Origin of the sequence: Acinetobacter sp. YH12116 (assembly GCF_013418895.1) — a bacterium.
GTDB classification, from domain to species: domain Bacteria; phylum Pseudomonadota; class Gammaproteobacteria; order Pseudomonadales; family Moraxellaceae; genus Acinetobacter; species Acinetobacter indicus.
Genome location: NZ_VPBE01000006.1, coordinates 1 through 115,343, shown reverse-complemented (window position 1 = coordinate 115,343; position 115,343 = coordinate 1). Strand labels below are relative to the sequence as shown.

At 48.0% G+C, this 115,343-nt stretch carries 110 protein-coding genes and 1 riboswitch (1 of these 111 running past the window's edge); of the genes, 66 read left to right on the top strand and 44 right to left on the bottom strand.

Annotated elements, in window-relative coordinates; translation table 11 throughout:
- From FTU54_RS06075 to FTU54_RS06055, 5 genes are all read right to left on the bottom strand, one after another.
- Positions 1–158: the start of a M23 family metallopeptidase gene (locus FTU54_RS06075; RefSeq protein ID WP_104513161.1), read on the bottom strand. The gene continues 382 nt to the left of window position 1, outside the view; 158 of the gene's 540 nt are visible here — the first part of the coding sequence; it begins with the start codon at positions 156–158; its stop codon lies off the left edge, out of view.
- A 57-nt stretch (positions 159–215) separates the two neighbouring features.
- A complete protein-coding gene (mutY, locus tag FTU54_RS06070) occupies positions 216–1,250 on the bottom strand; it encodes an A/G-specific adenine glycosylase (RefSeq protein WP_168400049.1) in 1,035 nt (344 codons plus the stop codon).
- 111 nt (positions 1,251–1,361) lie between these two features.
- A complete protein-coding gene (locus FTU54_RS06065) occupies positions 1,362–1,727 on the bottom strand; it encodes an HIT family protein (RefSeq protein ID WP_005180943.1) in 366 nt (121 codons plus the stop codon).
- Between the two features lie 60 nt (positions 1,728–1,787).
- Positions 1,788–2,525, bottom strand: coding sequence for a dienelactone hydrolase family protein (locus FTU54_RS06060; RefSeq protein WP_005180941.1), 738 nt, complete (start codon positions 2,523–2,525; stop codon positions 1,788–1,790).
- Positions 2,526–2,742: 217 nt separating this feature from the next.
- Entirely contained in the window at positions 2,743–2,901 is a 159-nt protein-coding gene (locus tag FTU54_RS06055) for a DUF1328 domain-containing protein (RefSeq protein WP_005006601.1), read from the bottom strand.
- A gap of 191 nt (positions 2,902–3,092) precedes the next feature.
- On the opposite strand from FTU54_RS06055, the gene FTU54_RS06050 reads away from it, so the two are divergent.
- Positions 3,093–3,545, top strand: coding sequence for a YcgN family cysteine cluster protein (locus tag FTU54_RS06050; RefSeq protein ID WP_016658695.1), 453 nt, complete (start codon positions 3,093–3,095; stop codon positions 3,543–3,545).
- Between the two features lie 174 nt (positions 3,546–3,719).
- Complete coding sequence (locus FTU54_RS06045; protein ID WP_016658696.1) at positions 3,720–4,988, top strand: replication-associated recombination protein A; 1,269 nt, start codon at positions 3,720–3,722, stop codon at positions 4,986–4,988.
- 275 nt (positions 4,989–5,263) lie between these two features.
- Here the strand turns inward: FTU54_RS06045 and purC are convergent, their stop codons facing one another.
- From purC to dapA, 3 genes are read right to left on the bottom strand one after another with little or no spacing between them, the layout of a single operon-like run.
- Complete coding sequence (purC, locus tag FTU54_RS06040; protein WP_005180935.1) at positions 5,264–5,983, bottom strand: phosphoribosylaminoimidazolesuccinocarboxamide synthase; 720 nt, start codon at positions 5,981–5,983, stop codon at positions 5,264–5,266.
- Positions 5,984–6,020: 37 nt separating this feature from the next.
- Positions 6,021–6,623 (bottom strand): hypothetical protein, encoded by a 603-nt coding sequence (locus FTU54_RS06035; RefSeq protein WP_005180933.1) that lies wholly within the window; start codon positions 6,621–6,623, stop codon positions 6,021–6,023.
- Between the two features lie 15 nt (positions 6,624–6,638).
- Positions 6,639–7,535, bottom strand: coding sequence for a 4-hydroxy-tetrahydrodipicolinate synthase (gene dapA, locus FTU54_RS06030; RefSeq protein ID WP_005180931.1), 897 nt, complete (start codon positions 7,533–7,535; stop codon positions 6,639–6,641).
- 725 nt (positions 7,536–8,260) lie between these two features.
- Here dapA and mhpT point away from each other — a divergent pair.
- The 4 genes from mhpT to ppk1 all read left to right on the top strand — a co-directional run bounded on the left by mhpT (position 8,261) and on the right by ppk1 (position 13,540).
- Positions 8,261–9,469 carry a 3-(3-hydroxy-phenyl)propionate transporter MhpT gene (mhpT, locus tag FTU54_RS06025; RefSeq protein ID WP_168417063.1) on the top strand — a complete coding sequence of 403 codons (1,209 nt, stop codon included), beginning with the start codon at positions 8,261–8,263 and terminating at the stop codon, positions 9,467–9,469.
- A 145-nt stretch (positions 9,470–9,614) separates the two neighbouring features.
- A complete protein-coding gene (gene pncA, locus FTU54_RS06020; RefSeq protein WP_168400047.1) occupies positions 9,615–10,271 on the top strand; it encodes a bifunctional nicotinamidase/pyrazinamidase in 657 nt (218 codons plus the stop codon).
- Positions 10,272–10,308: 37 nt separating this feature from the next.
- Positions 10,309–11,238, top strand: a complete 930-nt coding sequence (locus tag FTU54_RS06015; protein WP_075175033.1) for a bile acid:sodium symporter family protein — start codon at positions 10,309–10,311, stop codon at positions 11,236–11,238.
- A gap of 238 nt (positions 11,239–11,476) precedes the next feature.
- Positions 11,477–13,540 (top strand): polyphosphate kinase 1, encoded by a 2,064-nt coding sequence (gene ppk1, locus FTU54_RS06010; RefSeq protein WP_168397399.1) that lies wholly within the window; start codon positions 11,477–11,479, stop codon positions 13,538–13,540.
- 63 nt (positions 13,541–13,603) lie between these two features.
- Here the strand turns inward: ppk1 and FTU54_RS06005 are convergent, their stop codons facing one another.
- Positions 13,604–14,857 carry a hypothetical protein gene (locus FTU54_RS06005; RefSeq protein ID WP_005180919.1) on the bottom strand — a complete coding sequence of 418 codons (1,254 nt, stop codon included), beginning with the start codon at positions 14,855–14,857 and terminating at the stop codon, positions 13,604–13,606.
- A 77-nt stretch (positions 14,858–14,934) separates the two neighbouring features.
- On the opposite strand from FTU54_RS06005, the gene serB reads away from it, so the two are divergent.
- From serB to FTU54_RS05990, 3 genes are all read left to right on the top strand, one after another.
- Entirely contained in the window at positions 14,935–16,155 is a 1,221-nt protein-coding gene (gene serB / locus FTU54_RS06000) for a phosphoserine phosphatase SerB (protein WP_005180917.1), read from the top strand.
- A 401-nt stretch (positions 16,156–16,556) separates the two neighbouring features.
- A complete protein-coding gene (gene aciT, locus FTU54_RS05995) occupies positions 16,557–16,892 on the top strand; it encodes a ciprofloxacin tolerance protein AciT (RefSeq protein WP_180074557.1) in 336 nt (111 codons plus the stop codon).
- Between the two features lie 154 nt (positions 16,893–17,046).
- Entirely contained in the window at positions 17,047–17,532 is a 486-nt protein-coding gene (locus tag FTU54_RS05990) for a hypothetical protein (protein WP_016658700.1), read from the top strand.
- Between the two features lie 70 nt (positions 17,533–17,602).
- Here FTU54_RS05990 and dtd read toward each other — a convergent pair whose 3' ends face one another.
- Positions 17,603–18,043, bottom strand: coding sequence for a D-aminoacyl-tRNA deacylase (gene dtd, locus FTU54_RS05985; protein ID WP_035363358.1), 441 nt, complete (start codon positions 18,041–18,043; stop codon positions 17,603–17,605).
- 226 nt (positions 18,044–18,269) lie between these two features.
- On the opposite strand from dtd, the gene FTU54_RS05980 reads away from it, so the two are divergent.
- The 5 genes from FTU54_RS05980 (at position 18,270) to asd (ending at position 23,615) form a co-directional block, all read left to right on the top strand.
- Positions 18,270–19,790 carry a catalase gene (locus tag FTU54_RS05980; protein WP_180074556.1) on the top strand — a complete coding sequence of 507 codons (1,521 nt, stop codon included), beginning with the start codon at positions 18,270–18,272 and terminating at the stop codon, positions 19,788–19,790.
- A 172-nt stretch (positions 19,791–19,962) separates the two neighbouring features.
- The gene (locus FTU54_RS05975) at positions 19,963–20,457 is read left to right on the top strand and encodes an ankyrin repeat domain-containing protein (protein WP_168416886.1); all 495 of its coding nucleotides are present in this window, start codon (positions 19,963–19,965) and stop codon (positions 20,455–20,457) included.
- A gap of 98 nt (positions 20,458–20,555) precedes the next feature.
- Positions 20,556–21,755 carry a nicotinate phosphoribosyltransferase gene (gene pncB / locus FTU54_RS05970; protein WP_180074555.1) on the top strand — a complete coding sequence of 400 codons (1,200 nt, stop codon included), beginning with the start codon at positions 20,556–20,558 and terminating at the stop codon, positions 21,753–21,755.
- Between the two features lie 169 nt (positions 21,756–21,924).
- Complete coding sequence (locus tag FTU54_RS05965) at positions 21,925–22,767, top strand: sulfurtransferase (protein WP_180074560.1); 843 nt, start codon at positions 21,925–21,927, stop codon at positions 22,765–22,767.
- Positions 22,764–23,615, top strand: coding sequence for an archaetidylserine decarboxylase (gene asd, locus FTU54_RS05960; protein ID WP_168400044.1), 852 nt, complete (start codon positions 22,764–22,766; stop codon positions 23,613–23,615). The genes FTU54_RS05965 and asd overlap by 4 nt, the downstream gene beginning before the upstream one ends.
- 61 nt (positions 23,616–23,676) lie before the next feature.
- Here asd and phoR read toward each other — a convergent pair whose 3' ends face one another.
- The 3 genes from phoR to FTU54_RS05945 all read right to left on the bottom strand — a co-directional run bounded on the left by phoR (position 23,677) and on the right by FTU54_RS05945 (position 26,677).
- Positions 23,677–25,032: a phosphate regulon sensor histidine kinase PhoR gene (gene phoR, locus FTU54_RS05955; protein WP_016658705.1), complete on the bottom strand. Its 1,356-nt coding sequence runs from the start codon at positions 25,030–25,032 to the stop codon at positions 23,677–23,679.
- A 9-nt stretch (positions 25,033–25,041) separates the two neighbouring features.
- Positions 25,042–25,752, bottom strand: a complete 711-nt coding sequence (gene phoB, locus FTU54_RS05950) for a phosphate regulon transcriptional regulator PhoB (protein WP_005180894.1) — start codon at positions 25,750–25,752, stop codon at positions 25,042–25,044.
- A 223-nt stretch (positions 25,753–25,975) separates the two neighbouring features.
- On the bottom strand, positions 25,976–26,677 hold the full coding sequence (locus tag FTU54_RS05945) for a TetR/AcrR family transcriptional regulator (protein ID WP_168400043.1): 702 nt from the start codon (positions 26,675–26,677) through the stop codon (positions 25,976–25,978).
- A 215-nt stretch (positions 26,678–26,892) separates the two neighbouring features.
- On the opposite strand from FTU54_RS05945, the gene FTU54_RS05940 reads away from it, so the two are divergent.
- Entirely contained in the window at positions 26,893–27,732 is an 840-nt protein-coding gene (locus FTU54_RS05940) for an SDR family oxidoreductase (RefSeq protein WP_168400042.1), read from the top strand.
- Between the two features lie 329 nt (positions 27,733–28,061).
- On the opposite strand, the gene FTU54_RS05935 is transcribed toward FTU54_RS05940, so the two are convergent.
- The 5 genes from FTU54_RS05935 to FTU54_RS05915 all read right to left on the bottom strand — a co-directional run bounded on the left by FTU54_RS05935 (position 28,062) and on the right by FTU54_RS05915 (position 33,239).
- A complete protein-coding gene (locus tag FTU54_RS05935) occupies positions 28,062–29,429 on the bottom strand; it encodes an MATE family efflux transporter (RefSeq protein ID WP_005180888.1) in 1,368 nt (455 codons plus the stop codon).
- Between the two features lie 113 nt (positions 29,430–29,542).
- Positions 29,543–30,697 carry a methionine aminotransferase gene (locus FTU54_RS05930; protein WP_160240837.1) on the bottom strand — a complete coding sequence of 385 codons (1,155 nt, stop codon included), beginning with the start codon at positions 30,695–30,697 and terminating at the stop codon, positions 29,543–29,545.
- 87 nt (positions 30,698–30,784) lie between these two features.
- The gene (locus FTU54_RS05925; protein WP_016658710.1) at positions 30,785–32,089 is read right to left on the bottom strand and encodes a DUF445 domain-containing protein; all 1,305 of its coding nucleotides are present in this window, start codon (positions 32,087–32,089) and stop codon (positions 30,785–30,787) included.
- Positions 32,090–32,099: 10 nt separating this feature from the next.
- Positions 32,100–32,654: a hypothetical protein gene (locus tag FTU54_RS05920; RefSeq protein WP_168400041.1), complete on the bottom strand. Its 555-nt coding sequence runs from the start codon at positions 32,652–32,654 to the stop codon at positions 32,100–32,102.
- 45 nt (positions 32,655–32,699) lie between these two features.
- Entirely contained in the window at positions 32,700–33,239 is a 540-nt protein-coding gene (locus FTU54_RS05915) for a DUF924 family protein (protein ID WP_096901505.1), read from the bottom strand.
- A gap of 210 nt (positions 33,240–33,449) precedes the next feature.
- Here FTU54_RS05915 and gshA point away from each other — a divergent pair, with 210 nt between their 5' ends.
- A complete protein-coding gene (gshA, locus tag FTU54_RS05910; RefSeq protein ID WP_104500927.1) occupies positions 33,450–35,027 on the top strand; it encodes a glutamate--cysteine ligase in 1,578 nt (525 codons plus the stop codon).
- A 20-nt stretch (positions 35,028–35,047) separates the two neighbouring features.
- A complete protein-coding gene (locus FTU54_RS05905) occupies positions 35,048–35,578 on the top strand; it encodes a disulfide bond formation protein B (RefSeq protein WP_168384474.1) in 531 nt (176 codons plus the stop codon).
- A 69-nt stretch (positions 35,579–35,647) separates the two neighbouring features.
- Here FTU54_RS05905 and FTU54_RS05900 read toward each other — a convergent pair whose 3' ends face one another.
- The gene (locus FTU54_RS05900; protein WP_075168204.1) at positions 35,648–36,979 is read right to left on the bottom strand and encodes a hypothetical protein; all 1,332 of its coding nucleotides are present in this window, start codon (positions 36,977–36,979) and stop codon (positions 35,648–35,650) included.
- A 244-nt stretch (positions 36,980–37,223) separates the two neighbouring features.
- On the opposite strand from FTU54_RS05900, the gene FTU54_RS05895 reads away from it, so the two are divergent.
- The 7 genes from FTU54_RS05895 to urtE all read left to right on the top strand — a co-directional run bounded on the left by FTU54_RS05895 (position 37,224) and on the right by urtE (position 45,701).
- A complete protein-coding gene (locus tag FTU54_RS05895; protein ID WP_075168205.1) occupies positions 37,224–37,808 on the top strand; it encodes a YqiA/YcfP family alpha/beta fold hydrolase in 585 nt (194 codons plus the stop codon).
- Positions 37,809–37,822: 14 nt separating this feature from the next.
- Complete coding sequence (parE, locus tag FTU54_RS05890) at positions 37,823–39,703, top strand: DNA topoisomerase IV subunit B (RefSeq protein ID WP_168400040.1); 1,881 nt, start codon at positions 37,823–37,825, stop codon at positions 39,701–39,703.
- A gap of 390 nt (positions 39,704–40,093) precedes the next feature.
- Positions 40,094–41,377, top strand: coding sequence for an urea ABC transporter substrate-binding protein (urtA, locus tag FTU54_RS05885; protein ID WP_104509795.1), 1,284 nt, complete (start codon positions 40,094–40,096; stop codon positions 41,375–41,377).
- Positions 41,378–41,470: 93 nt separating this feature from the next.
- Positions 41,471–43,099 carry an urea ABC transporter permease subunit UrtB gene (gene urtB, locus FTU54_RS05880; protein WP_180074554.1) on the top strand — a complete coding sequence of 543 codons (1,629 nt, stop codon included), beginning with the start codon at positions 41,471–41,473 and terminating at the stop codon, positions 43,097–43,099.
- A 4-nt stretch (positions 43,100–43,103) separates the two neighbouring features.
- Positions 43,104–44,177, top strand: a complete 1,074-nt coding sequence (urtC, locus tag FTU54_RS05875; protein WP_168398340.1) for an urea ABC transporter permease subunit UrtC — start codon at positions 43,104–43,106, stop codon at positions 44,175–44,177.
- Positions 44,174–44,992: an urea ABC transporter ATP-binding protein UrtD gene (gene urtD / locus FTU54_RS05870; RefSeq protein WP_104488240.1), complete on the top strand. Its 819-nt coding sequence runs from the start codon at positions 44,174–44,176 to the stop codon at positions 44,990–44,992. The genes urtC and urtD overlap by 4 nt, the downstream gene beginning before the upstream one ends.
- Positions 44,993–45,002: 10 nt before the next feature.
- Positions 45,003–45,701 carry an urea ABC transporter ATP-binding subunit UrtE gene (gene urtE / locus FTU54_RS05865; protein WP_045796539.1) on the top strand — a complete coding sequence of 233 codons (699 nt, stop codon included), beginning with the start codon at positions 45,003–45,005 and terminating at the stop codon, positions 45,699–45,701.
- A gap of 152 nt (positions 45,702–45,853) precedes the next feature.
- Here the strand turns inward: urtE and FTU54_RS05860 are convergent, their stop codons facing one another.
- The 5 genes from FTU54_RS05860 to alc all read right to left on the bottom strand — a co-directional run bounded on the left by FTU54_RS05860 (position 45,854) and on the right by alc (position 50,702).
- Positions 45,854–46,561 (bottom strand): phospholipase D family protein, encoded by a 708-nt coding sequence (locus FTU54_RS05860; protein ID WP_005180864.1) that lies wholly within the window; start codon positions 46,559–46,561, stop codon positions 45,854–45,856.
- 113 nt (positions 46,562–46,674) lie between these two features.
- The gene (locus FTU54_RS05855; protein ID WP_104484343.1) at positions 46,675–48,090 is read right to left on the bottom strand and encodes a DASS family sodium-coupled anion symporter; all 1,416 of its coding nucleotides are present in this window, start codon (positions 48,088–48,090) and stop codon (positions 46,675–46,677) included.
- Positions 48,091–48,199: 109 nt separating this feature from the next.
- Positions 48,200–48,985, bottom strand: a complete 786-nt coding sequence (locus tag FTU54_RS05850) for a sulfite exporter TauE/SafE family protein (RefSeq protein ID WP_104491766.1) — start codon at positions 48,983–48,985, stop codon at positions 48,200–48,202.
- Positions 48,986–49,080: 95 nt separating this feature from the next.
- Entirely contained in the window at positions 49,081–49,590 is a 510-nt protein-coding gene (locus tag FTU54_RS05845) for an ureidoglycolate lyase (RefSeq protein WP_104500929.1), read from the bottom strand.
- Positions 49,591–49,694: 104 nt separating this feature from the next.
- Positions 49,695–50,702: an allantoicase gene (alc, locus tag FTU54_RS05840; protein ID WP_180074553.1), complete on the bottom strand. Its 1,008-nt coding sequence runs from the start codon at positions 50,700–50,702 to the stop codon at positions 49,695–49,697.
- Between the two features lie 212 nt (positions 50,703–50,914).
- Here alc and hpxO point away from each other — a divergent pair, with 212 nt between their 5' ends.
- A complete protein-coding gene (gene hpxO / locus FTU54_RS05835; RefSeq protein WP_180057186.1) occupies positions 50,915–52,072 on the top strand; it encodes an FAD-dependent urate hydroxylase HpxO in 1,158 nt (385 codons plus the stop codon).
- A gap of 34 nt (positions 52,073–52,106) precedes the next feature.
- Here hpxO and FTU54_RS05830 read toward each other — a convergent pair whose 3' ends face one another.
- From FTU54_RS05830 to puuE, 5 genes are all read right to left on the bottom strand, one after another.
- Entirely contained in the window at positions 52,107–52,646 is a 540-nt protein-coding gene (locus FTU54_RS05830; RefSeq protein WP_168417069.1) for a GNAT family N-acetyltransferase, read from the bottom strand.
- Positions 52,647–52,744: 98 nt separating this feature from the next.
- Positions 52,745–53,470: an outer membrane protein OmpK gene (locus tag FTU54_RS05825; RefSeq protein ID WP_180074552.1), complete on the bottom strand. Its 726-nt coding sequence runs from the start codon at positions 53,468–53,470 to the stop codon at positions 52,745–52,747.
- Between the two features lie 101 nt (positions 53,471–53,571).
- A complete protein-coding gene (gene uraH / locus FTU54_RS05820) occupies positions 53,572–53,898 on the bottom strand; it encodes a hydroxyisourate hydrolase (protein ID WP_075168214.1) in 327 nt (108 codons plus the stop codon).
- Positions 53,895–54,398 carry a 2-oxo-4-hydroxy-4-carboxy-5-ureidoimidazoline decarboxylase gene (gene uraD / locus FTU54_RS05815; RefSeq protein ID WP_180074551.1) on the bottom strand — a complete coding sequence of 168 codons (504 nt, stop codon included), beginning with the start codon at positions 54,396–54,398 and terminating at the stop codon, positions 53,895–53,897. Before uraD ends, uraH begins: the two co-directional genes overlap by 4 nt.
- Before the next feature lie 123 nt (positions 54,399–54,521).
- On the bottom strand, positions 54,522–55,496 hold the full coding sequence (puuE, locus tag FTU54_RS05810; protein ID WP_180074550.1) for an allantoinase PuuE: 975 nt from the start codon (positions 55,494–55,496) through the stop codon (positions 54,522–54,524).
- 247 nt (positions 55,497–55,743) lie between these two features.
- Here puuE and FTU54_RS05805 point away from each other — a divergent pair, with 247 nt between their 5' ends.
- From FTU54_RS05805 to FTU54_RS05790, 4 genes are all read left to right on the top strand, one after another.
- Positions 55,744–56,106, top strand: a complete 363-nt coding sequence (locus tag FTU54_RS05805; RefSeq protein ID WP_005180845.1) for an HPF/RaiA family ribosome-associated protein — start codon at positions 55,744–55,746, stop codon at positions 56,104–56,106.
- 149 nt (positions 56,107–56,255) lie between these two features.
- Positions 56,256–56,798, top strand: coding sequence for a hypothetical protein (locus FTU54_RS05800; RefSeq protein WP_005180844.1), 543 nt, complete (start codon positions 56,256–56,258; stop codon positions 56,796–56,798).
- 16 nt (positions 56,799–56,814) lie between these two features.
- On the top strand, positions 56,815–57,585 hold the full coding sequence (locus FTU54_RS05795) for a transporter (protein WP_180074549.1): 771 nt from the start codon (positions 56,815–56,817) through the stop codon (positions 57,583–57,585).
- Between the two features lie 317 nt (positions 57,586–57,902).
- On the top strand, positions 57,903–58,589 hold the full coding sequence (locus FTU54_RS05790) for a glutathione S-transferase family protein (protein ID WP_005180842.1): 687 nt from the start codon (positions 57,903–57,905) through the stop codon (positions 58,587–58,589).
- 3 nt (positions 58,590–58,592) lie between these two features.
- On the opposite strand, the gene FTU54_RS05785 is transcribed toward FTU54_RS05790, so the two are convergent.
- Positions 58,593–59,783 carry a GGDEF domain-containing protein gene (locus tag FTU54_RS05785; RefSeq protein WP_180074548.1) on the bottom strand — a complete coding sequence of 397 codons (1,191 nt, stop codon included), beginning with the start codon at positions 59,781–59,783 and terminating at the stop codon, positions 58,593–58,595.
- Positions 59,784–60,011: 228 nt separating this feature from the next.
- On the opposite strand from FTU54_RS05785, the gene FTU54_RS05780 reads away from it, so the two are divergent.
- Entirely contained in the window at positions 60,012–60,575 is a 564-nt protein-coding gene (locus tag FTU54_RS05780) for an FMN-dependent NADH-azoreductase (RefSeq protein WP_005180838.1), read from the top strand.
- Between the two features lie 63 nt (positions 60,576–60,638).
- Here the strand turns inward: FTU54_RS05780 and FTU54_RS05775 are convergent, their stop codons facing one another.
- A complete protein-coding gene (locus FTU54_RS05775) occupies positions 60,639–61,550 on the bottom strand; it encodes an alpha/beta hydrolase (RefSeq protein WP_180074547.1) in 912 nt (303 codons plus the stop codon).
- Between the two features lie 155 nt (positions 61,551–61,705).
- Between FTU54_RS05775 and FTU54_RS05770 the strand changes: the two genes are divergently transcribed.
- A complete protein-coding gene (locus FTU54_RS05770) occupies positions 61,706–62,143 on the top strand; it encodes a DUF2147 domain-containing protein (protein ID WP_005180835.1) in 438 nt (145 codons plus the stop codon).
- A 96-nt stretch (positions 62,144–62,239) separates the two neighbouring features.
- Here the strand turns inward: FTU54_RS05770 and FTU54_RS05765 are convergent, their stop codons facing one another.
- Complete coding sequence (locus FTU54_RS05765; RefSeq protein WP_016658732.1) at positions 62,240–62,590, bottom strand: Spx/MgsR family RNA polymerase-binding regulatory protein; 351 nt, start codon at positions 62,588–62,590, stop codon at positions 62,240–62,242.
- A gap of 495 nt (positions 62,591–63,085) precedes the next feature.
- Positions 63,086–63,907, bottom strand: a complete 822-nt coding sequence (locus FTU54_RS05760; protein WP_016658733.1) for an exodeoxyribonuclease III — start codon at positions 63,905–63,907, stop codon at positions 63,086–63,088.
- A gap of 40 nt (positions 63,908–63,947) precedes the next feature.
- Between FTU54_RS05760 and pyrE the strand changes: the two genes are divergently transcribed.
- Entirely contained in the window at positions 63,948–64,598 is a 651-nt protein-coding gene (gene pyrE / locus FTU54_RS05755) for an orotate phosphoribosyltransferase (protein ID WP_005180830.1), read from the top strand.
- 83 nt (positions 64,599–64,681) lie between these two features.
- Positions 64,682–64,954, top strand: a complete 273-nt coding sequence (locus FTU54_RS05750; RefSeq protein WP_168400032.1) for a hypothetical protein — start codon at positions 64,682–64,684, stop codon at positions 64,952–64,954.
- Between the two features lie 37 nt (positions 64,955–64,991).
- Here FTU54_RS05750 and FTU54_RS05745 read toward each other — a convergent pair whose 3' ends face one another.
- Positions 64,992–65,924, bottom strand: coding sequence for an IS5 family transposase (locus tag FTU54_RS05745; RefSeq protein ID WP_068568838.1), 933 nt, complete (start codon positions 65,922–65,924; stop codon positions 64,992–64,994).
- A 12-nt stretch (positions 65,925–65,936) separates the two neighbouring features.
- On the opposite strand from FTU54_RS05745, the gene FTU54_RS05740 reads away from it, so the two are divergent.
- Both FTU54_RS05740 and FTU54_RS05735 read left to right on the top strand, forming a co-directional pair.
- Entirely contained in the window at positions 65,937–66,236 is a 300-nt protein-coding gene (locus tag FTU54_RS05740) for a hypothetical protein (protein WP_180074545.1), read from the top strand.
- A 77-nt stretch (positions 66,237–66,313) separates the two neighbouring features.
- Positions 66,314–66,493: a hypothetical protein gene (locus FTU54_RS05735; RefSeq protein ID WP_180074544.1), complete on the top strand. Its 180-nt coding sequence runs from the start codon at positions 66,314–66,316 to the stop codon at positions 66,491–66,493.
- 143 nt (positions 66,494–66,636) lie between these two features.
- On the opposite strand, the gene FTU54_RS05730 is transcribed toward FTU54_RS05735, so the two are convergent.
- On the bottom strand, positions 66,637–66,825 hold the full coding sequence (locus FTU54_RS05730; RefSeq protein ID WP_016658735.1) for a DUF3565 domain-containing protein: 189 nt from the start codon (positions 66,823–66,825) through the stop codon (positions 66,637–66,639).
- A 117-nt stretch (positions 66,826–66,942) separates the two neighbouring features.
- Here FTU54_RS05730 and gshB point away from each other — a divergent pair, with 117 nt between their 5' ends.
- From gshB to lpxC, 8 genes are all read left to right on the top strand, one after another.
- Positions 66,943–67,881 carry a glutathione synthase gene (gene gshB, locus FTU54_RS05725; RefSeq protein WP_180074543.1) on the top strand — a complete coding sequence of 313 codons (939 nt, stop codon included), beginning with the start codon at positions 66,943–66,945 and terminating at the stop codon, positions 67,879–67,881.
- Positions 67,882–68,204: 323 nt separating this feature from the next.
- Complete coding sequence (murG, locus tag FTU54_RS05720; protein WP_075167283.1) at positions 68,205–69,302, top strand: undecaprenyldiphospho-muramoylpentapeptide beta-N-acetylglucosaminyltransferase; 1,098 nt, start codon at positions 68,205–68,207, stop codon at positions 69,300–69,302.
- A gap of 12 nt (positions 69,303–69,314) precedes the next feature.
- Entirely contained in the window at positions 69,315–70,763 is a 1,449-nt protein-coding gene (murC, locus tag FTU54_RS05715; RefSeq protein WP_016658738.1) for a UDP-N-acetylmuramate--L-alanine ligase, read from the top strand.
- 56 nt (positions 70,764–70,819) lie between these two features.
- A complete protein-coding gene (locus tag FTU54_RS05710) occupies positions 70,820–71,749 on the top strand; it encodes a D-alanine--D-alanine ligase (protein ID WP_016658739.1) in 930 nt (309 codons plus the stop codon).
- Positions 71,750–71,752: 3 nt separating this feature from the next.
- The gene (locus FTU54_RS05705; RefSeq protein WP_005180814.1) at positions 71,753–72,607 is read left to right on the top strand and encodes a cell division protein FtsQ/DivIB; all 855 of its coding nucleotides are present in this window, start codon (positions 71,753–71,755) and stop codon (positions 72,605–72,607) included.
- 65 nt (positions 72,608–72,672) lie between these two features.
- Complete coding sequence (gene ftsA, locus FTU54_RS05700) at positions 72,673–73,935, top strand: cell division protein FtsA (RefSeq protein WP_005180811.1); 1,263 nt, start codon at positions 72,673–72,675, stop codon at positions 73,933–73,935.
- Between the two features lie 160 nt (positions 73,936–74,095).
- Entirely contained in the window at positions 74,096–75,283 is a 1,188-nt protein-coding gene (gene ftsZ / locus FTU54_RS05695; protein ID WP_005180810.1) for a cell division protein FtsZ, read from the top strand.
- A gap of 124 nt (positions 75,284–75,407) precedes the next feature.
- Positions 75,408–76,310, top strand: coding sequence for a UDP-3-O-acyl-N-acetylglucosamine deacetylase (gene lpxC / locus FTU54_RS05690; protein WP_005180809.1), 903 nt, complete (start codon positions 75,408–75,410; stop codon positions 76,308–76,310).
- 97 nt (positions 76,311–76,407) lie between these two features.
- On the opposite strand, the gene FTU54_RS05685 is transcribed toward lpxC, so the two are convergent.
- Complete coding sequence (locus FTU54_RS05685; protein WP_016658741.1) at positions 76,408–76,848, bottom strand: hypothetical protein; 441 nt, start codon at positions 76,846–76,848, stop codon at positions 76,408–76,410.
- Between the two features lie 108 nt (positions 76,849–76,956).
- Between FTU54_RS05685 and FTU54_RS05680 the strand changes: the two genes are divergently transcribed.
- The 10 genes from FTU54_RS05680 (at position 76,957) to recJ (ending at position 90,472) form a co-directional block, all read left to right on the top strand.
- Positions 76,957–77,640: a M23 family metallopeptidase gene (locus tag FTU54_RS05680; protein ID WP_005180807.1), complete on the top strand. Its 684-nt coding sequence runs from the start codon at positions 76,957–76,959 to the stop codon at positions 77,638–77,640.
- A gap of 268 nt (positions 77,641–77,908) precedes the next feature.
- The gene (aceE, locus tag FTU54_RS05675; RefSeq protein ID WP_180074542.1) at positions 77,909–80,611 is read left to right on the top strand and encodes a pyruvate dehydrogenase (acetyl-transferring), homodimeric type; all 2,703 of its coding nucleotides are present in this window, start codon (positions 77,909–77,911) and stop codon (positions 80,609–80,611) included.
- Between the two features lie 2 nt (positions 80,612–80,613).
- Positions 80,614–82,635: a 2-oxo acid dehydrogenase subunit E2 gene (locus FTU54_RS05670; protein WP_180074541.1), complete on the top strand. Its 2,022-nt coding sequence runs from the start codon at positions 80,614–80,616 to the stop codon at positions 82,633–82,635.
- A gap of 113 nt (positions 82,636–82,748) precedes the next feature.
- Positions 82,749–82,889: riboswitch (yybP-ykoY riboswitch) on the top strand.
- 71 nt (positions 82,890–82,960) lie between these two features.
- Positions 82,961–83,536, top strand: coding sequence for a TMEM165/GDT1 family protein (locus FTU54_RS05665; RefSeq protein ID WP_016658743.1), 576 nt, complete (start codon positions 82,961–82,963; stop codon positions 83,534–83,536).
- Between the two features lie 183 nt (positions 83,537–83,719).
- Positions 83,720–84,517, top strand: a complete 798-nt coding sequence (locus FTU54_RS05660) for an MBL fold metallo-hydrolase (protein ID WP_005180798.1) — start codon at positions 83,720–83,722, stop codon at positions 84,515–84,517.
- 107 nt (positions 84,518–84,624) lie between these two features.
- Complete coding sequence (locus FTU54_RS05655; RefSeq protein WP_075167288.1) at positions 84,625–84,990, top strand: YkgJ family cysteine cluster protein; 366 nt, start codon at positions 84,625–84,627, stop codon at positions 84,988–84,990.
- Positions 84,991–85,169: 179 nt separating this feature from the next.
- On the top strand, positions 85,170–86,636 hold the full coding sequence (gene guaB / locus FTU54_RS05650) for an IMP dehydrogenase (RefSeq protein WP_005180795.1): 1,467 nt from the start codon (positions 85,170–85,172) through the stop codon (positions 86,634–86,636).
- A gap of 126 nt (positions 86,637–86,762) precedes the next feature.
- A complete protein-coding gene (gene glmM, locus FTU54_RS05645; protein ID WP_005180793.1) occupies positions 86,763–88,100 on the top strand; it encodes a phosphoglucosamine mutase in 1,338 nt (445 codons plus the stop codon).
- An 11-nt stretch (positions 88,101–88,111) separates the two neighbouring features.
- Complete coding sequence (pdxH, locus tag FTU54_RS05640) at positions 88,112–88,768, top strand: pyridoxamine 5'-phosphate oxidase (RefSeq protein ID WP_005180791.1); 657 nt, start codon at positions 88,112–88,114, stop codon at positions 88,766–88,768.
- On the top strand, positions 88,769–90,472 hold the full coding sequence (recJ, locus tag FTU54_RS05635; protein ID WP_104489262.1) for a single-stranded-DNA-specific exonuclease RecJ: 1,704 nt from the start codon (positions 88,769–88,771) through the stop codon (positions 90,470–90,472).
- Between the two features lie 57 nt (positions 90,473–90,529).
- Here the strand turns inward: recJ and FTU54_RS05630 are convergent, their stop codons facing one another.
- On the bottom strand, positions 90,530–91,318 hold the full coding sequence (locus tag FTU54_RS05630) for a putative porin (protein WP_168369919.1): 789 nt from the start codon (positions 91,316–91,318) through the stop codon (positions 90,530–90,532).
- Between the two features lie 445 nt (positions 91,319–91,763).
- Here FTU54_RS05630 and prfB point away from each other — a divergent pair.
- The 5 genes from prfB (at position 91,764) to FTU54_RS05605 (ending at position 96,701) form a co-directional block, all read left to right on the top strand.
- Positions 91,764–92,859, top strand: a protein-coding gene (prfB, locus tag FTU54_RS05625; protein ID WP_155756629.1) for a peptide chain release factor 2 whose coding sequence is annotated in 2 segments (ribosomal slippage) — positions 91,764–91,835 and positions 91,837–92,859 — 1,095 coding nt in all. Because the reading frame shifts where the segments join, the coding sequence is not laid out codon by codon here.
- A gap of 146 nt (positions 92,860–93,005) precedes the next feature.
- Entirely contained in the window at positions 93,006–93,305 is a 300-nt protein-coding gene (locus FTU54_RS05620) for a helix-turn-helix transcriptional regulator (RefSeq protein ID WP_005180779.1), read from the top strand.
- Positions 93,306–93,330: 25 nt separating this feature from the next.
- Positions 93,331–94,410 (top strand): alkene reductase, encoded by a 1,080-nt coding sequence (locus FTU54_RS05615; RefSeq protein WP_180074540.1) that lies wholly within the window; start codon positions 93,331–93,333, stop codon positions 94,408–94,410.
- A 106-nt stretch (positions 94,411–94,516) separates the two neighbouring features.
- The gene (locus FTU54_RS05610; protein WP_180074539.1) at positions 94,517–95,797 is read left to right on the top strand and encodes a 3-deoxy-D-manno-octulosonic acid transferase; all 1,281 of its coding nucleotides are present in this window, start codon (positions 94,517–94,519) and stop codon (positions 95,795–95,797) included.
- A 193-nt stretch (positions 95,798–95,990) separates the two neighbouring features.
- Complete coding sequence (locus tag FTU54_RS05605; protein ID WP_168398218.1) at positions 95,991–96,701, top strand: 16S rRNA (uracil(1498)-N(3))-methyltransferase; 711 nt, start codon at positions 95,991–95,993, stop codon at positions 96,699–96,701.
- Here the strand turns inward: FTU54_RS05605 and FTU54_RS05600 are convergent.
- Positions 96,687–97,658 (bottom strand): mechanosensitive ion channel family protein, encoded by a 972-nt coding sequence (locus tag FTU54_RS05600; RefSeq protein ID WP_180074538.1) that lies wholly within the window; start codon positions 97,656–97,658, stop codon positions 96,687–96,689. The two genes, FTU54_RS05605 and FTU54_RS05600, sit on opposite strands and share 15 nt — an antisense overlap.
- A 343-nt stretch (positions 97,659–98,001) precedes the next feature.
- On the opposite strand from FTU54_RS05600, the gene acs reads away from it, so the two are divergent.
- The 3 genes from acs (at position 98,002) to FTU54_RS05585 (ending at position 101,490) form a co-directional block, all read left to right on the top strand.
- On the top strand, positions 98,002–99,945 hold the full coding sequence (gene acs / locus FTU54_RS05595) for an acetate--CoA ligase (protein WP_005180764.1): 1,944 nt from the start codon (positions 98,002–98,004) through the stop codon (positions 99,943–99,945).
- Between the two features lie 136 nt (positions 99,946–100,081).
- On the top strand, positions 100,082–101,260 hold the full coding sequence (locus tag FTU54_RS05590) for an acyl-CoA dehydrogenase family protein (protein WP_168369925.1): 1,179 nt from the start codon (positions 100,082–100,084) through the stop codon (positions 101,258–101,260).
- Entirely contained in the window at positions 101,215–101,490 is a 276-nt protein-coding gene (locus tag FTU54_RS05585) for a hypothetical protein (RefSeq protein ID WP_005180759.1), read from the top strand. The genes FTU54_RS05590 and FTU54_RS05585 overlap by 46 nt, the downstream gene beginning before the upstream one ends.
- On the opposite strand, the gene msuE is transcribed toward FTU54_RS05585, so the two are convergent.
- Complete coding sequence (gene msuE, locus FTU54_RS05580; protein ID WP_005180758.1) at positions 101,487–102,218, bottom strand: FMN reductase; 732 nt, start codon at positions 102,216–102,218, stop codon at positions 101,487–101,489. The genes FTU54_RS05585 and msuE overlap by 4 nt on opposite strands.
- A gap of 375 nt (positions 102,219–102,593) precedes the next feature.
- Here msuE and FTU54_RS05575 point away from each other — a divergent pair, with 375 nt between their 5' ends.
- Entirely contained in the window at positions 102,594–103,244 is a 651-nt protein-coding gene (locus tag FTU54_RS05575; protein WP_005180757.1) for a response regulator transcription factor, read from the top strand.
- A gap of 65 nt (positions 103,245–103,309) precedes the next feature.
- Here FTU54_RS05575 and FTU54_RS05570 read toward each other — a convergent pair whose 3' ends face one another.
- Together FTU54_RS05570 and FTU54_RS05565 are read right to left on the bottom strand one after the other, a co-directional pair.
- A complete protein-coding gene (locus FTU54_RS05570) occupies positions 103,310–104,077 on the bottom strand; it encodes a hypothetical protein (RefSeq protein ID WP_005180752.1) in 768 nt (255 codons plus the stop codon).
- Positions 104,078–104,482: 405 nt separating this feature from the next.
- Positions 104,483–107,971 carry a PAS domain-containing hybrid sensor histidine kinase/response regulator gene (locus FTU54_RS05565; protein WP_104483890.1) on the bottom strand — a complete coding sequence of 1,163 codons (3,489 nt, stop codon included), beginning with the start codon at positions 107,969–107,971 and terminating at the stop codon, positions 104,483–104,485.
- A 184-nt stretch (positions 107,972–108,155) separates the two neighbouring features.
- On the opposite strand from FTU54_RS05565, the gene FTU54_RS05560 reads away from it, so the two are divergent.
- Both FTU54_RS05560 and FTU54_RS05555 read left to right on the top strand, forming a co-directional pair.
- Entirely contained in the window at positions 108,156–108,488 is a 333-nt protein-coding gene (locus FTU54_RS05560) for a DUF485 domain-containing protein (RefSeq protein WP_005180745.1), read from the top strand.
- A gap of 1 nt (position 108,489) precedes the next feature.
- The gene (locus FTU54_RS05555) at positions 108,490–110,205 is read left to right on the top strand and encodes a cation acetate symporter (protein ID WP_005180743.1); all 1,716 of its coding nucleotides are present in this window, start codon (positions 108,490–108,492) and stop codon (positions 110,203–110,205) included.
- A 42-nt stretch (positions 110,206–110,247) separates the two neighbouring features.
- On the opposite strand, the gene FTU54_RS05550 is transcribed toward FTU54_RS05555, so the two are convergent.
- Together FTU54_RS05550 and FTU54_RS05545 are read right to left on the bottom strand one after the other, a co-directional pair.
- Positions 110,248–111,147 (bottom strand): hypothetical protein, encoded by a 900-nt coding sequence (locus FTU54_RS05550; protein WP_180074537.1) that lies wholly within the window; start codon positions 111,145–111,147, stop codon positions 110,248–110,250.
- A 3-nt stretch (positions 111,148–111,150) separates the two neighbouring features.
- Positions 111,151–111,675 (bottom strand): DUF697 domain-containing protein, encoded by a 525-nt coding sequence (locus FTU54_RS05545; RefSeq protein ID WP_005180740.1) that lies wholly within the window; start codon positions 111,673–111,675, stop codon positions 111,151–111,153.
- 99 nt (positions 111,676–111,774) lie between these two features.
- On the opposite strand from FTU54_RS05545, the gene FTU54_RS05540 reads away from it, so the two are divergent.
- Together FTU54_RS05540 and FTU54_RS05535 are read left to right on the top strand one after the other, a co-directional pair.
- Entirely contained in the window at positions 111,775–112,455 is a 681-nt protein-coding gene (locus FTU54_RS05540; protein WP_005180739.1) for an ion channel, read from the top strand.
- Positions 112,456–112,627: 172 nt separating this feature from the next.
- Positions 112,628–114,595: a choline BCCT transporter BetT gene (locus FTU54_RS05535; protein ID WP_127801064.1), complete on the top strand. Its 1,968-nt coding sequence runs from the start codon at positions 112,628–112,630 to the stop codon at positions 114,593–114,595.
- 48 nt (positions 114,596–114,643) lie between these two features.
- On the opposite strand, the gene FTU54_RS05530 is transcribed toward FTU54_RS05535, so the two are convergent.
- A partial coding sequence (locus FTU54_RS05530; RefSeq protein WP_180074536.1) for an IS4 family transposase occupies positions 114,644–115,343 on the bottom strand: 700 nt, incomplete at its 5' end.

The following is a 115,343-nucleotide window of genomic DNA, read 5'->3' as shown; positions in this document are numbered from 1 at the left end:
TGTACCGGCACTGGCAAGCGGGTTTTCAGCGGCATGTGCTGCAGTTTTTTAACCATGGCCGGCGGTAGGGGTGCAGCAGATTTTTTCGGTGCCGAGGTACAGGCCGCTAGCAGAATCAGACTGAAGAAAACACAGCAGAGTGAAATCGAGCGAAGCACAGCATCTCCCTGATGATTATTATGTCGATGGTATTCGAATTCCAGTCTTTGACTATGTCATAAATCGGCGGCCGAGATCAATTTTTTCATGGCGGTCGGCAGTCCACGTGCAGTGGCCTGTGCCGGCATCATCCATTCGGCGTCCAGCTCAATCGCCAGATGTTCCTGCTGGTCCGGCTCGACCGGAATTACACTGGCATCCAGCAGCCAGGTAAAGTGGGTAAAGCTGTGTGAAATCTGCAGCTGCTGTTGTCGCTGTTTCAGACCCAGACGCTGACAGAGCGCCTGAAACTGCGCTGGATCATCAATAATCGGCAGGCACCATAATCCGCCCCAGAGGCCGCTATTCGGCCGCTGCTGCCACAGCCACTGGCCATCACTGTGTAAGAGCAACACCTGGGCCTGTCTTACGGGTACGGCTTTTTTCGGTTTTTTAAATGGTAATTCGGCTTCTAGGCCCTGCTGATGGGCCTTGCAGTGCTGTTGCATTGGGCAGTACAGACATAAGGGTTTTTTCGGGGTACAGATGGTGGCACCGAGGTCCATAATCGCCTGGGTGTAGTCATGATTGCGCTCGGTCGGACACAGCTGTTCTGCCAGCTGCCACAAGGCCCGTTCATGTACCGGTTTGGACAGATCATCTTCAATGGCAAAAAAGCGCGCCAGCACCCGTTTGACGTTGCCATCCATAATTACGCCGTATTGTCTGAGACCCAAAGACATCAGTGCGCCTGCGGTCGAGCGGCCAATGCCAGGCAGGGCCATCCATTGTTCCAGATTTTCTGGGAAATGTCCTTGCTGGGCCACTATGCCAGCTGCTTTATGCAGATTGCGTGCCCGCGCATAGTAACCGAGTCCGGCCCAGTATGGTGCCACTTCATCCCAAGAGGCACGGCCTAAGCTTTCTACATCGGGAAAACGCTGAATAAAACGCTCGAAATATTGCAGCACGGTTTTGACCTGGGTCTGCTGCAGCATGATTTCCGATACCCAGACTTTATACGGGTCATCGGCCACCTGCCAAGGCAGGTCATGGCGACCGTGTACATCAAACCAGGAAAGCAGGGCGTGGGAAAAAGAAAAGGCAGACATGAGAACCGGAACTGTTAAGCAGGCGCCTAGTATACCCAAATCTTGCCGATGCAGCAGGCAATAAAAAAGGTGATGCAATAGCATCACCTTCTGTTTTGGTCGCGGCAAGGCTTAGATGCTGCCGCTCATCCCCCAGCGTTGGTCCAGCTTGAGGATTTGACCTTCATAGCGTGGAATAATGTGGATATGCAAATGCTGCGATGGGCTGCCAAACACATCACCATCGTTAAAGCCGACATGAAAGCCCGCCGGTTGATGGCGCAGCTGTAATTCATTCCGCGCCAGTTCCAGCAGCGACATCAGGCTTTTACGTTCTTTGTCGGTAACATCAAAAAAAGAACTGACATGACGTAGAGGGATAATGACACAGTGGCCTTTAGACAATGCGTTCGGTTCAGGTAGAATCACGCCATAATCATTTTTGGCAATGACATCATATTCATCAAAGTTGCAATATGGGCAGTCTTGTTCGGTCATTCTTCTATCCTCTATTCAAATTCATTAATCTTTTTCAATATATATGGCCTCATGCCAGAATCAGGCCAAACGGCGTTGTAATAATTGGTACATGGCATCCAGGCTTTGCTGTTCTGCTATCGGGCTATAGCCGAGGTCGACGCCATTGGCTTTGGCACGTTCATCGGCCAGCGGGTTACTAAAGCCGTGCTTGGCATCTTCAAATACAATCACGTCATGTTCTACCTGGGCAGCGTGCATTTCTTCACGGAAGCTGGCCACATCATCCAGCGTTACCATGCTGTCCAGTTCACCATGCAGCACCAGAATTTCTGCCTGTACCTTGCCTTCCTGCGCCGGTTCTCTGGCCGCCAGAATGGCATGGAAAGTCGCAACGGCTTGCAGGTTGGCGCCTGAACGGGCCAAATCCAGCACCACTTTGCCGCCATAACAGAAGCCAATGGCTGCCAGTTTAGCCTGATTTACTTCCGGTTGGGCAGCTAAAGTGTCCAAAGCCGCAGACGCACGAGTCACAATTGTATTCGGGTCTTCAAAGGTCTGGCTCATCCATTCATTGGCCTGGGCAGCCGTGGTGGTATTTTTCTTGTCGCCATACATATCAATGGCCAGGGCGGCATAACCATGTTCTGCCAGTTCGCGGGTACGCTGTTCAATATATTCATTTCGGCCCCACCATTCCGGTGCCACAATCACACCCGCGACTGGTGCATCGGTTTCGGGTGCAGCAAAATAACCGACCAACTGGCTACCATCTGCCGCCGTATACTGAATTTCGCGAGTTTTGATTGCTAAAGTCATGCGTCCAATCCTTGTGTTTTTTGAAATAATTCGATTAAAACATAAAAATGAGACAGCGGTTTGAAAAACATTTCAATGGGCCTAAACAAATGTGAGAAAATATTTTTAAGTTATTTTTCAAAGAATAATCTGTCTGTATCTGCTGTCGGTCTAAACACAGGCATAAAAAAAGAAGGATTTGCATCCTTCTTTTTTGTGAGGGTCAGGATATAAGAAACTATACCTTGCCGCGGGACAGGAAGCCGACAATTGCCAGAATAACAGCAATAACCAGCAGAATGACCGCGAAATCTTTAGATAAACCAGCGACACCACCGAAACCGAGTAGACTGGCAATAAGTGCGATTACAGCGAAGATAATGGCCCAACGAAACATAATTTTTCTCCATGTGTTTTTATACTTCTTGATCAAGTATAGGGGCAAGTCGCTGATTTGATTGTTTTGCTTTTGTTTATTAAGTGTTCAACTATTTATTTAAGTCTATGATTCTATTGTATCTATGACATAGCACATGCTTTTGTAGAAGACTGTTATAATAGACCGGTTATTTTGTAGTGTTGTGCATCATGTCTGATCAGCTTCGTCCCCAATTCTGGAAAAATTATCCGTTAACAGCCTTAACCCAGGCAGAATGGGAAGCGCTGTGTGATGGCTGCGGCTTATGTTGCCTGGTTAAACTGGAAGATGAAGACAGTCATGAAGTCGCTTACACCAAAGTGGCCTGCAAGCTGCTGGATTGTACGACTGCCCGCTGTTCGGACTATCCGAACCGGCAGCAACAGGTGCCGGACTGTATTCAGCTGACGCCGGAAAAGCTGGACAGTATTCACTGGCTACCGCCAAGCTGTGCCTATCGCCGTTTAAAAGAAGGTAAAAACCTGCCGTCCTGGCATTATTTAAATACCGGTTCACGTCAGAGCGTGATTCGCGCCAAAAAATCGGCCGCTGGCCGCTGTATTTCTGAAACGGAAGTCAATGAAGAAGAAATAGAAGACTATATTGTGCGCTGGGTACGTTAAGTTTTTAGGCCGTCTGTATCTTTAAGAGCAAAATTGGCGATTTAAACCTGATAAAACAACTGCCTACATTTAGACTCAGTTTGCCGCAGCAAGCGCTAAAAAATCGGCTATTGAAATACTGCATTTTGCCATAACATAGTACACTCAGCCGCAGCTTTGTACAGAAAACCTTCTATGTCAGACAGCCATATTCCACTTCCTGAACGTTTGCGCCCGCGCGATCTGTCGCAGATTATCGGTCAAGATCATCTTCTGGGGGAGCAGGCCCCGTTACGTCAAATGATTGATCAGGGCCATTTGCCTTCGATTATTTTCTGGGGACCACCAGGCGTTGGAAAAACCACCATTGCCTTGTTGCTGGCGCAGGCGGTTGATCGTCCTTTTGTCAGTCTGTCTGCGCTCAATACCGGGGTTAAGGAATTACGTGAAGTGATTGCCGATGGCGGCGATTTACTAACGCCGGTGGTGTTTATTGACGAGATTCACCGCTTTAATAAATCCCAGCAGGATGCCTTATTAAATGCAGTCGAGAAGGGCAAAATTACCCTGATTGGTGCCACCACGGAAAACCCGTCTTTTGAGGTAAACAGTGCCTTGCTGTCGCGCTGCCAGGTCTATACCTTAAATGCACTGAGTGCCGAGGCCATCCAGCAGCTGCTGACCCAGGCGGTCCAGAATGATAGCTTCTTAAAAGAACGTTATATCCAGATTGAAGAGTTTGAAGCACTGGTGCAGTTTGCGGCGGGTGATGCACGTAAGGCGCTGAATTTACTCGAGCTGATTGCCGGCACCTTTGAGCCGGACACAGAAAACAGTATTAACAATGCCCTGGTCGTGAAAGTGGCGCAGCAGAATATTGCCCGTTACGACAAATCTGGCGAGCAGCATTATGATCTGGTCTCGGCCTTTATTAAGTCGATTCGCGGCAGTGACCCGGATGCGACTCTGTACTGGATGGCGCGCATGCTCAAGGGTGGAGAAGACCCGCTGTTTATTGCGCGGCGTATGCTAATTGCTGCCTCGGAAGATATTGGCAATTCCAATCCAAATGCCTTGTTGCTGGCCGGTGAATGTTTCCGCGCAGTGCAGGTGATTGGTATGCCGGAAGCGCGGATTATTCTGGGCCAATGTGCAGTCTATCTGGCCACCAGTGCCAAAAGTAACAGTACCTATCTGGCCATTAACAAGGCGCTGGACTTGGCGGAAAAAACCGCCAATTTGCCGGTACCGTTACATTTGCGTAATGCGCCGACCAAGCTGATGAAAGAGCAGGGCTACGGGGTGGATTATCTGTATCCGCACAATTATCCGGAGCATTTTGTATTGCAGGATTATTTGCCGCCAGAATTAAAAGGCACCAAGCTGTATGAATCGGCGCGCAATAAACGCGAAGTTGAAGCCGAGCGTTTACAGCAGCGGCGCTGGATGCAGCAGCAACAGTAGCAATAAAAAAAAGCCCAATTCAGAGGGATGAATTGGGCCAAACTGGATGTTAGATTGGGAGAGAACATCCGCGAGGATTAACGAAACTGATCGGCAGTCACTGTAAAATTTACCGTGTCTTGCCTATGTGCTTAAGCATAGGTCAAAACTAAAAATATGTAAAAACGATCATTTTTATAAGTTGAATTTGTTTTTTCGATTGAAAGTGAGAAAACTCAGCCAATAAAAAACCGGATCAGCTGATCCGGTTTTTTTATCGTTCATCTTGGAGATGATCAGATATTGTCGAGGTTGATGCCTAAACGTGCCGCAACTTCTTCATAGGCTTCAACCACGCCGCCTAAACCTTGACGGAAACGGTCTTTGTCGAGTTTTTTCTTGGTGTCTTTGTCCCATAGACGGCAGCCGTCTGGAGAGAATTCATCACCCAGCACGATACGGTCGTGGAACACACCAAATTCAAGTTTGAAATCGACCAGAATCATGTTGCCGGCATCAAACAGGGCTTTTAGTACATCGTTAACTTTGTAAGTCAGTTCTTTCATTTGTGCCAGCTGCTCAGCAGTCGCCCAACCCAGCGCAATTGCTTGAGATTCGTTGACCATTGGATCGCCTAAGGCATCATCTTTAAAGAACAGTTCAAATGTTGGCGGGGTCAGTTCCTTGCCTTCTTCGACACCGAGGCGACGGCACAGAGAACCAGCTGCATAGTTACGGATTACGCATTCAACCGGAATCATGCTCAGCTTTTTCACCAGCACTTCATTTGGGGTCAGCAGTTTTTCAAAATGCGTTTCGATACCGGCTTCAGCCAGTTTTTCCATAATAAAGGCGTTAAAACGGTTGTTCACCTTACCTTTACGATCTAGTTGTTCGATCTTTTCGCCATTGAACGCAGAGGCATCGTCACGAAAGACTAAAATCAGGTGGTCTTCACTATCTGTGGTATAAACAGATTTCGCTTTACCAGTATAGAGCAAGGTTTGTTTTAACATGAGGGAACCTTTTTCAGAAAAAAATGCCTAGTAATGTCTAGGCTGGCCAATTTTGGTAAATCTGGGCCAACAGGTCTGCAGCTTTTTCTTTGTCTGCAAAACTGTTGTCGGCGTTGAACACAGCCAGGTTGTTACTTGTACCGACAGAGGTGAGTCTTAAGACGTAGGTCTGTTGATCGACCGAGATGGTGACTTCGTAACGGTTTTTGCTCTGACCAATAATGCTATGGTTCAGGCTGCTGAGTGTGGCAAGCGTATACTGCCAAATTGTAGCAGAATTTCCATCTATTTTGAGCAGCGGATTTTGATTTCCATCTACAACCGGTTGTGGACGACCTGGCGCGGTGTTGTCCTGTACAGCAGCGGCCTGAGTTGGCTCTACGGCTGGAGGACGAGGAAGTGCGAAACGGTTGCCACGGCTGTTTTCCAGCTTCGGTGCATGTTCAATGGCTAGTGGGTCAACCGTTGGTGCAGGATACAATGGCGTTGCTGGTCGGGCCACAGCACCTTCAGGATATTGTAAGGGCGCAAGGGTGGTGGTGTCTTTATAATCCAGAGAGCCATTGCTGATGGCTAAAGAACTACAACCTGCCAAACTTACCACTGAAAGTGCAGCGATTAAACCAAAACGTAATTGCATAATATTGTGCTCTTATTAAATGACACCCGAAGCCTGTAAAGCTTCACGTAACGGTGCGCGATATTGTTCTGCAAGTGGCGTTAATGGCAGGCGGATGCCGGTACCAATTAAGCCCATTTCATGAAGTGCCCATTTCACCGGAATTGGGTTTGATTCACAAAATAGAATATTGTGTAAATTTGCAACTGTATTGTTACGTGCTTCAGCGCTGTCATTGTCGCCGGCAATGGCTGCGGCACAAACTTCGCTCATGACTTTTGGTGCCACATTGGCCGTAACCGAGATATTGCCTTTGGCACCAGCCAGCATTAACTGATAGGCAGTGGCATCATCACCTGAATAGACAGTCATGTCTTTACCCGCCAGACCGGCCAGTAATTCACGGCCACGTGGTACATCGCCAGTGGCATCTTTAATGCCCACAATTTGTGGAATGTCGGCCAGACGAATCACTGTTTCGTTGGACATGTCGACGCCAGTACGGCCCGGAACGTTATACAGGATTTGTGGCAGATCCACTGCTTCGGCAATAGTCTTATAATGCTGATATAACCCTTCCTGGGTTGGCTTGTTATAATATGGCGTGACGAGAAGTGCGGCATCGGCGCCGAGTTCTTTGGCTTCTCTGGTCAGTTCGATCGCTTCATGCGTTGAGTTTGCACCAGTACCAGCAATCACCGGGATACGTTTGTTGGCCACGCGAATGATTTCTTTAATCACACGTGTATGTTCAGCCATGCTTAATGTAGAGGCTTCACCTGTCGTGCCCACGGCCACAATACTGTTTGTGCCTTGTTCTATGTGCCACTCAACCAGCTTCTCGAGACCTTTCCAATCTACGCTGCCATCTTCTAACATTGGGGTGACGATTGCGACAATTGAGCCTTGAATGGTCTGTGCTTGCTGAGTCATTTTGAAAAAATATCCTATTTTTCCATCCACAAAAGTTCGTAGAAACAGAAAACGTGGATGGTTGCAGTATTTTGATTTGAGTCAGAATTCAATAAGTCATGATTGAATAATGCTTATGCAAATTATGACTGATTCAGTGTGTCAGAACAATATCCGTAAGTCAAAGCCAATATCAACTTTATCCGCTGCTCAAAACAGTCCGGTATAAGGCATAAGTTGGTGCTTTTACAGCAGTTCCGGTTCATCTTCGACTTTAGAATGAACTGGTGAGTAAGCACAGGCCTATAGAAGCTGTCCGGACAGCAATTTTGCCTGGAAAAAGCAGTAAAAAGCTGTGAAAACCAGGTAAAAGGGTCGGAATTAAGATAAAAAAACACTTAAACTAGACCTGAAAATTATTTGAACAGGCTTTTTTTAATGCCATTTCCTGCTTAAAACTTTACTGAATGATTTTTTTCAGATCTAAATGAAAATAATAATTTTGACTGTTTGTTTATTTGTAATCGTTGATATTTATATGGATTTTAATGTTTTTTTAAATTGATATGCCTCAATTAAGTCTTTCTAAAACTATATGTTTGCGTGTCTTAAAATAAGAAATGTCTATTAATTTTTTGCCAGACCAGCGCTTTATTCCACTTATTGATAGTTAATTCAAAGGACATCCTCATAGATGATGGCGGCCTTAACCTTTTATAAACACTGATTGAAACAAGGATTCTCCAATGGAAAGATCAGATAATCGACATGCGATTGTGACAGTAGCCATCTGTTTCTTGATTGCGGTCATTGAAGGCTTGGATATCCAGGCAGCAGGTATTGCCGCAGCTGGTATCCGTGAGCATTTTGGCCTCGATAGCTCGCAATTGGGGGTGTTTTTTAGTGCAGGGATTCTGGGCTTATTGCCTGGTGCACTGGTTGGTGGACGCGTGGCAGACCGTATTGGCCGTAAACAGGTGCTAATCTGGTCGACTGCCGTGTTTGCGGTCTTTACTTTATGTACCGTATGGGTCAACAGCTTTAACTCATTGCTGGCGGTACGTTTCCTGGCCGGTGCCGGTCTGGGTGCAGCCATGCCAATTCTGATTACGCTGGCCTCTGAAGCGGTATCACCACAAAACCGTGGCCGTGCCGTAGGTCTGATGTACTGTGGTATGCCAGTCGGTGCTGCGATTTTATCGTTAATTGCCAGTACCGATTTCGGTTCTAACTGGAAAAACATTTTCTACCTAGGCGGTTTATTACCTATTATCGTCATTCCAGTGATGATGTGGTTATTGCCAGAATCAAAGGAATATTTAAAAGCCAGAGATCAGGCTGCGAATACGACAGCAGAAGCTACGCCACAAGGTTCGTTTAAAGATCTGTTTAACTCGAACAACCTGCTACGTACCATGTTCATCTGGGTCAGCTATTTCTTCACCCTGATGGTGGTGTACATCATGCTGAGCTGGTTACCGTCGCTGTTCCAGGAACTGGGCTTCTCGCGTAAAGAAGGCGCAACTGCACAGTTCTACTTTATGGTCAGCGCGACGATTGGTACCGTTATTTTGGGTATGCTGACCGATCGCTGGAAAAAAGCCTATGTCATTCTGTTGATGTACGGCGGTATTCTGGCCGGTCTGCTGGCACTGAACGCTGCAGGCTCATTAACCCAAATGTATCTGGCCTCTGCGCTGGTGGGTGCATTCGTCATTGGTTGTCAGGGCGTACTGTATGCCTTCGGAGGTATCGTGTATCCAACTGAAGTGCGTGGTACCGGTATTGGTGTGGCATCTGCCGTGGGCCGTGTCGGTGCGATGCTCGGGCCTGCGATTGCCGGTTCACTGTTAACGGCTGGCTTTGGTGCAGCAGGGGTGATCTCTGCCGCGATTCCATGTATCGTGATCTCTGCCATCTTTATGTTACTGCTGGTGCGTCGTATTCAAAACTAAACACGCATTGTAACGACCCCTTCAGACAGCCCGCATATGCGGGCTGTTTTGTTTTCACCGTACAGTCCAATGATTCCGCTGCAACAAAACCATCCATTTGGTATATGCTAGGACGCTGACAATAAGCGAAACATGGATAGGTGTTATGCAAGCGCAGACGGCATTGATCGTAGTAGATGTACAAAATGGATTTACACCGGGCGGTAATTTGGCCGTCGCTGATGCCGATCAGATTATTCCGATCATTAACCAGCTGGGGCAGGTCTTCGACAATATTGTCCTGACCCAGGACTGGCATCCGCAGAATCATATTTCTTTTGCCAACAATCATCCGGGCAAACAGCCGTATGAAGTGGTGATGCTGGAATATGGCGAGCAGGTGCTGTGGCCGGCACATTGCGTCCAGGGCACAGCCGATGCCGAACTGCATCCGGCACTGGACTTGCCGCAGGCGCAGCTGATTATCCGTAAAGGTTTTCATGCACAAATTGACAGCTATTCGGCCTTTATGGAAGCGGATCAGAAAACCACCACCGGCCTGGCCGGCTATTTAAAAGCGCGTGGCATCGACACGGTGTTTATTACCGGCATTGCCACCGATTTTTGCGTGGCTTGGACTGCCATAGATGCCTGCAAGCTGGGCTTTAATACCTTTGTCATTGCCGATGCCAGCAAAGGCATAGACCTGAAAGGTTCATTGCAACATGCCTGGCAGGAGATGCTGGCGCATGGGGTGAAACGGGTCTATAGCAAAGATGTGCTGAGCCTGTTACAGCCTGCTGCACAGCCAAGCCTGGCCTGATTGGCCCGAATCATTCATTCAGAATGTGCCGAGGTCTATGGTGTTAGGTTTTAGCCAGTTTGTACAGAAAACTTTTGCCCTGTGGGTGCTGCTGTTTGCAGTGATTGCCATGTATCAGCCAGAGGCTTTTGTCTGGTTAAAAGCCTATATCACCTGGATGCTTGGTATCATCATGTTTGGTATGGGCATGACCATGTCGCTGCAGGATTTTAAAGGCGTGCTGCAAAGCCCGAAAGCGGTCGCGATTGGCGTGGCTGCGCAGTTTATGGTGATGCCGCTGTTGGCCTATCTGTTATGTGCCTTGTTCCGGTTACCGGCTGAAATTGCCATTGGGGTGATTCTGGTTGGCTGCTGTCCGGGTGGTACGGCTTCCAATGTAATTACCTATATGGCCAAAGGCAATACCGCCTTATCGGTGGCCTGTACTTCGGTGTCGACCTTGCTGGCGCCGCTGCTGACCCCAGCAATTTTCTTTGTGCTGGCCAGCCAGTGGATTAAAATTGATGCCTGGTCCATGCTGAGCTCGATTTTACAGGTGGTACTGTTCCCGATTGTACTGGGCCTGCTGCTGCGCGCGCTGTTTAAAACCCAGGTGGAGCGTTCCATTACCCTGATGCCGCTGGTTTCGGTGGTGGCGATTGTTGCCATTGTCGCGGCAATTATTGCCGGCAGCCGGGCACAGATTCTGGAAAGCGGCTTGCTGATTTTAGCGGTGGTGATGCTGCACAATGGCCTGGGCTATTTACTTGGTTTCTGGGCAGCGCGTTTATTTAAATTGCCCTATGCCGACAGTAAAGCGGTGTCGATTGAAGTCGGAATGCAGAATTCTGGCTTGGGCGTGGCCTTGGCGGCGGTGCATTTTGCCGCGTCTCCGGTGACCGCCGTGCCGAGCGCCATCTTCAGTTTATGGCACAATATTTCTGGACCGGCACTGGCCACCTATTGGGCCAGCCGGCAGCGCCAATAAAGGACAGCTGTCATCCGGCTGTCATCAAGGCAAGGATGCCTTAGTATATTGAATATGCTGTCTTTTTACTTAGATAAAAAAACAAAAAAATGATAAAAAACAGATTTTTATTTTGAACAAATTTGGGCTAATTTTCATCATTTGGTCATTTTTGTAACACAACTGTCATATTCAATTTCTAAGATGCCCTCACAGAGGCGGCACAAACAGACTGTTGTAAGACAGCATAGAGTGAGATATGAGCGATTTTCAGCATTCATCCATGACCTATTTCAATCGGGAACTGGCATTATTCGAGTTCCATCAACGGGTATTGGCCCAAGCGCTGGATGAGCGTCTGCCGCTGCTGGAACGCTTAAACTTTCTGATTATTTTTTCCCGAAATCTGGATGAGTTTTTTGAAATCCGCGTGGCGGGTTTAATGAAACAGCTGGATTTAAATGCTCTGACCCGCACCCCGGATGCAATTCCGACCGAACTGGTGCTGGCACAGTTATCTGAAGAAATTCATGCGGCGGTCGAGCTGCAATATCGCACCTTAAATCAGGACATTCTGCCGCAGTTGCAGCAGGCCGGGATTCGTTTTATTCAATATCCGCAAATTCAGGACAAGCATAAACCCTGGATTGCCCAGTATTTTGCCAAACAGGTCCAGCCGGTACTGACCCCAATCAGTCTGGACCCATCACATCCGTTTCCGCGACTGGTCAATAAAAGCCTGAACTTTATTGTCAGTCTGGAAGGTAAGGATGCCTTTGGCCGTGAAATTGAAATGGCGATTGTGCCAGCCCCACGTTCCTTGCCGCGCTTAATTGCCTTGCCGCCTGAAGTGGCCGGGGAAGGGGAGGAACAGATTTTCCTGACGGCAATTATCCAGCAGCATATCAATGACCTGTTCCCGGGCATGAAAGCCACCGGCTGCTATGCTTTTCGTGTGACCCGAAATGCCGACCTGATTCTGTCGGAAGATGTCGATGATCTGGCGGTGGCCTTAAAAGATGAGCTGTCATCACGCCGTTTCGGCCGTGCGGTGCGTCTGGAAATTGAAGATGACTGCCCGCAGAGTATTATTGACTACTTGCTAGATGAGTTTGATCTGGATCAGCAGCAGCTGTATCAGACCAGTGGCCCGATTAACCTGTCGCGTCTCACCACCAGTTTTGACCGTCCGGAACTGAAATATCCGATTTTTAGTCCGGTGATTCCGCCGGTATTTCGCAAGCAGAAACCAATTTTTGAGGTGCTGAAAAAGCAGGATGTATTGCTGCATCATCCGTTTGATTCTTTTCAGCCGGTGATCAGCCTGCTCAAAGAAGCGGCCAAAGATCCGCATGTGCTGGCAATTAAACAGACCCTGTATCGCAGTGGTCCGGACTCGGAAATTGTGCAGGTACTGGCTGAAGCGGCGCGTAATGGCAAGGAAGTCACTGCGGTCATTGAACTGCGTGCCCGCTTCGACGAAGAATCCAATATCATGGTTGCCAACGTGCTGCAGGAAGCCGGTGCGGTAGTGGTGTATGGCATTGTCGGCTATAAAACCCATGCCAAAATGATTCTGGTGGTACGCCGCGAGCAGGACCAGCTGGTGCGTTATGTGCACTTGGGCACCGGTAACTACCATGCCGGCAATGCGCGCATGTACACCGACTACGGCCTGATGACCACCCAGCCGGATATCTGTGAAGATGTGCACCGCATGTTCCAGGAACTGACCGGCATGGGCAAAATGGCCAAACTGAAAAACCTGCTGCATGCGCCGTTCACCCTGCACACTGAACTGCTGAAACTGATTGAACAGGAAATTGAATTTGCCCAGGCCGGCAAAGCCGCGCAGATCATGATTAAAGTCAATGCCCTGACCGAGCCACAACTGATTGCGGCGCTATACCGTGCCTCGCAGGCCGGGGTGCGGGTTGATCTGATTATCCGTTCGATTTGCTGCCTGATTCCCCAAGTGCCGGGCATGTCAGACAATATCCGGGTGCGTTCGATTGTCGGTCGTTTCCTGGAACATACCCGCGTCTATTATTTTGAACATGGCGGCGAGAAAAAACTGTTCTGTGCCAGCGCTGACTGGATGGGACGTAACCTGTTCTCACGGGTTGAAACCTGTTTCCCGATTCTGGACAGCAAGATCAAGAAATGTATTGTCGAAGATGGTTTACGCAGCTATTTAAATGACAACCAGAATGCCTGGGAATTGCAGTCCGATGGCCACTGGCAGAAAGTGCAGCCGGAACCGGAACAGCCCCTGCACAGTGCACAGGCCTATTTACTGCAAAAAAAGCTCCTCAAACTCTAAGCCTCTATCAAAAAATCCTGACACGGGTCAGGATTTTGATCAGACGACAGCGGCTGCTGCGTCTTAAGACGCTTTAGAGTGCTTGCCACGTAAAATTTCAGTTCTTAACTGCTGGGCCAGTTCGGCCGCTTCACTGTCCATGCCATTGACCATATAGGCATGCCGGGTCAGCACATTGGTCGGGTTTGGCATACTGACCAGTTCATAATGATCGGACAGGGTTTTCAGTAATTCATGCGGTAAATGCACCGCATTTTCCTTAGCTGACAGCTGGCTGACCAAGCGTTCTGCCGCCTGCACCGAAGACAGCTGCATGGCATCGACCGGGCTGGACAGTGCACTGCGGGTTTGCAGCACAAAGCGTTTTTCTTCACGGTAGCGTTTATACAGCACTTCAGACAGCAGCTGGAACACGGTGCCAATCATCGCCAGACACGGTGCCGCATTCGGTTTATCGGCCGACATGCTTAAGGTGGCGCCATCTTCATGGAATGGTTGTACCGTGGTGATATCCTGCTGGCTAAGTTTATAGTGCTGCACACACAGCTCGATGCTCTTGTTCAGGAAAATCTGGCATAGATTAAAATACGGCACCGAAACGGTTTTGTTGACCGTATCCATCAACTGTTTCGGATCATAGAACTGGATGTTTAACGAAATTGTATGCTGATCAACCGGGGCCGGTTTGTTTTCTTTCAGTTTTGGTGCGGCTTTGGCCTGTTGCTGCGCCTGTGCAATCGCCAATGCGGTATTGTGTTTTTCCTGCTCCAGTGCCTGGGTCAGATTCTGGATTTCGTGTTTCAGACGCGATTCATTGTTGATACGCGCCAGATATTCTGAACGGCTTGGACGGGCAATCGCACGATAGGCCAGCCACAGCAGGGCATGAATAAACAGCGAACTGAGAATCGCCATCCACTGGGTACGCAGAATTTCGCCAATACTTGGTTTGACCAGGGTCACTTCAATGGTGCCGACTTTCTTTTCGTTTTGCAGCGCATCGCGTACAAAGACTTCACCCTGACGGGTTTTGGCCAGGCCACCGGTGGCCAGCACCTGATTGTTGGTATTCAGAATGCGAATTGAGGCAATACTCGGGTTGGTGGCATAACGATCGGCCAGAAGCGCCAGTGAAACGGTATTGGCCGGTTCCAGCTCGGACAGGCTGTCTGTGACCAGCTGGCTGGTGATCAGCTGGCCTTGACTGGCCCGATTTTCATTGAGCTGGTGAGTCGTTGCCAGTACCAGTAAAAAGGTATGCAAGGCAAAACTTATGGTCAGTAGGCTAGCAAATAGCCCTTGTCTAGGCGCATTCAACGTAAACTTCCAAAGTAATTCTACTTAATTTCGATTATGATTCTAACAATAGTTGTAGCTCAGACCCGAGTCAATTCATGCGAGAAATCATTCTTATATCATTTTTAGGACCTGACCAACCGAATCAGTTTACTCGATTAATGCAGGTTCTGTCCGCTCATTCCTTACAAATCTTAGATGTCGGTCAGGCGGTCATTCATAACCAGTTGACTTTAGGTATTGTCGTCTCATCAGATGACCAGACGGCTACCGCATTAGCCATGAAAGAGATCCTGATTTTAGCACATGATATTGGCTTAACTGTGCGCTTTAAACCGATCTCTGCAACAGAGTATGAACAATGGGTCAATGAAGGTGGCCGTACTCGTTACATCGTGACGGCTTTGGCGCCAGAACTCAATGCCTCTCATCTGCAGGCAGTAACACAAATTGTATCCAGCCAGGGTTTCAATATTGAGACCGTGACCCGTCTGTCTGGCCGTCCGGCAGCAGATGGTTCCAGCCAGGGGCCAAAACGTGCCTGTGTGCAGTTTGGTTTAAGCGGTCAGATGCTCGATGCCGCAGCCATGCGTGCCGCCTGTTTAAGCCTGTCCAACGCGCTAAGCGTCGATGTCGCGGTACAGGAAGACAATGCTTATCGCCGTAACCGTCGTTTGGTCTGCTTTGACATGGACTCAACCTTAATTGAGCAGGAAGTGATTGACGAACTGGCGATTGAAGCCGGTGTCGGTGCACAAGTGGCTGAAATTACCGAGCGTGCCATGCAGGGCGAGCTGGATTTCCAGCAAAGTTTCCGTGCCCGTGTGGCCTTGCTAAAAGGTCTGGATGCGTCGGTTCTGCCAAAAATCGCCGAGCGTTTAACCGTGACTGAAGGCGCCGAGCGTCTGATTTCGACCTTAAAAGCCCTGGGCTATCGCACTGCGATTCTATCGGGCGGATTCCAGTACTTTGCCGAATATCTGCAGGACAAGCTGGGGATTGATGAAGTACATGCCAATATTCTGGATGTCGAGCATGGCGTGGTAACCGGGGAAGTGAAAGGCCATATTGTGGATGGTGCGCGTAAAGCCCTGTTGCTGCGTGAACTGGCCGAGAAAATGGGTATTTCTCTGGAGCAGGCCATTGCGGTAGGTGATGGTGCCAATGACCTGCCAATGCTATCCATTGCCGGTCTGGGGGTTGCTTTCCGTGCCAAACCGCTGGTACGTGAAAATGCCAATCAGGCGATTTCCAGCGTTGGCTTGGATGGTGTTTTGTATCTATTAGGTGTCCATGATAAAGACCTGAACCGGGCTTAAGCACATCACAGGTTGAATCAAGCGCAGCATAAGGGCTGCGCTTTTTTTATGCAAAATCAGTGAACAAGGGCAAATGTTCATTTTTTGACTGAATCGAAATCTGCTTTAAAAACATCGAAAAAAATATTTTTCAGGGCAGTTTTGCAGGTTGTTTTTTTGTAATGACACGCGAAAGAAGGAGTAGCCTTATCTTCAGAAATCTTTAAAATTAAAAAAGTGTAATGACAATATAATATTGCGACAATGTGTGTCGCGTGGTCAAAATTTAAGTCTTTTTTTATCCAGAAAACTACTCATAATGCTTCCATAGATTTGAAATTGGCCTTGCCATTCATTTACAAGTATTGAAGATGGCATGGGGACTCGACAAGATCCACATCCATTTTTGGACGGAGGTTTTTATGTTAACAGCGAATTTAGCAACTATAGTCGGCTTGAGCTTGGTAGCGGCTGCTTTGATTGCTGTTTTCTTTTCGCCTTATCGTCGTTGGTTAAGCTTCATGTTGGCCGGTATGGCATTTTGGGGCATTTTAGAAACGGTCCGTTTTAGCGTACAAATTGTTTTTGAACTGCCTGTGACCTACAGCTATCTGTCTGCATTAACCCTGGCGATGATTGTTGTGACATTGCTTCTGCTACGCGAAGACCGTCGTGCAGAGCGTGCATTGGCCAAAAGACGTTATATCGAACATACCCCAGTGTATGAAGATGACCAGCAGCAGTATTCCAGCCGTTAAGTCTATACAGATAAAACGTCCAAAAAATGTACAGTCATGTACATTTTTTTTTACTTTCGATAATGATTGTTATACAAAGCCTTGCTGAAAAATCAGCTGTTTATGGTAGGATGAAAAGCAATCTAACCCAACAATTACAATAGGCCCGGACGTCATGAAACTTTCCTCAATTCCTGTCGTGAAACTCCCTCTGGTTGATGTCAGCACGGATCCGCTTGATTTACTCGTGACAGGTTTGGCTTTGCGTATGAAGCAGCTTGCCCGTACCAGCCCTAAATTTATTGAGTTGGTTCATGAGCGTCAGTTCCGCATCCAAATTGGTACCGATACCGGTTTTGCCCGTCAGATTATTGTCAATAATGGCGACATTGATACCGTGTCGGGTGATGCTGAAAAAGCCGATTTTATTTTGCAGTTTGCCGATAGCGAGCAGGGCGTGAAAACCCTAATGAAAGGCGATCCGACTGCCTTTATGACCGGCATGCAAAATGGCACCATTAAAATGGAAGGTGATTTTGGTCTGCTGGTCTGGTTTAACCAGGTGGCGAAACTGGTGCCACCAAAGCTGCCAAAACCGGTCAAAGAAAAAATTAAAATGGCGCGTCAGTTTATTAAACAGAAAACCGGCAAATCAATCTGATTGCTGCGTCGAAACGCCCAAGAAAAAGGTCTTCCAGTGGAAGACCTTTTTTTATGCACCCGGTAGAGACTTATTCAATTTCCAGCTGAAAGGTCACCGGCCCGTCATTGACCAGATGCACTTTCATATCGGCGGCAAAAATACCGGTTTCTACCTGTGCAAACTGGCTTTTGGCATAGTCCACCAGCTGATCATACAGTTCTTTGGCTTGCGCGGGGGGCATCGCCGGGCCAAAGTCAGGGCGTAAACCTTTCTGGGTCTGGGCCATCAGGGTAAACTGCGATACCAGTAAAATACCGCCGCCGGCCTGGCTGACATTCCAGCCCATCTTGCCCTGTTCATCATCAAAAAAGCGATATTTCAGGATTTTATCAATCAGCTTTTTGCCTTTGTCCAGATTATCGTCTTTGCCCAAACCTAAAAAAACCAGAATACCGTGCTGGATCTGGCCGGTGACTTCTCCCTCTACCACCACTTTGGCTTCAAGAACCCGTTGTAATAATGCGCGCATACGAATGAACTGTCTGACTGTGTTGATGGGGAGAGATTGTAGCAAATTGCGATCCAAAACAGAGAACGTCGGCTTTTTGTTGATTTAATCTCTTAAAACCAATATGGGATTGATGTTTTATCTAATAAAACGATTCTGGTTATAAAAATATTCCGTTTTCACAATTTTGTCATGATTGCTATTTTTTGCCTGCAGGAAAGGGAAAGCATAAACAAGAGGTGATGGAATGGTGAAACATTCATTATGGGTTGCGATGCTGGCAACCATGACATTGAGCACACAAGCAGCAGTACTCACCAAAGACAATGGCGCAGCCGTAGGCGATAACCAGAACTCGATCACTGCCGGTGAAAACGGTGCCGTGTTACTGCAAGATGTACAACTGGTGCAGAAACTGCAGCGTTTTGGGCGGGAGCGTATTCCTGAGCGGGTGGTACATGCCCGTGGCACGGGCGCTTATGGCGAATTTGTGGCGACCAAAGATTTATCTGACCTAACCGTGGCCTCACTGTTTAAAGCCGGTACCAAAACACCGGTGTTCCTGCGTTTTTCTACGGTCATTCATCCCAAAGGTTCGCCGGAAACCCTGCGTGACCCGCATGGTTTTGGTCTGAAATTTTATACAGAGCAAGGCAACTGGGATTTGGTCGGCAACAATCTGCCGGTGTTCTTTATTCGTGATGCGATGAAGTTTCCAGATTTCATTCATGCCATGAAGCCAAGTCCGGTGACCAATGTGCAGGACCCGAACCGGATTTTTGACTTTTTACAAAGCCAGCCGTGGTCGGTAAATATGCTGACTTATGTCTATTCCAACCTAGGAACACCGCTGAGTTACCGGCATTTAGATGGTTTTGGGGTACATGCCTTCAAGCTGTATAACGCCAAAGGCGAATATAAATATGTGAAGTTTAACTTCCGTACCCAGCAGGGCGTAAAGGGCATGAATCTGGAGCAGACCCGTGACATGCAGGGCAAGGACTTTAACCACCTGACCAATGATCTGTATAACAATATTTATGCCGGCAACTATCCGAAATGGGATTTATATATTCAGGTCCTCGATCCGAAAGATCTGAACAATTTTGACTTTAACCCGCTGGATGCCACCAAAATCTGGCCAAACGAGTTAATTCCGGAAACCAAAGTCGGCACATTAACTTTAAACCGGATGCCGAAAAACTTCTTTAATGAAACCGAACAGTCGGCCTTTGCACCGGGCAACCTGATTCCGGGAATTGAGCCCTCCGAAGACCGTTTGCTGCAAGGCCGTATTTTCTCCTATTCAGATACACAGCTGTACCGTTTAGGGGTCAATCATCAGCAGATTCCGGTCAATCGTCCACGGGTGCAGGTCAATAACAACAGTCAGGAAGGCTTTATGAACATCTCAGAACGGGATTCTGAGGTGAATTATGAACCAAGCCTGAAACAGCCAAAACCGGCCGCAGCAGTGGCACGTGCGGTGGCTACGCCACTTGCAGGTACAGTGCTGCAACAGGCCATTCAGAAACAGCAGCCGTTTAAACAGGCCGGTGATTTATACCGTTCTTATTCTACTGTAGAGAAAAAAGACCTGATCCGTAACCTGGCGGTAGATTTGGGCGCGGTAAAAGATGCTGAAACCAAGCACATCATGCTGTCTTATTTCTACAAGGCCGATGCCGATTACGGCACCCGCCTCACCGCGGCGGTCAAAGGCAATCTGGCCACAGTCAAAGCCAAGGCGGCCAAGTTGCAGGATTAAACTTTTTTCTAGCGCTGTTATAGAAGGAGCTGCACAGCGTTAGACCGTACTGGTGACGGGTGCGCTCGACGTCACCTCTTGAAAGTCCTGTAAAACTCGCATCCCTTTCCTGCACCCTGGGGGAGTTTTACAGGCACCTCTTTATTTTGCCGATTCAGACAGGAGCAGCAAGATGCGTATTTTCACCATGCTCTGTGCTGGACTGTTCAGCCTGGGATTAGGCACAGCACCGGCCTGGGCACAAGCGGATTCATTCTCTGCCACAAGCCAAACCGTAGCACCATCTGCCGCACAAGAGCTGATTGATCTGTTTTTTGCGGCCGCCCGCAGTGGCCAGCATGACGTGATTCAGGAATTTTTACAGCACGGTTTTCCGGTCGATGTCCGTAATCCGGCCGGTTTTACGCCATTAATGATGGCGACGTATTATGGTCATCAGCCGATTGTCAGCACCTTATTGACCTATGGCGCCGACCGCTGTGCACGTGATCAGAAAGGTCATACCGCGCTAATGGCAGCCATTGTAAAAGCCGAGTGGGGCATTGCCCGGCAGTTACGTCAGGTCGATTGTGATGCTCACGCGGCCCAGACCGGCCAGCTGACTGCCGAAGAATTTGCCCGGGTATTTGGTCAACAGCAGCAATTTCAGAAGCTGAGTGAGGACTAGCCGAGCGCCAGGTTCTTACCCAATGGTCGATACAAAAGGTTAAATATCGCTGTAAAAATTATGCTTTAATGCAAGGAGTACAGCAAAAACGAACTCTTATGGCACCAATCATCCACTCTTTGCTTGATACCGACTTGTACAAATTTACCATGCTACAGGTGGTCTTACATAAATTCCCGCAAACCCACAGTGTCTATCATTTCCGCTGCCGTAATCTGGAAGATACGGTCTATCCACTGGCGGATATTCTGGATGATTTAAATGCACAGCTGGATCATTTGTGCCGCCTGAAATTTAGCGAAGATGAACTGCAATATTTGCGCAGTTTACGGTTTATCAAAAGCGACTTTGTCGATTATCTGGAACTGTTCCAGCTCAAGCGCCGTTTTATCCGTGCCGGCATCGACAGTGAAGGGCGTCTGGATATTGTGGTAGAAGGCCCGATGGTTCAGGCCATGATGTTCGAGATTTTTGTGCTGGCCATTGTCAATGAGCTGTATTTCAGCCGTATTCGCAGTGACGAGGTGCTGGCCAAAGGTGAACGCCGTCTACAGGCCAAAGTGGCCTTGGTGCAGCAATATGCCGCCGAGCAGAATCCGGAAGATCCGCCATTTCTGGTTTCGGATTTTGGTACACGCCGCCGTTACAGCTTTGCCTGGCAAAAGCATGTGGTGCAGCAGATTAATGCCGCCGCGCCGGGTGTATTCCGCGGCACCAGCAATGTGCTGCTGGCCAAACAGCTTGGCATTACTCCCATTGGCACCATGGCGCATGAATTTTTACAGGCCTTTCAGGCGCTGGATGTGCGTTTACGCGACTTCCAGAAAGCGGCACTGGAAACCTGGGTACAGGAATATCGGGGTGACTTGGGGATTGCCCTGACCGATGTGGTCGGGATGGATGCCTTTCTGCGTGATTTTGACCTGTATTTTGCCAAACTGTTTGATGGCCTGCGCCATGACAGTGGCGATCCGTATAGCTGGGGCGACAAAGCCTATGCCCATTATAAAAAGCTGAAAATTGACAGTAAAACCAAGATGCTGACCTTTAGTGATGGCCTGACCCTGGAAAAAGCCTGGGCGCTACACAACTACTTTAAAGACCGCTTTCAGGTCAGTTTCGGGATTGGCACCAACCTAACCAATGATATGGGACAAACTCCGCTGAATATTGTGTTAAAGCTGGTGGAATGTAACCGTCAGTCGGTGGCCAAAATTTCCGACAGTCCGGGCAAAACCATGACCGACAACGACACCTTCCTCGCTTATTTGCGTCAGGTGTTTGATATTCAGGAATAAGCAAAAATACAGGCCAGGTCCAGTGCAAAGGCTGGACCTCGTCCTCTCCCTGCTGGCGGGTTGACCTCTATCCATGTTTCTGCGCAAGGAATGCAGAAATTCAGGATAATCCTAAAAATGACTTGTGCTAACATCAGGGACAAGGATAGTGATAAAACATACAACCACGATGAATGATGCCGCGATCAATTTCGGTCTGTTGATTGAAGCCGAAGACCTGGTGCCCTATTTAGGCAGTGAAAAATTACGTATTGTCGATTTAAGCCGCAACTCGGTCTATGAACAGCTGCATATTCCACATGCGCTACATGTAAAGCCAAAACTATTGCTGCGTCAGGAAGAGTATGCTTCGGGTTTATTGCCGGAGCAGGACGGCCTGGAAGAACTGATCCGCTATTTAAATATTTCCCCTGAGCATCATGTGGTGGCCTATGACGATGAAGGCGGAGCCTGGGCCGGGCGTTTGCTGTGGAATTTACATTGTTTAGGTTTTGAAAACACTAGCCTGCTCAATGGCGGGATTCATGCCTGGCTGGCGGCCGGTCTGCCGACCTCGTCGGAGCTGCCGAGCTTTGCGCCGGTTGAGCATTTGGTGCCGGTACAGCTGAATGATCAGTATCAAATTCAATATGATGCGTTATTAGAGCAGGTACAAAGTGCTGAACTGCAACTCTGGGATTGCCGCACTGCAGAAGAATATAGCGGACAGCGACTGGCGGCGCGACGCGGCGGTCACATGCCGGGCGCCCGACATTTCGAGTGGAGTACTGCCCTTGACCGCGAAAATCATTTAAAATTGCATCCGCTAGAACGCACGCAGCAACGTCTGGAACAACTTGGCTTTGATTTAAGCCAACCGGTGGTGGTGTACTGCCAGTCTCATCATCGTTCCGGTCTGGCCTATATTCTGGGCCGTTTACTGGGTTGGCCAATCCGGGCGTATGCAGGTGCGTGGAGTGAATGGGGCAATCGCCTCGACAGTCCTATCATTACCGGAGAGTTGCCGTCTTGAGCCTCACATCTCGTTTAAAAAAACAATTATTTATTCAGGCCCAGCGCGTGGTACCCCAGCACCAGTTGTCTCGTGTGGTGGGTAAAATTGCTGCCAGTGAACACCCGATGGTGAAAAACGCAGTAATTCAGGCATTTAAAATGCAGTACGGAATTGATATGTCGATTGCCGAGCAAGGCAATGCCCTGAAATTCAAATCCTTTAATGAATTCTTTACCCGTGCCTTAAAAGATGGGGTGCGTGTGGTCGATGCCGATCCGAACAGCATTGTTTCTCCGGCTGATGGCGCGATTTCCCAGCTGGGTAAAATTGAAGATGGTGCAATTTTTCAGGCCAAAGGCCAGAACTTTACGGTTGAAAACCTGATTGCCGATCCACAGCTGGCCGAGCCGTTTAAAAATGGCCAGTTTGCCACTGTGTATTTATCACCGCGGGATTATCACCGGGTGCATATGCCATTTGCCGGTACCTTAACCGAAACCCTGTATGTGCCGGGCGAGCTGTTTTCAGTGAACCAGACCACGGCAGAACATATTCCGGGACTGTTTGCCCGTAATGAACGCATGGTCTGCCTGTTTAATACCGAGATGGGCCGGATGGCGGTGGTGCTGGTGGGTGCCATGATTGTGGCCGGTATTGAAACGGTTGCCACCGGCAAGGTCAAACCATCGGGCCGTTTGGAGCTGAACCAGCATGACCTGTTCCTGGAAAAAGGCGCCGAATTAGGCCGTTTCTATCTCGGTTCTACCGCAGTGATTTTATTTGAACAGGATAAAATGCAGTGGGATGCGCAGTATCAGGCCAATTCTCTGGTGGAAATGGGCAAAGCCATGGGTCATCGCCTCTAAGCTGTTTGTATTGAAATGAAAAATGCCCGGATTAATCCGGGCATTTTTATGGGTATTCGGTTTAAAGGCTATACAGCCGTTCTTTGGGAAAGACAGCCTTAAAGGTCGAGCCGCTATTTTCTTTGGACTCCACTTCTAAATGGGCATTGTGCTGCATTAGCACATGCTTGACGATGGCCAGCCCTAAACCGGTACCGCCGGTCTGACGGCTACGCGCGCTATCTACCCGATAAAAACGTTCGGTTAGACGCGGCAGGTGTTTCGGATCAATGCCGATGCCGGTGTCCTGCACGCTAAAATAGCCATGCTCGCCATCATCATGCCAGCCAATGGTAATGGTGCCGCCTTTCGGGGTGTATTTGATGGCGTTGGTAATTAAATTGCTAAAGGCACTGGCCAGTTCCATATCGGAGCCAATCAGGTCGCAATGACTGTCGATATCCAGATTCAGGGTATGGCCATAATCAATATTGTAGGCATGCGCATCATCAAACAGCTGGTTCATCAGACTTGGCATGTCAATAATCTGGTTTTTGGCAATAGTTTTTTCATTTTCCAGACGCGACAGCAGCAGCAGGTCATTGACCAGCGCATTCATACGCCGGGTTTGTGACTGCATCTGTTCAAAGGCACGTTTCCAGCGCGGATTCATGTCTTCCTGGTCGGTAAAGGTTTCAATATAGCCGCTCAGCACGGTCAGCGGGGTGCGTAATTCGTGCGAGATATTGTCGACAAAGTCTTTGCGCATCTGTTCCAGATTGTGCATCCGGGTCATGTCATGTGCCACCAGCAGGCGGCTTTCGCCACCAAAGCGGGTCATTTTGACCTGCACATAGTGTTCATCCAGCACGGTCGATTTGATTTTCAAGCCATCTGGTGCCTGATCAATATGATGAAAATATTCAATAAATGCCGGTTGGCGCAAAATGGTTAAAATATTGCGACCACGATCCAGTGGCTGAATGCCGAGCAGGCGCTCTGCTGCCGGGTTCCACCATTCGATCTGATGGTTATCATCAATCAGCACTACCGCTTCGGCCAGGGCCACTAGTGACGACTGAGCGCGGTCAATCAGCCCGACCATTTCGGCCTGGACAATACGTTCCTGACGCTGCGAGCGGTAGACATTAAATAATAAAGCCCCCCAAATGCCATGCAAATTGGGGGGAACATCATAGGGACGGTTGGCAATCCAGTCATTGACCAGATAGAGGGAGCGCATTTGGGTGGCGAAAAACGCCAGAAAGCCAATAAAAATACAGATCCAGAACTGTTCGATCCCGAGACCAATAAAACCTGCAATTACTAAAAAAAAGATCAGTAAACGGAGATCTTGTTTGGCAAAAGTCCACAAACTGCTGTAACGGACATTCTTGTGGTCACGGGCCAGTTCGGGGACAGGGTATGGTTCATACATAAAAAGCGATTAACCTAAGGCGACATCCGCACGGGTTGAGAAACGGTATCCAGTGCCACGAACCGTTTGTACAAAGCGGTCTGCGCCAAATGGCTCCAGCACCTTGCGTAAACGACGAATATGCACATCAATGGTACGATCCTCAATATATACGTTGCCACCCCAGACCTGGTCAAGTAGTTGTGCACGGGTATAGGCACGTTCCGGATGCGTCATAAAGAAGGCCAAAAGACGATATTCGGTTGGACCCATGTCCAGAATGTTGTCGCCAAAGCTGACGCGCTGGCTGACCGGATCTAGAATCAGGCCGTTGGCATCAATGGTTTTTTCACCATTCAAGGCATTGGCACGGCGCAGTACGGCTTTGATGCGTGATACCAGCTCACGGGTAGAAAACGGTTTGGTCATGTAGTCGTCGGCACCGGCATCCAGACCCTGAACCTTGTGGTCTTCTTCACCGCGTGCAGTCAGCATGATCACCGGAATTTCCGCCAGGTTTTCATCACGTTTTAAACGACGACATAAATCAACACCGCTGACACCGCCAGGCATCATCCAGTCCAGCAAAATCAGTGCCGGGCGTTGATCGACGATCATCTGATGCGCCTGTTTGGCATCTTCGGCCTGTAAGCAATGAAAGCCGGCCATATCCAATGAGGTATGGATCATCTCTCGGATTGGAAGTTCATCATCGACAATTAAAATGTAGTCATCTTTCACAACGCAATACCCTATAAGTGAACGGTGAACCGTTTATATTTATGACAGGCTTATTACAAAGATTAATTATGACAGTATCATTGCAGAAAGGGCAGACAGCGCTATTTTCGCAATGTTTTGTGACAATTTTTTGTACAGAATGGGCTGAATCCGGAATTCATTTAAAAAAATTTAAATAAAAGATTCAAATATTTAATTTTTCTTGCAGTTTGATGACAGGGATTCAGGCTTTTTTGCCACTTTCTGGCTCCGCTTCGGAAAAATGTTCGAGCAGGGAAATGAACACCACGCTACAGGCGCTGAGCACTTCATCCATTGACTGCTTAAAGCCGCTCATGACCCAGCGGATGGCAATTTGGGTGACATAACCGTTCAGGCCGCTGGCAATTAATGACAGTTCGCGTTCTGAATGCTGCAGGTTTGGCATCATTAGCATGACAAAGGCCTGAATCATGCGGTCAAAGCGCGCCATGCTTTCCTGAATGGTGGCCTGGTTGTGCAGTTCCTGTACCAGCATGGCATCAATATAAATAATCCGAGCCATCTGCGGGTTGTCTTTGAGCGTAGTCAGCAGGGCAGTTAAACCGGCTTCAATCATTTTTTGCGGATTGGTCGAGGCCTGCATGATGGCCTGCATCACATTGTGTTGCAGTGCATCAATCAGCTGTAAAAAAATGGTCTGGAACAGGTCTTCACTTTTCTTGAAGGATTCATAGAAATAGCGCTCGGTGAGTTTGGCCTCGGTACAAATATCCTTCACCGTGACCGCAAAAAAACCATGTGTGCCATAGGCGTGCAGGCCGGCTGCGATCAGTTTTTCCCGGCGTAGCTGTTTGCGCTCGCTCAGCGATAATCCTTTAAATTGGCGCTCTTTATTTTGGATATTCTGCGCATTTTGGGGAGCGGGGTGTTGTGCTTCGGTCATAGTAAAAAGGCCAGTTCACATCCTATATTGCTATAGATTAACAAGATTTTGCGCTAAGTGCGAAGTTTGGCACTCAGATTTGAACGCAGCAGACAGAAATCTGCAGGCTTTTGCGTTGACAATGATTATTGTCAAAATTATATTTGAGTGGTGAAATTGAAGTGCGCTGCCGTGCCTGAGGGACGCAGCCAGACTATCCATAAAAAGGAAGCGGAATGAAAAATTTTAAAAATAAAGTCGCGGCGATTACCGGAGCAGGTTCAGGCATTGGCCAGCAGCTGGCCGTCTTATTGGCCCAGCAGGGCTGTCATTTGTCTTTAAGTGATGTTAATGAAGAAGGTTTGGCTAAAACCAAAGCCTTGCTGAGTGATTATAACGTACGAGTGACCACGGCGCAGGTGGATGTGGCCAATCGGGCGGCCATGAAACACTGGGCTGAACAGACCGTGCAGGATCATGGCTCAGTCAATATGATTTTTAACAATGCCGGGGTGGCCTTAGGATCGACCGTTGAAGGCGCCTCTTACGAAGACCTGGAGTGGATTGTCGGGATTAATTTCTGGGGCGTGGTGCATGGCACCAAAGAATTTTTGCCGTATATCAAACAGACTGGTGATGGCCATATTGTCAATATTTCCAGCCTGTTCGGGATTACTGCGCAGCCGACCCAATCGGCCTATAACGCGACCAAATTTGCGGTACGTGGTTATACCGAATCACTGCGTCAGGAGCTGGATATCCAGAACTGTGGCGTGAGTGCGCTGTGTGTGCATCCGGGCGGGATTCGGACCAATATTGCCAACGCCGCGAAAATGAATGACAGTCTGAGCAGTCTGGGCATGAATTCAGAAAAGTCGATACGCTCCTTCAATAAATTATTGCGTTATCCGGCAGAGCATGCGGCACGCGATATTCTGGATGCGGTTTTAAAAGATAAACGCCGTTTGTTGATTGGTAATGATGCCAAAGCCATTGATTTAATTCAGCGGATTGTCCCTAGTGGCTATCAGCGGGTGATGGCGGTGGCGACCCAGCTGGGCAAAGGCCGTAAATAAACTGTATTTTAAAGAAGCCTGCGTTAAGCGGGCTTTTTTGTGGCTGTTCAGCACATTTCATTTTTTATTTATCTGAAATTCAGAATAAAACTGTCAAGTTTTTGACAGATTTGAATAAGCCGTTTTGACATCATCAGCTCATCCCGAGTGGAAACCTTTAAAAACATCAAAAGAGAAATGAAGGAAATTTAATATGAGCTATGACTATCAACATATTCAGGTCAAACCGATTAATGGCCGTATTGGCGCTGAGATTCAGGGTATTCAATTATCTTCGCAATTAGCGCAAGCGGTGATTCAGGAAATTAATCAGGCGCTATCTCCTGCCCTCAAATCAACACCTCAATGGTCTTTTTCTTCCAGACAAACTGATAATACAGGCCTTGTAAAATACACAGACTGACAAAGGCCAGCGCATAGGCATACCAGATGCCTTGTAATCCCCACCACTGACTGAACAGATAAGCACACGGCACTTCAATCAGCAAAATTGCCAGCACATTAATAATCATTGGCACCGTGACAGTCCCGCTGGCGCGCATAATCGAAGCGAAAATGGCACTGGCCCCAAAGAACAAAATTGACCACAATACAATAAACAGCAGCTGCTGGCCCAGCTCGACCACCTGCGGGTCGGTAATAAACAGCGCCATTAAATATTTCGAGAATAAATAGGCCAGCACCACTAGCATCCCGGTAATCATCAGGTTCATGCCCAAAGCAGTACGGGTGACTTTGGCCAGTAAATCGGACTTGCCAGCCCCAATCGCCTGCGCACCAAAAATAGAGGCGGCAATGGCAATCGACAGCGCCGGGAACTGAATATAGTTCAGCACCTGATTCACCGCACCATAGGCCGCTGTGGCTTCAGCGCCATAACGGTTGACCAGCCCGACAATCACCAGCCCCGCCACCGACGTGGTCACCATCTGAATGCCGGTCGGAATACCCAAACGTAAAATAATCTTGCTCAAGATCGGTTGATGGCGAATATTTTTCAGCAATTGCCAATCCGGTCGTAGCGGATGGTTTTTCTTGTTCAGATACACCGCCAGAAAAATCAGCACCGCCAGATAACCAATAATGGTAGCGATAGCCGGGGCAATAATCCCCAGACGCGGAAAACCAAAATAGCCGGCAATCAGCACCGGGGTAATAAACAGCCCGATCAGGCTGGTCATGCCTAAGGCAATTAAGGGGGTAATACTGTCGCCCACGCCGCGTAAAATGGAGGTGTAAATAATATAGACAAACAGCAGCGGGCTACCGGCCAGCATCCATTGCACATAGGGCAACGACAGATGCATCACCTGCGGATCGGTACCGAGCGCCAGCAGAATGGATTTGGCGAAAATCACGCCTAAAATTGCAATGATGGTACCGCCAATCAGGGTCATAAACAGGGTCGAGCCGACCACACAACGCACTTTTTCAATATTCTGCGCGCCCCAGGCTTGGCCAACCAGCACGGTTGAACCCGCGGAAAGCCCGATCACAAAAGCCATCAAACAGAACAGAATCGGGAAAAATACCGCCACTGCTGCAATGGCATCGACACCCATCATCTGGCCAACAAAGACGGTGTTGATGGTGCCAGACAGGTTTTGCAGAATATTGGTGGCAATCAGCGGCAGCAGGAAAATCAGGAAGGTTTTCCAGAGCTTGTGTTGATTCACCAAAGGTTGATGCTGCGGCATGAGCAATCCTGTAACCGGTTTATGATCGTGTGCATGAATGGCTTTACCCTAGCATGAGCCTGTAGCAAAAAGCCTTAGCAATTGCGTAACTTAGCTGATCTTATTGACTCATGTTAACAGGCCGAGAAAATCTCTGCGGCCCGATCCAGCGTCTCATCTTTTTTGGCAAAACAGACCCGAATCAGGCGTAAATCATCCGGCGGGGTCTGATAAAAAGCAGAAATCGGAATCGCCACAATCTTGTGCTGCTCGGCCAGATACTGGCACATCTGCAGATCGTTTAAATCCGGGCGGATGGCGCGATAGTCCAGATTCTGGAAATAGGTGCCTTGCGCGGGAATCCACTGAAAACGGGAGTGCTGGATACCGGCCTGAAAGCGGTCGCGTTTGGCCTGATAGAACGCGGCCAGTTCGGCAATATGTTCCGGATGCTGTTGCATAAATTGTGCCAGCGCGACTTGCACCGGGGTCACACCACAGAAATTGGCAAACTGATAAACCTGCCGGAACAACTGCATCAAAGCCGGTGAAGCCATGCAATAACCGGTTTTCCAGCCGGTGACATGAAAAGTTTTACCAAAAGAACCAATCACAAAACTGCGCTCGTGCAGGGCCGGAAAATCAAGCGCTGAATAATGCTGCTGGCCGTCATAGACCAGATGTTCATAGACTTCATCAGACAGTACGACAATATTGCGATCCTGAATCAGCTCAATCAGGGTCTGCCAGTCCGCGGCTGACCACAGCGTACCGCTCGGGTTATGCGGGGTATTGACGATGATCATGCGGGTACGATCATGAATGGCATCTTTGACCTGATTCCAGTCGACCTGAAAATGGGGCGGCTGCAAGGCCAGATGGATAGCTTTCCCGCCAGCCAGTTGCACGGTGGGAGCATAACTGTCATAGCTGGGATCAAAAATAATCACTTCATCCCCGGCCTGCACCACCGCCTGAATGGCACAGAAAATGGCAATGGTCGCGCCGGCGGTAATACTGATTTCGGTGTGAGGATCAAACGAACGGCCAGTCTGTTGCTGCTTTTGCACAGCCAGCTGTTCTCTGAGCAATAACAGTCCATCACCGGGTGGATACTGGTTCTGGCCCTCTAATGTCGCCTGACACAGGGCCTCCAGCAGGGCTGGTGGCGCCGGAAAATCGGGGAAACCCTGTGACACATTCAGGGCATTCAGGCGCTGAGCCAGGGTGGTCATGACACTAAAAATGGTCACACCAAGCGCAGGAAGTTTAGATTGAAGTTCAAGCATGACCATTGACTACCGTTATTGTGTATGCACATCGCATGATAAGCCGCCATCCGCCAGCAATTGAAGCGGTGAGCGAAAAAAACTGAATTAAATCAATTCGACCAGCGCCCGGATAATCCCCAGTGCCAGACCAATAAAGGCCCCCACCACCACGCCATTGACCCGGATCATATGCAGGTCGCCGCCGACCTCGTTTTCAATTTTGCCAATCATCTCGCGTGAATCCCATTCATGAATCCGCTCGCTAATAAAACGGATCACTTTTTCACTGTACTGGTCAGAGAGATTGACGGCGATGCCGCTCATTTTGTCATTCAGCAACTGGCGTACGGCGCCGTTACTGATAATGTTCTCACCGACCTGCTGAATGGCCACGCGCAGGTTTTCCGCAATACCGGAATCGGGTTTTTCCAGATCTGCCCGGATTGCATCACACAAAATCACCACTGCACCACTAATAAAATTCAGCACTTGCGGACTGTCCAGCAAGGCATTTTTGGTCTGGTTCAGGCGTTGGCTGGCGGCACTGTCCTGATCGGCCAGCTGTTGCATCAGCTGATGCGCCATATCTTCCACTTTTTGTCGCCACGGATGATCGGGATCGGCCAGCATCGAATCGACCCGTTCCAGTAAAGAGTCGATGGTGCGCTGCTGTACATCAATACCAATCCAGCTGGCACCTCTGGCCAGACGCCACACGCCCAGTTCTTTAAACAGGGTGCGGGTCAGCTCGCGGGTTTCTTCCGGATGTTGCAGCATCCAGTCATGCGCCAGATCCAGCCCGCGTTGCAGCACATCCTGATGGAAATCATTTTCCAGCACTGCGCGCAGCATTTCACTGGCCAGATAATTAATGTCAGTATTTTTGACCCATTGCACGCTGTTGTTCTGGATAAAGCGGCCAATCTGTTCCTGCCCGACAAATTCAAAAATCTTCGGTACGGTCTGTTGAATCAGCTGGCTGACCTGCTGGTTATTCTGCGGATTGGCCAGCCATTTACCCACGGCCAGCGATACATCGGTATTGTGCAGGCTGCGCTGTACAATTTGCGGCGACAGGAAATTTTCCTGAACAAAACGTCCCATCGATTCGGCAATACGGTCTTTGTTGCGCGGAATAATTTCGGTATGGTCCCGCAGAAACTTGGGAATGGGCAGCCGGCCAAAGGGATTGCGAAACAGCACCGTAATCGCATACCAGTCAGCCAGCCCGCCGACCACGCCAGCTTCAGCCGACAGCATCAGAATATGAATCAGCCAGATATAGTCGGGCAGCAGTTTGGCCAGCACCATTAAACAGATCCAGGCCAGCACGGCCGTGATCAGGGCCATGGTGGCAAAACGCTTGCTGCGTTGCAGGTTTGGAGAAGTCGGTGCTGGCGCTGTCTGCATGCATGTTTCCCTAGTTTGAAGTGGCTACCGGTGGCTGTAACACCTGACCGCCTGGACTGAGCCCGTATTTTCCACCCAGTGACTGCAAGATCAGGCGAGCATCAAAGGCATCACTTGGGGCGCTTTTTTGATCTTTATAACATTGAATCGTATAGGAAACCTGAATCGGGTCAACATTAATGACCTGCGGGTAGTCATAAAATGGGTCAGGCCAGAAAGCCGGATGGCGACGATAATAGCCATAAGGATAAAAGCTCGGTGCCGGATAGACCACAGCCTGACGCGGTGGCTGCTGGCTGCGGTTACTTGGATCATCCAGCACTTTAAAGAAGGTATGGCCCTGTTGCAGCGTGGTTTGCGCAGCTTTGACCAGGGTAATTTCTTCGGCGGTGCCAAAGCTCATGTTGGGACGGGCCTGAAAACTGATGCGATAGGTCTGGCTGTTCAGCGGCGTCACCGAATATTGACCCAGCTGGTCAAAGGTCAGCGGCTTGGATGGTGTGGTGGCACAGCCTGTAAACAGCAAACTGCTGGCAAGGGCAAGACCGAGTAGGGAATATTTCATGTGAAAGCTCCTGTACACATCAACCAGCCAAGACAAGCTCGCCAGTTAGAAACTGCTATTGGGTTGGGTTAAAAACTCAAGTTCTTCTGCACTCGAAGGACGTCCCAACACCTGATTCCGATGTGGATAACGTCCAAAACGGTCAATAATCACTTTATGTTTCAGTTCATAGCCCAACACGGTGGGGTCATTCAAACTTTCAAACAACGTTAATGCGACTTCGTGAATACGTTTGGATTCACTGTGCATAAACGGCATATATAGAAAACGACGTTCGGTTGGGTTTAAGTCCTGATCCAATTTTAAGTGAATCATTTCTTGTGCCAACACCAAGGCCATTCCATCTTGGGCAAAGGCACGCGGGTCATTACGGTATAAATTACGTGATAATTGATCTAAAACAATGATTTCAGCCAAACGACCTGCGGGTGTTTCGCGCCATGTCCATAGTTCTCCTTGTGCCGCTTGTTGCAGTACATCGGTAAATTTTTCTGCAAGCACGGCATCAAACTCTGCGCTTTTGACAAACCAGTTCGGTTCCGCAGCAGGAGAAAACCAAAAATCTAAAAAATCCTGATAATTCATACGCTTTATTATTTACCTCTGTTCTTTTGATTATAAAATCACAAATTTCACATGTCTTATAGAGCAACTTTGTGATAAAAAATTGCCAAAAATAAAGTTGTGGGTTTGTTTGAAAACTATACAGGATGTAATGTGCCGGCACTAAATCGCGTTATACTGATATAAACCGATGATTTTCTTTAGTAGTTTTTTGCGATAAGCGAGATTGTAATGAGTCAACCCGAATCGACCTCTCAAGATACTTTAACGACTTGGGTGGATTCTTCGCTACTGCGCGGCATGTTGCGCGGTATTGAGCGTGAAAGCCTGCGTATGCAAAGCAATGGATTTCTCTCTCAGGCAGCCCATCCGAAGGGCTTGGGTTCGGCACTGACTCATCCGCATATCACCACCGATTATTCCGAAGCATTAATGGAGTTTATTACTCCGCCGCAGGACAGTATTCCGGGCGCACTGAATTATTTAAGCGATATTCATGCCGTGGTGCACCGTCAGCTGGAACATGAAGAAAAACTCTGGCCGCTGTCAATGCCGTGTATGCTTGATGATGCCGAAGAACGCATTCCGCTGGCGCAATATGGCAGCTCCAATATTGGCCGCTTCAAGACCTTATACCGTCATGGTTTGGGGGTGCGCTATGGACGCCGGATGCAGACCATTTCCGGGGTGCATTATAATCTGTCTTTCCCGGATGCCTTATTTGAAGCGCTGCAACAACAAGAAAGCGATGAGGCACTCAAAAATCTGAGCCTGCAGGATTATCGCAGCCATCGCTATTTCGGTTTAATCCGTAATTTTATTCGCCTGACTCCACTGGTGATGCTGGTGGTCGGTGCCAGTCCATCGGTGTGTCAGTGTTTTATGACCGGCCGTGAACATCATTTGCTGCCACTGGTACGCGGCACGCTGTTCCTGCCGTATGCTACCGCCTTGCGTATGGGCCGTTTTGGCTATCAGAATTCGGCGCAAAAACAGCTCGGGATTCACTATAACAACCTGAGTGGTTATTTAGAGGGTCTGCAAAAAGCCGTCAAAACCCCGTATCAGCCATTTAGCCGTTTGGGTCTGAATGATGCACAGGGTGAGCCGATCCAGATCAATGATCACGTGCTGCAAATTGAAAACGAATACTACAGTCTGGTGCGTCCAAAACAGGTGCCGCAGGCGGGTGAAACGCCATCGCAGGCGCTGGCCAATCGGGGTGTTGGCTATGTCGAATTACGCGCGGTCGATGTCAATCCGTATAGTCCAATCGGGATTGATGAACACACCGCCGGCTTCCTGGAAGTGCTGGCACTGTACTGTCTGCTGAAAGACAGTCCGGCGTTATTGGATGATGAACAGGACATTATTGAGCGCAATCAGGCCGAAGTCGTGAATCGTGGCCGTGCGCCAAATGCCACCATTTTGGCAGATGGCCAGTCCTATCTGATTGAAGACTGGAGCCGTAGTCATGTTCAGGCCATGCAGCCTTTGGCTGAACTGCTGGATCAGGCCTATACCACCACGTTGTACAGTCAGGGTCTGGCGACCATGCTCGGCCGGATTGATGAAGTCGATGCGACTCTATCGGCGCAGGTGATTGAGGATACCTTACATCAGGGCGGCACCTGGAACTTTGGCAGCCATATGGCGCAGCAACATGCCGACGTCTATCAGGCGCATGTATTAAGCCCGGAAACGCTGGCCTATTTTGAAGAAATGGCCCAGCAATCATTGCAACAACAACAGCAACTTGAGCAGGAACAGACCTTGAGTTTTGAGCAGTTCCTGACTCAGTACCGATAAAAATAGAAAGAGGATTGACCATGCAATGGAGTTATCGCTTCGTGAGTGGTGTTTTGTTTTGTGCCAGTGTGGTGGGGATGGCCTTCGCCCTGTATCTTGAGCATGTGCAAGGTCTGGCGCCGTGTCCATTATGTGTTTTCCAGCGTGTCGGCCTGATTGGCTTGGGAATCATTTCCCTGATCGCGCTGCTCCACAACCCGCTTTCGGGGGCGTTTAAACGGCTGTATGCCTTTTTGGGCAGCTTAAGCATTTTATGGTCGGTCGGTGTTGCCGCGCGGCATGTCTGGCTGCAAAACCTGCCGCCAGATCAGGTACCAAGCTGTGGTCCGGGACTGGATTATCTGGTCGATGCCTTGCCAATGAAAGCCGTACTGCAACAGGTGTTGTCTGGGTCTGGCGAATGTGCAGTGATTGACTGGACTTTTCTGGGCCAATCCTTGCCGGTCTGGTCTTTAGTGTTCTTTATTGTGCTAACGATTATTAGTATCTGGCAGTTAATCCGTACCTATCCCTATACTGCGGCCAAAACCAAGCCGGTAAAAAAGAAATAATATTGTCTCCAGATCAATAACAAACAGGAGGGCGATGACCCTCCTGTTTTAATTGTAGCGCATCAATTTTTAAGTCAGGGCAATGCCTTCAATACTTTCTAAATTGACAATATATTCACGTACCTGTTCATTGACCCGGTCATCATTTTCAGGATAAAACCATTTCACAATCTGCTCGGCGACGCTGGAATGGTACTGAATTTCCATATGATTCAGACCATAAAATACCGCCTTATGCGATTCCGGCAGTTTGAGCTGAAAACGCGGGTTCGGATGTTCACCCAGCGCACTTTTGACACTGACCAGATAATCGCCAATTACTTTGCGGGTGCGGTTGCGCTTGTTTTCATATTCAATGGTGCCGGCCACCAGAAAGGCATTGATATGGGACGGGAAGGGCGCCGGTTTGCGGTTATCATCAATTTCACCAATTCGCGCTTCATTGTGTTCCCAGTCATCATCCCGCACGCTGCCATAGCGTAAATCCAGAATACCGTTACTGCGGATATTCACCACATGCCCGACAATTTTCATAAACGGGAAACGCCCCAGTTTATCCTGCAAGTGAAAGCCGAAACGCTCCAGCGCTGCACCATGGTGTGGCGAACCCAGACAGACCAGGTTATCGACCATATGAATCCACTCATGCAAATCCTGTTTGCCATAAAACAGGGCACTGCGCGACACCAGTCCGCCCATGCTATGTCCAATCAGGCTGATGCTGGTGATATTCGGATTGCGCTGAATCAGATCTTCCAGGGTATTGGCCAGACTATGACCATTGGCGGAAATACGCCGTCCGGTATTGTAATTTAAATACAGCATGGTGTTGCGCTGGCGCTGTGCCAGCAGTTTTTCGCCAATACCACCATATTGCTGATGTGACCAGTCCAGATGGTTCATACACAGGCCATGCACAAACAGAATCACCTGTCCGGTCAGCTCGCCTTTTTGCACACTGCCGTAGTGGTCATAAATGGTCATTGGCAATGCCAGCGGATTTTGCTGATTCAGCAAATAATCACCCAGCACCCCATTTAAAATACCGACCAGCACATGCATATACGGTGTCAGCGGCTTGTCATGCAGGCGCGGAAAACGATCAATTACCTGACGCAGACTGGGCGCCAGCAGGTAGTTGCTATAGTTTTGCAAGGTATCAAAGGACAGGCTGTACAGCTTGCGAATGGGCGACATATTCTGGAATTTTCGGGAGTGCTGTTCACTCATGCCAAACAGGCTCAGCAAGACCTCACGCTGAATGGTCTGCACCAGCTCTTTGACCACCTGATGCACCGGCATACTTAACAGCTGCGCCAGACCTTCCAGTAAATCGGCCTGGCTGGGCGGTGTGGTGTCCCATTTACAATAAGTTTCATGCAATGGCGTTAAACTTGGCATGTGCTACTGCCCCCTAACAATAGTGTCGCGGCTACTTTCTTTTTCGTTGGCTTCACGGTATAAATTTCTAAGCTTAATTTTATATCATTCATCCCGAACAACTTTTACAATAGCCAGGATGACGCCCCAGTTTTAATTTTTTTGTCTAACAATTATTTGTGACATACAAATTAAAACATGAATGTGATCAAAGTCTCAAAAAAGTAAATACAACAATGAACATGGATAACATCCGATTAGCACAATGAATTTAATTTATTTGCATGGTTTCAGGAGCAATCCCTTTTCTGCCAAAGGCCAGCTGTTGCGGCAAGCGCTGGCACAGCGGAGTGACATTCAGGTACATCTGCCCGATCTGAATGCGCCGCCACGCGAGGTGATGCAGCGCTTATCTGCACTGATTGAGCAGCTGGACCAAGTAGCGCTGGTCGGCAGCAGTCTGGGCGGCTTCTATGCGACACAACTGGTCGCACGCTATGCGGTTCCGGCTGTGCTGATTAATCCGGCTATGCGACCATGGCAGTTGTTTCAGGAACTGTTTGGCGATGCACAAATTCCGCTGAAAGTGCATGAACACTGGACGCTGGAGCGGCTACATTTACAGCAACTGGAACAGATGGCAGTGCCTTTTGTTGAAAAGGCAGACAAAATTTTAGTGTTATTGCAGCAAGGCGATGAAGTTTTGGATTATCGTGACGCACAGCGTTATTATAGCCAGGCCCAGCATAGCTCTCTGATCATGACCGAAACCCGCGGCAATCATGGGATGGACAACTTTGCGCTAAAAATACCTATGCTGCTGCAGTTTTTATCGGATTCCCTAAAATAAGGAAACAGTACAACGTGTCTCAATATACGGCTCAATCTCTTGAAGTTTTATCTGGTCTCGATCCGGTCCGTCGCCGTCCGGGTATGTATACCGACACCTCGCGTCCGAACCATTTGGCGCAGGAAGTGATTGATAATGCTGTCGATGAGGCACTGGCCGGACATGCCACCAAAGTTAGCGTGACCGTGTATAAAGATGGCTCGCTGGCAGTAGAAGACAATGGCCGTGGGATGCCGGTGGATATTCACCCGGAATATGGCCAGAGCGGGATTGAAATTATTTTGACCAAGCTGCATGCCGGCGGCAAGTTCAGTACCGATAACTATCAGTTTTCCGGTGGTTTGCACGGGGTCGGGATTTCTGTGGTGAATGCCTTGTCGACCCGGGTAGAAGTGGATGTACAGCGTCAGGGCAATCTCTACAAAATGGCTTTTGAGCAGGGCGAAGCCACTGGACCACTAGAAGTGCTGGAAGGTAAAGCGCCAAAACGTGCGTCAGGCACGCTGGTGCGTTTCTGGCCGGAAGCCAAATATTTCGATTCGCCAAAATTTGCCTTAAAAGCCTTAAAACATAATTTAAAAGCCAAAGCGGTTTTGGCGGCTGGCCTGCAAATCAATTATATCGACCAGATTAATGATGAAAAAATCACCTGGCAGTTTGAAAATGGCCTGGTCGATTATTTAATGGATGAACTGGAAGACCGCGAGATTATTCCGGCGCCGGCCTTTGTCTCTTCAGGCAATGCAGAACGCGCCAGCGCAGAGCTTGCGATTTGCTGGAATGTTGAAGGCGGTGAAAGCATTCAGGAATCTTACGTCAACCTGATTCCGACCGCGCAGGGCGGTACCCATGTCAATGGTTTGCGTTCCGGTATCACCGATGCCATGCGCGAGTTCTGTGAGCTGCGTAACCTGTTGCCGCGTAACTTGAAACTCTCGGCCGAAGATGTCTGGGATGGAGTGAACTATATCCTGTCGCTAAAATTCCAGGAGCCACAATTCTCCGGTCAGACCAAAGAGCGTCTGTCGAGCCGTGAAGCGTCCGGAATTGTGCAGAATATTGCCAAAGATGCCTTTGCCTTATGGCTGCATCAGAATTCAGATATAGCGCTGCAACTGGCAGAAATGGCCATCTCCAAGGCCGGTCGCCGTTTAAAAGCAGCCAAAAAAGTCGAGCGTAAAAAGATTGTGTCGGGTCCGGCTCTGCCAGGCAAGCTGGCCGACTGTGTCGGTCTGACCCGTGAAGAATCGGAACTGTTTATTGTCGAAGGGGATTCTGCGGGCGGTTCGGCCAAGCAGGCACGTGACAAGAATTTCCAGGCCATCATGCCGATTCGCGGTAAAATTTTAAATACCTGGGAAGTGTCTTCTGATGAGGTGCTGGGCTCTCAGGAAGTGCATGATATTGCCATTGCGATTGGGGTTGATCCGGGTTCAGATGACTTGTCTGAACTGCGTTATGGCAAAATCTGTATTCTGGCCGATGCCGACTCCGATGGTCTGCATATTGCCACCTTGCTCTGTGCGCTTTTTGTCAAACATTTCCCGGCTTTGGTAGAAGAAGGGCATTTATTTGTGGCCATGCCGCCATTATTCCGGATTGATGACAATAAAGATGTACATTACGCACTGGATGAAGATGAGCTCAACGGCATTTTAAATAAATGCAAAAGCAAAAATCCGCAAATCACCCGCTTTAAAGGCTTGGGTGAAATGAACGCCAGCCAGCTGCGTGAAACCACCATGGACCCGGATACACGCCGTCTGGTGCAACTGGATCTGGATGATATTCATGTCACTGCCGGTTTGCTGGATAAACTGCTGGCCAAAAAACGCTCCGCAGACCGGAAGCAGTGGCTAGAGCAAAAAGGCAATCTGGCTGATCTGGTGGTTTAAAACCTTAAAACTTTCATCATTTTAGAAAACCTGCCCGTCTTGGTGCAGGTTTTTTTATATCGCTGATTTTTTCTCCAAAATGAGGCAATACGGCTGTATAGGGTTGCACTTTTTTTGTTCACTTTTGCGCCTCCTTAGCCTTCAATATCTATAAAAACTCTAGAGCGCACTCTGCTTGGGTGTATGTGGTGCTGATCAGTGCAGCGTAGCTGAAGGGCTATGCTTCATTTTTTATATTAATATAAGTAACTAATTTTTATGATTTAAATCTTACTTGTCCCGTCTAGATCTGCCTGTCATTTTTGCGTTTGGCATAGAAATTGAATTATCCGCTGCAGTCATAGAACAACAGGCACCGTGTTCAGGTGCTGCATAAGTGTGGAGAAATTCATGAAGTTCCAGCGCAATCTGTTTTCAAAAAGTATGTTAGTGGCCAGCATGGCCGGGGTTGTGGTGCTCAGCGGCTGCTCAAAATCGACCGAAAGTAGCGACAGTGCCAGCACAGCCCAGCCAGCGGCCAGCACCGGTGAAACCATTAAAGTCGGCATCCTGCATTCCTTGTCCGGCACCATGGCCATTTCAGAAACCTCGCTAAAAGATACCGCGCTAATGGCAATCAATGAAATTAATGCCAATGGCGGGGTGCTGGGCAAAAAGCTGGAACCGGTGGTGGTTGATCCGGCCTCTGACTGGCCACTGTTTGCAGAGCAGGCGCGCCAGCTGATTACTCAGGATAAGGTCGCGGTCATTTTTGGTGCGTGGACTTCAGTATCACGTAAATCGGTACTGCCGGTGGTGGAAGAGCTGAATGGTCTGCTGTTCTATCCGGTGCAATATGAGGGTCAGGAACAGTCGAAAAATATTTTCTATACCGGCGCAGCACCTAACCAGCAGGCGATTCCGGCAGTGGAATATCTGATGAGTGAAGAGGGCGGTCAGGCCGAACGTTTTGTGCTGCTGGGAACGGATTATGTCTATCCACGGACCACCAACCAGATTCTGCGTGCTTTCCTGAAATCAAAAGGCATTGCTGATGCGGACATTATGGAAGAGTACACCCCGTTTGGGCACAGTAACTATCAGACCATTGTCAGCAATATTAAAAAATTCTCGGCCGGGAAAAAGACTGCGGTCATTTCCACCATCAATGGCGATTCCAATGTGCCGTTCTACCGTGAACTGGGCAATCAGGGCATCAAAGCTTCTGATATTCCGGTGATGGCGTTCTCGGTGGGTGAAGAAGAATTACGCGGTATTGATACCAAGCCACTGGTCGGCCACTTGGCATCGTGGAACTACTTTATGTCGGTAAAAAATCCGGTCAATACCGAGTTCACCAACAAAATGAAGCAGTACGCAGTCGATTATAAACTGCCAAATGCCAACAAGCTGGTGACCAATGACCCGATGGAAGCGACCTATGTCGGCATCAATATGTGGAAGCAGGCGGTAGAAAAAGCCGGCACTACCGAGGTGGATCAAGTCCGTGCAGCCATGGCTGGTCAGGAATTTAAAGCACCCTCTGGTTATACCTTAAAAATGGATACGTCAAACCATCACTTGCATAAGCCGGTCATGATCGGGCAAATCCGTGCCGATGGCCAGTTTGATATTGTCTATAAAACCCCGCAAACCCTGCAGGCAGAACCTTGGAGTCCTTATCTTCCGAAGTAAGTTTGACATCACGCCTGCTGCTTCGGCAGCAGGTTTTTTTTTGATTTCTCTGCCTTCTTATAAAAAAGAGGACACACAATAGGGGGATATAAAATGAATATTCGCGTGAATATCGCCGCTATTTTTCTGATTTTTGCCCAAGTTTTATCGATACAGCTGGCTCAGGCCGAACAGCCGCAAACACAGACAGCCGTTGCTGTGACACAGGCCGATGCCATCCAGCAATTTGTGCAAGGTGATTTCGCCAGCCGCCGTGCCTTACTGAACCAGTGGCCCGGCAGCCTCGAACAGCTGGATCAGCTTGCACAATATGTTGAACAGCAGCAGCTCTATAGCGGCGCCAATGGTCAAACCTATATTCTGGAATCGGATGAGCGTTTACTGCATTATCCGGCACTGGAGCCGGTTAGCGACTGGCCAAGTGATCTGGCGCAGGTCACGCTGGTGAATACCTTGCAGAAAGCGCTGACCTTTGCGCTGGCGCATTCAAAAATGCAGTCAGAAGATGCGGCTGAGCGCCTTGAAGCTGTCGATATTTATGAAAGCAATCTGTCTGAATTACAGCTGGCGCAGATCAATCGCCTGTATTTACAGGAACGGAATAATAAGGTGAAGGCGCGTCTGGCCCAGCTCAAAGCACGGCTGGATTATCAGCAGCCAGATGTGCTGGTGAAAATTCAGGCCGCCCAGGTACTGGCCGATTCCAACCGTCCCGATGTACTGGCCATGGTGGAGCAGGAGCTGCAACAGCCGAATCTGAATTTGGAACTGAAAGCCGTGTTGCTGGAGGCCAAAAGCGCCATTCAGACCCGCTTACAGGCCAGTGAATGGGCCGGCCATCTATTTTCCGGGCTCAGTACCGCCAGTATTTTGCTGCTGGCGGCGTTAGGACTGGCCATCACCTATGGTCTGCTCGGAGTCATCAATATGGCGCATGGCGAGCTGATCATGATTGGCGCTTATACCACCTATGTGGTGCAAAGCCTGTTTAAAAGCCATTTTGGCAGTTATCTGGACTGGTACCTGATCGTGGCGATTCCGGCAGCCTTTCTGGTCAGCGCTTTAATTGGCATGCTGATTGAACGCACGGTAATTCGTCCGCTCTATGGCCGTCAGCTGGAAACCCTGCTGGCCACCTTTGGGGTGAGTCTGATTTTAATGCAATTGGTGCGGATGATCTTTGGCGCACAAAACGTGGAGGTGTCCAATATTGCCTGGCTGTCTGGCGGCATTTCCATTAGCCCGAGCCTGATGCTGCCGTATAACCGTATCGCAATTATTGTCTTTACCATCGCCGTGCTGTTGTTGCTGGTGTATTTACTCAATAAAACCCGTTTTGGTCTGTTTGTGCGGACTGTAACCCAAAACCGTCAGATGGCACGTGCCGTCGGAATTCGTTCCAGCCGCATCGACATGATGGCTTTTGGTCTGGGTTCTGGTCTGGCTGGACTAGCCGGTTGTGCCTTGGCGCAGGTCGGAAATGTCGGCCCGGATTTGGGGCAGAACTACATTATTGATGCCTTCCTGGTGGTGGTAGTTGGCGGGGTTGGTCAGGTCTGGGGTGCGGTACTGGCAGCACTGGGTCTGGGTATTAGCGGGACTGCGCTGGAAATTGGCATGGGCGCTGTACTGGCCAAAATTATTCTTCTGGTTCTTGTGATTTTGTTTATTCAAAAACGCCCACAAGGTCTGTTTGCCATCAAAGGCCGTTTTGTGGAGTAAGCGCATGAAGATCACACATTTACTTTCCGATAAACCCTATAGCGGGGCAGCCATTGCCGCCTGTTTTGCGATTTTACTGCTGTTGCCGTGGCTGCATCTGTTGCCGAGTGATTCGGCACTGCATCTGTCGGCTTATTGGGTCACCCTGATTGGCAAAATCATGTGTCTGGCACTGGTGGCTTTGGCCTTGGATCTGGTCTGGGGCTATGCCGGTATTTTAAGTTTGGGTCATGGCCTGTACTTTGCTCTGGGCGGTTATGCGTTTGGCATGTACCTGATGCGCCAATCCGCGGGTGATGGGCTGCCAGACTTTATGCGTTTCTTAAGCTGGACCGAGTTGCCGTGGTTCTGGGTTGGTACGGAACATTTCCTGTGGGCGCTTGCACTTGTTGTTTTAGTGCCGGGCATCATTGCCTTTGTGTTTGGCTTCTTTGCTTTTCGCTCCAAAATCAAGGGCGTGTATTTCTCGATTATCACCCAGGCCATGACCTTTGCTGCCGCACTACTGTTTTTCCGTAATGAAACCGGTTTCGGCGGCAACAATGGTTTTACCGGCTTTAAAACTATTTTGGGCATGGATATTACCTCGGCACCGATGCGGGCCAGCCTGTGTTTTATCACCGCGCTGGTGCTTCTGCTGTGCTTTATCGGGTTGCGTCATCTGATGAATCAGCCTTATGGCCGTGTGCTGGGTGCAATTCGTGACAGTGAAAACCGTCTGCAATATCTGGGCTATCGCACGCTGTGGTACAAGCTGTCGGCCTGGGTACTGTCTGCGGTGATCGCGGGTATTGCCGGGGCGCTGTATGTGCCACAGGCCGGCATCATCAACCCGAGTGAAATGAACCCGGTCAACTCAATTGAAATGGCGGTCTGGGTCGCGGCGGGTGGTCGCGGCACCTTAATTGGGCCTTTACTCGGCGCGGGTGTGATTAACGCGGCCAAAACCTATTTCACCGCTGCTTCCCCAGAGGCGTGGTTACTGATTTTAGGGGCGCTATTTATTGTGGTAACCATCTTCCTGCCGAAAGGGATTATTGGTCTGTTTGACCGTTTTAAAAAGGAGCGGAGCGAATGAGTGAACTGTTGCAAGCTCATGGCGGCCATGCTGCTGAAGGTTATGGCCGTCCCAAGGAACAGGGCGCAGATTTTAGCCACGGTATTGCACTGTATTTGGAAAAAGTCAGCGTGTGGTTTGATGCCTTTCGTGCCTTAAATGACTTGTCTTTGTATATCGAAGAAGGGGAATTACGTTGCATCATTGGACCCAATGGTGCCGGTAAAACCACGTTAATGGATGTGATTACCGGTAAAACTCGTCCAACGGAAGGCAGTGCCTTTTTTGGCCAGACCTATGATTTAGCCAAGATGAGCACCGAACAGATTGCCGAGGCCGGAATTGGACGCAAGTTCCAGAAACCCACAGTATTTGAAAATTTTACTGTCATAGAAAACCTGCTGCTTGCCGCCCCGAAAGATAAACGGGTGAAAAAAAGCCTGTTTAGCAAGCTCGATCCCGATGCCCAACAGGCACTGGAAGAATCGCTAGCACAAATCCGCTTACAGGAATTGGTGCATAAACCGGCCGGATTGCTGTCGCATGGCCAAAAGCAGTGGCTGGAAATTGGCATGCTCTTGATGCAGCGCCCCAAGCTGATTTTGCTGGATGAACCGGTGGCCGGTATGACCGATGCCGAAACTGAACGCACCGCGGAGCTGTGTCTGGAACTGAAGAAAAATCATACCTTGATTGTGGTTGAGCATGATATGAGCTTTATTGACACCATCAGTGAAAAAGTCACGGTGCTGGCACAGGGTGCCATTCTGGCAGAGGGGACATTGGCTGAAGTTCAGGCCAATGACGATGTGATTGAAAAATATTTAGGACGTTAAGGAGACCGCGATGCTAGAAGTCAAAGACGTCAATCAGTTTTATGGGGGCAGTCATATCCTGCGTGATGTATCGTTTCAGGCTCCGGTCGGCGCATGTTCAGTGGTGCTGGGGCGTAACGGCGTGGGCAAAACCACGTTACTGAAATGTTTGATGGGCATTTTGCCGATTAAGTCCGGGCAGATTCTGCTGGATGGCAAAGATATTTCCAGGCTTAGTCCGGAGCAGCGCGTGCGTGAAGGTTTGGCCTATGTGCCACAAGGCCGCGATATTTTTTCGACCTTAACAGTTGAGGAAAATATCCTGATTGGGATGGCGAAATTTAAAGGCGCAAAAACCCGAAAAGTACCGGAACATCTGTACGAGATTTTTCCGGTTCTGGATGAAATGAAGCAGCGCCGTGGCGGAGATTTATCCGGTGGTCAGCAGCAGCAATTGGCAATTGCCCGCGCGCTGGCTTCTGAACCGAAGGTATTAATTCTGGATGAGCCAACCGAGGGTATTCAGCCGTCGATTATTAAAGATATTGGCCGGGTGATTCGTAAACTGGCTGATGGCGGAGAAATGGCAATTGTGCTGGTCGAGCAGTTCTATGATTTTGCCGAAGAGCTGGCCGATGGCTATACCGTGATGGCGCGTGGCCAGGTGATTGCACAAGGTGCCGGCAGGGAAATGCCGGAGAAAGGGATTCGGGAGTTAGTAGCGATTTAATTTCCCTCTCTCAAAGGGAGGTTTGGTGGGATTTAACAAGTCAAAGCCTCCCTGAGCAAGGGATCAGCACGGCTTGATCTTGCAGCGCAAGAAGGGAGGTTTGGAGGCTTTAATTTCACCTCTCCCTGTCTCCGAAAAGGAGAGGGAAATTGTCATTCAATTTCCGTATTTTCATTCCATAAAAAATACCCACCATACTGACTGGATCTGAACTCACCCCCACTACTTTTACCCTGTTCAGTTAAAAAGTGTTTGCCATTTTCGTTTAAGGTCAGGAAGCCTTTTGTGGTTAATTTCTCCAGTATATCTGCGGTTTTCAGCTTATGTTTTGCAGCCAGTTTGGAAGTGGTGAGTTTGGTCAGTGTCGAGCTTTCTTCGCCACGCTCTGCTTCGGCCACCACAGCATCTGCTTTCACTTCATCGAGGCTAATGCGGACTTCATCACTAATCCGAATAATGCGCTGCGCTTCTTCATAGGCATCTTTAAATACTTCATCATCTTCGTATTTGCGAACCAGAATTCCCATTTCATTGTTATTAATCTGGCTGAATTCATATAAATTCAGGCTGGAAATAATACATTCCGATTCATTCAGATAGCATTTTGCATGCAGGTTCTTGCAGAAGCTTAAGCGGACATAATCCAGTTTTTGCAACCATTTGATTTCCTCTGGATGCAGATCGCTTTTGCCATACACAATACGGATGTCAATTTTGAGCCGATCTTTATCTTCGAGTAATTCTTTAATCCGGTCATTAAGTCGTAAATAGGGGCTAATCAGAATTAAACGCTCTTTGGCATTCTTAATCAGTTCTTCTAGAAAAAAGTTGGTTGCACTGGTGTTTAAAAACTTGGCCATAAAAATCCCCGTGTCATTCCTATTGATGGCTTAGATCATAGTCTAAGTATAGGTAAAATTTAAACAAAAAAAGAGCACTGAAATCAGTGCTCTTTTAGATGGATGCTGAGCGTTTAGCTAAAGAACCAGTACACGAACAGCGCAATAATGAAGGTACACAGGATGTTTAACACCATCCCCACACTCATCATTTCACGCTGTCTGATATGACCGGACCCAAACACAATTGCATTTGGCGGTGTTGCTACAGGCAACATAAAGGCACACGATGCACCAATACCAATAATAATCACCAGAATTTCTTTTGGCATACCCATCTGGTCGGCAATGGCGGCAAAGACCGGTACCAACAGTGCAGCAGAAGCGGTGTTACTGGTAAATTCAGTCAGGAAAATAATGAAAATGGTCACCACAAAAATAATCACCAGCGGTGATGCCGTACCAAATACATCTGCAACGGTTTGACCCAGTACCAGCGATGCACCTGAATCTTTTAACATCGCACTTAAGGTTAAACCACCACCGAACAGCAGTAACACCCCCCAGTCGGTGTTTTCAGAAACCTGTTTCCAGGTAGCTGTACCTAAAATCACCACCAGACAGGCGGCGACCAGTGCAGTCCAGGTATCCGGAGATGAAATACCAAAGTTCTCGCTGAGTTTTTTGCCAAAAATCCAGGCAATCGCGGTACAGATAAACAGAATCATGGTCGCGATACGGGTTCGGTTCCATGGAATTACTTCTGTTTCAAAATGAATTTTCTGGTTCAGTTTCGGACGCAACACCAGATATAAACTGACTAGCATGGCCGGCAGTAAAATCAGCATCATCGGCAAACCGATTTTCATCCAGTCAGCGAAGTCATAGTCCAGTGCTTTGGCAGCAATCGCATTCGGTGGTGAACCGACCAGCGTTCCCAGGCCGCCAATACTGGCCGAATAGGCAATCCCGAGCAGAATAAAGACGAAGGTAGAGCGCTCTTTGGTTGAATCCAGGTGCGACAGCAGACCCAAAGCCAGCGGGAGCATCATCGCTGCGGTGGCGGTATTGGAAATCCACATCGACAGTGCAGCTGTGACGGCAAAAATGGCCAGCACTGAAATCCCCAAATGCCCGCCAGACATGGAAATAATCCACATCGCAATTTTACGGTCCAGTTTCTGGATATGTAGGGCAGTGGCCAAGGCAAAACCACCAAAGAACAGGAAAATGACCGGGTCAGCAAAAGTCCGCAGCGCCTGCGTGGTGGTCATCGGTACCAGTTCTTTGCTGGCATTTTCAATCGGCATGCCAAGCGCTACGGCCAGCACCGGCACCAGCAGCGCGGTAATGGTGATATGCACCGCTTCAGTCAGCCATAAAATCCCGATAAACAGCAGCAGGCTCAGGCCTTTATTGGCATAATCATCATAGGGCAAAATATGGTAAAAGCCCCAAGAAAGCAGGGCGGCAATGACAATAATAATCCAGCCTTTGACAATGCCTTTCGGCGCGGCCTCGACCGGTGGTTTTAACGTATCTGTATTCATATACGATCCTTTTATAGATTTATAGGAATTAGAGTAATCGGCCTATTATTTAATATTTTTCAAGCAGGGGGGCAAAGTATAAATTGATTATTTTGCAGCTAAGAGAAGATTAAACCACAAAAAAATGCGGGTTCTGACTGAGGAGTTGCACAGCTTGCCACAGGGCTGAGCCGCCCAGCACGGCCAGTAAGCTGAGAATCAGCCAGCGAAATTTCTGCTGGGAAATATGGGCACGTAACTGGCCGCCAGCCCAGACCCCGAGCAGCGACACCACGGTTAATAAGCCCAGTAAGGACCATTGTTCAGATTTAAATTGCAGCATCACCGGGTAAAGCAGCAGCAGCTGAATCAGTTTACTGACCGCAAAATTCAAGTTGCTGATCAGCACAATTTCGGTTTTGCTGTGTTCGGTACTCAGCAGGTACATCATCAGAAAGGGTGCCATGGCATTGGTGGCTCCGCCGATCACACCGGCCAGCAGACCAAACAGCAGCATGTTTTTCAGACTGGCCTGAATGCGCAGGGGCTGGCTGCGAAACTGATCCAGCACATACCATAAAATAAACAGCCCCATCAGCAGTTTGAGATAGCCATCATTTAGATGTAGTAGTAACTGCACACCGAATACACTTCCGATCAGACTGCTGATAATCAGGCCCCAATATTGACCGGAATAATAGCGCAGCGCCTGAAGAAAGCTGCGTTCGGGGTCGCTATTGAGTAAAAACAGATTCAGGATCAGGCAGGGTAATAGTACAAAGGCTACCGTGGTCGACAGCGGGTACAAGGTGGAGATGGCCGCGGTACTGACCATAGGAAAGCCGAAGCCGCTGATCCCGTGTAACAGGGCAGCAATGACACAAAAGATCAGAACCATCAGGTCGGCTTTAGACATGCGTATTTCAACGGACTGGCAGAGTACTGACTAAAACATGCACATACTGGGCTTGTAAAGGGCAAGCTGGCTTATTTTTTATACCAAATGGAGAATTAAATCTGGGCAGAAACAATCTGGATGGGTGAGTTGAATTCATATACATCGCAGTTGGGACCAGAGCCAATCCGGTCAATCACGGCAAAATCGCTGGGTGCCTCCAGCGTCAGCAGGGGATGATGCCAGGTCCCGGCGCGGTAATTCACGCCTTGTGAACCATCGCTAATAAATGCTTGAAGCTGGCTGATGTCCGGCTCATCTGCATTTAAACCCGGTGCCACCACCACCAAAAACGCTTGCCCCTGCATCGGAATAAAAGCCTGCGACCCTTGAGGATGGCGCTCCAGCATTGCTACCTGAAACGGTATTTGGGTACTCTGGATATTGCGGAAAATACTAATGCCTGCTTGTGCTTCACCAAGAATTTCCGTCATGGCCAGCGCATGATAACGCTCGGTTTGGGCATGGTTAATATGAAAATAGTCATGTCCCTGACAGCTAATCACTTCACCAAAAGGGGCAAAATTGTCCAGGGTCAATGCTTGAATCTGAATGGTATTTTTCATGTTGTTTGAGAGTTCCAGGGCGGGTATTTTTATGGTCATCATCAACTGGTAGAGATGGAGGTCGCTGTCAGCCTGTGGAGTGGGCCAACAGCGACGCTGGTGCGTTAGTCCACCAGTGTGCCCCAGAGGCGAATCCGGCTGATACCGCCGTCGGGAATCATATTGACCCGGATATGCGAGATTTTATCGTGCTTTAAAATCTGCTCGATAAAGGAATGCACATGGTCCATCTGCATGGGCTGCGCCTCCAGTAAAAATGGCCAGAACATGCTTTGTGGAATCAGTTGCGGATCGGTGGCATCTTCAATATAGACGGCCTGAATTGACACTTCTGCCGGGTAGTTGCCCTTGAAATGGGCGGTGTCGATATCAATTTTTTCAATCTGGCCGGCCTGTCCCAAAGCCAGAATACACCAGTCAAAGCCGGGTGCGCGGCGGCGTTTGGTTTCCCAGCCATCGCCCATATTGATGCCACGACCCGGATTAATCAGGTTCCGTGGATGGCCAAAGTGAGCATCGCTATAGGCAACTACCCGGCCGCCATTTTCAAGCGCCAGTAAATCCAGCGTACCCTGATGATCTGTGGTCTGAATTTTCACCTCGCCATATACGCGAAAACGTGCCACACCGCCATCGGGGAAAATATTCAGACGCACATGGGTATAGACCGCATCAGACCTGACTTCAAACAGATGATGCTGGCTGGGTCCCAAAATACTGTTGGCTAAAAGTGGCTGCCATTCGGCCTGCTCCAGATTACCTTGCGGCGCATAGCAGGCTTCGACACTGGCTGAAGCGGGATAGTTACCGCTAAAAAAGGTGGTATCAATATCCAGCGCCTGAATTTTGCCAGCCACACCTAACTGGACAATGGCCCAGTCATAACCGGCATGGCGCTTACGGCGGGTTTCCCAGCCGTCCATCCATTTGCCATGATCATCAAATTTATCTTCCACAAATACTGGTGCTGCAAATTGCAGCATACGCTGCGCATCGGCAAAAAAATCATCTGAACATTCAATAACTTTTGCACCAATACGGGTATCTGCCAGGTTGGTTAGTGTTTGAAGCTGGGGCGGTAGGTCAAATGTTGGTGCAATTAAAGTGGCCATAATTCTCTTCCATTTATTGTTCATTCACAGCAGGCACGGCCGTGCATCGAAATCAGGCAGTGGCGCCAGATTTGGCTTGTACAGCAGGCCTATTGCTACGGGTAGAAGCACAGCCTGTGCCAACTTCTGGCCATGCGACCCAGGCTAAGCATGAAATGGCACGTTTTTCGCTTCAGCTGTTCAGTTTTGACAGGCAAGCCTTGGGAGGAAAAATGAAAATTACAATTATTGGTGCAGGTATTGGCGGATTAACCACAGGGATTGCACTAAAAAAGTTTGGCCATGAAGTGCGTATTTATGAACAGGCTGAGCAGATTCTTCCGGTGGGCGCGGCCATTTCCCTGTGGTCCAATGGGGTGAAGTGCCTGAATTACCTCGGACTGACCGAGCAGGTGGCCGAGCTAGGCGGGCAGATGGATCATCTGGCCTATGTCGATGGCCTGAGCGGTGATGTGATGACCCAGTTCAGCCTGACGCCGTTAATTGAAGAAGTCGGGCAGCGTCCGTATCCGGTGTCGCGCGCGGAACTGCAAAATATGCTGATGGATGCATTTGGTCGCGAGCACATCTATTTAGGCAAGAAAATGGTGGCACTCCAGGAAGATGGTTCACAGGTGACGGTCAGCTTTGCTGATGGCACACAGCTACAAACCGAACTGCTGGTCGGGGCCGATGGTACCCACTCTTTAACCCGCGCCTATGTACTGGATGAAACTGTCGCACGCCGTTATGCCGGTTATGTCAACTGGAATGGTCTGGTGGAGGTGTCCGAACAGCTGGCCCCGGCCAATCAGTGGACCACCTTTGTCGGGGAAGGCAAGCGCGCTTCCCTGATGCCGGTGGCCGATCAGCGTTTTTATTTTTTCTTTGATGTGCCGCTAGCGGCCGGACTGGAGAATGACCGCAGCCAGTATAAAACACTGTTAAAACAGTATTTTCAGGGCTGGTGTCCGCAGGTGCAGCAGCTGATAGACTCAATTGACGAACAGCGCACCAATCGCGTGGAAATTCATGATATTGAGCCTTTCGCCAATTTTTATAAAGGCCGGGTGGTGCTAGTGGGAGATGCCGCACATAGCACCACGCCAGATATTGGGCAGGGTGGTTGTCAGGCCATGGAAGATGCTATTTATCTGGCGCGTGCCTTACAAATTAATACCCTGGGTATGCAGGATGCCTTAAGCCGCTACCAGAATAAACGTAATGAGCGCGCCAATGAGCTGGTGCTGCGCGCGCGTAAACGCTGTGATGTTACGCATATGAAAGACCAGCAGGTGACGGAAGCCTGGTATGCCGAACTGCGCCAAGAGCAGGGGCCACATATCATGAAAGGCATTATCAGCAATATAGTCGGTAATCCGCTGGATTAAATTTTCTGTACTAGGTGTCTTTAATCAACACAGGTCAATCGGCTGGTGTTGATGCTGTCTGCTCTGGTGCTGGATCCAGAATGAGTTGCATTAGTACCAGATCACGCCATTGACCAAATTTTTTTCCAACTTGGGGCATATAGCCGCAATGCTGAAAACCTAATTGCTGATGCAAGGCCATTGAACCGCTATTGTCATGGTCAATGGCGGCCACCATCACATGAACCTGATGTGCCTGTGCATGCTGGATTAAGGCCTGCATCAACTGTTTGCCCAAACCCTGCCGGCTGAATTGACGGTCAATAAACACCGAATGTTCGACTGTATGTTTAAAACCGCTGATGCTGCGGAAGGTGGAATAATCGGCATAGCCGACAATTTGTCCGGTGTCCAGATGTTCGGCTACCAGCAGCGGAAAATTCTGTTTTTGTAATTGCTGGAACCAGTGCTGGAAATGTGCCAGATCAAAGGGCTGTTCATTCCAGGTGTTTACATGCTGTAGCACTTCCGGGTTATAAATCGCCTGAATGGCAGCAAGATCGTGTTCGGTGGCAGGACGAAGATGAAAGCGCATAAGCAGCACATCAGGATAGGAATAAGCGCATTATCATGCCGCTGCGGGCATAAAAAAAGCAAGACCGGAGTCCTGCTTTTTTAGGTTATGTATACGACTTAGAAATGGTATTTCACCAGTGCGCTGACATCATTCTGGTCTTTACCTTTCCAGCCATATTTGTTGTTCCATACTGAGTGTTCAACCCCCACGTATAAACGTGTTTCTGGAGAAATGTGTTTACCCACATTCCATTTGTACTGAGAAGTCCAGTTTAATTCGCTGGCATGCTGAATACCTTCAGCAGTTGACCAGTCTAGGAAGGCATCAACCAGGAAGTCTTCATTGCCCAGTTTAAATGGTACAGCATAGGTGATGGTCATTTGATAATCATCTTTCGTGCTCTCATTATTAGCACGATAGAAGTTGATGTTCGCATATTGGGTATATGGAATATCTAAAGCAAAGCCGACACCGTATAAGAAGTTATCGAAACCTTCACCGCCTTCCCATGTAGTGGCTACTAATACGTCTTTCACCGGACCAAATGCCAGGTTTTGACCGGTTACTTCGCCTAGGCTTAAACGTGGTGCCAATTCGAAATAGGTAGCTTTAGTATCAGTTTCATCACGGCTACGATCCATGAAGAAAAATACGTCTGCGTATTTTACTTTGGCAGCATACTCAACCGTTAAGGTTGCTTGTTCTTCTGCCTCAGAAAAAACCTGTTCGTAATTGGTGCCATAAAGACCAGTCAGGCTAAAGTCCTGCCATACTGGCGCCGCTTGCGTTAAGGCAGTAGTGGTTGAGAATGCACAAAGTGCAGCAAGTTGTGTAAGTTTCATAACGGTGTCTTCGTCTTCCCCAAAAAGCGTGTCAAGAATACAGGTTATTAAGCAAAAATAAAGCCAAATTTAACTTTTTATTGGCAATTTTCCGACCAAATTTAGCTGCCACGATAGGTCGAATAGGCAAAAGGACTGATCAGTAACGGGATGTGATAATGCTGTGTCGCCTCCTTAATCTGGAAGTAAATCACCACTTTAGGAAAGAAGCTGTCCAGGCCTTTTTGCTCAAAATAGGCCGCAGTATAAAACTCCAGGCTGTATGAGCCTTCCGGACAGTCGGCCAAAGCAAAATCGGCGGCTGTGACCCGGCCATCGGCATTGGTTTCGGCTTCGGCCAGCAACTGTTGTTGCTGATTAAATAGCCGGATTTTCACGCCGGTAGCCGGTTGACCCAAATGGGTATCTAAAATATGGGTGCTGATCATGACTGAAGCTCCTGGCTTAAACGCAGTAAGGCAATGTCTGAAAGTTGCTGCTGCACAATGCGCTGTTCAGTGTCGGCATCATTCAGCAGGCGATACTGCAGGGCTTGCAGAATATCTTCACTGCTCAAGCCAAAGGCTTTAATCAGGAAAATAAATCCGAATTTTTTTTCATAGGCCAGATTAGCTTGTAAAAGTGCCTGCTGGGTGTCGCTATTGAGCTGGACGGCGGCTTGTTCCCGGGCAGAAAAGGCCTGCTCCTGTACCGTGAGTTGCTGCTGCGCCTGTTTTTCGCCAATTCGAGGATGGTTTGCGAGTGCGGCCTGAATCTCAGGCCAGCTCCAGTGGCTGGCCTGCTGCCGGGAAAATTCTAAAAGTTGCTCGATACTCTCAAAAGGACGCTGTTGGGTTATAGCAGTTGCCCATGCCGGAATGTGTACACATTGCTGCAAGAATTGGTGAATCTCAGCTTCAGGGGCCTGATTAAATTGATCCAGTTGCACAGTAAGGGTCTCATCATTACATTTAATTTTGTTGCTAAAAGTGCAATATCAGTGCCAAATTTCGGTGAAAATCCAATTTTTTACTGAGACGGCTAAAGCTGCACAAGTCCAGTGCGAGTTTTTTTATTTGACGGGTTCTGGTGCATGATGGCGATACCAATGCGTAGCAATATCACCGCGGCGGCAAATCCAGACCTGTGGATGCGACTGAATATAGTCCAAAAAGCGTTGCAGGGCTTTAAAGCGTCCCGGGCGCCCCAAAAGACGGCAGTGCATACCAATCGAGAGCATTTTAGGTGCAGTTTCTCCTTCGGCATAAAGCACATCAAAAGCATCTTTCAGGTATTGATAAAACTGCTCGCCGCTATTAAAGCCGGCTGCAGCGGCAAACTTCATGTCATTGCTGTCGAGGGTGTAGGGAATAATTAAATGCGGTCGTGACTGGCCTTGGGCATTGGTCAGCGTCTGCCAGAACGGTAAATCATCGCCATAATAATCACAGTCATACTGAATTTGTGGAAATTCGGCCAGTAACTGGCGGGTATTGGGGCTATCGCGGCCGGTATACCAGCCAATGGGTACATGACCAAACAGGGTTTCTAAGACACTGATCGCCTGATCCATATGCTGGCGTTCAGTGGCCATGTCCATGCTCTGATAATGTAGCCAGCGTTGCCCATGCGACACCACATCATAGTCGGCCTGCTGAATGGCCTCGACCACATACGGGTTCCGCGCCAGCGCCATACCGACCCCAAAAATAGTCATCGGTAACTGGCGTCGCTGAAACTCCTGATGAATGCGCCAGAAACCGGCCCGCGAGCCATATTCATACATCGAATCCATCGACATATGTCTGGCCGGAAAGCTGGCCGCACCGACAATTTCGGATAAAAACTGCTCGGAACCGGCATCGCCATGTTCAATATGATTTTCGCCGCCTTCCTCATAATTCAATACAAATTGCACCGCAATACGTGCCTGATTCGGCCACTGCGGATGTGGCGGCTGGCCATGATAGCCAATTAAATCACGTGAATAAGGGGCAGAGCGAATTGAGTCAATCAGTGCCTGACCACGCAAGTAAGCAGTTGTCACAACAGGTTATCCTTTTGCTAATTTTTATCAAATATTGCTTGCATATTTTTGAGTTAGGCCCGATATTCAAAGTATAAGGACACGGTTCTGCAGACTCAAAAGTGTTCATCGTTCAATGTGGAGGGTAGCGTCCAAATTAGGTTGAAGATGTTCAATATGCTGGAAAACAGCAAGCGACAAACGTGCCAAGATAAAATAGTTTTGCACAAAAAAGATTCAGAAAACGAAAGAAAGAGAGGATGAGATTATGAATATTGAAATCCGTACAGATAAGAATATCCAAGGTAGCGAACGATTAATTAGTTACGTACGTGCAGAGCTAAGTGATGAATTTAAACGCCATAGTGAGCGTATTACCCATTTTTCCGTACATTTAAGTGATGAAAACGGGGACAAAGGCGGAGATGACGACATTAAATGTATGATTGAAGCACGCCCGGCCGGCTTGAAGCCTGTGGTGGTCAATCATCGTGGTCATAATGTCGATACCGCAATTCATGGCGCCATTGACCGTTTAAAACGTAGTCTGGAGCATGTCTTTGAGAAAAAAGAACATCCGCGTGGTGGACAGCCGGGTCGGGTTGACCTAGATACCGATGTCGACGAATAAGACAGGTATTGGCTGAAAAGCAGAAAAGCCCCAGTATCGGGGCTTTTTTTATAGCAAATTCATGCGACAAGATTACATTTCGCTTAAACAATTTTCACTGAATTGGGCATAATAGAACGAAATTGATTTGATTGAAGAGAGCTCTCTGCATGTTAACGGCACAACAACAACGCTTGGTGCAAGCCATAGAAGAACTAGATCAGGCCCAAGTGCAACAGCTTCTGGCCGCGGGGCTTGATCCGAATTTTATTGATCCTGAAAAAGGCCCGGTAATTTCAGTCTGGTCTGATGGCCTGTTTCAGTGGTGGGAAGCCATTTGCGAGGCCTATGAGGCGGGCCAGCCGCACAATGAAGCACAAAAACAGCAGGATTTGGCCGTCCATATGGAAATTCTGGACGCGTTAATTCAGGCCAAGGTCAATTTGCATTTGTGGGATGCGGAAGAAGTCTATGGCCCGTTATGGGACGCCGCCAGTGCCGCCTGTGCACCTGCGGTAAAGCGCCTGCTTGAAGAAAACGTCGATCCAAACCGTAAAGATGAAGATGGCCTGACCATTTTGTCATCCATCAGTGATTTATTCTTTGATTGCGACTTTGATGAAATTAACTGGGCTGAAGCCTTGCCTGAAGAACAGCAAACCTTAGAACTGCTCCGTGCCCATGGCGCGAAAATGACCAAAGAATTGGCTTAAAATTGAGATAAACACTATGTCAGCATTGAAATTATTGGGTGTGATGGTGGCGACTGCAGTCAGCAGTCAGGTCTTTGCCGCCGAGTTTGCATTTGACCGTCCGGGTGTGGGCATGAGCACCGGAATTACGCCGGTCGGCCAGTTGGCCTGGGAGCAAGCGCTGGCCAATGCGCACTATCAGAAAACCAAAGATGACAATGGTCTGACGCAGGAAATCACTCAGCTGCACGCCGATACCTTACTGCGTACCGGTCTGGCGGATAATCTAGAATTACAGCTGGGCTGGCATGGTCCGGGCTGGAGCCGGGTAAAAAGTGCTGGCCAGTCGGTTGAAGAAGATGGTCTGGGGGATGTCAGCATTGGTCTGAAACATGCCATTGATTTAGATGATGAAAAACTGTCGATGGCGGTGCTGGCCGAAGCGCAGATTGCCACCGGGAATGACGGTTTTAGTGCCGAAGAGGATATTTACAGCCTTAGCTCGGCAGTGGCCTACGCCTATAATGATTTACTGACCACCTCAATTAGCATGCGTTATGAGTGGCAGGACAGCAATTGGGCCTTGCAGGCAGTGCCGGGGATTCAATATCAGCTCAGTGATAAATGGGCCGGCTTCTCTGAGTTTATTTACCGCAAAGCAGAAAGCCAGAAGGTAGAATATGCCTTGGGTTCAGGTCTGATTTATGCCTTAAATGCACGTACCCAGCTGGATGCCAGTGTCGGTGTTGATTTAAATGGCGCTGATAAAAGCTATCATGCCGGTTTAGGTGTGGCCTTCCTGTTCTAAGTCCGCTCTGGTTAGGGCGCTGTAGAAAGCGGGGAGTGCACAGCCTCTCTCGCTGACTGCCGAAGAACTGAAACTTATTCTGCTGACGGTCTGGTTACAGGCCGTTTTTTATAGCTGGATCAGCAGCAGAATTGCTACAGATCTTGACACAGGCACTGGTAGATCACGCTATCATGATGGTGATGATCAAAACAGATGCGCGTACCTGTTTGCCGATTTAAGCTCGGCTTGTAAGTTCTGGCGCTGTATATCTTTTCTTACCAGGTGGCACTGCCCAGCGATTGTGAATATTAAAAACAACAACAGGAGGATGAGTCATGATGGAACTGTATATTGCTAACAAGAATTATTCCAGCTGGTCCATGCGGCCGTGGCTGGTCCTTACTGCTTTTGAACTGCCGTTTCGTGAAGTGCTGTTACCCTTTCCTAAAGAACGCGGCACGGGCCATTTTAAACAGGATGTACTGGCAATTAACCCGAATGGCAAGGTACCGGTCTTGGTACATGACGGGCTAATGGTCTGGGATTCACTGGCGATTTGTGAATATTTGGCCGAACAGTTTCCGGAGCGCCAGCTATGGCCGGCTGGTCGGGCACAGCGGGCTCGGGCACGCGCTTTGGCTGCTGAAATGCATAGCGGTTTTCAGGCACTGCGTAACCATTGCGGCATGAATATTCGCGCTGATCTGGCAGAAGTCGGACAGACGTTATGGGCTGAGCAACCTGATTTACGTGACGATGTAGCCCGTGTCTGTCAGATCTGGTCTGAGCGTCCGGACCCAGGCGGTTTTCTCTGTGGTGATTTCTCGATTGCTGATGCCTTTTATGCACCGGTGGTCTGGCGTTTGAAAAGCTATGCGCTGCCCGTGAATGAAGACAGCCAGTATTATATGCAGACCATGCTGCAACATCCGGCAATGCAGGCCTGGGAACAGGCCGCGAAACAGGAACAAGACTGGGTCAATTATCTGGAGCCTTATCAGTCTGAACCATCCTCTAGCTAAGTCTTAAGAGGCTGCTGGTTCCAGCGGCTGATACAGCACCACCTGATTACGGCCATAGGCTTTGGCCTGATACAGGGCCTGATCGGCCTGACTGAGCAGCTTTTCATAAGGGGTATTATGGTGCGATAAGGCAATCCCGAAGCTGGCGGTAAAATGGATGGGCTGGTTATGTTTATCATACAGTTCAATCTGGGTGATGGCCTGCCGGCAGCGCTCGGCCACCTGTTTGGCCTGGTGCGCAGTGGCCTGTTTCAGGACCAGAATAAATTCTTCGCCACCAAAACGGCCCAGCACATCCTGCTCGCGGATATGGCCGGCCAGCACATGACAGACTTGGACCAAGGCTTCATCGCCTTTATGATGGCCATGCTCATCATTAATCTGCTTAAAATGATCCAGATCGACCAGAATCACTGCATAACTGGGTGCCTGTTTGTGGTTCAGTTGTTCCAGACACTGGTTGATACTGCGCCGGTTAAAGGTATTGGTGAGCGGATCGACCTGACTTAAATGTGCAATCAGCGCCTCCCGATAGCGCCACTGACTCAGCAGAATTTCAAACAGCACCAGGCAGGTCAGCAGAATCGGCACAATAAAAAACAGCATCGACAGCACCCAGAAGCCATTTTTATAAGGAAAGTCGGTTAATAAAAATAAAGGTGCATAGGTTAACTGGCCGAAAAAGCTTAAATAACCGCAGCTGACCAGATACAGTGTGGCCGGAATTAAGGCCGAATAGACAATTCTGCGTTCAAACAGCACCAGACCGACCGTGGGTAGACTGATATAGGTCACCATAGTGGCCGGACTCAGCACCCCGACCAGATAGCCATCGCGGCACAGACTGACCACAAAGGTGGCCACCGCAATATAGGGCATATAGCGCCGGGTCCAGTCCTGTTTGCGAAAGTAGTGGCAGATGCCAATCATGCCAATAAACACGAACAGTCCGAATAAATTAATGACCAGCTGCTGTTTTAACAAGGCCAGATTGACCCAGCGCCACAGTTCCGGGGTGAGTAATACCACACTTTTCCAGATGGCCCAGATCACGTGCATCAGGCTGCCCAGAAACAGCATCAGAATACATTTGTTTAACGTGCTCCAGTTCATCACCACTTCTTTTTCGAGTAAATAACGGGTGACTTTGTATTTAAATGTGGGCACAGCACTGTGCGCAATGCGACTTTTCATGCGTGAATCACGACCCCAAAAAATGAGCGTCTAAAGTCTCATTTTTATTATTTTAATAAAACCTAACATATCATGATTTTAGAGAATTGGTAATGGCTATTTTTTGTACTTTTCGGGAAAATATCGTTGCATGGGTGCAACAGTGTGTGTTGTTTAAATCACTTATTTCTATTTTAAACTGCAGTAAAATGGCGCTATTGAAAAAATCACAGTTTAGGATTCTCTCCCATGAAAATTTTGCATATCGACTCGAGTATTTTAGGCGACGCTTCTGTATCACGTCAGTTGTCTAAAGCTATTGTGAACCAGCTACAGGCGAAAAATACAGCGGCCCAAGTTGACTATCTGGATCTGGCTGAACAGACCATTCCGCATTTAACCGCTGAAATTTTAATGGGACAAAATGCCGAGCAAAGCGCTTTAGGCGAACAGATTCTGCAACAATATCTAGATGCTGATGTCGTGGTGGTGGGCGCAGCCATGTATAACTTCGGTCTGCCATCGACTTTAAAAGCCTGGATTGACCGGATTAGCGTGGCAGGTCGTACCTTTAAATACACCGAAAATGGCCCGGTCGGTCTGGCAGGTGACAAGAAAGTGTATATCGCCAGCAGCCGCGGTGGTGTCTATGGCGAACAAAGCCCGGTTGATTTCCAGGAAGCATTCCTGAAAACCGTGTTTAACTTTACCGGTGTCAGTGATATTGAAGTAGTACGTGCTGAAGGGGTTAGCATGAGCGATATTAAAGATCAGGCGATTACTACGGCATTAGACCAGATTGCCAAAATCTAAGCTTTACGGCGCTGCATTAATCACAAAAAAGGTCAGTTTCTACTGACCTTTTTTTATGGCGTTTTAATCTCGGTCCTGCTGATGGGCAAATTCGGCTAAATCGGCCAGCGCCATTTTGGCTTCATCAAACCACGGTGAGAACATAATAAAGTTATGCCACATACCGGTATACAGTTTAAAACTGACCTTCACGCCCGCCTGTTCGGCCTTGTCACGAAAACGCTGCGCATCATCCAGCAGCAGTTCTTTAGAACCCACCTGCACCAAGGTTGGTGGTAAATCGGTTAAATCATCAAATAGCGGCGAAACACGCGGATCACCACGATCGACCGACGGTGGCACATAGTATTGAACCCCGGTTTCCAGAGTTTCAATCGACAATAAGGCATCGTGTTTGCGGTTATAACGAATTGATTCACTGGTCAGGGTTAAATCCAAAAATGGTGAAAGCAGCATGAGGCCGCTGACTTGCGGTAACTGTTCATCACGGATTTTTAAGGCTAAGGCCAGCGCCAGATTGGCGCCGCAGGAATCTCCTGCCAGCAAAATATCTTTGGCCTGTACGCCCTGATCCAGCAGGGTCTGATAGACATCAAAAATTGCTTCTAAGGCTTCCGGGAATGGATTTTCAGGCGCCAGCGGATAATCGATATGAATCACCTGCATCTGGGTGCGGGCGGCCAGTTCAGTCAGAAATGGGCGATGGGTATTTAAAGACCCTAAATAAAAGGCGCCACCGTGAATATAGAAAATCAGCTGGGTGGCTTCATCTTGTGGCTTGATTTCTTCGGCTTTCAGGCCAGCCAGACGTAAAGCGCGGACTTCGACAGTTTTATTGGTCGGAAACAGCCGGCACATCTGTTCGAGGGCGAAACGCAGCGGATTATGCGGTAAATTATATTGGCTTGGCAGGCGGATGGTGGTTTTTAAAAAGCCTTCTGTGAAAATTTGTTTCAATAACGGGTTGATCTTCATTGTTCTTCCATCTTGTTCTTGATTTTGGCCTGTGCTTGCGTATTTACCAACACAATTTACAAGGTTACACTAAATGGTCACATTCAAAAATTGCAAATTTGTAGTGACTTTTTAATACTAAGGCTGTCTAACACTAGACTAGGGAATCAAAAAAAATGAAAAAAATTGCACTGGCATTAGGATTAATGGGTTTAACAGCTTTGGCGAATGCTGCTGATCCGCTAAATGGTACTGTCTGGAAAACAATTGATGACAAAACCAAGCAAGCAAAAGCAACCGTCAAATTTACCGAGCAGAAAAATGGCACGTTAACTGCAACAATTCAGTCCATTTTAACGCCGGGTGAAGAAAATGCCTGTACAAAATGTGAAGGACCTTACAAAAACAAATCCTTGAAAGGTTTAACCATTGTACGTGGTTTAAAGAATTCGGGTGGTACCAACTATGACAGCGGTTCAATTCTGGATCCGCAATCAGGTAAAACCTACAAGTTAAAAGGTCAACTGGCTGATGGCGGGCAGAAATTACAATTGCGTGGCTATATTGGCGTAGCAGCGCTGGGTCGTAACCAGACCTGGGTTCGTGTGAAATAAGCCAGCCAATAGAAACGGATTAAACCAGAAAGCCTGATGCAGATGCATCAGGCTTTTTGATTTTTAACGGATAAGTAAAAGGTAGATAAAAAGAATTTATCCGTTTAAGGCGCGATAGGCGGTTTCATCAAAACCAACAATAAAGCCGTCTGCGGTGGCCAGCACAGGACGTTTGATCAGGCTGTTGTGAGTGCGTAAGGCTTCAATTAAATCTGCTTCGCTGGACAGGGCTTGTGCCTGTTCCGCTTCCGACAGTTTGCGCCAGGTGGTGCCTTTTTTATTCAGAATTTTGTCCTGACCTTCAGCATCCAGCCAGTGTTTTAGCGTTTCTGCATCAATCCCCTGTTTTTTATAATCATGAAATTCATAAGCCAGGCCCAGTTCATTGAGCAGATCAAAGGCTTTTTTCATGGAGTTGCAGTTTTTAATACCATAAATTTTAAGCATAAAGCGGATTCCAGCAAGAAACACAATGCTCAAGAGATTAACCAAAAAATTGGTTTTGCACTATAGCGGGTATAAATATTGGGTTCATGGTTCTGAAATTAAACCGTCATTAAAATGCAACGCTACCGCGCCATAATAGTGGCAGAAAAACAAGACAGCACTTGATAAGAATTATTCGTGCTAAGAAAAAAACGAAAAGCAAATAGCCAATATAAAAAATAAAAGCCCAGATGTAGAAAACCCGCATTTAATCATCCTGATTATGCGGGTCTCACTACAACGTCCGATGTCACATCCTTGAAACAAAGACCATCATGGCTTTGTTTATTTGCATCCTACGGCTTCCTGTCCCTTTGCTGTCATCCTGACACTGTCCCTTTGCCGTGCTGCAATAATGCGCCGATTTAAAAAGCAGATAAAGGTCTGAATGACGACAAAATATGTCGGAAATAAACCTCTATTGAGTGAACAATTGTTCACTCAATAGGAAGGTTTTTAGTTGAGTTTATAATCAATAATCACCGGGGCGTGGTCGCTATACCATTCCTCTTTGTAGACCCAGGCATTGACGGTACGTGCTTTCCAGTCCGGTGAGCAGGCATGATAGTCAATCCGCCAGCCAACGTTCTTGGCACGCGCTTGGCCACGGTTCGACCACCAGGAATACAGTTCGGCTTCTTTGCGCACTTCACGGAAGGTGTCGACATAGCCCAGATCATCATAGATATGATCGAGCCAGGCACGTTCATGCGGTAAACAGCCGGAAGATTTCTGGTTGCCTGACCAGTTTTTAATATCAATACGTTTATGCACGATATTGTAGTCGCCGCAGACAATGATCGATTTATTTTCATCGCGCCATTGTTTCAGGATTTTTGTATATTCTTCGAGGAAGTGGTCTTTACGGGCTTGTGCTTCTTCACCCGATGAACCCGATGGCAGATACAGTGAGCAGATATGCACCGGATAACCCAGCCCTAAATCAAATTCTGCCGTGACAAAACGGCCTTGGGAGTCGGCCAGTTCAAAGCCTAAACCATCCTGAATAGACACAAATGGCAGGCGGCTGTAAATGGCGGTGCCGGCATAGCCCGGACGTTCAGCTGCGAACAGATGGGTATACCAGCCTTCCGGTTTGAATTTATCAGTCCACTGCGCATGGGTCAGACGGCTTTCCTGAATGCAGATGACATCAGCCTCTGATTTTTCCATCCACTCCAGCAGGCCTTTACTGACCGAAGAACGCAGGCCATTGACGTTAATTGAAACCACACGAAGAATTTTTTGATCACTCGGATAGCTACTCTTTGGTATCATGCGCAGGTCTTACCTCAATTTATGAATTTTGGAGCACCTCATGTCAACGCAAGCGACATTTAACCCTCAAGCTTTTATCGAACTCGCATTATCACGTGGTGTGCTTAAATTTGGTGAGTTTACTTTAAAATCGGGTCGCGTGAGTCCTTATTTTTTTAATGCCGGTTTATTAAATGATGGCGAAGCCTTGTCATTACTGGCGTCAGGCTATGCAGCCAAGTTAACAGAATGTGAAAATGTTGATGTGATTTTTGGCCCAGCCTATAAAGGCATTCCATTTGTGGCGGCAACGGCGGTGGCTTTATCGCAAAATCATAGCGTGAGTGTGCCTTGGGGCTTTAACCGTAAAGAAGCCAAAGATCATGGTGAAGGTGGCGTATTGGTCGGTGCATCGGTTGAAGGTAAAAAAGTCTGGATTATTGATGATGTGATTACCGCAGGTACAGCAATTCGTGAAGTGGTGACCATTTTAAAAAATGCGGGTGCCACAATTGCCGGTGTATTGGTCGCGCTAGATCGTCAGGAAAAAGGGCAGGGTGATTTGTCTGCGATTCAGGAAGTTCAAAAAGAGCTAGAAATTCCGGTACATGCCTTAATTACGATGAAAGATTTAATGAATTATCTAGATGCCAAAGGTGAAAAAGAGGCTTTGGCGAAGATGGAAGCCTATCGTGTGAAGTATGGGATCTAATAATTAATACAACGTATTGATTTTTAATAAAGCTCTATCCATGATAGGGCTTTATTTTTATAAAAAACAAAAATGAATCTAGATTGGAATTTAATGATCGCAAGTTTTTCAGCTATTGCTGCAAGTGTGCAGCATCGATAGCGACTTTTTTGGGTTGGAAAGAAAATAGGGAACTTAGAAAAGTTCAAACCGAACCATTGATAGACATTAAGTTAGAACCTGTTGAGTACAGAATCCATTTTTTACGTTTAAAAATTACAAATGTAGGAAAAGGAGGAGCTCATAACGTAAAAATAAAATTATTTCCTGAACCTTCCGATGCTTCTTTTTTAGTTACTGCTGGCTTTGTTGCATAAAGATTTTAAAGATAGAGCTTTTCTAAGTTGTTTAAATTTAAGTGACAACTTGGGTGTGAGGTCGGCCGAGCTCCGTAAACTTATTTAAGATGGCCACACGTGCATGCATCTCGTTGACTTGGCTATCAAAATTCCGAGCACTGAGCTTATCGCCTAATAATTTGATGCAGTGCATCTTGGTTTCTACCAGACTTCGCTGATGGTAGCCCGACCATTTTTTCCATAGTGTCCTGCCTAAACGTTTAACAGTGCGAAGTAATTCATTTCGCTCTAGCGAATGAACTTTTGTATCTTTCCAAGGCTTCGCATTTTTTCTGGGTGGAATAATCGCATGGGCATTTCGATCTGTGATCAACTGGCGACACCGCTTTGTGTCATAAGCACCATCGGTATAAACGGAGTCAATATGCTCATCTTGAGGAATCTGATCGAGTAAATCACCAAGTACTTGTGAATCACTGACATTATTTGTCGTAAGCTGAACGGCACGTATTTGCAGTGTTTCAGCATCTATACCAATATGCAGTTTACGCCATTGCCGACGGTATTCAGGCTGATGCTTCTTACGCTTCCATTCGCCTTCACCTAAAAATTTTAAACCCGTAGAGTCGACGAGTAGGTGTAACCCATCACGACTTTTCTGGTAGCTAATTTGAATATCAATATACTTTTGTCTTCTACAAAGCGTCGTGAAGTCTGGTGCTGTCCAATCTAATCCGCAAAGTTTAATTAAGCTTTGAACAAAACCAGTAACCATGCGTAAAGTGAGTCTAAATAGAGATTTGATCATCAAACAGCATTGGATCGCTATGTCGGAGTAGGTTTGATTTCGACCTTGTTTGCCTTGAGGTTCTGCATACCATTGTGTTTTTGGATCGAACCAAATGGCAATATTCCCACGATTAATGAGAGCTCGGTTATATGCGGGCCAATTGGTTGTGCGGTAGATTTTGTGTGTAGGCTTATTCATTTGGAAATTATATTGCCGAAGAAGTCCTTAAGAACAGCTTTGTGCAACAAAGCCGTTACTGCTCAAAAAGCTATTAAAGTTTTTATGCAAAGAGATTTTATGATTAAGGGAGTCAATTATTTAGCGCCGAATGATTCTAAATATACGGACTATCTAAGTTTTACTGGTTTAAATCCTAAAGAGTTATATAGTGAATACTTCTTTAATCTTATTTTTAATGCTGAGATCAGATATGAGGATTTAAAGGGAAAGAAATATAAGAATACATATAAAATTGATACTTCAGAACGGCTTTGTTGCATAAATATGTAAGCATCTGATTTAAATAAATTTAATTTTGGATCAAAAAATAATCAAAACCTTTAAAATCATATAGTTATGAAATCTTTGTGCAACAAAGCCCTTCAGAACTAAAAATTTATAAATTAGGAGAGAGTTTTGAAGAAGCTCTTCCCAAAGCATTAGCAGGAATTCAAAAGTCTTTAGAAAGTATGAGTAAAAATATTAATAGGCAAACTGCATTTTTAGATAAAAAATCAAAAGCAGAAGAAACTCATTGGAATGAATAGGAGCTAAAACAAAAGTTGAATTATATGAGCTATGTAAAACGTCGCAATAAAGAGTTAGATATCGATCAGGATGCATATCTTTTTAAAAAAATAGAACGTAGATTGTCTATTCATGAAATAAGAAGGAAAAATAAATAACAAAATCATCCTTCCTCACACTTCTTACACTCTAGCATCACCCCTAATTTTTCTTTGCGTCCTTGCTCCGTCATCACCCAGGGCCGGTTCTGCCATGGCGGATTATGCCGCACGTGCTGGCCATGACCACAGGCCAGCTCTGCGACCCAATGATTTTCTTCATCTAAATGATATCCCACAATTGGCTGTTGCATGGGCAGCTTCCTGAAATCAGCAAATACAGTGCTGCAAAGCTTTACTCAAATTCAGAAAAACAGGCAGCGAATCTCCGTTATACTCCACATCATAGCAATTTTAAAAGAGCAGTCATTATGCGCGTACTTGTGGTGATGGACCCGATTGAAACGGTGAACCTGAAAAAAGATTCCACCATGGCCATGCTGTGGGCCGCGGCACGCCGGGGCCATGAGCTCGGTTATGTACTACAACAAGATTTATATATTGATCAGGGCAAGGCTTTCGGTCTAATCAGCCCGTTAAAAGTCTTTGAAGATTACAACCATTATTATGAGCTGGGCGAAAAACAAAAAGAATCCATCGCGGCCTATGATGTGGTGCTGATGCGTAAAGACCCGCCGTTTGACATGAACTTTGTCTATAGCACCTATATTCTGGAACAGGCAGAGCGTGAAGGGGCGTGGATTATTAACAAGCCGCAAAGCCTGCGTGACTGTAATGAAAAACTGTTTGCGACCCAGTTCCCGGAGCTGCAGGTGCCGACTTTGGTGACCTCTCAGCAAAGCCTGATTCGTGAATTTATTCAGCAACATGGCGATGTGATTGTGAAACCGCTCGATGGGATGGGCGGCATGGGCATTTTCCGTCTGTATCAGAATGGTGTGAATATTGGCTCTACCATTGAAATTCTGACCAATAACGGCACCCAGCCAATTATGGCGCAGCGTTATATTCCGGAAATTGTAGAAGGGGATAAACGCATTTTAATGGTCAATGGCGAGCCAATTCCGTATTGTCTGGCACGTATTCCGCAAAACGGCGAAGTGCGTGGCAACCTGGCCGCTGGTGGTCTGGGTGAAGCACGTCCATTGACCGACAATGACAAGGCAATTGCTGCCAAAGTCGGGCCATTTTTACGTGAAAAAGGTCTGGTATTTGTCGGTCTGGATGTGATTGGTAACTATGTCACTGAAATTAACGTGACCAGTCCAACCTGTATCCGTGAAATTGATGCCCAGTTCGGCACCTCAATTGCCGATACCCTGTTTGATGTACTGGAAGCCGGTCGTTAATCTATCTTTCAAAAGAGTCACCTTGGGTGGCTCTTTTTGTATTTTTAAGCGAGATTTGAGCTTGAAAAACTGCGTTGAGCAAGAAAATTATAGCGATTTTGTAAATCAAAACCAGTCGACATAATTCAGTGAAAAATGCAGGAAACTTAACAATTTCGGTGAATTAATAATAAAACTAGTTTAAACTTTCAAAACTGTTGAAAAAAACAATGAGCCGCTTGGTGAAAAAAAGTAAATAAACTTTCAAGCTCATACGATTGTGATTACAATTGAGCGCTTATAAAGAACTTTCATTAGCCATATTTGGATTGAAGAATTAGACCGTGACTGATGCAGCGCAAACCAAGCCTAAACATGTGATGATGATGGCCGCAGGCACTGGTGGCCATGTGTTCCCAGCCCTAGCCGTGGCAAAAGAACTCCAGCAGCAGGGAATCCATGTGTCCTGGTTAGCAACGCCTACAGGCATGGAAAACCGTTTATTACAAAACCAGAATATTCCGATTTATCAGATTGATATTCAAGGTGTGCGCGGTAACGGGCTGGCACGCAAACTGATGGCGCCTTTTAAAATTCTAAAAGCCACCTTAAGCGCCATGCAGTTAATGAAAAAACACAAAGTAGAGGCTGTCGCCGGCTTTGGTGGCTATGTGGCTGGACCGGGTGGTCTGGCCGCACGTCTGCTTGGTATTCCGGTCATTATTCATGAGCAGAATGCAATTGCCGGCTTTACCAATACCCAGCTGTCGCGTATTGCCAACACTGTTTGTCAGGCGTTCCCGGATACGTTTCCGGCCAGCACTAAAATTGTCACCACTGGCAACCCGGTGCGTAAAGAAATTAGCGCGACTCTAACCCCATCCTGGCGTTATCAGGAACGTGAAAAAGCAGGTTTGCCGCTGCGTATTTTAATTGTTGGCGGCTCTTTGGGCGCGCAGGCACTGAATGAACGTGTCCCTGAAGCCTTAAAACAGCTGAATGTACCTTTAAATGTGTATCATCAGTGTGGGCAAAATCATGCAGACAGCACCCGAGCGCGTTATGCCAACAAGCCGGACAGCTTAACGGTTGAAGTGCAACCCTTTATTGAAGATATGGCACAGGCCTATAGCGATGCCGATCTGATTATCTGCCGGGCCGGCGCACTGACGGTTACGGAAATTGCAACCGCGGGTGTGGCTGCGGTATTTGTGCCCTTGCCAAGCGCTGTGGATGACCATCAGACGGCCAATGCACAATTCCTGGCCAAGACGGGCGCGGCAAAAATCTGTCCGCAAGCCAGCATGACCCCGGACAGCTTAAAAGAACTGTTAATGCCGTTGATGAACCGCCAACTGCTCTCTGAAATGGCCAGCAAGGCGCGTCAACAGGCACAACCTAATGCAACCCAACATGTGGTTGCTTTAATTCAAGATTTGTAAACCGAGTAAACTATGTCTCCATCTATCCCTGCTGATCAAGTAAAAGAACTGATTAAAGTGCCTGAAATGCGTCGTATCAAACATATCCACTTTGTCGGGATTGGCGGCGCCGGGATGTGTGGCATTGCCGAGGTATTAAAAAACCAGGGCTATGATGTTTCCGGTTCAGATATTAAAGCCTCAAAAACTACAGCCCAGCTGGAAGAAAATGGCATTCGGGTGTTTATTGGTCATAGCGCAGATAATATTCAGGGCGCCAATGTACTGGTAGTCTCTACTGCAATTGATCCGGAAAACCCGGAAGTTAAAGCCGCTATTGAGAGCCGTATTCCGGTGGTGCGCCGTGCTGAAATGCTGGGTGAGCTGATGCGTTATCGTCACGGGATTGCCGTGGCCGGAACACATGGTAAAACCACCACCACCAGCCTGGTTACCTGTATGCTGGCAGAAGAAAATCTGGACCCGACTTACGTGATAGGCGGTTTGCTGAACCGTACCGGGGTTAATGCTGCACTGGGTGCGAGCCGTTATATTGTGGCTGAAGCCGATGAATCAGATGCATCTTTCCTGCATCTGGAGCCAATGGCAGCGATTGTCACCAATATTGATGCCGACCACATGGATACTTATGGCGGCAGCTTTGACAAGCTAAAAGATACCTTTATTGAATTCCTGCACAAACTGCCATTCTATGGTTTGGCAGTGGTTTGTGGTGATGATGCCAACATCCGTGAAATTATGCCGCGCATTGCCCGTCCGGTGCTAACCTACGGCTTTAATGAAGACAATGATATTCGCGCAGTCGATGTTGATCAGGACGGTATGCGTACCCACTTTACCGTATTGCGTAAAGACCGCGAGCCACTGCGTGTTACCGTGAATCAGCCAGGTCTGCACAATGTACTGAATGCCTTGGCCGCCATTGGTGTGGCGACGGATGAAGGTGTTTCTGATGGTGCGATTTGCCGTGCACTGGAAGGCTTTAGTGGTGTAGGTCGCCGTTTCCAGGTGCAAGGTGAATTTGAACTGGACGGTGGCAGCATCAAACTGGTCGATGACTATGGTCACCATCCTAAAGAAGTGGAAGCCACCATTAAAGCAGCGCGTCAGAGCCATCCGGACCGCCGTCTGGTGATGTTGTTCCAGCCGCACCGTTTTAGCCGTACCCGTGACTGTTTTGATGACTTTGTTGAAGTGTTATCGCAGGTCGATCAACTGCTGTTGCTGGAAGTGTATCCTGCCGGTGAAAAAGCCATTGTGGGTGCCGACAGTCGCAGTCTGGCACGCAGTATCCGTCTGCGTGGTCAGGTTGAACCGATCCTGATTGATCCGGTTGAAGGCAATCTGGAAACACTGGTACAAAAAGTGTTACAACCGAATGATTTATTATTGACCCAAGGTGCGGGTAATGTAGGAGCAATCTCCATCGAGCTTGCTCAAAATAAATTGTATTTAAAATAATCACCCAAAGTGATATTTGAATTTGGTCGCTCAGTGTAAAGTTTAAGGATATAAACGTGTCAAATGCTTCAAAGTTCGGCAAAGTTGCCGTGTTATTTGGTGGAAAATCTGCCGAGCGTGGGGTGTCTCTGGATAGTGGACAGGCAGTGCTCGATGCGCTGCTGCGCGAAGGCGTTCAGGCAGAAGCGTTTGACCCGAAAGATCGTAGTGTGACCGAACTGGTCAACTATGATCGTGCCTTTATTGTCCTGCACGGCCGCGGCGGTGAAGATGGCCAGATTCAGGGTGTACTGGAATGGCTGAATGTGCCGTATACCGGTACTGGCGTACAGGGTTCAGCCATTGGCATGGACAAGGTCAAAACCAAACAGGTCTGGCAAGGTTCCGAGCTGCCAACAGCGCCGTATCGTATTGTCACCAAAGATTCAAACCCGGCTGATATTGTCGCTGCATTGGGTCTACCGCTGATTATCAAGCCGGTACATGAAGGTTCCAGTATTGGCATGAGCAAAGTCGAACGTATTGAAGACTTTGCTGAAGCGATTGCCAAAGCCACCGAGCATGATGCAGTGGTGATGGCTGAAAAATGGATTACCGGTCGCGAGTTCACGATTGTCTTACTGAACGGTCAGGCTTTGCCGGTGATTCGTCTGGAACCGCCTAAAGATGTGGCGTTCTATGACTATGAAGCCAAATACAACCGTAATGATGTGCAATACGGCATTCCATGTGGCTTAACCGAGTCGGAAGAGCAGCAGTTACAGGTCTTGGCCCTGCGTGCGTTCCAGGCGGTAGGTGCCAGCGGCTGGGGCCGTATTGATGCAATGCAGGATGAACAAGGCAATTTCTGGCTGCTTGAAGTCAACACTGTACCGGGCATGACCAGTCACTCACTGGTGCCAAAAGCCGCGCAGGCGGTGGGCTACAGTTTTGATGCCTTGTGCGTGGCAATTCTTGAACAAACCTTAACGGATGCGACCCACTAAGCCATGGCTCAACTTCCTGCTTCCATGCGCCGTAAACGCGCAGCGATTACCTCGATTCACGATAAGCCACCGACGCGTAAAGAAAAGCTGACGAACCTGGGTGGATGGGTATTGCTGTGCGTGGCGATTGTGGTATTGGCAGCAGGAATCTATGGTCTATATAAAGTCATGACCGATGCACGCGTGGCTGAACTGGACGTGGTCGGTACCCGTTCCAATGCCGAACTGCGCCAGGTCATGACCCATGTTTCGCCAGTGGTCACAGATAACTATTTTACTTCCGATCTGGAACAGATTCGTGATACCGCACTAGAACTGTCCTGGGTCGATCGGGTGGTGGTGTCACGCGCCTGGCCGAATGCCATCCGTTTACGGGTCATGCCACGCCATGCGATTGCGCGCTGGGGCACCGGACGTTTACTCAGTGACAGCGGTGATGTATTTTCGGAAGTCACACCCAAGAATAATCAGCATCTGCCGTTATTACATGGCCCGATGCATCAGTCCAAAATGATGATGCGTCGCTATAATGAAATTAACCAGTTATTTTTACCGGTGAATCTGCGTTTAAAAGAGTTATATCTCACCGACCGGATGACCTGGTTTATGCAGTTTGATTCTGGCCTGCGGGTGATTGTGGATCAGGATCAGACCATGAGTAAATTGCAGCGTCTGAGTCATCTGGCGCAAAGTGACTTCAAGCCGGTATGGTCCAGGATTTCTGCAATTGACCTGCGTTACCGCAATGGTCTGGCGATCCAGTGGAAAAACTCGGTGGCACCAAAAATTGCCAATGGTCATTTTGTTGTAACGATTGATGACACAAGCATTGCGAATGCAATAGCAGCAAAGCCATAATACTTGGCTTTAAAAATAGAGGCATTAAGCCATTAATTAAACAAACATGTGATGGTAGTAAATAAATGAGTGAAGCTGTTCCCTCGGTTGTTGCGATTGACATTGGGACACACAAAGTTTCAGTTTTGATTGGTAAGGTACACGCGCCAGACAATATCCAAGTGATTGGTATGGCTACCGCTCGTAACCGAGGCATGAATAAAGGAAAAATTGTAAGTCTCGATAAAGTCATTACAGCCATTAAAAATGCCGTTCAAGAAGCAGAAGATATGGCGGAATGCCGGGTGCATTCAGCCTGGATTTCTATTCCAAGTGCAGAATTAAAAAGTTTTTATGCTGCGGGGCGTACCCCGATTGAAAATAGTGACCACACAATTACAACAAGTGAAGTGGTTCGTGCCTTAGATCTGGCCAAAGCCAGCCATTTAACTTCAGATCATTATCTGGTCAGCGCGGTGCCGTTGGGCTTTGATCTGGATGATTCCGGTGAATGGGTACAAAACCCGATCCGTATGTCGGCGCATAGCATGACCGGTCATTATCAGCTGATGATGCTGCCGATTAGCACCATGCAGAATCTGGACCGTGCCTTAAAAGGGGCCAATATTGGTGTAGAAAAAATGGTGGTGTCGCATCTGGCCACCGCTGAAGCCAGTTTACTGAAAGATGAAAAAGAATATGGCGTGTGCCTGGTTGATATTGGCGCCGGTACCACCAATATTGCGGTCTATCTGGATGGTCGTCTGGCGCTGTCACAAACCCTGCAGCGTGGCGGTGAGCATGTGACCCGTGATATCGCGGCGGTATTGCAGACCACCACCGAAGAAGCCGAGCGGATTAAACTGCTTTACGGTTGCGTCGATTTAAAAGTGGTCAAACCTGATCACATGATTCAGATTCAGGGCATTGATGGTCCGCAAACCATCAGCCGGATTGAACTGTCGGAAATTATTATTGCGCGTTATGAAGAAATTTTTGCGCAAATCCGTCAGGAACTGGAAAACAGTGGCGCCATTCATGGCTTATATCATGGTGTGGTGCTGGCTGGTGATGCCTGTCAGATTGAAGGCATGGTCAGTCTGGTACGCCGCACCCTGGGTGTGTCTGCGCATTTGGGCAATCCGCCGGTACAGGTTTATGCCGATGAACCGCATCAGGCTGCCTTACGCCGTTCGCAGTATGCAACCGCAGCGGGCGTGCTGATGTATAGCCAGAGCTACAGTCAGGACACCATTGTCGAAACCGAAGACCCGGAGACCTTATCGGTCTGGGCGCGTGTAGGTCGTGCCTGGTCAGGACTCAACGAAAAACTGAAATCAATTTTTTAGTTGATTTTTTAGGGAATATTGTTAGGAAGTTGTACGGATTATCGCTTGTACTTGACAAGGCAGCCGTTGGACAGCATTCTTAAAAACAATTTTTTATTAAGATCAAGGCAGTATACGGGCTGAAGTGACTGCCAATTATGAATTAGGAAAGCTAAAGGTCATGGCCTCATTTGAATTTTTTGAAGATGATCAAACCGATAACAACGGTCAAGCCCGTTTCACTGTATTTGGTGTAGGTGGTGCAGGCGGTAACGCCGTACAGCATATGCTGGAATCAGATATCCAGGGTGTGAAATTTGTCTGTGCCAATACCGATAAACAGGCACTGGACCGCATGAATGCACAGTGCAAAATCCAGCTGGGCGAGCAAAGTACCCGTGGTCTGGGCGCAGGGGCTAATCCGCAAGTGGGTCAAACCGCTGCTGAAGAAAGCCGCGAGCTGATTCGCCAGCAGTTAGAAGGCACCGATATGGTGTTTGTGACTGCCGGTATGGGCGGTGGTACCGGTACCGGTGCTGCACCTGTTGTCGCTGAAATTGCCAAAGAAATGGGCATTTTAACTGTCGGTGTCGTAACCACACCGTTTAACTTTGAAGGTAAACGCCGTCTGCAATCTGCAGAAAAAGGTATTGAAGCTTTAGAGCAGCATGTTGATTCCCTGATCATCATTCCAAACCAGCGCTTGTTAAAAGTGTTCCGCGACATTTCCATGAAAGATGCTTATAAAAAGGCAGATGACGTGCTGTTAAATGCCGTGCGCAGTATCTTTGATTTAGTGGTACGTCCGGGTCACATCAACCTTGACTTTGCCGATTTGAAAACGGCCATGAGTACCCGTGGCTATGCCATGATGGGTGTCGGTCTGGGGCGTGGTGAAAACCGTGCCCGTCAGGCAGCAGAGCAGGCGATTCGCAGTCCGTTACTGGATAACGTGACCATCATGAATGCCAAAGGTATTCTGATTAACGTGACCGGTGGTGATGACGTGACCTTTGGTGAAATTGAAGAAATTACCGATGTTGTCAACCAGATTGTCGATCTGGATGAAGGCCAGGTATTCTACGGTACCGTATTTGATCCGGATGCGCGTGATGAAATCAGCGTGACCGTAATTGCCACTGGTTTGACCCGTAATTCAGCCGATGCGGTTGAGCCAGTCAAGCGTTCTTCAGTGGTGCAGTCTGCACAGGCAACCGCTCAACAGCCGGTTGAAGAAGATGATGTTCCGGCCATTCAGCGTCAGGCAGAGGCAGCGCCGGCCATCAATGCGACTGCAGGCAGCAGCAATAATTCACGTCCAACGCCAATGAGTATTCAGGAATATCTTAAAAATCAACAACGTAAATAATTTTTACGATATAGATTTTTATTCCAGAACTTGTAAAAGGTAGCCAAATGGCTACCTTTTTGTTTTTTATCAATGGCTAAATATGCTAACGTATAGCGGTTTTATATACAGATGAATTGAGAGCATGTTGAAACAACGTACCCTAGAACGTGTCGTGAAAGCGAGTGGTATAGGTCTGCATAGTGGACAGAAAGTCATGATTAACTTTGTGCCGCACCATGCTGACGGGGGAATCGTGTTTCGCCGTATTGACCTGAATCCACCGGTCGATATTCCGGCCGATGCCATGCTGATTCAGGAAGCCTTTATGTGCTCGAATCTGGTTCAGGACAATGCCAAAGTCGGCACCATTGAACACATTATGAGTGCGCTGGCGGGTCTGGGAATTGATAACCTGATTATCGAGGTTTCCGCCTCTGAAGTGCCAATTATGGACGGCAGTGCCGGTCCCTTCATCTATTTATTAATGCAGGGTGGCTTAAAAGAGCAGGATGCGCCAAAAAAATTCATCAAGATTTTAAAACCGGTCGAAGCGCTAATTGATGATAAACGTGCCATTTTCACCCCGCATGACGGTTTCCAGCTCAATTTCACCATCGATTTCGATCATCCCGCCTTTAAAAAAGAATATCAGTCTGCCACCATTGATTTTTCTACCGAAACCTTCGTCTATGAAGTCAGTGAAGCACGCACCTTTGGCTTTATGAAAGATCTGGATTATTTAAAAGCCAACAATCTGGCCTTGGGCGCCAGCCTGGAAAATGCCATTGGGGTCGATGACACCGGTGTGGTCAATGAAGAGGGCCTGCGTTTCTCGGATGAATTTGTTCGTCACAAAATATTAGATGCGGTGGGCGATCTGTATTTGCTCGGTCATCAAATTATTGCGAAATTTGATGGATATAAATCGGGTCATGCACTGAATAACCAGCTCTTACGGAATGTGCAAAAAGATCCAAGCAGCTATGAAATTGTAACATTTGATGACATCAATCAATGTCCAATTCCGTATGTGAGTGTGACATAAGTCATTGTCTTTCCTTGGTGATGTTATAATGTAACATCTAAAAAAGTGAACTAATTCTCGTTTTTATCGGTTTTGTATTTTTTAGATTGGCGCAATGTTACTTTTTATTGCTTGCCAAACGTAACAAAGCTTGGCTAAGCTTAGGGTCGCTCACAAAGTCAGCAGCACCGCGAAGCATTTCCTGGGTTTCTGTACTGAGTGTTCTTGAAGATTTTTCCTGTTTTGGGGGCGTTTGCAACTGCGGTTTTAACCGGACCTGAATCTTGTGTAAATCTTGAAGTTCTGCCAATTGTGATAGCTGAGCAACATACTGTTTTTGCAAATAGGCCAGTTGACTCACCATCGCCTGATTGGTGCCAGTAATGGTAAGAATCCCTTGCTGATAACAAACAACCTGCCAAAGTTCGGGTTGGGGCAACAAGGGTTGAATAATTTGAGTAAGTTTCTGCCAGGCAGCAACTTGCGTTGAGAGAAACGTTAGGTTTCCTGTTTTTATGTGTTTTCTTGTTTGGCGAAAGACGTTACAAGGCTCGGACATACATATTTCCTTCATGTTTATGTCTTAATCTTATGCGCTCCTTTCAGTGAAGATCAAGGAAGAGATCACCAAGGAACTCTGAGTAAGAACAGTTTTTATGAGGTTTTTATGCATACGCGACGTATTTTATTAGCGTTTTCTTTGGCGGCTTCTGCGGCGTCAGTGGCTTTTGCTGATCTGGTTGACTTAAACAGCCAAAATTCATCGACAGACCGTATTGAAGAATTGACCCGCACCCTGGCACAAGGGACCTATAGCGAGTCACAAGACATCAATATTCCGGCGCAAACTGAAATTAATGTCAAACTGCGTGAAAAAACGGTTGAATTAAACAACGAATCTTTAGCGAAAAAATACGGTTCAGCGTCTTCTGCGAAATCTTATAGCGCTAATCCATATAGCTGGTTAGTGGCGCATCCTTTACCAAATGCCCGTGTAAGCTCAAACTATGGCGGTCGTACCATGAATGGTCGTGCTGAACGTCATTCAGGTTTAGATTTAGCAGCGCCAAGCGGCACACCAATTTATGCCACTGGCCCGGGTATCGTAACTAAATCAGGTTGGGGTACAGGTTATGGTCAATATGTTGAAATTAACCATGGCAATGGCTATTTAACCCGTTACGCTCATGCATCACGCTTAATTGCACGTGTCGGCGATCGTGTTGCTGCAGGTGAGCATATTGCAAACGTGGGTTGTACAGGTCGTTGTACCGGTCCTCATTTACATTATGAAGTAGTAAAAGACGGCGTTCGTAAAAACCCATCAACTTACCTGGCAATGCTGCCTTAACAGCTTGCGGCTTTTGCTCAAAAGGCCTAATTTTTGAGCACGTCATGCATTAAGACCTTATAACGATTATATTATCACTCAAAAGAATATTGTCTGTATATTAAACCGCCGCTATTGGCGGTTTTTTGTTATTTTGGGTAATAAAACGTCAATAGATATTTTTTCTCGAAATACTAGTCTAAAGTCGTATTCACCGATGGCCATACCTTTAGAAAGCAGAAATATGGTACATATAAACCATATAATTAGGATTCAGGAATGACCGACTATGGCGTATTATGGTGATACCGACGCGCAGGAAACCCAAGAGTGGCAGGATGCGTTTGATTCAGTTTTGCAGCACATGGGAACCGAGCGTGCGGCATTTTTATTAGAAAAACTTTATCAACGGGCAATCGCGAAACACGTTCCCATTCAGCGTCTAAATACGCCTTATTTAAATACCGTTTCAGTTGAAGAGCAACCACCAATGCCGGGTGATCAGGATATGGAGCGTCGTATCCGCGCCCTGATTCGCTGGAATGCACTGGCGATGGTACTGCGTGCTAACAAAACGGGCGATGATCTTGGTGGTCACCTGGCCAGTTTTGCTTCTTCTGCCACCCTTTATGATGTTGGCTTTAACCATTTCTTCCGTGCCAATAGTGATAACTTTGGCGGCGACATGATCTATTATCAAGGTCACTGTGCTCCGGGTATCTATGCACGTTCTTTCCTTGAAGGTCGTCTGACTGAAGAACATTTAAATAACTTCCGCCGTGAAGTCGGCGGTAAAGGTTTGCCATCTTACCCACACCCATACCTGATGCCAGACTACTGGCAGTTCCCGACCGTATCCATGGGTCTGGGTCCGATCATGTCAATCTATCAGGCGCATATTCAAAAATACCTGATGAACCGTGGCCTGATCAAAGAAGAAGACCGTAAAGTCTGGGCTTATCTGGGCGATGGCGAAATGGATGAGCCGGAAAGCCTGGGTGCGATTTCACTGGCGGGTCGTGAGAAGCTGGATAACCTGATCTGGGTGGTGAACTGTAACTTGCAGCGTTTAGATGGTCCGGTACGTGGTAATGGCAAGATCATTCAGGAACTTGAGTCATTATTCCGTGGTGCTGGCTGGCGTGTAATTAAAGTGGTCTGGGGTCGTCATTGGGATCCGCTACTGGATAAAGACAAATCTGGTGCACTCAAAGCGATTATGGAAGAAGCAGTAGATGGTGATTACCAGCGCTATCAGGTGAAAGGTGGTGCTTATGCACGCGCACATTTCTTTGGTAAATATCCAGAAGCAGAAGCTTTGGTTAAAGACCTGAGCGATGAAGATATTGATAATCTGAACCGTGGTGGTCATGATCCGTACAAAGTTTTTGCTGCCTATGCAGAAGCGACCAAGGCCAAAGGTCAGCCAACGGTCATTCTGGCAAAAACCGTAAAAGGTTATGGTCTGTCTGATGAAATTGAAGCGGTGAACAAGACGCACCAAATCAAGAAAATGCAGCTGGAATCATTGAAGTACGTACGTAACCGTTTCAACCTGCCATTTACCGATGAGCAGCTGGAAGAAGTGCCATTCTATCGTCCAAGTGAAAACTCGCCTGAAATTAAATATATGAAGGCGCGTCGTGAAGCACTGGGCGGCTACTTGCCGGCACGTCGTAAAGACAGCGAGTCTCTCGCGATTCCTGAGCTGTCGGTGTTTGATGCAGTGCTAAAAGGTTCAAACGGTAAAGAACAATCGACCACCATGGTGATGGTGCGCCTGATCTCTGCGCTGTTAAAAGAAAAAGCCATTAAAGACCGCGTGGTGCCAATTGTTCCAGATGAAGCGCGTACCTTCGGTCTGGAAGGCATGTTCCGTCAACTGGGTATTTATGCCGCACATGGCCAGAAATATACCCCGGAAGACCAGGAACAGTTGATGCATTACCGTGAAGCCAAAGACGGTCACATGCTGCAGGAAGGGATTAATGAAGCCGGTGCAATGAGTGCCTGGGCGGCGTTGGCGACCAGTTATTCGACCAATAACCTGCCAATGATTCCGATGTACATGTACTACTCGATGTTTGGTTTCCAGCGGATTGGCGACATTGCCTGGGCAGCCGGTGATGCACAGGCGCAAGGTTTCTTGCTCGGTGCAACCGCAGGCCGTACTACCCTGAACGGTGAAGGTTTACAGCACCAGGACGGTCACTCGCACATTCTGGCCAATACCATTCCAAACTGTGTCTCTTATGACCCATGTTTCGGTTATGAACTGGCGGTTATCGTCCATGACGGTTTACAACGCATGTATGTCAATCAGGAACGTGTATTCTATTACCTAACGGTTATGAACGAGAACTACGAGCATCCTGAAATGCCGCAGGGCGTTGAAGAAGGCATCAAGCGTGGTATGTATCTGCTTGAAGAAGATGAGAAAGCCACGGTTCAGCTTCTTGGTTCCGGCGTGATTCTGCGTGAAGTGATTAAAGCCGCGAAAATCCTGCGTGAGGAATACCAGATTCACTCCAATGTCTACAGCGTGACCAGCTTCAACGAACTGGCGCGTGATGGTATGGCATGCGAAGAATACAACCGTCTGCATCCGCTGGCGGAAGAGGCCAAAGAGCCGTGGGTATCGAAACAGCTGCGTGGTACGGACGGTATTGTGGTATCTGCAACTGACCATATGCGTGCTTATAGCGAACAAATCCGTGCTTATTTGCCAGACAGCCGTCCGTTTGTGGCGCTGGGTACAGATGGTTATGGCCGTTCGGATACACGTGCCAACCTGCGTAGCTACTTTGGTGTCGATGCCGCGCACATTGTGGTGGCGACCTTGAAGAAACTGGCCGATGAAGGCGAAGTTGATGCGCGTCTGGTCAAAGATGCCATTTCAAGCTTTGAGCTGGATACCGACCGTCCGGTCGCGTGGGCACCACAGGCTACGCCTGAGCTGCACGCTGTGGCTGACTACAAAGAGGAGAACTAATCATGCACATTACGACTCCTGATATTGGTGTAGATAAAGCCACCGTGGCTGAAATTCTGGTCAAAGTCGGCGATAGCATCGCGGTCGATGACAGTATTGTGTTGCTGGAATCCGACAAAGCCTCTGTTGAAGTGCCAAGCACTTCAGCCGGGGTGGTGAAAAGCATTCTGGTCAATCAGGGTGATGAAGTCGCAGAAGGCGCGGTGCTGATTGAACTGGAAGCCGAAGATGGAACGTCACAAGCCGTTGAACCACAACTGGCTGATGCACCGCAAAAAACGTCTGAAAACACCCCGACCTCATTGTCTGATCAGGACATTATTGCGGAAGTGAGCAGCCATCAACCTGCGGCAGCCTCGCAAAACCAGACAGCAGCGGCTGGCAGCGCTGTAACCGTTGAAGTGAAAGTGCCGGATATTGGTGTAGAAAAAGCGCTGGTTGGTGAAATTCTGGTTCAGGTCGGCGATCAGATTGATGTCGATCAGAGCATTGTGGTGGTGGAATCGGACAAAGCCACGGTGGAAGTGCCAAGTACGGTATCGGGTACGGTGGCCTCTATTGAGATTCAGGCTGGCGATAGCGTCAAAGAAGGTGTGGTGATTCTGACCGTGGCCACGGCAGAGGCAGCACCAGCAGCTGAACAGTCGCAAGCTCAAGCCGAACAGCAACCTGCTGCTCAGGCGGCGCCTGAACCCAAAGCTGAACCAGCAGCGCCAGCTTCTGCAGCACCGGCGGGTGATGTCGAAGTGAAGGTCCCGGATTTAGGGGTTGATAAAGCCGCGGTTGCAGAAATTCTGGTTCAGGTCGGTGATACGGTCGAAAAAGATCAAAGTATTATTGTGGTGGAATCGGACAAGGCCACGGTTGAAGTGCCAAGTACCGCCGCGGGTGTAATCAAGGCGATTCATGTCGAGCTGGGCCAGAATGTGTCAGAAGGCATTGCCTTGGTGACTATTGAGGCGGAAGGTCAGACAGCGCCTGCACCGCAGGCAGCAAAAGCTGAAGCGCCAGCACAAAAAGCCGCACCTGCTGCGCCAGCCGCACAGGCCTCAAGCGCTGTACCGAGTACACATACTGCAGACAAGCTCACCAAAGAGCAAAATGCAGCGAACTCGAAAGTATATGCTGGTCCTGCAGTGCGTAAACTGGCACGTGAACTGGGTGTCATCTTGGCCGATGTCAAAGCTTCCGGTCCACATGCACGGGTTATGAAAGAAGACCTGGTGGCCTATGTGAAGTCGCGTCTGACAGCACCGCAAACTGCTCCGGCGGCCGCAGCGGTGGCAGCAGCACCATTGGGCTTGCCGAAATTGCCAAGTTTCGATGCGTTTGGTGGTGTGGAAGAGAAAGCTTTAACCCGCTTGCAGCAAGTGTCCATCCCACAGCTATCTTTAAACAACTACATTCCGCAAGTAACCCAGTTTGATGCAGCAGACATCACCGAACTGGAAGCATGGCGTAATGAGCTGAAAGGCAACTTCAAGAAAGAGGGCATCAGCCTGACCATTATGGCCTTTATTATTAAGGCAGTGGCCTATTTGCTGAAAGAAGAACGCGAGTTTGCCGGTCACTTGTCTGATGATGGCAAGTCTGTGCTGCTCCGCAATGAAATCCATATGGGGATTGCGGTAGCGACACCAGATGGCCTGACCGTACCGGTACTGCGTAATCCGGATCAAAAATCGATTAAGCAGATTGCCATTGAACTGGGCGAGCTGGGCCAAAAAGCGCGTGACAAGAAACTGTCACCGAAAGACCTACAAGGCGCCAACTTTACCATTTCCAGCCTTGGCGCAATTGGTGGTACTGCCTTTACGCCGCTGGTGAATTGGCCGCAAGTGGCAATTCTGGGGATTTCTCCTGCCACTATGCAACCGGTCTGGAATGGCGAAGGCTTTGATCCACGCTTAATGCTGCCGTTGTCGCTGTCTTATGATCACCGTGTGATTAATGGCGCAGATGCAGCCCGATTTACCAACAAGCTGACCAAGCTGCTCAAAGATATCCGGACTTTGTTAATCTAAAACGCCGCTTGGTGTTTCTCTGTGACGGAGAACACGCAAAGTTGAAAAAAACCCTGCTTCGGCAGGGTTTTTGCTTTTGGTACTTGAGTTTTTTCTGTGGCCGATTACAATAACAGCACTTCATTGGGGAGTAGCCGCTTTTTACGCAAAGTAAAAAGGTGATGGTCAACATATTTGCTCAACAGGGCATGGTCATCATAGCAAAGAACCAAAATGCTTTTCTCAAGCTTTCTTTTGTTGGCAAGACCTTTGATTTATCACTCTGCAGATTTGGCTAGCAGGAGGGATAGGTCATTGGTATGTGTGCTAGCCAGAGAAATCCATCATGTATGAATTCCTGATCTCAACTGCAATTGTCGCTTTGGCCGAAATGGGTGATAAAACCCAGCTGTTGGCCCTGTTACTGGCGGCCCGCTTCCGTAAACCGCTGCCAATTCTGCTGGCGATTCTGGCCGCTACCCTGATCAATCACGGTTTATCTGCAGCCTTGGGACAATGGATTACCACCATTTTAAGTCCTGAAATTCTGCGCTGGATTCTGGCACTCGGTTTTATTGGAATGGCGATCTGGATGCTGATTCCGGATCAGCTGGATGATGAAAATGAAAGCATCAACAAATGGCAGAAATACGGAGTGTTTGGTGCCACCTTTATTCTGTTCTTCCTGGCAGAAATTGGCGATAAAACCCAGATTGCAACCGTGGCGCTGGCTGCGCGTTTTGACAGTATTTTCTGGGTGATGATTGGCACCACCTTGGGGATGATGATTGCCAATGCGCCGGCAGTATTTATCGGCAATAAAATGGCAGAGAAATTACCGGTATCCTTGATTCATAAAATTGGTGCACTGATTTTCCTGATCATCGGGGTCAGCACCTTGTTGCAATATTATTTCTTTTAAAGGCTGCTACTGATTTTGGCCCAATCTTCCCGGTTGGGCTTTTTTATGGGCTGAACCTGACCCGTGCTTCTACAAAATAGTTGAAAGTTAAATTGTATATTGATTGTAAGTTGGCGGAATACCCTTTATTTTATAGGGAATTAAAAATTTAATGTAAAGATAAGATTTTTTTGGGGACAAGGTATGGCGTTCGATCGCACCACATCACAAGTATTATTTGATAATGGCACGCATAAATGTATCAGTTTCACCAGTCTGGTCAAAGGTGAGGGCGTACAGGCCAACCAGTTTCTGATTCTGGACAATGACCGTGCCGCAGTTCTGGACCCGGGCGGCGATTTGACCTATGTACCGCTAACCATGGAACTGAATAAATATACCCGCCTGACCAATCTGGACTATGTGATGGCATCACATCAGGACCCGGATATTATTACCTCAATGCCGCGCTGGCTGGTGTATACCGATGCCAAAGTGGTGGCTTCGAAATTGTGGGCGCGTTTCTTGCCGCACTTGAACTCGGCCTTTATGAGTGACCGGATGAAAGGCAACTGGCTGGAGCGTCTGATTGAACTGCCAGATCATGGCCAGGTGATTCCATTGGGACAGGCATCCATTGTCGCCATTCCTGCGCATTTTCTGCATTCGGTCGGTAATTTCCAGTTTTATGATCCGGTGGCCAAAATCCTGTTTTCCGGCGATATGGGCGCTTCAATGGTCGAAGATGCATCCAAGCCGTTAGAAAACTTTGCCGCGCATATTCCAAAAATGAAAGCTTTTCATCAGCGTTATATGTGTGCCAATAAAGTCATCCGTTTATGGGTGAATATGGTGCGTCAAATGGATGTCGAAATGATTGTACCGCAGCATGGTACCGCGTTTGTGGGCAAGGAGCAGATCAACCAGTTCCTGGACTGGATTGAAACGCTGGAATGCGGTGTCGACCTGATGGATGAGTCGGTATTTACCTGTCCGACTTAAGCCAAAAAATCGCGTAAAAAACTGAAAAAATAACTTGAGTGTAAAAACAACATTTTTTATATTTTCTTCCCCAAAAAAACTCTTTTTTGATGACGAGAATTTTAACAATGTTGTCTCAAGTTGCTTCCTCAGATGCGTGTCTTAGCTGCGGCGCATGCTGCACCTATTTTAGAGTTTCATTTTACTGGGCAGAAGGCATTCCCATGCCTGAGCATTATACCGAACCGGTAAATGCCCTCTATTCATGCATGAAAGGGACCAATCAGGCCAATCCGCGTTGTATTGCGCTGGAGGGAACGGTCGGACAACAGGTCAGCTGCTCTATGTACGAGCAGCGCAGTTCCAGTTGCAAAGAGGTACAGATTGCCGATGAGCAGTGCAATAAGGCACGCCGTGCGCATAACCTGATTCCGCTGGTGTTGGTCGAAGCGGCCAATGATGGCCAGGACCCGGATTTTGACCGGGTCAGTTAAAGACTTCAGCATCCAGATGCTGTTATCGTAGAAAAGCAGGCCATGGCCTGCTTTTTTCATCAGCAAACTCATCCGAATTGTCAGGATGTGCGGAATAAATAATTATTTATGCAATAACAAATGAAATTTATAGCAAGATTTGTTTATAATAGCGCACGGAAATTACCAGTGAGACTGTTATGTTGACCATCGTTCAAGAAGCGCTAACCTTCGATGATGTCTTATTACTCCCTGCCTACTCAACTGTCCTCCCAAAAGATGTCTCTCTAAAGACACGTTTAACTCGCGGCATTAATCTGAATATTCCTCTTGTGTCTGCAGCCATGGATACGGTGACTGAATCCCGTATGGCCATTGCAATGGCGCAAAATGGCGGTATTGGTATCCTGCATAAAAACATGGATATCGCAGCGCAGGCGGCTGAAGTACGTCGTGTGAAAAAATTTGAAGCCGGTATGGTCAAAGACCCGATCACTGTGACCCCAGAAACCACAGTACGTGAACTGATTGCCTTAACTCAAGCCAACAACATCAGCGGTGTGCCTGTGGTGAAAGATGGCAAAGTGGTGGGCATCGTCACCGGTCGTGATACACGCTTTGAAACCAATCTGGAGCAGCCGGTCAGCAACATCATGACCGGTCAGGACCGTCTGGTGACGGTGCGTGAAGGCGAATCAAAAGAAAATATCCAGGCACTGTTGCAACAGCACCGTATTGAAAAAGTACTGGTGGTGGGTGAGAACAACGAACTGCGTGGTTTAATTACGGTCACCGATTTCCGTAAAGCCGAACTTTATCCAAACAGCTGTAAAGATGACCTCGGTCGTTTACGCGTAGGTGCTGCAGTCGGTACCGGTGTAGAAACCCCAAGCCGTGTAGAAGCGCTGGTTGAAGCTGGTGTGGACGTGATTGTAGTCGATACTGCACACGGTCACTCTGCCGGTGTAATTGAACGCGTACGCTGGGTAAAACAGAACTATCCGCAAGTGCAAGTCATTGGTGGTAACATCGCAACGGGTGATGCTGCGCTTGCGTTATTAGATGCTGGTGCAGATGCAGTGAAAGTCGGTATTGGTCCGGGTTCTATCTGTACCACCCGTATTGTGGCCGGTATTGGTATGCCGCAAATCTCGGCGATTGACTCTGTAGCAAATGCATTAAAAGAACAGATTCCATTGATCGCGGATGGTGGTATCCGTTTCTCTGGCGATATGGCCAAAGCGATTGGCGCAGGTGCCAGCACGATTATGGTCGGTTCACTGCTGGCTGGTACTGAAGAAGCACCGGGCGAAGTTGAATTCTTCCAGGGCCGTTATTACAAGGCTTATCGTGGTATGGGTTCATTGGGTGCCATGGCGGGTGCAACCGGTTCTGCAGACCGTTACTTCCAGGACTCTAAAGCCGGTGCTGAAAAACTGGTGCCAGAAGGTATTGAAGGTCGCGTACCGTACAAAGGCCCAATGGGTAATATCGTGCATCAGATGATGGGTGGTTTACGTTCATCAATGGGTTATACCGGTTCTTCAACCATTGAAGACCTGCGTCAGAATGCCAAATTCGTGAAGATTACTGCAGCCGGTATGTCTGAATCTCACGTGCATGATGTGACCATTACCAAAGAAGCACCGAACTATCGCGTTGGTTGATTTTTGGTAATTCGCCTTATAGAAAAGCCGTCATAAATGTGACGGCTTTTTTAATTTTGGTGTAAAGTAAGCGTGTTGAAACAGGATGATGAAAATCACCATAACCCTATAAGAAGTGAGTAAGACATGAGTTATTTTGGAACCGATGGTATACGTGGCAAGTTTGGGGAGCTTCCAATTACACCAGAGTTTGCATTGAAACTAGGTTTCGCGGCAGGTAAAGTTTTAAAAAAATACAGCAAGAAAAATAAACCGATTGTGGTACTGGGCAAAGATACCCGTCTGTCAGGTTATATTCTGGAATCGGCGCTACAGGCTGGTCTGAACGCTGCCGGTATTTATGTACATTTACTGGGGCCATTGCCGACCCCCGCGATTGCACATTTAACCCGTGCCTTACATGCCAGTCTGGGCATTGTCATTTCTGCATCGCATAACCCGTATTTTGATAACGGGATTAAATTCTTCTCCAGCGAAGGCAAAAAACTGCCGGATGAACTGCAGGAAGCGATTAATCAAGAACTCGAAAATGAAATTCAGATTGAAGATAACGCCAATCTGGGTAAAAGCTTCCGCGTTAAAGACTCTGCCGGACGTTATATCGAATTCTGTAAATCGACCTTTCCTTATCATTTCGATCTGAACCATTTAAAAATTGTGGTGGACTGTGCCAATGGTGCAGCCTATAACGTTGGTCCGGCGGTATTTAAAGAGCTGGGTGCCAAGGTCATTCCGCTATATAACACCCCAGATGGTCTGAATATTAATGAAGATTGTGGTTCGACCCATCCGGAACAGTTACAGCAGGCGGTGGTAGAACATCAGGCGGATTTGGGCATTGCCTTTGATGGCGATGCTGACCGGGTGATTATGGTTGACAAAAATGGTGAGCAGATCACCGGCGATCATATCCTTTATATTCTGGCGACGCAGGCCAAAAACAAACCGGCAGGTATTGCCGGAACTGTCATGAGCAATATGGCACTGGAACTGGCGTTAGAAAAAGCTGGAGTCGAGTTTGTCCGGGCCAAAGTTGGTGACCGCTATGTGTTGCAGGCGCTTGAGGAAAATGGCTGGAATATCGGCGGTGAGCCATCGGGCCATGTCCTGACTCTGGATAAAAGCACCACTGGTGATGCGATTATTGCCGCATTACAGGTCTTAACCGTCATGGTAGAGCAGGGCAAAGCCCTGCATGAACTGGTTGCCGATTTTAAACTGTTCCCGCAAGTGCTGGTGAATGTACGTTTAGAGGCCATGTTTGACCCGTATGCCGTGCCCGCTTTAGTGGAAGAATTTGGTAAAGCAGAAGCGCAGCTGCAAGGCCGTGGCCGTATCCTGATTCGTAAGTCAGGCACTGAACCGGTGATTCGTGTAATGGTCGAAGGGGATGACCAGCAGGAAGTGACCGTACTGGCCAACCATCTGGCCGATGCCGTGCGTCATCATGCGATTGCTGCCTAAGGGGAGTATAGATGTCTGATTTAATTAAAGACTTAAGTGAATTACGTTTAAGCTATCAAAAAGGCGAGCTGCATGAGTCAGCCGCTTTGGCTGATCCGCATCAGCAGTTTTTAAACTGGTTTAATCATGCGCTGGAAATCAAGCTGCATGAACCCTATGCCATGTCTTTGGCTACAGCCAATGCGCAGGGCCGTCCGCATGTGCGTACCGTGCTACTGCGCGGTGCAACCGAACTTGGTTATGACTTTTATACCAACTATGACAGCCAGAAAGGCACCGACTTACTGGAAAATCCTTATGCGGAATTGCTGTTTTACTGGCCGGAACTGGAACGCCAGATTCGGGTTAGCGGCCGGGTGAGTAAAATTCCGGAGGAAGAGTCGCATCTGTACTATAACAAGCGTCCACGTGACAGCCAGATTGCGGCGCATATCAGTACCCCGCAAAGTGGTGTGATTGCCAGCCGTGAAGCGTTGCAACAGCGTTTTGCACAGCTTGCTGCCCAGGTGGGTGAGCAGGATGTACTGAGCAAGCCGGAATTCTGGGGCGGTTATCGTCTGGAACCGGATTATTATGAATTTTGGCAGGGGCGCCCGAATCGTTTACATGACCGTTTAAGTTATGAAAAAACCGATGGGGCATGGACACTGCAACGACTGATGCCTTAAATGTCGAATATACAGATTAAACAACGACCTTTTCTGACACGCCCTGAAAGTTTTCAGGGCGTGACGCCGTTGATTGCCCAGATTTTGGCGCGACGTGGTGTGCAATCCGAGCAGGAACTGGAACTGAAGCTGAAACACTTGCTGGCGCCGACCATGAAAGGGCTGGATCAGGCCATTCAGCTTCTGGATCAGGCCATTGACGAGCACAAAGAGATTGTCATTGTCGGTGATTATGATGCCGATGGTGCCACTAGTACCGCCTTAATGGTACTGGCCTTGCGTGAATTGGGTGCCAAGGTACAGTATCTGGTGCCGGACCGGTTTAAATATGGGTATGGCCTGACTCCGGCAATTGCCGATCTGGCCTTTACCCGCTTTCAGCCTGATTTATTAATTACCGTTGATAATGGTATTTCCAGCCATGCCGGCGTGGAACAGGCGCAAGCACATGGTATGCAGGTTATTATTACCGACCATCACCTGACCACCAAAGCTACACCAGCGGCGGATGCCGTCGTCAATCCGAACCAGCTCGGCTGCGAATTTCCGAGTAAAGCCTTGGCGGGCGTCGGGGTGGCATTTTATGTCTTGGCCAACCTGTCCAGCTATCGTAAAAAACAAGGCAAATCCAGTTCCAATCTGACCCAATATCTGGATCTGGTGGCCTTGGGCACCTATGCCGATGTGGCCAGTCTGGACTATAACAACCGTATTCTGGTGGATGCCGGACTGAAAAAAATCCAGCAACATCTGTGTCGGCCGGGAATTTCAGCACTGCTGGATATAGCCGGACGAGAGGCAGCCAGCCTAAAAGCCCAGGATTTAGGTTTTGTGTTGGGACCACGGATTAATGCCGCGGGCCGAATGGAAACCATGGATATTGGTATTGAATGTCTGCTGGCCAATGATGCACAAACTGCTTATCGCTTCGCTGAACAGTTAAACCAGTTAAATGTAGAGCGTCGTCAGGTTGAAGGGCAGATCAAGCAGGAAGCATTGCAGGAACTGGAAAAAATCCAGCTCGATGCTAGCGAACTGCCTGCGGCCTTAATCATGTTTGAGCCGCATTGGCATCAAGGGGTGATTGGTATTGTCGCAGGTCGGCTGAAAGAACAGTTCCATCGCCCGAGTATTGTGTTTGCGGCTGATGAAGATGGTATTCATATTAAAGGGTCGGCACGTTCCATTGATGGTATTCATATCCGTGATGCGATTGAACAGGTAGCCGAGCAGTATCCGCATCTGGTCAGCCATTTTGGCGGACATGCGGCTGCGGCCGGACTGACCATTCAAAAAGCTCATTTTCAGGAATTTAGGCAGATTTTTGAACAGCTGATTGCCAGCATGGACCCTGAGCTGTTTCAGGCCACCTTATGGACCGATGGTGAATTGCCGGTAGAAGATTTTCATTTAGAAACTGTGCATACCTTGCAGCACTTGGCGCCGTGGGGGCAGAAATTTCCACCGCCAATTTTTGAGGGGCAATTTCAGATTGTGGATTATCGTTGGCTCAAAGATGTACATCTTAAATTACGCGTGGCTTTGGAAAATGGGCAGGTGATTGATGCGATCGCGTTTGGTGCCAAAGATAAATTTGAATTTAACCCGATGCTGGATGATGTGCGTTTGGTTTATGAATTAGAGCGCAATGTGTTTAATGGCAATGTGAGTTTGCAGTTGCAGATTGTGCATTTGGAGCAGTAATCCAAATAAAAAATCCGCTCAAATTTGAGCGGATTTTTTTGCTTTTAATGTGAGGGATTAGAAGCGATATTTCGCAGCGACACCAAAACTATTGTAGTCAGCATTACCAGCTTCACCAAAGCCTACACGGCCTTCTAAGCTCACTTGTGGGGTAAAGAATTTACGTGCATTGATACCAAACTCGTTAGTATTTTGAAGATCATTGTCGTAATAATCCACACCTACACTTAGGGTTTTATCAATGTAGTAGTCTGCTGCTAGATTGTATTCATCTAGATCACCAAAAGCAGCGCCTGCTTCAAGGTTGATGTCTTTACCATTTGAAAGTGTAGTTACATATTTGGCACGTAATGTTGGGTCTACGCCATCGTCGTTGTCATCGTCATAACCTTTAAGACCTGCGGCAATTAGCAAGCCTGGTGCTGGTAAATAACCGACTTCTGCTTGATAATAAGTTGTATCCCAATCATATTTTTGACCAAATTGATTTACAGATTCGCGCTCATTTTGGCTTACACCACCCGATAAATAAAAATCAGAATTCGGTACAAATACTTCTACATTAGCACCGTAAGTATTACTGTCGGTATTACCACGGTCTGCAAATGTTGCATATGCACCAACATTACTAGCACGGTCAAGATAGGCTGCTTCAGCTAAAGGCGCATTACGGGTTTGTACAGGGTTAAAGTAATAAGTACCATCTACACCAAAAGCGTTGCCTGAACTACCGTTGTCTGGATCGACATAAGCTGCTGATGCACCAATTTCAGCTTGGTATGCGTTCGCAGTACCAGTGATAGCCAAAGCTGAAAGTAGGGCTGATGCGATTGCTAATTTTTTCATGGAAATTACCCCTCTGAAATCTGGTTAACAGTTAAACTTTTTGTTACAACTTTTAGTCTAGGCTAAAAAATTTCAGCGTCAATCATCAGAAAGTTACCGCATTGTTTCAGTCGTAAGTTTGTGTAATGATTTGAGTTTAAGTGATTGAAATAAAAATGAAATAATTAAATGTTTTGTTTTATTAAAACTATGTAGATTTTGTGAATTTTCTAAATATTGACTATAAAACCATCAAATATGTGTCAGATCTCCTTCAACGCTAGAGTAAATGGAAATTGTAGATCTAAATATTTCAGGCAAATTTAAGCTGAATATGCGTAGGGATTGGCTGGCTATTTATGTCTAGAAAAGTTGTGCTGGAAATAGCTGCAGGGTGGCAATGCCTGAACAGGTCTGTGCTACAATTATTGGTTATTGAGCTTCATTGTTAATTGAGAGAATTTACGTGGAAATTAATCCTTATCTAAACCAGCTAAAAGACTTGAACGAACGTGGTCAAACACTACGGGGGTATCTTTGACTACGATCTTAAAAAAGAGCGTTTAGAAGAAGTTCTCCGTGAATTGGAAGATCCGGCCATCTGGAATGACCAGAACCGCGCCCAAGCCATGGCCAAAGAAAAAGGCGAGCTTGAGAACGTCCTGAATGTATTAGACGGTCTGGCAACACAGCTCGAAGATGCACAGGCGATGCTGGATCTGGCGGTGGAAGCCGATGAAGAAGCCATGCTGGAAGATGTGCAGGCCGAATTGAGCGCCGCTGAAGAAGAGCTGGCAAAACTTGAATTCCGCCGGATGTTTAACAATCCAATGGACCCGAACCCGTGCTATGTCGAAATTCAGGCCGGTTCTGGCGGTACCGAAGCACAGGATTGGGCTTCAATGCTGCTACGTATGTACATGCGCTGGATCGAACGTCATGGTTTTAAAGCTGAATTAATGGAAGAATCTGACGGGGATGTCGCCGGGATTAAATCCGCGACGATTCGTGTCGAAGGTGAGTATGCCTATGGCTGGTTACGTACTGAATCGGGTGTCCATCGTTTGGTGCGTAAGTCACCATTTGACTCGGGTAACCGCCGTCATACTTCATTCTCTGCAGTGTTTGTTTCGCCTGAAGTAGATGACAATATTGAAATTGAAATCAATCCGTCAGATGTCCGTACCGATACCTATCGTGCATCGGGTGCCGGTGGTCAGCACATTAACAAAACTGACTCTGCCGTGCGTTTAACCCACATTCCAACCGGTATTGTGGTGGCCTGTCAGAACCAGCGTTCACAACATGCCAACCGTGACCATGCCTGGAAACAGTTACGTGCAAAACTCTATGAACTGGAAATGAGCAAACGTAATGAAGCCGCTCAGGCATTAGAAGACTCGAAGTCTGACATTGGTTGGGGTAGCCAGATCCGTTCTTATGTACTGGATGACTCACGTATCAAAGACTTACGTACTGGTGTTGAAAATTCAAATACAGGTGCAGTTCTGGATGGTGATCTGGATAAATTTATTGAAGCAAGCTTGAAACAAGGCCTGTAAGCAGACCTTTTAACTCTCTGCGTAGCAAGGCAGATACAGTTTGTGACTCTTATATCTAAAATATTCGATATATAAATCGAAAAAATACGATATAATGGGATAAATGCTGCAATCAGCTTTGTTGCGCACGACTATGTGATGTGACTATGGACTTTGATCTGATCTTTAAAGCACTGGCAAATCCCACACGCCGGCAAATTCTGGAATGGTTAAAAACACCAGAGCAGTTTCTGTCTGCCGAAGAATGTGGCGGCTTTCAGCGTGGTGTTTGTGCGGGCCAGATTGAAAAATTAGGGCAAGTTTCGCAGTCCACCATGTCCAATCATTTGTCCGTGTTACAGCAGGCGGGATTAATTACCGCCACCAAACATGGGCAATGGTCATATTTCTCCCGCAACGAAGCTTTGATTCAGCAGTACATCGAACATCTACAACAACACCTCTAAAACATATCTGGAGGTCGGAGTCAGTATGGCTGAATTAAATACCCCCCTGAAACTGGGTGCGCTTGAATTAAAAAACCGTGTCATCATGGCGCCTTTAACCCGTAGTCGTGCAACCGATGAGCGTGTCCCAACCGCGATGATGGCTGAGTACTATGCCCAACGTGCAAGTGCAGGCCTGATTATTTCTGAAGCGACAGTTATTTCTGAAGAAGCTAATGGTTACCGCAATACACCTGGGCTATTTACAGATGCACAGGTCGAAGGCTGGAAGCGGGTCACCAATGCTGTACATGAGAAGGGTGGTTTAATCGTTGCCCAACTATGGCATGTGGGGCGTGTTTCTGATCCAGAGCTGTTAAATGGTGAAACACCGGTATCGGCGAGTTCAGTACAACAGGCCGGTCATGTCAGCCTGTTACGTCCTAAGCGCCCTTATGTTCTTCCACGTCCGCTGGAAATCTCAGAAATTCATGCCATTACCGAGCAATATAAGCAGGCTGCAATTCGTGCCAAAGACGCCGGTTTTGATGGAGTAGAGTTGCATGGCGCCAATGGTTATCTGATTGACCAGTTCCTGCAAACCAAGACCAACAAGCGTGAAGATGAATACGGTGGTTCTGTTGAAAACCGGGCTCGTTTCCTGCTGGAAGTGGTGGATGCCTTGATCGAAGTCTGGGGCGCGGATCGTGTTGGTGTGCATCTGGCACCACGTTGTGATGAGCATGATATGGGCGATGATGATCCACGTGAAACATTTGGCTATGTGATGCAGGAATTGGGTAAACGTCAGATCGCGTTTTTCTTTACCCGTGAATATTTGGCAGAAGACAGTATTTCCGAGTATATGAAACAGCGTTCAGGTGGTGTTCCCTACATTGCCAATATGCGTTTAAGCCGTGCCGATGCGATTGAACTGCTGGCTTCGGGCAAAGCCGATGCCGTGTCTTTTGGTAAGGCTTATATTGCCAACCCGGATTTATATGAACGTTTGCTGGATGATGCACCGCTAAATGAACTGCAGCTAGAGACCATGATTGGGGTGCAGGGTGCAGCAGGCTATACCGATTATCCAAGCCTGGCTGAAAGCGTGGTGAATGCCGACTAAAGCAGCCGCGTTGTTGCTTTGCTTTTTTATTTGGAGCCATATCCATTAACATGCGGATAGGGCTCTGTTATATTCTCAGGGCAAAAAATCAGTTTGAGGCATCTCTTTGGCTACTCCGTTTTGGTATAACGCAGCGTTATCTGTTCTAAAACCGTTGTATCGGTCGCGTATTAAAAAGCGGGCCGAGAGTGAAGCGCAGTATCAGCAGGAAATTGTAGAGCGTTTCGGGCCATTTCAGCCGCCGAAAAATCTGCAGGCGATCTGGTTTCATGTGGTCTCGGTGGGAGAAACCAACGCGGCCCAGCCTTTAATTGAACATTATTTAAAAGCCGGTCATCCGGTGCTGGTCACCAACACCACCAAAACCGGACAGGCACGGGCTAAATCTCTCTTTTTAAAAGCACCGTATGAGGCGCTGTTTCAGGCAGTGTATTTACCAGCCGACCAGAAACATCTGATTGCCGATTTTTATCAGAAATATCAGTCGAAATTATTGCTGTTGATGGAAACCGAGCTGTGGCCGAACCTGATTGATCAGGCCAAAAACTTCCATGTGCCGTGCCTGTTGCTGAATGCACGGCTGTCCGAAAAATCGGCCAAAGGCTATGCCAAAGTCTCCGGCCTGACCCGGGCGATGTTGCAGGGTTTGACGCAGCTGTTGGTACAAGATCAGGCCTCACATAGCCGTTTTGTGGCACTCGGTGCAGTTGCTGAACAGACCCAGGTGGTGGGTAGTATCAAGTTTGATATTAGTGCACCGCCGGCCTTTATTGAACAGGCCAACATGTTGCAGCAGGACTGGCAGCTGGCAGGCCGTAAAGTGATCACACTGGCCAGCACCCATGCACCGGAAGAAAAAGACGTACTGGCCGTGTTAAAACCAGCCTTGATAGCAGATCCGGCGCTGGTTTGTATTGTGGTACCGCGCCATCCGGAACGTTTTGATGAGGTCTTTCACGCCGCACAGGCTTTGGATTTGCGTACCCAACGCCGCAGTTTGGGACAAACTATTGAAGCGGATACCCAGGTCTATCTGGCCGATTCAATGGGCGAAATGTGGCTCTGGTACGGTCTGAGTCAGGCCTGTTATGTTGGCGGTTCTTTAAATGAACCGGGTGGTGGGCATAATATTCTGGAGCCGATAGCGCTGCATGTGCCGACCATTCTGGGTAAGAATTATTTTAACTTCCAGACCATTGTCGATGAGTTTGTCGACGCTCAAGCGGTGGTGGTGGTAGAGAATGCTGAACAAGCGGCACAGACCATGCTGGAGATCTTATCGGATTCCTCCAAAGCACTGACTTTAAATACTGCAGCACAAAAGATTATGCAGCAGAATCAGGGTTCACTGGCAAAGCATATTCAGGTAATTGATCAATATCTTTGATGATATTCTGATGGGTAAAGAAGCTGATTTTCATGGATTTACGAGATCAGATTAAAACTGAGCCTTCTCTTTATCGATTTAATGCCAGGAACTCTTCTTCTTTTACTTTAGTTTGGAAAAAGGAGTCCTGCCTCGGACCGTTGTGGATGACGTTTCCGCCTATCCAGTGATGGATTTGTTGAGTTATTTTTTTATGAATATTGTCCTTCTTGATCCTCGCCAAACTGAATCTGAACTGTGGTCGATTAGTTCAACGCGGCAGTTAGCGCATTTGCAACAGCATCTGGATATTCAGGTTGGTGATACCCTGAAAGTTGGGATTCGTGAAGGCAAACGGTATCTCACGGAAATTATCGAAATTACAGAAAAAACGGTTCGTCTAAAACCGTTAAAAGAAGAAGCTGTGCCAGCGAAATTGCCAGTGACGCTGATTGTTGCTTTACCACGGCCGAAAGTGCTGCGCCGTTTAATTATGGATGCGGTTACGGTCGGGGTGGAAAAAATTATCCTGATGCATAGCTATCGGGTCGATAAAAGCTACTGGCAGACGCCATTTTTACAGCAGCTGGAGCATTATATTGAGCTGGGGCTGGAGCAGGCTGGCGATACCATTGCACCAAAAGTTGAACTGTACAAACGCTTTAAACCCTTTGTTGAAGATGTTTTACCGGGTCTGATTAGCGCCGACTGTCCCGCCTATGTGGCACATCCCTATGCAGAGATGCGCATGCCTGCCGCGATTCAGCATCCCTGTAGCATTGTGATTGGGCCAGAAGGCGGTTTTATTCCTTATGAGGTCGATCTTTTAATACACAACGGCTGCCAGGCGGTGAGTCTGGGCAACCGGATTATCCGCACGGAAACCGTGATTCCGTATGTGCTGGGACGTTTATTTAGCCTCTGAGCTGTCTGCCACCGATGGATCACCGCGATAGACTTTCACTTCCTGCACCGGGTAAGGAATAGAAATGCCTTGTTCGGCAAAGTTTTGAATGACTTCTTCCTGTATTTTACTGATTGATGCGGCGCTATTGGTTTCACTGGTATTAATCCACCATTGCACGCGTAAATTGATCGAGAAATTGGCCAGCGCATCGACATTAACGCTAAATTCAGGCTGGGTCAGAATGGTCGGGTCACGTTTCAGAATGCACATCACCAGATCTTTGGCTTTCTGGATGTCATCTTCATAACCAATACCGACCACAAATTCGCAGCGGCGGCGTGGAAAGGCAGTATTGACGGTAATGGCGCTGGTATAGACCGTGGCATTGGGAATCACAATGCGGCGACCATCGGCCGAGCGTAAAAAGGTCGCGCGAATCTGGATATCTTCGACCGTACCTTCCAGTCCATTCACCAGAATGCTGTCGCCAATTTTAAAGGGCTCGCTCAGTAAAATCAGTACGCCGGAAAGCAGGTTCTGGAAAATATCCTTAAAGGCAAAGCCAATGGCAACCGAACCAATCCCGAGGGCGCTCATCAGCTGGCTTGGGGTAAAACCAGGAATGGCAATCACCAGACCAATTAAGAAACCGAAGAAGATAATCACCGAACTGCCAACCCGGTTCAGTACCAGCACCAGATTCTGCCGGGTATAACTGCGGTTGGATAAGGTTTTTTTCACAAAAAACTTAAATAACTGTGCAATCAGCCAGAAAATCAGAATCACGCCAAGCGCGATCAGGAAATAGGGCACACGCTCCCAGAAGCCTTCCATGATTTTATCAATAGCAGAATAGGCATCATTGTATTTATGGGTATGTTCAATGACTTTCTGGGTGGTTTTTTCCGTGGCCTGTTGAATCAGCTCGGAAGTTTCTTGGGTGACTTCGCCCAGTTGGGTTTTTTCTTCGGCCACGAATCTGCCAGTCCTCAGCAATAAAATCGTATTTTGCCTGAAATCCGGCCGGATTTTAATAAACATTCTGCAAGCGCGCTGCCGATTTTTGCAAAGTGCACTGCGGTTTTGACTGCAAGCGGGTTGTTTTTATAGATAAAGCTACTGCTTTTATACTGAAAAGTACGGCAAAGACATTGAATCTGCTGGTGTATCTGTGCTTAAAATTAAATCAATCGCTACGACCAAAGCATGATTGTGGTGGAGAAAAAATAAGCGTCATACTGCTGATATGCAGAAATAAAAAATCAAGAATGTGGCATACATCTCGTGATGAGATGAGAGAAGATCAAGGAAGTATAATATGAATGAGATCTATCCTGTACCCGAAGAATTTAAGAAAACTGCGCGTACCAACGAGGCAGAATATTTCGAACGTTATCAGCAATCCATTGAACAACCCGACGAGTTCTGGGCCGAGCAGGCCAAGCGTCTGGACTGGATTAAACCGTTTACCCAGGTCAAAAATACCAATTTTGATCCGGACAATTTCAAGATTGAATGGTTTGCCGATGGCCAGCTCAATGTCAGTGCCAACTGTCTGGACCGGCATTTAAAAGAACATCCTTATAAACCGGCAATTATTTGGGAAGGTGACCATCCTTCACGGCATAAAATTATTTCCTACCGTGAGCTGTACGATGAAACCTGCCGCTTTGCCAATGTGCTGAAGAAAAATGGCGTCACCAAAGGCGACCGCGTAGTGCTGTATATGCCAATGGTGTCCGAGGCTGCCATTGCCATGCTGGCCTGTGCCCGGATTGGCGCGGTGCATTGTGTGGTGTTTGGTGGATTCTCTCCAGATTCGCTGGCCAGCCGGATTGAAGACAGCCAGGCCAAACTGGTGATTACCGCAGATTCGGCCATGCGCGGCGGCAAGCCGATTTATTTAAAGGCCAATGTCGATCAGGCCCTTACTGTGGCCGGTACCGAGTCGGTGCAAAACGTGATTGTGGTCCACCGGACCGGTAACCCGATTGAAATGAAAGCCGGGCGTGACCTGTGGTATCACATGGAAATCATGACGGTCAATGAAATTTGCCCGCCTGAGCCAATGAATGCCGAAGATCCATTATTTATTTTATATACCTCCGGCTCAACCGGTAAGCCGAAAGGGGTGCTGCACACCACTGGTGGTTATCTGACCTATGTCAACAGTACCTTTCGTGAAGTTTTTGATATTAAACAGGATGATGTGTTCTGGTGTACCGCTGATGTCGGCTGGGTGACCGGGCATTCCTATGTGATTTACGGGCCATTATCGAACGGCACCACCACGGTGATGTTTGAAGGGGTACCACAATATCCGACCTGGGCGCGCACCGGACATTTGATTGATAAACACAACGTCACGATTTTATATACCGCACCCACTGCGATTCGCGCCATGATGCGTGAAGGCGACAGCTTTGTACGGGAAAGTGACCGCAGCAGTCTGCGTCTGCTTGGTTCGGTCGGTGAACCGATTAACCCGGAAGCCTGGAATTGGTATTACACTGTGGTCGGTGAAAGCCGCTGCCCAATTGTGGATACCTGGTGGCAAACCGAAACCGGCGGGATTCTGATGTCGCCGCTGCCAGGGGCAACACCACTGAAACCAGGCTCGGCCACGCGTCCGCTGTTTGGGGTACAACCGGCCCTAGTTGATGCTGAAGGCAATGAGCTGGAAGGCGAAGCCGAAGGCAACCTGATTATCAAGGATTCCTGGCCGGGGCAAATGCGCACCATCTGGGGTGATCCGGCTCGCTTTATTGAAGCCTATTTTGCCACTTATCCGGGCAGTTACTTTACCGGAGATGGCGCGCGCCGCGATAAAGATGGCTATTACTGGATTACCGGCCGGGTCGATGATGTCCTGAATATTTCCGGACACCGTCTGGGCACGGCTGAAATTGAAAGTGCGCTGGTGGCACATGATGCAGTGGCTGAAGCCGCGGTGGTAGGCATGCCGCATGATATTAAAGGTCAGGGCATTTGTACCTTTGTTACCTTGCAAGCCGGCGTGACAGAAAGTGATGAGCTGCGTACCGAACTGGTCAACTGGGTCCGGAAAATTCTGGGGCCGGTGGCCACTCCAGATGCGCTGCATTGGGCGCCGGCTTTACCAAAAACCCGTTCCGGTAAAATCATGCGCCGGATCTTGAGAAAAATTGCCGCCAATGAGCTGGATAGTCTGGGCGATACCTCAACCCTGGCAGAACCACAAGTGGTAGATCAGCTGATTGCCACGGTGCAAGCCAGCCGTTAAAAAATAAATATTAAAATACCGCCTCTCGCAGGCGGTATTTTTATGCTGAAAGCCGTGTAGCATAGCTGGACACGATGCGAGCACAACAGCCAGCTCCACCCACGACAAAACCATTGATCAAGGATATGATTTTCAGATGAACCCGACTACGGCCACTGTTTTAGACCCGCTTGAAATTGCCCGGCAACTGGCCCACCAGTTTGCCCAGACCGCTGCTGAACGTGACCGGCAGGGCGGTAATCCCAAAGCGGAGCGTGATCTGATTCGCCGTAGCGGGTTGTTGAGTTTATCAATCCCGACAGAATATGGCGGGCAGGGTGCAACCTGGCCGACCATATTTAAAACGGTCCAGATTTTGGCACAAGCGGACAGCTCCTTGGCGCATGTCTATGCATTTCATCATTTACTGATTGCCACCGTGCAGCTGTTTGCCCAGCCCGCACAATATCAGCACTGGTTACAACAGACAGTTCAGCAGCAGCTGTTCTGGGGCAATGCCCTGAATCCGCTGGATCGGCGTACCACGGTCACACCGGTTTCAGATTCTGAATATCTGTTTCAGGGCGATAAAAGCTTCTGCTCCGGTTCGGTCGATTCAGACATGTTGCTCTGTTCCGGTTATGATGCGACCGGCAGGCTTTTGATTGCGGTGATTCCGAGTACCCGGAGCGGCGTTCATTTTCTGGGTGATTGGCACAATATGGGACAGCGCCAGACCGATAGCGGCACGACCCATTTTGAACAGGTGCGTGTTCATCAACATGAATTGCTGCTGAATCCCGGACCGCTAAGTACGCCTTATGCCAGTTTGCGGCCGCTAATTGCACAACTGATTTTTGTGCATCTGTTTTTGGGTGTGGCCGAAGGGGCATTTGAAACAGCGATTCAGAGCGTGCAAGGTCAAAAAGCCTGGTCCAAATCTCGGGTCGAGCAGGCGGTGGATGACCCGTTTATTCAACGGCATTGCGCCGAGTTTTATCTGCAGCTAGAAAGTGTCCGGCTTTTGGCAGATAAAGCCGTGCAGAGTGTGCAGCAGGCTTGGCGCATCGGACCGGAACTCACGGCTGAACAGCGCGGTGAAGTAGCGGTGGCCATTGCTACGGCCAAAATTGCCTCGACCAATACCTCTTTATATATTACCGAGCAGATGTTTCAGGTAATGGGCGCACGGGCCACCACCGCCCAGCTGAATCTGGACCGTTTCTGGCGCAATGTGCGTACTCAGACCCTGCATGATCCGGTAGATTATAAATATCAGGAACTGGGCGAATGGGTGCTGACTGGCAAAGTGCCAGATCCCAGTTTTTATTCTTAGGACTAAAACCGCTTCATTCTCATTTCATTGAGTCAGATAAAATGAAAAAATCCCTCAAGCCGAGTCTTGAGGGAAAAATAAGGGGCCTGTTGTTGTGTTTATTTGATCCGGCATTGCAGCGATGTTTCGCTGCAAGCTTGCGGACCCAGGCTGCTGCAAGCCTGAATCCGCAGGATCAATGGCCAAGACTACACTCGGAAGAAGGGGATGCCAGCGGGTCAGCAGATTAAGCCACTTGCGGTTTGACCTTGTTCTGATGCAGACGCGATTCTGCTGCATCCAGACTAGGTACTGCAGCAGAAGGTAGTACTTCATCCTGCTCAATCTGTTTATTAATGCCCAGGTTCTGGTTGGCCTGCTGGGTTTTACTTTTCACCACTTCGGCGCGCTGGCCTTTGGCCGGTGCCCATTCCAGAATGGGCAGGGCGCGTGCCACAGCCAACGTAATCCGGTCACGCAGGGCCTCGCTATGGATGGTGTATTCCAGGGTAAAGTCACGGTCTGTGGCATAGACACCAATAGGCAAGGTTTGCGCCTGGAAAAAGCTGAATAACGGACGCAGCTGATGCTCCAGTACCAAGGCATGGCGGTCACTACCCCCCGATGCCGCCAGTAATACCGGTACATCTACCAGCGCAGTCTGTTCGACAAAATCAAAGAAATGTTTGAATAGACCGGTAAAGGAGGCGCGATATACCGGTGTACCGACAATTAACGCATCCGCCGCTTCAACGGCAGCCAGATCATCCTGCACGCGCTGTGGCAACTGCTTGCGGTAAATGGCGCCGCCCAGCAAAGGGGCAATTTCACTGAATTTAATAAAATGCACCTGAATCGGGGTGGCTTCGCCCAGTTCATCAATAATGGCTTGTACCAAAGCTTCGGTTTTAGACGGATGATTTAAGCCGCCCGATACTGCGACAATATTGAGTGGTTTGGTTGAATTGAAAACAGACATAGGCTTACCTGAATTGTGGTTGATCTCGGAATGTCTGTTATTAATCAATAGTTGAATTACCCTGTAAAATAAGCAAATACAGAAAAGTTATCTGTTTTTCAGATAACTTTAAAATGAGCAATTAATAACTAAATTTAATGAAATAAATAATTGAAATTTATACTTATATGCGACTCAGATAAGCATCTGAATCAGGCTGATAAATGTTATATCAAAATCAGATTTCCTATCTCAGATTTAAGAAAATGTAAGAAAATATGAATAATCGGACAAAAAATCTCGTTTAAGCCAAAAATAGTTCACTCTTGCATATCCTTAACCGCATTTGTATGGGTAGAATAGGAGCCATTGTGCACAAGATCTCTCACGTCACTTATGAATATTTTAATCGTTGATGATCATCCGCTGTTTCGTCATGCTTTAATTCAGGCTGTACGCTATAGCTTACCGCAAGCTCAAATTCATGAAACTGCTGCAGTCAATGAATTCTATGAACGTTTAGAAAAAGGACCTGAACCTGATCTTGTTCTCCTCGATTTAAACTTGCCAGGCGCTTCGGGTTTCTCGGCGCTGGTGCATGTGCGTGCACAATATCCTTCAATTCCGATTATTGTGGTGTCGGCACATGAAGAAGTGTCGATTATCCAGCGTGCCATTGCGCATGGTGCCATGGGTTATATTCCAAAATCTGCCCACCCAAGCCATATTGGCGAAGCGATTCGTCAGGTGCTGGAAGGCGAAATCTGGTTACCGCCAAACCTGCCGGCCAATGTCAATTTTGACCCGCGTGCTGCCGATGAAACTGCACTGGCAGAGCGGATTCAGTCCTTAACGCCGCAGCAGTTCCGTGTGTTGATGATGGTGGCTGAAGGTTTGCTGAATAAACAGATTGCCTATGAACTGGATGTTTCTGAAGCGACCATTAAGGCACACGTGACGGCGATTTTCCGTAAACTGGGCGTACAAAACCGTACCCAGGCGGTATTGGCGATTAATGCGCTGAATATTGAAGAAAAGAAAATCTAAATATTGAAAAATATATAAAAAGGACATCAAATGATGTCCTTTTTGTTTTGCAGATCGGCTAAGGCTTAAGCCAGACAATCCTGTTTCGGTGTGGCATCGGTACAGAACAGCGGATTCAAAGCGCATTGCAATTCATCAATCTGTTCCTGAGTCACATAGTCCTGAGATTTTAAGTAGTCGGCAATACGGTCATCGCGCAGGCTTAAAAATGCCGGATCATAGACGCCTAAATCGACAAATAGCGCGGCAGTTTCCAGACTGTTAAAACGGTCCAAATAGACATCATTGCCATACATCAGGAAGATATGATCTTCATGGGAATGAATATCCACACCTAAACGCTGTGCCAGTTCATGCGGCGGGGTTTTGATAAACAGTAAATCGGACAGTTCATCAAACTGGCTGGTATCGAGTTCGGTTTTATCGGTTTTGACTTTGCCGAGCCAGGCTTTAAATACCAGGACCGCACCACCGCGCAGCAGCATGCTCCAGATCTGGTGACGGGTGGTGGCACCAAGACAGTCACATTCAGTTTCCAGCGAACGCAGCAGTTTCTGTTCCTGTTCAGACAGTTTTTCAAACAGGCCCAGTCCTTGTGGTTTATAGGCTGCCGGACTAAATACATCAAAATGCAGTTCATCAAAGACCTGTAAGGCCAGCGGTACAGCGGTTTGATAAATGGTATTCAGGGCTTCAATATGCGCATGTTCTAATTTGCTGTGCTGAAACAGAGTTTTCCAGTCGATGGCCGGCAACAGGGCATTGGCGCCATACTGACGGTGAAACTGTTGGTTCTGCTCATGACCTTGCTGTACTGCGCTTGAAAGACTCATCAAAAAACTCCTCTAGGCTGGATGATGATCAGCTCCGGACAGGACGTTCAGGGGCTCATCTCCAGACTAAACACTGATCTTTTCTTTTTAATGTCTTTTTTATGCGCGTATTGCTACATATCAGATATACGACTAAAGTCTAATGTGTATTTTTTAATCAAAAAATAATTTTAAAAATCATAAGATTAAAATTTTGTAACTAGGTATACAGCTGTACACTGAGATTTTTGGTAGCCTTTGCCATAGTAAATAATTCAATGGAATTTTCTGCCAATGGCTGTCAGGCAGATAGCGCCGGTTTTGAGCAGTTTTGCCTAGCAGGCTGCAATAAATCGCCATTTTCAGGTTAAAAATAAAAAACCTCTTTGCTATCGAAGCCGCAGAGAGGTTTCAAAATATGTCAGCCTAAGCTGAAATTTTCAGACCGGATAACCAGGCTCGCAAGGAAGCTGGTTTTAGCGGTTTTTTCAGCAATACAATATTCAGCTCCTTCAGACGTTGCGGTAATTCGGGATCTGAATCGGCGGTAATTAATGCCACCGGTACATTTTCCTGACGGTTGGCCAGAATAAAGTCCAGACCGACTTTATTGTTATTCAAATGCTGATCGACCAGCCAGACCTGAATATTCTCCTGCTGGATAATCTCCAGGGCCTGTTCCGGTTCGGTGGCTTTAAAGACCTGATAGCCCCATTTGCCCAATAAGGTCGCCATGCCTTCTAAAATGGTTTCATCATTATCCAGACACAGAATTTTATAGGCCTTGGTTTTCAGCGGTACGGCCTGAACCGGTGCAGCCACGGCTTTAGGTGCATCCACCACCGGTACTTCAATCATGAAGCAGGAGCCCTGTCCGAGAGTGGAATAGACATAGACCGGATAATCCAGCAGGCTGGTCATACGCTGCACAATGGCCAGACCGAGGCCCAGACCCTGTTCACCCCACGGCGAGGTATGGCCGCAACGTTCAAATTCCTGGAACAGTTTAATGCGCTGTTCTTCGGCAATGCCGGGACCGGTATCCCAGACCCCGATGCGGATATGCTGCGGACGCTGTGCAGAACGTAATACCCCGACCACGACTTTGCCTTTGGCGGTATAACGCAGTGCATTGCTGACAAAGTTTTGGATAATCCGGCGAATCCATTGCGGATCGGTGTCAATCCAGAACTGGGCATCATGCACGGCAAACTGGATGCCCCGCTGCGCGGCAATGGATTTAAATTGCAGTTCCAGATCACTGAGCAAGTCATGCAGTGGATAAGGCTGACGTTTCGGCTGAATGGTGCCGCCTTCTAAACGGGCAATATCCAGCAGCGCAGACAGCATACTTTCAGCGCCATGCAGGGCACGATCCAGTTGCTGCAAGGTTTTACGGTCATCATCCGACTGGATGCTTTGCTCCAGCGCGGTACTGAACAGACGGGCTGCGTGCATCGGCTGTAATAGGTCATGACTGGCCGCGGCAATAAAGCGGCTCTTGGACATATTGGCCTTGTCGGCCTGTTCGCGCGCCAGCTGCTGTTCGGCCAGGGCATCGGCCAATTGCTGGGTACGATCCTGCACGCGTGCTTCAAGGACCGCTTCATTTTCACGGAAGGCGGTAATATCGGCAAAGGTGGTCACGAAGCCACCGCCTTCAATCGGATTACCGCGCATTTGAATCACGCGGCCATCTTTACGGATACGTTCAAACTCATGCGCACTGCCGACTTTCATCCAGTGAATCCGTTTACGCACGTGTTCTTCCACCGAGCCCGGGCCACATTCGCCGCGCTCGGCGTTATAGCGGATCAGGTCGGCAATTGGACAGCCGACATAGACAATATCTTTTGGATAATCAAACAGTTTTAGATATTGATTGTTCCAAGCCACCAGACACATATTTTCATCGACCACGCTCACCCCCTGGGTCATGTGGTCGATCATGGTCATGATCAGATTCTGATTAAAGCGCTGCCATTGGGAGGCCTGGTCAAGAATATTGGCGACCTGACCCAGTGCCAGACCATTGTTGACCATCGCCGTGGTGAGCAGGGTTCGCGCCGATGCCGCGCCAATGGTGCCGGCCAGGTACTGTTCGGTAAAACGCCACCACATGCCGTTGGCATTGCTGTTTTCATTCAGCACCACATTATTCTGTTCACTGAACTGCCGGAAGGCCTGCATGGTTGGCTCATCGCCGGTAATGCGTTTGGCCAGCGTAATCAGGTCACCGACTTTTAAACGCGCCACATCCTGATGCGAATAGCTGACTTCATTGCTGGTGGTGTGCGATGGCAGCGGCTTGGTTTCATAGTAGAAGAAACTTTCAGCCTGAATCTGTTCAGCCACACTCGGGCGGAACATGCGCGATACCCAGACATACAGCAATAGGTTCAGACCAAGTGACCAGACCACACCATGTGTCAGCGGTGCAAATGATTCAAAACCTAACAGCGCTTCCGGACGTAAGCCATTAATGCCAAATGGACCGACGGTTAAATAGTACTGGGTAATCGCTGAGAACTGCTCTGGCAGACTGCGTAAAACTGTTGGCCAGAGCAGGGTATAGGCCCACATGATAAAACCGACAATCAGGCCGGCATAAACACCCTGTTTACTGCCGCCGCGCCAGTACAGCCCGCCAATCAGGGCCGGGGAGAACTGCGCTACCGCACTAAAGGCCAGTAAACCGAAGACCGAAAGCTGGTCAATATCATTAAAGAAATGGAAGAACAGGAAGCCGAGCAGCATCACCGCCAGAATACAGATGCGGCGGGTGAATTTCAGCACCAGTGGCAACCGTTTGTCATGACGCGAAATCAGGCCCGAGCGCCACAGCGCCGGCATGATCAGGTCATTACTGAGCATGATCGACAGCGCCACTGAAGATACCAGCAACATCCCGGTTGAAGCCGAAAAACCACCCAGGAAGGCCAGTAAGGTCAGCCATTCCTGATTATAGCTGAGCGGTAAGGACAGCACCGCGACATCCGGAATCATCAGATATTGCGGCGCGGCATGTAAGGCCCAGCTGGCAATTGGAATAATCGCGATGGTGGTTAAAATCAGATAAACGGCAAACCAGCGCCGTGCCCCGCGAATATGTTTTTCATCGCGTAATTCGACCACCGCCACGTGGAACTGGCGTGGCAAGCAGATAATCGCCAGTGCGGCCAGCAGGGTTTGCACCCAGAAAGTTTCCGGTACGCCTAACAGCTGCACTTCATGGAAGGTCTGGGCCACATCATTGCTGATCTGCTTCAGGTTATCGGCCGATTCAAAGACAAAGAAACCGGCCACACAGAGCAGGGCAAACAGCTTGACGAAAGATTCAAACGCCACCGCCAGCATTAAACCGCCGTGCTGTTCGGTGTTGGCAATTTGCCGGGTGCCAAACAGCATCGCCAGAATTGCCAGCAGCGCGGTTAAAAACAGTACACCATTGGTGGTACTTTCGACATGGGTGGTCTGATCCAGAATTACGGCAGCACTTAAGGCAATTGCGCGTAACTGCAGGGCCAGATAGGGAATAATCGCAATGACTGCCAGAATGGTCACCAGCGAGGCCAGGGCACCACTTTTGCCATATCGCGCTGCCACGAAGTCGGCAATCGAGGAAATGGCATGATGTTGCCGGACCCGACCCAAACGGCGCCAGATGTCATAGCCAACCGCCACGAACAAGAGCGGCCCTAAATAGATCGGCAGGAAGATAATGCCTTCACGCACCGCTGCACCAGTGGCCCCGTAAAAGGTCCAGGATGAACAGTAGACGCCCAAGGTCAGACTGAACAGCAGCATACGACCGCGCGTACTGAGGCGGCTCGCATGTTTTTCACCAAAAAATGCACAAATAAAAAGTAATGCAATATAAAGGGCTAACACCCCGATAATCAGCCAGCTGTTCATAATACCCGCGGTGTATTTATCTCGCGTTATAATACTCTATTCGTGAACGCATCAGTTTGAATTGCTCAAAATTTAACGACCAAAGTCTAAATTACAAGCACCCTACAAACTTGTTAGTTTTCATCATGAATATAATTCAAATTAAAAATTACGCCTAAGGCTGGGCGTTTCAAGGAGTAAAACTATGGATGAGGCTCAAGTAGATCGAATTCTACACAATCCAAAATTCAAAGAAATGGTTGCAAAAAAGCGTAATCTTAGCTGGACGCTTACCGCAATCATGTTAATCGTTTATGTCGGCTTCATGTTGTTAGTTGGCTATAACAAAGAGTTTCTATTATCTTCCATTTCTGGTGGCGTGACGACCTGGGGTATTCCACTGGGTCTGGGCATCATCGTGTTATCTTTCATTTTGTGTGCAGTGTATTCCTATATTGCGAATAACAAGCTGGATCAACTGAATGAAGAAGCAATGCGTGAAGTAGAAGCAATTGCACAACAAAAAGGACAAGACTAAGATGAAATGGACTTCATTGAAGGCGCAAGCTGCTGCAGCTTCAGCGTTGATGATGTCAGGTATGGCTTTTGCCGCACCTGATCTGGGCGCAGCAGAACAACAAGCCACCAACTGGCCTGCAATTATCATGTTCCTGATCTTTGTGGGTGCGACCCTGTTCATTACCAAATGGGCGGCGAAACAAACCACCAATACCAAAGACTTCTATACTGCCGGTGGTGGTATTTCAGGTTTCCAAAACGGTCTGGCTATTGCCGGTGACTATATGTCGGCTGCGTCTTTCCTGGGTATTTCCGCCATGGTGTTTATGTCAGGCTTCGACGGCTTGCTGTACTCACTGGGCTTCATGGTGGGCTGGCCAATCGTATTGTTCCTGATTGCAGAACGTTTACGTAACCTGGGTAAATACAACCTGTCTGACGTAGTTTCCTTCCGTTTATCAGAAAAACCGGTACGTACCCTAGCAGCATTCAGCTCGCTAGTCGTTGTCGCGTTCTATCTGATTGCACAGATGGTGGGTGCAGGTCAGCTGATCAAACTGCTGTTCGGTCTGAACTATAACATCGCGGTTGTGCTGGTTGGCTTATTGATGATGGCTTATGTCATGTTCGGCGGCATGCTGGCAACGACCTGGGTACAGATCATTAAAGCGGTACTGTTACTGTCTGGTGCAACCTTCATGGCCTTCATGGTAATGAAAGGCGTGGGCTTCAGCTTCACCAACATGTTTGAACAATCAATTCAGGTGTTCTCGAAGGTACATGACCTGAGCCTGGCTGATGCAGCCAATATCATGGGTCCAGGTAGCCTGGCATCTAACCCGATTGATGCGATCTCACTGGGTCTGGCATTAATGTTCGGTACTGCAGGTTTGCCACACATCCTGATGCGTTTCTTCACGGTAAAAGATGCCAAAGAAGCACGTAAATCTGTTGTGGTTGCAACCGGCTTTATTGGTTACTTCTACCTGTTAACCTTCATCATTGGTTTCGGTGCGATCCTGTATGTGGCCAACAACCCGCAATTCCTGGATGTTGCGAAAATGGCAGTTACTGGCAAGTTAGAACTTGTTGGTGGTAACAACATGGCTGCGGTGCACTTGTCTGATGCAGTTGGTGGCGACTTGTTCATGGGCTTCATTTCAGCAGTAGCATTCGCAACAATTCTTGCGGTAGTTGCTGGTTTGACATTGTCTGGTGCTTCAGCAATCTCACACGACTTGTATGCTAACGTATTCAAGAAAGGTCAAACGACTCCTGAATCTGAGCTTCGCATGTCTAAAATTGCAACTTTAGGTTTAGCGATCTTCGCTATGATTCTGGGTATTCTGTTCGAGAAACAAAACGTTGCGTTCATGGTCGGTTTAGCATTCTCTGTAGCAGCATGTGCAAACTTCCCAGTACTTGTACTATCTATGTTCTGGAAAGGCTTAACGACTCGCGGTGCAGTGATTGGTGGGGTAGCAGGCTTAGTTGCAGCAGTCACCTTGATTGTATTGTCTAAAGCAGTTTGGGTAGATACGCTTCAAATTTCTGACACACCAATCAACCCATTCAATGGTCCTGCGATCTTTGCAATGCCACTTTCATTCTTCTGCTGCTGGTTGTTCTCTATCACTGACAACTCTGCGCAAGCACAAGCTGAACGTAAAGCATTCGATGCACAGTTTGTCCGCTCACAAACCGGTATTGGTATCTCAGGTGCATCTGATCACTAAGATGAGCAGATATGCCTAAAAAAAGCCCCGCAAGGGGCTTTTTTATGGCTGCGGTTTTTGCTTGCTGGCCCAGTAGGCCTGTAGTTTGCGATATAGCGCTGATTCTTTTTCAAACCAGGTGGCTTTGGCATTCAGTAACAGCTTGGCGACCAGGTAGGCACCCGTGACCTGACCGACCACCGGTAGACCCAACAGCAGACCAATAAAGGCAATTTTACTGACCTTGATGCCAGATACTTTGGCCGCCATCCATTTAAATTCTGACCAGCTGATTTCCTGCTGCTGATAGTGCCGGAACAGTTCATAAATCGCCAGTGAAACACTGGCCACGGAGATGGCCGGAAAGTAGTCCCAGAAGTGTTCATCATTCGGGTCTTTGGCGGTAACAATTACATCAATCGCATCTTCCACGCTCTGGGTCAGCTCTTTGGTGCTGAGACCAGAACTTTCCAGACCCAACTGTGTCGCGATTTCTTCAGTGGCAAGCAACATTTCTTCAGGAGGGGCAGCAATCCAGTCTTTGCCGGTGCCAGTACCTTCGATGGCTTTTAGTTGCAGTTGCCAGCTTTCGCCGCTGTGCTGATCGGCCAGAAGCACATCAAAATCGGTATGGTCGTGCTGGTCCAGATACGCGGCATATAGACTGTCGCCATCTTCATGGTCCAGCCGTACAAACTCCATATCATGCAACATGCCTTTAACCGTCGATACCAGCCCGACAATCTGCTGCTCATCAAAACCCTGTAAATAAGCCTGAATATCTTCCAGAGGGGCGTTTGCCAGTTCAGCATGGCTGCGTCTTAATGCAGCCAGTACCGCCTGATCCGCTTCAGTCAGTTGCGGCGTGCGCGCGTTCCAGGCCAGTTTGGCCAATACGGTGGTGATGGCCAGCGCATCAAAATTTTTACGGAGATAGTGAATCGGAGAGGACGATCGGGTCATGGCTTAATCCTCTGGCTGTTGCAGCTGCTCTGCCTGAGCCTGTCCCTGTTTTTTACCTTGCTGGAACGCCTGTTTCCATACCGCTTTAATGCGTTCCTCACTGAGTTTTTCATTACGGGCTTTATGGGAAAAATACAGATCAGCCACTTTCATAATCGCAAAAGTCAGGCCGTAGACCAGTGGAATGGTCAGCAGGCCGCCAAAGCCAAAGGTCACGGTTTTCCAGACCCCCAGTGCAATCTGCTGCGCGGCGATGCCCAAACCCACCAGCCCGATCAGTTCCTTGACCCAGTCCAGCGCTTCATTGTCGGTCAGTTTAATACCGTGAATGGCAGCAATCCGGCTGGCAAAGTAGCCTTGTAAGGGTGTCAGAATCAGAATATCGGCAAAAGGCAGGGGCTGAATGGCGACACCGGCACAGGTGGCACAGGCCAGATGGGTGATTTTGGCAATTTTTTTATCCTGAGAAAGGTCATCCCGGAATTCAATCTGGGTGATTTCTTGACGTACTTTTTCTGTAATTTTCATACAAAGGAGTGATCTGTCTGCGCTTTTAAGCATGCTATGGTAATCAGAACAAAAAAGAAAGTGATGTCCGCATTACACCAAGATACCCAGGATGTGCCCATGCAAGCATTCATTGATTTATGGAAAGGATTCCGGCTGTTGCCTTCGGCCTGGCTGCTGTTAATGCAGTTTTTTATTCTCGTGTTGTCGCTGCTCAGTCATCATGCCACCTATCGCGTGCTGATCTGGATGCTGGGCGTGGTGGTATTGCTGTTAATTGCCAAAGTCATTCGTCAGACCCCAATGTTTACTTTTTTAGGGCTGAGCTTTGTCACGGGCGCCTTGTTCTTTTCTCTGCTGATTGTGCTGGGGGTTAACAACCCGACCGTGCTGGTGATTAGTCATGCCTTTGAAGCCGCGGCCTATTTAAGTGCGGCCTATGGCTTGCTGCGTTATATGTTTGAAGACCGTTATCTAACCCGCGATGAACTGTTTGCCGCCGGCGCGGTATTCACCTTAATTGCCTGGGCGTTTGCCTTTGTTTATAACATTTGCCAGATTCTCGATCCTTCCAGTTTTTATCATCCGACCCAACCAGATTTGCAAAGCTGGCTGGATCTACTGTTTCTGAGTTTCAGTCTGCAGTCTGCCACCGGCCTGTCTGACCTGATGCCGATTGGTCCGGCAGTACGGGTGATTGCCATGCTGCAAATGTTTTGCGGGGTGATGTATCTGGCCTTAATTGTTTCCCGGCTGATTGCCTTGCAATACATTCGTCATTTGCCCAGAAACAAAGATTAATCATCGGCTTGGGCTATTTTGTTACAGCAGTTCAATAGTGTTTCTGCTGCAAGAGGACTAAGCTGTGCGCGAGTTTAAGCTCACGACACTCATCTTTTGTTCACCTTTGCGGTGAATGCTGCCCGGACCTGAAGCGTCTGTCTATCATCTTTAAAAATAAAATGGGGGAGTTATGCCTTCCGAAAAATTGCCCTGGTGGGGCAATATCAATCCGAATGTATTTATCAGTACGGTCGCGGTTATTGCGATTTTTCTGGCGGTGGTGCTGCTGGCGCCCAATAGTTTTGAACTGCTGACCCAGCGCATGAACCAGTGGATTACCGATTCTTTTAGCTGGTTCTATGTGCTGTCGGTGGCGGTGTTTCTGATTCTGCTGATTTATATAGCACTGTCCGATATGGGTAAAATCAAGCTTGGTCCGGACCATAGCCAGCCGGAATATCATCAGGGTTCCTGGTTTGCAATGTTGTTTACCGCCGGGATGGGCATTGGCCTGATGTTCTTTGGCGTGGCTGAACCGGTGATGCACTATGTTTCACCACCGGTCGGTGAGCCGGCCACCATCCAGGCAGCGCAGCAGGCGATGCGTATTTCTTTTTTCCACTGGGGCATTCATGCCTGGGCCATCTATGCGCTGGTTGGGCTGGCGCTGGCTTATTTTGCTTACCGGCACAATCTGCCACTGAAAGTCCGTTCGGCCCTGTATCCGCTGATTGGCTCAAAAATTTACGGCCCGCTCGGAGATGGGATTGATACCTTTGCCACGCTCGGCACTGTCTTCGGAATTGCCACCACTTTAGGTTTTGGTGTGACTCAGATCAATTCGGGGCTGAATTATTTATTCGGGATTGAACAAAGTGCCAGTACCCAGATGATCCTGATTATTGTGGTCAGCAGCATGGCGTCTTTATCGGTGTTTTTTGGTCTGGACAAAGGTATTAAACGGCTGTCAGAGCTGAATCTGGTGCTGGCGGTGGTGCTGCTGTTATTTGTATTTATAACGGGGCCGAGTATCTATTTACTACAAACCACCATTCAGAATATTGGTCAGTATGCCTCGAATCTGTTTCATATGACCTTCAATTTATATGCCTATCAACCGAGTGGCTGGATTGGGGGCTGGACCATCATGTACTGGGCCTGGTGGATTTCCTGGTCGCCATTTGTGGGACTGTTTATTGCCCGGGTGTCCAAAGGACGCAGTATCCGTGAATTTATTGTGGGAGTAATGCTGATTCCAACCGGTTTTACTTTGGTCTGGATGGGTTTTATGGGCAATGCCGCGCTGAATAGCATTTTGCATGAGGCGAACCTGCAACTGATGACCGCGGTACAGCAGGATTCCTCGGTGGCCCTGTTTGAGTTTTTAAGTAATCTGCCTTTTGCTTCCATCATGAGTCTGCTGGCGACCCTGCTGGTGATGCTGTTTTTTGTTACTTCGGCAGATTCAGGTGCACTGGTCACAGATTTTCTCACTGCAAAAACGGAACATTCTCCGGTCTGGCAACGGCTGTTCTGGACCGTATTGATGGCGGTGCTGGCGATTATCCTGCTATTGGCCGGTGGCCTGAGTGCGCTCCAGTCGGCCACCATTATGAGTGCCTTGCCATTTACCCTCATTCTGCTGCTGATGTGCTGGGGCCTGCTCAAAGCCCTACGGCTAGATGTCACCAAAATGAATGCCTTGCAGGAAGCGCGGATTACGCCGCGCGCCATTCATAATCCACGCAGCTGGCAACAGCGTCTGGGGCTGATCATGCATTATCCGCATAGCCAGGCTGAGGTAGAACAGTATATTCAGGTTCAGGTACAGCAGGCTTTTGAGAATATTCAAAAGGAATTCCAGAAGCGGCATCTGACTGTGTCGATTGATTCGCTGGAAGATGGCCTGCGTTTAAAGGTCGATCATCAGCATGAGATTAACTTTATTTATCAGGTGGTGTCCCGTGAAACTGTGCCGCCGAGCTTTATGCCAGAAGTCACGGCCGATGCGCCGTTTTATCAGGCTGAGGTATTTTTAAGAGAGGGCGGGCAGAACTACGATGTGATGGACTGGACCCAGGAAGATTTACTGCAGGATATCCTAGATCAATATGAACGGCATTTATATTTCCTGAGTATTGTACGTAGTCCGGAATAATCATTTCTTTTAAACAAAAAAAGACGCTCATAGAGTAATGCCAGTCAGTTAAGAGATTGACTGGCTTTTTCTTGGGTATTTTTGAGGTTTTCCTTTTACAACTCTTGGGTAACTCCTCATCCTTCTCTCAGGTATAACATACCGATTAGATTTCTCCATTAAACTTTCCAGATGTTTGGGTAGATTACCTGCAGAAGCCAAAGAGTCGAATCTGAGTAAATTAAGAAGGGCAATAGATGCAATATGAAAACTGATCCTCAACGGGCTTACTTTGGCACGTTGAGCCATATATTTCATTTGTCTTCTTAGAACATTATAAGCAATCAAGACACCCCATAATTCTTGATAAATTAAGTCTGGCTGTTTGCTCCTTAAGTGCTTACCTTCCTGTAAATTGCTTTTAATTTCTCGGTAACACATCTCTATCTCCCAACGTTGAGCATATAACTTTGCTAAAGTTCGAGCTGGATATGTCTTTGAATCTAATAATGAAGTGATATAACGGCGGATTTTTCCTGCCTGCTCAACTTCAATTAAACGTGCTTCCCAGTAATCTCCTAATGCTGGATTAAGTTTTTTGGCTCTTGCTGATATTGGCATCCTGATATGAAAATCATGTGGGGAATTCCGTTTAATTATGTCATAACGTAAATTATCTTTAGCTCGCATAAGCCAATGGCTTGATTCTCCACGTGTTTGCCAGCCTATTAAAAAATCAGCAGAGAAATAAGCTCGATCAAACAAAGTA

Excerpts from the sequence above, each read along its gene's own strand:
- mutY (WP_168400049.1), bottom strand. The coding sequence starts at position 1,250 with ATGTCTGCCTTTTCTTTTTCCCACGCCCTGCTTTCCTGGTTTGATGTA.
- FTU54_RS06065 (WP_005180943.1), bottom strand. The coding sequence starts at position 1,727 with ATGACCGAACAAGACTGCCCATATTGCAACTTTGATGAATATGATGTC.
- FTU54_RS06060 (WP_005180941.1), bottom strand. The coding sequence starts at position 2,525 with ATGACTTTAGCAATCAAAACTCGCGAAATTCAGTATACGGCGGCAGAT.
- FTU54_RS06055 (WP_005006601.1), bottom strand. The coding sequence starts at position 2,901 with ATGTTTCGTTGGGCCATTATCTTCGCTGTAATCGCACTTATTGCCAGT.
- FTU54_RS06050 (WP_016658695.1), top strand. The coding sequence starts at position 3,093 with ATGTCTGATCAGCTTCGTCCCCAATTCTGGAAAAATTATCCGTTAACA.
- FTU54_RS06045 (WP_016658696.1), top strand. The coding sequence starts at position 3,720 with ATGTCAGACAGCCATATTCCACTTCCTGAACGTTTGCGCCCGCGCGAT.
- purC (WP_005180935.1), bottom strand. The coding sequence starts at position 5,983 with ATGTTAAAACAAACCTTGCTCTATACTGGTAAAGCGAAATCTGTTTAT.
- FTU54_RS06035 (WP_005180933.1), bottom strand. The coding sequence starts at position 6,623 with ATGCAATTACGTTTTGGTTTAATCGCTGCACTTTCAGTGGTAAGTTTG.
- dapA (WP_005180931.1), bottom strand. The coding sequence starts at position 7,535 with ATGACTCAGCAAGCACAGACCATTCAAGGCTCAATTGTCGCAATCGTC.
- mhpT (WP_168417063.1), top strand. The coding sequence starts at position 8,261 with ATGGAAAGATCAGATAATCGACATGCGATTGTGACAGTAGCCATCTGT.
- pncA (WP_168400047.1), top strand. The coding sequence starts at position 9,615 with ATGCAAGCGCAGACGGCATTGATCGTAGTAGATGTACAAAATGGATTT.
- FTU54_RS06015 (WP_075175033.1), top strand. The coding sequence starts at position 10,309 with ATGGTGTTAGGTTTTAGCCAGTTTGTACAGAAAACTTTTGCCCTGTGG.
- ppk1 (WP_168397399.1), top strand. The coding sequence starts at position 11,477 with ATGAGCGATTTTCAGCATTCATCCATGACCTATTTCAATCGGGAACTG.
- serB (WP_005180917.1), top strand. The coding sequence starts at position 14,935 with ATGCGAGAAATCATTCTTATATCATTTTTAGGACCTGACCAACCGAAT.
- aciT (WP_180074557.1), top strand. The coding sequence starts at position 16,557 with ATGTTAACAGCGAATTTAGCAACTATAGTCGGCTTGAGCTTGGTAGCG.
- FTU54_RS05990 (WP_016658700.1), top strand. The coding sequence starts at position 17,047 with ATGAAACTTTCCTCAATTCCTGTCGTGAAACTCCCTCTGGTTGATGTC.
- dtd (WP_035363358.1), bottom strand. The coding sequence starts at position 18,043 with ATGCGCGCATTATTACAACGGGTTCTTGAAGCCAAAGTGGTGGTAGAG.
- FTU54_RS05980 (WP_180074556.1), top strand. The coding sequence starts at position 18,270 with ATGGTGAAACATTCATTATGGGTTGCGATGCTGGCAACCATGACATTG.
- FTU54_RS05975 (WP_168416886.1), top strand. The coding sequence starts at position 19,963 with ATGCGTATTTTCACCATGCTCTGTGCTGGACTGTTCAGCCTGGGATTA.
- pncB (WP_180074555.1), top strand. The coding sequence starts at position 20,556 with ATGGCACCAATCATCCACTCTTTGCTTGATACCGACTTGTACAAATTT.
- FTU54_RS05965 (WP_180074560.1), top strand. The coding sequence starts at position 21,925 with ATGAATGATGCCGCGATCAATTTCGGTCTGTTGATTGAAGCCGAAGAC.
- phoR (WP_016658705.1), bottom strand. The coding sequence starts at position 25,032 with ATGTATGAACCATACCCTGTCCCCGAACTGGCCCGTGACCACAAGAAT.
- FTU54_RS05945 (WP_168400043.1), bottom strand. The coding sequence starts at position 26,677 with ATGACCGAAGCACAACACCCCGCTCCCCAAAATGCGCAGAATATCCAA.
- FTU54_RS05940 (WP_168400042.1), top strand. The coding sequence starts at position 26,893 with ATGAAAAATTTTAAAAATAAAGTCGCGGCGATTACCGGAGCAGGTTCA.
- FTU54_RS05935 (WP_005180888.1), bottom strand. The coding sequence starts at position 29,429 with ATGCCGCAGCATCAACCTTTGGTGAATCAACACAAGCTCTGGAAAACC.
- FTU54_RS05930 (WP_160240837.1), bottom strand. The coding sequence starts at position 30,697 with ATGCTTGAACTTCAATCTAAACTTCCTGCGCTTGGTGTGACCATTTTT.
- FTU54_RS05925 (WP_016658710.1), bottom strand. The coding sequence starts at position 32,089 with ATGCAGACAGCGCCAGCACCGACTTCTCCAAACCTGCAACGCAGCAAG.
- FTU54_RS05920 (WP_168400041.1), bottom strand. The coding sequence starts at position 32,654 with ATGAAATATTCCCTACTCGGTCTTGCCCTTGCCAGCAGTTTGCTGTTT.
- FTU54_RS05915 (WP_096901505.1), bottom strand. The coding sequence starts at position 33,239 with ATGAATTATCAGGATTTTTTAGATTTTTGGTTTTCTCCTGCTGCGGAA.
- gshA (WP_104500927.1), top strand. The coding sequence starts at position 33,450 with ATGAGTCAACCCGAATCGACCTCTCAAGATACTTTAACGACTTGGGTG.
- FTU54_RS05905 (WP_168384474.1), top strand. The coding sequence starts at position 35,048 with ATGCAATGGAGTTATCGCTTCGTGAGTGGTGTTTTGTTTTGTGCCAGT.
- FTU54_RS05900 (WP_075168204.1), bottom strand. The coding sequence starts at position 36,979 with ATGCCAAGTTTAACGCCATTGCATGAAACTTATTGTAAATGGGACACC.
- FTU54_RS05895 (WP_075168205.1), top strand. The coding sequence starts at position 37,224 with ATGAATTTAATTTATTTGCATGGTTTCAGGAGCAATCCCTTTTCTGCC.
- urtA (WP_104509795.1), top strand. The coding sequence starts at position 40,094 with ATGAAGTTCCAGCGCAATCTGTTTTCAAAAAGTATGTTAGTGGCCAGC.
- urtB (WP_180074554.1), top strand. The coding sequence starts at position 41,471 with ATGAATATTCGCGTGAATATCGCCGCTATTTTTCTGATTTTTGCCCAA.
- urtC (WP_168398340.1), top strand. The coding sequence starts at position 43,104 with ATGAAGATCACACATTTACTTTCCGATAAACCCTATAGCGGGGCAGCC.
- urtD (WP_104488240.1), top strand. The coding sequence starts at position 44,174 with ATGAGTGAACTGTTGCAAGCTCATGGCGGCCATGCTGCTGAAGGTTAT.
- urtE (WP_045796539.1), top strand. The coding sequence starts at position 45,003 with ATGCTAGAAGTCAAAGACGTCAATCAGTTTTATGGGGGCAGTCATATC.
- FTU54_RS05860 (WP_005180864.1), bottom strand. The coding sequence starts at position 46,561 with ATGGCCAAGTTTTTAAACACCAGTGCAACCAACTTTTTTCTAGAAGAA.
- FTU54_RS05855 (WP_104484343.1), bottom strand. The coding sequence starts at position 48,090 with ATGAATACAGATACGTTAAAACCACCGGTCGAGGCCGCGCCGAAAGGC.
- FTU54_RS05850 (WP_104491766.1), bottom strand. The coding sequence starts at position 48,985 with ATGTCTAAAGCCGACCTGATGGTTCTGATCTTTTGTGTCATTGCTGCC.
- FTU54_RS05845 (WP_104500929.1), bottom strand. The coding sequence starts at position 49,590 with ATGAAAAATACCATTCAGATTCAAGCATTGACCCTGGACAATTTTGCC.
- alc (WP_180074553.1), bottom strand. The coding sequence starts at position 50,702 with ATGGCCACTTTAATTGCACCAACATTTGACCTACCGCCCCAGCTTCAA.
- hpxO (WP_180057186.1), top strand. The coding sequence starts at position 50,915 with ATGAAAATTACAATTATTGGTGCAGGTATTGGCGGATTAACCACAGGG.
- FTU54_RS05830 (WP_168417069.1), bottom strand. The coding sequence starts at position 52,646 with ATGCGCTTTCATCTTCGTCCTGCCACCGAACACGATCTTGCTGCCATT.
- FTU54_RS05825 (WP_180074552.1), bottom strand. The coding sequence starts at position 53,470 with ATGAAACTTACACAACTTGCTGCACTTTGTGCATTCTCAACCACTACT.
- uraH (WP_075168214.1), bottom strand. The coding sequence starts at position 53,898 with ATGATCAGCACCCATATTTTAGATACCCATTTGGGTCAACCGGCTACC.
- FTU54_RS05805 (WP_005180845.1), top strand. The coding sequence starts at position 55,744 with ATGAATATTGAAATCCGTACAGATAAGAATATCCAAGGTAGCGAACGA.
- FTU54_RS05800 (WP_005180844.1), top strand. The coding sequence starts at position 56,256 with ATGTTAACGGCACAACAACAACGCTTGGTGCAAGCCATAGAAGAACTA.
- FTU54_RS05795 (WP_180074549.1), top strand. The coding sequence starts at position 56,815 with ATGTCAGCATTGAAATTATTGGGTGTGATGGTGGCGACTGCAGTCAGC.
- FTU54_RS05790 (WP_005180842.1), top strand. The coding sequence starts at position 57,903 with ATGATGGAACTGTATATTGCTAACAAGAATTATTCCAGCTGGTCCATG.
- FTU54_RS05785 (WP_180074548.1), bottom strand. The coding sequence starts at position 59,783 with ATGAAAAGTCGCATTGCGCACAGTGCTGTGCCCACATTTAAATACAAA.
- FTU54_RS05780 (WP_005180838.1), top strand. The coding sequence starts at position 60,012 with ATGAAAATTTTGCATATCGACTCGAGTATTTTAGGCGACGCTTCTGTA.
- FTU54_RS05775 (WP_180074547.1), bottom strand. The coding sequence starts at position 61,550 with ATGAAGATCAACCCGTTATTGAAACAAATTTTCACAGAAGGCTTTTTA.
- FTU54_RS05770 (WP_005180835.1), top strand. The coding sequence starts at position 61,706 with ATGAAAAAAATTGCACTGGCATTAGGATTAATGGGTTTAACAGCTTTG.
- FTU54_RS05765 (WP_016658732.1), bottom strand. The coding sequence starts at position 62,590 with ATGCTTAAAATTTATGGTATTAAAAACTGCAACTCCATGAAAAAAGCC.
- FTU54_RS05760 (WP_016658733.1), bottom strand. The coding sequence starts at position 63,907 with ATGATACCAAAGAGTAGCTATCCGAGTGATCAAAAAATTCTTCGTGTG.
- pyrE (WP_005180830.1), top strand. The coding sequence starts at position 63,948 with ATGTCAACGCAAGCGACATTTAACCCTCAAGCTTTTATCGAACTCGCA.
- FTU54_RS05745 (WP_068568838.1), bottom strand. The coding sequence starts at position 65,924 with ATGAATAAGCCTACACACAAAATCTACCGCACAACCAATTGGCCCGCA.
- FTU54_RS05730 (WP_016658735.1), bottom strand. The coding sequence starts at position 66,825 with ATGCAACAGCCAATTGTGGGATATCATTTAGATGAAGAAAATCATTGG.
- gshB (WP_180074543.1), top strand. The coding sequence starts at position 66,943 with ATGCGCGTACTTGTGGTGATGGACCCGATTGAAACGGTGAACCTGAAA.
- murC (WP_016658738.1), top strand. The coding sequence starts at position 69,315 with ATGTCTCCATCTATCCCTGCTGATCAAGTAAAAGAACTGATTAAAGTG.
- FTU54_RS05705 (WP_005180814.1), top strand. The coding sequence starts at position 71,753 with ATGGCTCAACTTCCTGCTTCCATGCGCCGTAAACGCGCAGCGATTACC.
- ftsA (WP_005180811.1), top strand. The coding sequence starts at position 72,673 with ATGAGTGAAGCTGTTCCCTCGGTTGTTGCGATTGACATTGGGACACAC.
- ftsZ (WP_005180810.1), top strand. The coding sequence starts at position 74,096 with ATGGCCTCATTTGAATTTTTTGAAGATGATCAAACCGATAACAACGGT.
- lpxC (WP_005180809.1), top strand. The coding sequence starts at position 75,408 with ATGTTGAAACAACGTACCCTAGAACGTGTCGTGAAAGCGAGTGGTATA.
- FTU54_RS05685 (WP_016658741.1), bottom strand. The coding sequence starts at position 76,848 with ATGTCCGAGCCTTGTAACGTCTTTCGCCAAACAAGAAAACACATAAAA.
- FTU54_RS05680 (WP_005180807.1), top strand. The coding sequence starts at position 76,957 with ATGCATACGCGACGTATTTTATTAGCGTTTTCTTTGGCGGCTTCTGCG.
- aceE (WP_180074542.1), top strand. The coding sequence starts at position 77,909 with ATGGCGTATTATGGTGATACCGACGCGCAGGAAACCCAAGAGTGGCAG.
- FTU54_RS05670 (WP_180074541.1), top strand. The coding sequence starts at position 80,614 with ATGCACATTACGACTCCTGATATTGGTGTAGATAAAGCCACCGTGGCT.
- FTU54_RS05665 (WP_016658743.1), top strand. The coding sequence starts at position 82,961 with ATGTATGAATTCCTGATCTCAACTGCAATTGTCGCTTTGGCCGAAATG.
- FTU54_RS05660 (WP_005180798.1), top strand. The coding sequence starts at position 83,720 with ATGGCGTTCGATCGCACCACATCACAAGTATTATTTGATAATGGCACG.
- FTU54_RS05655 (WP_075167288.1), top strand. The coding sequence starts at position 84,625 with ATGTTGTCTCAAGTTGCTTCCTCAGATGCGTGTCTTAGCTGCGGCGCA.
- guaB (WP_005180795.1), top strand. The coding sequence starts at position 85,170 with ATGTTGACCATCGTTCAAGAAGCGCTAACCTTCGATGATGTCTTATTA.
- glmM (WP_005180793.1), top strand. The coding sequence starts at position 86,763 with ATGAGTTATTTTGGAACCGATGGTATACGTGGCAAGTTTGGGGAGCTT.
- pdxH (WP_005180791.1), top strand. The coding sequence starts at position 88,112 with ATGTCTGATTTAATTAAAGACTTAAGTGAATTACGTTTAAGCTATCAA.
- recJ (WP_104489262.1), top strand. The coding sequence starts at position 88,769 with ATGTCGAATATACAGATTAAACAACGACCTTTTCTGACACGCCCTGAA.
- FTU54_RS05630 (WP_168369919.1), bottom strand. The coding sequence starts at position 91,318 with ATGAAAAAATTAGCAATCGCATCAGCCCTACTTTCAGCTTTGGCTATC.
- FTU54_RS05620 (WP_005180779.1), top strand. The coding sequence starts at position 93,006 with ATGGACTTTGATCTGATCTTTAAAGCACTGGCAAATCCCACACGCCGG.
- FTU54_RS05615 (WP_180074540.1), top strand. The coding sequence starts at position 93,331 with ATGGCTGAATTAAATACCCCCCTGAAACTGGGTGCGCTTGAATTAAAA.
- FTU54_RS05605 (WP_168398218.1), top strand. The coding sequence starts at position 95,991 with ATGAATATTGTCCTTCTTGATCCTCGCCAAACTGAATCTGAACTGTGG.
- acs (WP_005180764.1), top strand. The coding sequence starts at position 98,002 with ATGAATGAGATCTATCCTGTACCCGAAGAATTTAAGAAAACTGCGCGT.
- FTU54_RS05590 (WP_168369925.1), top strand. The coding sequence starts at position 100,082 with ATGAACCCGACTACGGCCACTGTTTTAGACCCGCTTGAAATTGCCCGG.
- FTU54_RS05585 (WP_005180759.1), top strand. The coding sequence starts at position 101,215 with ATGGGTGCTGACTGGCAAAGTGCCAGATCCCAGTTTTTATTCTTAGGA.
- msuE (WP_005180758.1), bottom strand. The coding sequence starts at position 102,218 with ATGTCTGTTTTCAATTCAACCAAACCACTCAATATTGTCGCAGTATCG.
- FTU54_RS05575 (WP_005180757.1), top strand. The coding sequence starts at position 102,594 with ATGAATATTTTAATCGTTGATGATCATCCGCTGTTTCGTCATGCTTTA.
- FTU54_RS05570 (WP_005180752.1), bottom strand. The coding sequence starts at position 104,077 with ATGAGTCTTTCAAGCGCAGTACAGCAAGGTCATGAGCAGAACCAACAG.
- FTU54_RS05565 (WP_104483890.1), bottom strand. The coding sequence starts at position 107,971 with ATGAACAGCTGGCTGATTATCGGGGTGTTAGCCCTTTATATTGCATTA.
- FTU54_RS05560 (WP_005180745.1), top strand. The coding sequence starts at position 108,156 with ATGGATGAGGCTCAAGTAGATCGAATTCTACACAATCCAAAATTCAAA.
- FTU54_RS05555 (WP_005180743.1), top strand. The coding sequence starts at position 108,490 with ATGAAATGGACTTCATTGAAGGCGCAAGCTGCTGCAGCTTCAGCGTTG.
- FTU54_RS05550 (WP_180074537.1), bottom strand. The coding sequence starts at position 111,147 with ATGACCCGATCGTCCTCTCCGATTCACTATCTCCGTAAAAATTTTGAT.
- FTU54_RS05545 (WP_005180740.1), bottom strand. The coding sequence starts at position 111,675 with ATGAAAATTACAGAAAAAGTACGTCAAGAAATCACCCAGATTGAATTC.
- FTU54_RS05540 (WP_005180739.1), top strand. The coding sequence starts at position 111,775 with ATGCAAGCATTCATTGATTTATGGAAAGGATTCCGGCTGTTGCCTTCG.
- FTU54_RS05535 (WP_127801064.1), top strand. The coding sequence starts at position 112,628 with ATGCCTTCCGAAAAATTGCCCTGGTGGGGCAATATCAATCCGAATGTA.